Genomic DNA, 111428 nt, shown 5'->3' on the forward strand with positions numbered 1-111428 from the left:
TCCACCAGCAGCGGCAACGGCTCCGAGACCGTCACCAACTCCCGCAACGGATACCGCGCGAGGACCTTCTCGGCCTCGGGCGTGAGGGCGGCGGCTAGGCGCCAGGGGGCGGGCCGTTCTTCGTCGCGGAGGGCGGCGGACGCGGCGAGCAGGATTTCCCGTTTCTTTGCCTTCGGGACCCCGGCGGCGGCCCGTTCGTAGAGCCGGGCGCCCTCCTCCAGTACCAGTTCGGTGTCGATCCCCGCGGTTATCTTGATCTTCGCGTGGTGGCGCCAGGTGGCGACCGGATCTCCCCATGCCTCGACCTGGTAGGTCCAGCGGCCCGGTTTCCCGTCGACGGTGACGGTGGCGCCCCAGCGGTCGGTGCCGGGGACCAGCTCCCGCATCGGCGTCCACGGGCCCGGGCGGCCCGCGGGGTCGCACAGCACCACATTGGCGCCGACGGCGTCATGGCCCTCGCGGAAGACGGTGGCGGTGACCTCGAAGGTCTCGCCGGGGACCGCCTTCGCCGGCCGCCCGCCGCACTCCACGGCGGGCCGGACGTCACGCACCGGAACACGGCCGATGGTCTCGGTCGCCTTCATGGGTCTCACCTCCGCCGTGCGCGGAGCCGGGCCCGGGGCCCGGCTCCGCGGTCCGTAGTGTGCCGGAAGACCGGTGTCTTCCCGCGGGTCCGCCTGCGGGATCACTGCCTCGCGGAACGCCGTTCCACCGGCGGCCCCTGCCGGACCTTCCCGCTCAGCTGGGACCGCCCACCCTGTTCCCGCACATAGGTGACGAGGCTGGTGCGCAGGTAGCGCTCGGCCGCGTCCACCGCCTCCCGGGCGCAGCGCTTGCCCATCAGCACGCACAGCGTGTAGCCCGAGTCCTCGAAGGTGGACCGCACCTCGCGGTCCTGTGGCGAGGCGAGCATGACGCGCTCCCACGCCCGGTAGCGCCGCAGCTGCCGGGCCACCTCGGCCTTCGCGGGTAGCAGCATGGCCGTGTCGTTCCTTCCGACGCTCTCGAATGGGCACGTGTCCCCGGATCGGGGGAGCGTCCGGGCACGGAAGGGCACGGAGCCGTTACGGCGAATCGAGGCTTTCACTCATGGTGCACGCACGATGACCGAGCGTCTTGTTGGAGCTTCAACAACCTCATGAAGCTCTCAGGTTGCACGAATGGCGTAGCGCCCGCACAGTGAAGGTGACTCAGGAGCGACCAGCGCTCACGCTGCGCGTCCGGAACGGATTTCCGGAGGGGTGAGGGGGAGCGGGAGCTTCGCGGGTGAGGAGCTAGCGACAATGAAGACCGCAGTGCCCTGCTACTACCACCTCGACGTCGAGGTCAGCCCGGAACGGGTGGGACAGGTCAGCCGCATACTGGCCGCCCATCTGCGTTACTGGGATCTCGACAATCTCGTGGACCCCGTCTGCCGCGGTGCCGAACTGCTGCTGACCGCCATCGACCAGCACGCGACGGACAAACACACGTCCATCGAGATGTGGTGGAACGGGCAGCACCTCATCACCGCCATCGGCGACGACGACCGGGATCTCCGCCCCGACCAGGATCTGCGCGGGTGCCTGGCGCACCTCGCCGCGACCAGCGACGGCTGGGGCTGCTGCGCCCCGGAGACCGGCAGCAAGATCATCTGGTTCTCGCAGCGGGCCCGGTCCGGGGAACGCGTCCCGTTGGTCCCGACCGGTCCTGAGCCCCGGCTGCGCCGGGTCCTCAAGGTGCCGCGCGACCTGCCGGTGGCCCAGTTGGCCGCATCCGCCGACGGCGCCCTGGCGGGCGCCCGGTGACGGCGAGGAAATCCCGGAAAGGGGTGCCCGTGTGGAGCGGGCACCCCTACCCGTTGGGAGCCTCCTTCGACGGGCAGGGCACCAACTTCGCCCTGTTCAGCGAGGTCGCCGAGCGGGTCGAACTGGTCCTGGTGAACGACGCCGCCACCGAGACCACGGTGCCGATGACCGAGGTCGACGGCTTCGTCTGGCACGCCTACCTGCCCGGCGTCGGGCCGGGACAGCGCTACGGCTACCGGGTGACCGGCCCCTGGGCCCCCGAGTTCGGCCACCGGTGCAATCCGGCGAAGCTGCTCCTGGACCCGTACGCCCGGGCGATAGACGGCCAGATCGACAACCACGCCTCCCTCTACGAGCGCACCCCCGGCGGGCCCGCCCCGGCCGACAGCGCCGGGCACTCCATGCTCGGCGTGGTCACCGACCCCTACTTCGACTGGGGCGACGACCGTCCGCCCCGGCGGCCGTACTCCGACTCGGTGATCTACGAGGCCCACGTCCGCGGCCTGACCCTCACCCACCCGGAGGTACCCGAACGGCTCAGGGGCAGCTACGCCGGCCTCGCGCACCCCGCGGTCCTCGACCACCTGACCTCGCTCGGCGTCACGGCGGTCGAGCTGATGCCGGTCCACCAGTTCGTGCAGGACGGGGTCCTCCAGGACCGGGGCCTGTCCAACTACTGGGGCTACAACACCATCGGCTACTTCGCCCCGCACAACGCCTACGGTGCCTTCGGCACCCGCGGCCAGCAGGTCAACGAGTTCAAGGCCATGGTGAAGGCGATGCACGCGGCCGGCCTCGAAGTGATCCTCGACGTGGTCTACAACCACACCGCCGAGGGCAACGAGATGGGGCCCACGCTGTCCTTCCGGGGCATCGACAACGCCTCCTACTACCGGCTGGTCGACGGCGACTGGGCGCACTACTACGACACCACCGGCACCGGGAACAGCCTGCTGATGCGGCACCCCTACGTGCTCCAGCTGATCATGGACTCGCTGCGGTACTGGGTGACCGAGATGCACGTCGACGGCTTCCGCTTCGACCTCGCGGCCACCCTGGCCCGGCAGTTCCACGAGGTGGACCGGCTGTCGGCGTTCTTCGACCTGATCCAGCAGGACCCGGTGATCAGCAGGGTCAAGCTCATCGCCGAACCGTGGGACCTCGGCGAGGGCGGCTACCAGGTCGGCAACTTCCCGCAGCTGTGGTCGGAGTGGAACGGCCGCTACCGGGACGCCGTACGCGACTTCTGGCGGGCCGAGCCGGGCTCGCTCGGCGAGTTCGCCTCCCGGCTCACCGGCTCCTCCGACCTGTACCAGGCCAGCAGGCGGCGACCGAGGGCGAGCGTCAACTTCGTCACCGCGCACGACGGTTTCACGCTGCGCGACCTGGTGTCGTACAACGACAAGCACAACCAGGCCAACGGCGAGGGCAACCGGGACGGCGAGAGCCACAACCGGTCCTGGAACTGCGGGGCGGAGGGCGAGAGCACCGACCCGGCCGTGCTCGAACTCCGGGCCCGCCAGCAGCGCAACCTCCTCGCCACCCTGCTGCTGTCCCAGGGCATCCCGATGCTCAGCCACGGCGACGAACTCGGCCGGACCCAGCGCGGCAACAACAACGCCTACTGCCAGGACAACGAAGTCTCCTGGATCGACTGGGAACTGACCGACGAGCAGCAGAGCCTCGCCGACTTCACCAGGTACGTCATCGGGCTGCGCGCCGCCCACCCCGTGCTGCGCCGACGGTGCTTCTTCCTCGGGGACACCGCCACGCGTCCCGGGCAGCCGCTGCCCGACCTGGTGTGGCTGCTGCCCGACGCCCGCGAGATGACCGACCGGGACTGGCAGCGGCCCGACGCGCACTCGGTCGGCGTCTTCCTCAACGGCGACGCCATCGCCGAACGCGACCCCTACGGGCGGCGCCTGATCGACGACTCGTTCCTGCTGCTCCTCAACAGCCACTGGGAGCCGGTGGACTTCCGGCTGCCCGACGACTCCTACGGCGAGCGCTGGACGACCCTCATCGACACGGCCGACCCGGAGGGGGTGCCGGACGAACGCGAGCGCAAGGCGGGCACGAGGCTCCGCGTGGAGGCGCGGAGCCTGATCGTGCTGTCGCGGCCGTCGAGGTAGTACGTCGGGTGCGGGTGCGTCGTGGCTGGTCGCGCAGTTCCCCGCGCCCCTGAAGGGGCACTCACCGCAGCGCCCTGCTTTTAAGGGGCGCAGGGAACTGCGCGAGCAACCCCCACGCACCCGCACCCGACGACGGCGCCCCCGGAACGGGTCATCGCGCCCCCCGCGCCGTCGTCACCGTGAACTGCGCCCCGTCCGGATCCCGGAGGATCGCCTCGGTGCCCTCCTCGCTCAGCACACTGCCACCGTGTTTCTCGGCGATCCGCGCGCAGGCCGCCACGTCGGTCACCGCGAAATGGATCTGCCAGTGCGGCCGTACCGACGGATCGGGGGCCGCCTCCACCGCCCCCGAGTCGATCCGGGCCACGGCATCTCCGCGGCTGCGCAGCACGACCTCGCCGCCCTCGTACTCGACCTCGCAGCAGCCCGGTCTGTCGGAGGCCCAGCCGAGGACCTCGCCGTAGAAGATCGCCGAGTCGAAGGCGTTGCGGGTGTGCAGGCGGATGAAGGTCGGGGCGGCCCGCCGCCAGGTCTCCCAGTTGGCGACCAGGTCGCCCTCCCAGATGCCGAAGACGGCACCGTCCCGGTCGGCGATCAGCGCCGCCCGGCCGGGCGGGAAGGACAGCGGTCCCACCGCGGGGGTGCCACCGCGTTCACGGGCCCGGGCCACCGCCTCGTCCGCGTCGGGCACCGCGAAGTACGGCGTCCAGGCCACCGCCATCTGCCACATCGAGGCGACCGCGGCGATGCCCGCCACCGGCACCCCGTCCGCCAGCGCGATCCGGAAGTGGTCGCCGAGCCGGACGCTGCGCCATCGCCAGCCGAGCACGGAGCTGTAGAAGTCCTCGGTCGTCTGCAGATCGCGGCTGGTCAGGCTCACCCAGCACGGGGCACCGAAGACCGAGTGCGTGGAGACCACCGACCGCTTCTTCTGCGCGGGTCCGGGGGGAGGCGTGTCGTGGTTCATGGCACTCGCGTCCTGGTGTCGGGACCGGCGGGGGACCGGTCTGCCACCAGTCTCCAACCGGAAGCGGTGGGAATGCCTGCCGAGCACCCCGGTGGCGCGGGGCCGGACGGGTGACACGATGGATGGATGGGAGAGCGCGAGCCGGACCGGATCTTCCGCCTGCAGGAAGAGGTCGACCAGCTCAAGGAGGCCGTCGCCTCCCATGCCGTGGTGGACCAGGCCATCGGGATGATCGTCGCGCTCGGCCGGGTGACGCCCGACGCGGGCTGGGAGGTGCTCAAGGAGGTCTCCCAGCACACCAACATCAAGCTGCGCAGCGTCGCGGACCTGATCCTGCTCTGGGGGCGCACCGGCGACATGCCGGCCGAGATCCGCGTCGAGCTGGCGGAGGCCCTCGAACGGTACGGCCCCACGCAGATCCCCGGCGCACCGCCCACCGGGTGAGCCTCAGCCGGCCTCGGCCGGCAACTCCTGGCGCAGCCGGTCGAAGCAGGCGGTGAGCAGGCGGGACACGTGCATCTGGGAGATGCCCAGCTGCTCGGCTATCCGGCTCTGCGTCATACCGCGGAAGAACCGCAGGTAGAGGATGAGCCGGTCGCGCTCGGGCAGGCACTGCAGACAGGGTTGTGCGGCCGCGCGGTCGACGACCAGGTCGTAGCCGGGGTCCGGGCCGCCCAGGGTGTCGCCGAGCGCGTAGCCGTCGGCGCCGGGCATCTCGGCGTCCAGTGACAGTGCCGAGTAGCACTCCAGGGCCTCCGTCCCGGCCCGGACCTCGTCCTCGGTGAGTTCGGCCCGCGCGGCGATCTCGGCGACGGTGGGCGCGCGCCCCGGGGTCGTCTGTTCCAGCTCCTTGAGGGCGGTCCGTACCCGGTTGCGCAGCTCCTGGACCCGGCGCGGCACGTGCAGGGTCCACATGTGGTCCCGGAAGTGCCGCTTGATCTCGCCGGTGATGGTCGGCACGGCGTAGGCCTCGAAGGCCCGGCCACGCGCCGGGTCGTAGTGGTCGACGGCTTTCACCAGCCCCAGCGCGGCGACCTGGTACAGATCCTCCAGGGTCTCCCCCCGGCCGCGGAACCGCACGGCGATCCGCTCGGCCATGGGCAGCCACAGCTCGACCAGCTCGTCCCGGAGCGCCCGCCGCTCCGGGCCCGCGGGCAGCTCGGCCAGCCGTACGAAGGCCTGGGCCGTGTCGGGGGCGTCGTCGTGCGGATGGGACCTGGGTGTGCAGGTGGCACGCATGGCGCGCACCTCCCTCAGCGGTGCTGGTGGACGGACACCGTGGGAGAAACGCGCTCGGACCCTGGCGAGGACTCGGGGCGACCGACGGAAGCCGGCTCCCACGCACGTGCCTCCGGTCCGAAGCACTTAGCTACAAATGCCCTGAACGGCGTATAGCGAAACAATTCACTCGAAAAGGTGGATTGATTGGCTTTCGCCTGTCGCCCTTCGGGGCGGCCCGTCCTTTGACCGTTCCTTGGGGGGGATATACCTCTGAAGCAGAGGTAATCTTCGAGGCGTGGAATCGGAGACCTTCCCGGAAGAACTCGCCGACGCGTTGGTCGGCCTCCAGCGGCTGATCCGCCGCAGACTGCGCCGCGGGCTCACCCGTCCGCGGCTGCGCGGCGCCGAGGTGGAGCTGCTGCGGCTGGTGGAGTCCCGGCCCGGGATCGGCATCTCGGACGCCGCCAAGGAGCTGTACCTGGCGGGCAACTCGGTGTCGACACTGGTCAACCAGCTCGTCAAGGACGGCTTCATGCGCCGGGAGACCGACCCGGCGGACCGCCGGGCCGCCCGGCTGCTGCTCACCGAGGACGCCGAGAAACGACTCGCCGACTGGCACCGCCGCCGCGCGGAACTGGTCGCCGGTCATGTCGCCCGGCTGGACGAGGCGGACCGGGAGGCGCTCAGGGCGGCGCTTCCCGCGCTGCGGAGACTGGCCGACACCCTGCACGAGGAGGCCGGGGAATCATGACGCCGGACACCACGCCGGACACCACCGCAGTCGCCTGCACCGGGCTCTCCTACTCCTTCGGGGAGACCAAGGCCGTCGACGGACTCGACCTGAGCGTCGGCGAGGGCGAGGTCTTCGGCCTGCTGGGCCCCAACGGCGCAGGCAAGACCACCGCCATCCGCTGCATCACCACCCTGCTGCCCGTCCCCGCCGGGATGGTGCGCGTCTTCGGCCACGACACCGGCCGGGAGCGGATGGCCGTACGCCGGCTGCTCGGCTACGTCCCGCAGCAGCTGTCCGCCGACAGCGGGCTCACCGGACGCGAGAACGTCGAGCTGTTCGCCCGCGTCTTCGACGTCCCCCGGCGCGAGCGCGCCCCGCGGGTCGCCGAGGCGCTGGAGGCCGTCGACCTCACCGATGCCGCCGACCGGCTCGCCGGCACCTACTCAGGCGGCATGGTCCGCCGCCTCGAACTGGCCCAGGCGCTGGTCAGCGCGCCCCGGCTGCTGATCCTCGACGAGCCGACCATCGGCCTCGACCCGATCGCCCGCACCAGCGTGTGGGACCAGATCAACTCCGTACGCGCGGCGACCGGCATGACCGTGCTGGTCACCACCCACTACATGGACGAGGCCGACCAGCACTGCGACCGGATCGGCCTGATGCACCGCGGCCGTATCCGCGCCCTCGGCACCCCCACCGAACTCAGGCGGGGCCTCGCCGAACGTCAGGGCAGCGACGCCCTGCCCACCCTCGAAGACGTCTTCCGCGACGTGGCCGGCAGCGGCCTCGACGACCAGTCAGGAGGTTTCCGCGATGTCCGGAGCACCCGCCGCACCGCGAACCGTGTCGGCTGAGCGCACGGGCACGTCCCTGCTGCTGACCCCGCCCCAGCCGCGCTCCGGCTGGCGGCTGCTGCCCGCCCGGGTCGTCGCCATGTGCGCCGTGGAGCTGCAGAAGCTCCGCCACGACCGCACCGAGCTCTACACCCGCGCGATCCAGCCCGCCCTCTGGCTGCTGATCTTCGGCCAGACCTTCACCCGGATCCATGCGATACCCACCGGCGGCATCCCCTACATCGACTACCTCGCGCCCGGCATCATCGCCCAGTCCGCGATGTTCATCGCGATCTTCTACGGCATCCAGATCATCTGGGAGCGCGACGCCGGCATCCTCAACAAGCTCCTCGTCACCCCCACCCCCCGGTCGGCCCTCATCACCGGCAAGGCCTTTGCGGCCGGCGTGAAGTCCCTGATCCAGGCGGTCGTGGTGATCGTGATCGCCGCCATCCTCGGGGTGTCCCTCACCTGGAACCCGCTGAAGCTGCTCGGCGTCGGACTCGCCGTCGTCCTCGCCTCGGCCTTCTTCTCCTGCCTGTCGATGAGCATCGCCGGCATCGTCCTCAGCCGCGACCGGCTGATGGGCATCGGACAGGCGATCACCATGCCGCTGTTCTTCGGCTCCAACGCCCTCTACCCGCTGGCGATCATGCCGGGCTGGCTCCAGGCGGTCAGCAGGGTCAACCCGCTGAGCTACCAGGTCGACGCCCTGCGCGGCCTGCTGCTCGGCACACCCGCCCACCTCGGCCTCGACTTCGCCGTCCTGGCGGTCGCCGCCGCGCTCGGCATCACCGCGGCCTCCTCGCTGCTCGGCCGCCTCGCCCGCTGAGCCGGCGACAGGTGCCGGGTACACCGACGTGATGTGCGGCACGCGCCCGCGACCCGCCCCGGACCCCCGGGGCGGGATAACCGCTGCGCAACGCTTGATCAGCGATCAAAGCGGGCGAACCCCCTGGCCACAGCGCATTCCACTCATTTGACAGTGCGCTGAGCGCACAGATAAACAGCGTGGGTCGAGAGGGGCACTGTGTACGAGCCGAGCGTGGTCGGGGACTGGCACGAGTACGACGAGCATGCCGGTCTGCGCGTCCGCGTCCACCGCCTGGAGAAGTCCGAGCCGCCGCGCGGCCGGGACGACGCCGCGGCCGGGCTGACGTACTTCAGTGCCCGGGTGACCATCGAGAACCGCGGCTCCGGCCACTTCAGCGTGCAGCTGGAGGACGGCCAGATCGACGTCCGGGTCGGCCCCGACGGCGAGGGCGCGTTCATCGACTGGCGCAACTCCCAGTTCATCGAGGGCTTCGACGTCTACCCCCTGCGCCGCGCCACCGCCGTCCTCTACGCCGCGGGCCCGGAGAGCGCCCTCACCCAGGTCGACATCCAGGTCCAGCTCCGCGTCGACGAGGAGTGGACCGAGCGCCGCCTGTGGGCGGGCGGCATCGGCGTCCTGGACTCCACCACCGCCACAGCCTGCCAGACCGCCACCCCCGGCAGCCTGTCCCACCAGGTAACCGCCTTCCTCAAGGACCAGACGGAACCCGGCCCCACCACCCCGTGAGCCACAACGCGCCCCGAAAGGGGCGCGAGGAACTGCGCGACAAGCCACGACAATGCTGCGGACGGGCGACGGCGTGGCCCGGCACAACGCGCCCCCGAAAGGGGCGCGGGGAACGGCGCGACAAGCCACGACGGTCCCGCAGTCGGACAACGGCCTGGCCCGGCACTGCGGCTCCCGAAGAGGCGCGGGGAACGGCGCGACCAGCCCCCACGCCGCAGCAGACGCACGACGACCCGGCGCGGCACCTCCAGCGGAGCGCCTAGTGGGGGATGCCGTCGATGATCTCCCGGGCCCCCTGCCGCAGCAGCGCCACGGCGACCGACGTGCCGAGGGTCGCCGGGTCGAGGCGCCCCGCCCACTCGTGGGCGTTCAGCCGGGTCTTGCCGTCCGGCGTGAACACGCAGGCACGCAGCGACAGCTCACCACCGCCGTCGACCCGCGCATAGCCGGCGATGGGGCTGTTGCAGTGGCCCTGGAGCACATGGAGGAACATCCGCTCGGCGGTGGCCTCCCGGTAGGTGGCCGGGTCGCCGAGCCCGCTCACCACGTCGATCAGCTCGGAGTCGCCCTCCCGGCACTGCAGGGCGAGGATGCCCGCGCCGATGGGCGGCATCATCGTCTCCGGGTCCAGCACCTCGGTGATCACGTCCGTGCGGTCGATCCGCTCCAGCCCCGACATCGCCACCAGCAGCGCGTCGGCCTCGCCGGCGGCCAGCTTCTCCAGCCGCCGGTTGACGTTGCCGCGGAAGGGCACGCACTCCAGATGCGGATGGGTCGCCGACAGCTGGGCCACCCGGCGCACCGAGGAGGTGCCGATCCGGGTGCCCGGCGGCAGCTCGTCCAGGGTCAGCCCGCCCGGGTGGACGAGGGCGTCGCGGATGTCGTCCCGCTTCAGGAACGCCGCGAACACCGTCCCGGCGGGCAGCGGCCGGTCCGCGGGCACGTCCTTCACACAGTGCACGGCGAGATCGGCCGCCCCGGCCAGCAGCGCGGCGTCCACCTCCTTGGTGAACGCCCCCTTGCCCTCCACCAGGGACAGATCGCCCAGCCACTTGTCGCCGGTCGTCTTCACCGGCACGACCTCGGTGCGCACCTGCGGATACAGCGCAGCCAACTCGGCCCGGACCCGGGCCACCTGAGCGAGCGCCATCGGAGAGTCGCGAGAGACGATACGGATCAACTCGGGTGCGGACATGGGGACACGATAGACCTTCCTGTCGACCGCCGATTCCGACATCCTGTCGGCCGCGGGCCGTCAGCCCGCCTCCTCCGGCAGGTCCGCCGCGGACTCCTCCGGGGTGAGGTCCGGGCGCAGCCGCAGCCAGGACGGCTGGCGCAGCAGGCCGGCCCGGGTCCGGGTGCTGTAACCGACCTCGCCGACCAGCCGGGGCAGCACCCAGTGGGCGCCCTGGACCGGCGGGACCGGGTCGAAGGGGCAGGAGCCGGTCGCGACGGCCCGCAGCAGCGCGGCCAGTTCGGTCCGTTCCGCCGCGCTCCAGCCGGTGCCCACCCCGCCGACGTACCGCAGCCGCCCGTCGGCGGACCGCTGGCCGACCAGCACCGCGCCCGGCAGCCCGGTCAGCCGCCCCTTGCCCGGCAGCCAGCCGCCGACGACCACGTCCGCGGCGCGCACGTTGCGGATCTTGATCCAGGCGCGGGACCGCACCCCCGGCTCGTACACCGAGTCGAGCCGTTTGCAGACCAGGCCCTCCAGGCCGTGCTCCCGGGTCGCCCGCAGCGCCTCGGCGCCGTGCCCCACGACGGCCCTCGGCGTCGACCAGTGAGGCCCGTCCAGGGAGAGGGACTCCAGGCGCGCCCGGCGGTCCGCGTACGCCAGGGTGAGCAGCGGGTCCGACAGCAGCAGCGCGTCGAAGACCACCAGGTGGACGGGGATCCGGGCCGCCATCCGTGCCGCCCGGGCCGGCGCGTGGGCCAGGCCCATCCGGCTCTGCAGCAACTGGAAGTCGGCGCGCCCGTGTTCGTCGACGGCCAGTACCTCGCCGTCCAGGATCGCCGGCGTCCGGCCCAGGGCCTGCGCCAGCGGGCGCAGCTCCGGATAGGCGGCGGTGATCACCTCGCCGGAGCGGGCGCGCAGCAGCACGCTGCCGTCGCCGGGCAGGTAGACGACCACCCGCTGGCCGTCCTGCTTGGTCTCGTAGGCCCACCGGGTGTCCTGGGCGGCGGGCGGCAGCCGGCCGGCGGTGGCGAGCATGGGCGGGATCACGGGGAGGGCGGTCACCCAGGAGTTGTGAACCCGGCACGGCTGCCGCACGCGCCTTCCGGGACCGGTTCCCCCGAACAGGCCTCAGGGCGCCGGTGCCGGCGGCGGGGGCTGCACCAGCCCCGACTGGTAGGCCATCACCACCAGTTGGGCCCGGTCCCGGGCGTCCAGCTTGGTCATCGCCCGGTGCACGTGGGTGCGCACGGTCAGCGGGGAGACGAACAGCTTCCCGGCGATCTCCTCGTTGGAGAGGCCCTCGGCCACCAGTGCCATGACCTCGCGCTCGCGCGCGGTGAGCACGCGCAGCTGTTCGGGTGCGGCGAGCCGGGCGCCGGGCGCGGGCGTGGCCAGGAACCGGGTGACGAGGCTGCGGGTCGCGGTGGGGGAGAGCAGCGACTCGCCGGCGGCCACCGTCCGGATCCCGTCCAGCAGCGCCTCGGCGGTCACGTCCTTGCCGAGGAAGCCGCTGGCCCCGGAACGCAGCGCCTGGGCCACGTACTCGTCGACCTCGAACGTGGTGAGGATCAGCACCCGTACGCCGGACAGTTCCGGGTCCGCGCAGACGGCGGCCGTGGCGGCGAGCCCGTCGGTGCCGGGCATCCGGATGTCCATCAGGACGACGTCCGGCCGGTGCTCGCGGGTGAGCACGACCGCCTCGGCGCCGTCGGTGGCCTCCGCCACCACCTCCATGTCGGCGCAGGATTCGACGAGGATCCGGAAGGTGGCCCGCAACAGGGCCTGGTCGTCGGCGAGGAGTACGCGGATGGTCATGGCGGCCCTTGTCCTTCGGGTTCCGTGGCGCCGGGGTACAGCGGCAGCCGGGTGGTGACCTCGTAACCGCCGCCGTCCCGGTGCCCGGCGGCGAAGGCGCCGCCGACCGACCGGGCCCGCTCGCGCATCCCGATCAGCCCGAATCCGCGCCCTTGGGCGGGCACGGGCAGGGCGGTGGCGGTGCCGTTGTCGGTGACCGTGAGGGTCACGTTGTCCCGGGCCCACCCGATCCTGACGTACGCGGCCTCGGCGGCGGCGTGTTTGGTGACATTGGTGAGCGCCTCCTGAACGATCCGGTACGCCGTCAGGTCGACGCCCGCGGTCAGCGGCTGGGGGATGCCCTCGACGTGGACGTGCACGGTCAGCCCGGCGGACTCGCAGGCTTCGGTGAGCTCCGGCAGCTGGGCCAGGCCGGGGCTCGGCGCGAGCGGCAGGTCCTGGTCGTCGGTCTGCCGGAGCAGGCCCACGGTGGCCTTCAGCTCGCGCAGCGCGGCACCGGTCGTACCGGCGAGGTCCCGGAGGATCCGGTGCACCTGGTCGGGATGGGTGCGCGACAGGTGGGCCGCCGTACCGGCCTGGGCGTTGGCCAGGGCCAGATGGTGGGCGACCACGTCGTGCAGCTCCCGCGCGATGCGCATCCGCTCCTCCGCGACCCGGTGCCGGGCCTCCTCCTCCCGGCCGCGCTCCGCGTACTCGGCCCGCGCGTGAACCGCCTCCAGATACGCGCTCTGCAGCCGTACGGCGTTGCCGGCGACGACCGGCAGCAGCAGCCAGGCGGCCGGGCTGATCGTCTCCAGCGGCCAGGGGACGCCGGCCGGGGCGAGGGCCACGGCGGTGGTCACCACGAGGACGAGACTCCCGAAGTAGAACCTGCGCGCGGTGGGGCGGTCGGTGACGACCGCCAGCCGGTACAGCGCCAGCATCAGGCCGCCCAGCAGCAGCGGGGTCGGCAGCTGCCCGAGCCCCGCGGCCGCCGCGGTGGCCGCCGCGGCGACGGCGACCACCGTGCGCGGCCGGGTGCGCTGCCAGAGCAGGGCGCCGCAGCCGACGGCGGCGAGGGCGATGGTCGGCCCGGCCGCGCTCGGCCGGGACCCGGGGGGCATGGTGATCTCGCTGCCGAGCAGGAACGAGGCGAACAGCAGCACGGCCGCCATGGTGTCGACGGTACGGGCGTGCTCTTCGGCGTAGCGCTGCCAGGGAGTGCTCATCGTTCGCTCCGGGAGGTCTCCTGTGACCATGGTCCGTGGCCCCGGCGGCGGGGCGGGCGGCCCACCGGGGACCGCCCGCCCCGCCGCGGATCACCGTCCGCGTCCGCGGCTCAGTGCACGGACTCGGCCGTGGGCGCCGCCGGGGCCGGAGCGGCCTCCGGCTCCGCCGGACGGCGCCCGGGCAGGAACGAGGCGAGGACGAAGGCCAGCACGGCCGCGCCCGCGCCGATCGCCATGACCACCTTGAACCCGTTCTCGGCGGGCAGGGTGGCGCCGCCGAGGCTGATGGTCATCTGGGCCAGGATCACGCCGGCGACGGCGCTCGCCACCGAGGTGCCGATGGACCGCATCAGCGTGTTGAGGCTGTTCGCCGCCGCCGTCTCGGACGCCTCGACCGCGCCCATGATCAGCGCGGGCATCGCGCCGTACGCGAAGCCGACACCGGCGCCGATGATGCAGGAGACCAGGATCAGGTGCCAGACCTCGGACATCAGGACGATGTTGAGGCCGTAGCCCGCGGCGACGATCACCGCGCCGATCATGAGCGTGACCTTCGGCCCCCTGGCCTTGGTGATGGCGGCCGAGAGCGGGGCGAAGCCCATCATGACCAGACCCTGCGGGGCCATCACCAGCCCGACCGTCAGCATCGACCTGCCGAGGCCGTAGCCCGTCTGGGTCGGCAGCTGGAGCAGCTGCGGGAGCACCAGGGACATCGCGAACATCGAGAAGCCGAAGGCGATCGAGGCGAGGTCGGTGAACAGCACCTGGCGGCGGACCGTGGTGCGCAGGTCGACCAGCGGCTGGGTGGTGCGCAGTTCGAAGAAGCCCCAGGCGAGCAGCACGACGACCGCGAGTGCGAACAGGCCGAGCGTGGTGCCGCTCGCCCAGCCCCAGTCGGCGCCCTTGGAGACGGCGAGCAGCAGCGAGACCAGACCGACCGCGAGGCCCACCGCGCCGAGCGCGTCGAAGTGGCCGCCCGAGCGCACCTTGGACTCCGGCACCAGCATCTTGACCAGCGCGAACGCCACGACACCGAGGGCGGCGGAGGTCCAGAACAGCACATGCCAGTCGTAGTGGTCCGCGATGAACGCCGCGGCCGGCAGGCCGAGTGCGCCGCCGACGCCCAGCGAGGCACTCATCAGCGCCGTCGAGCCCGCGAGGCGCTCCGGCGGCAGCTCGTCGCGCATGATGCTGATGCCGAGCGGGACCACGGCGGCGGCGAGGCCCTGCAGGGTACGACCGATGATCATCGGGACGAGCGTGTCGCTCAGCGCGGCCACCACCGAGCCGCAGACCAGCAGCACCAGGCTGACCAGCAGCATCAGCCGCTTGCCGAACATGTCGCCGAGGCGGCCGGCCACCGGGGTGGCCACGGCGGCGGCGAGCAGGGTCGCCGTCACCGCCCAGGCCGCGTTGGACGCCGAGGCGTCCAGGTACTTCGGCAGCTCCGGGACGATCGGGATCACCAGGGTCTGCATCAGCGAGACGGTGATACCGGACAGCGCCAGCACCGCCACCACCGCGTTCGGGCTCGGCTGTGCCGGGCTTGTGGACCCGGCGGGCCGGACAGGGGCTTCGGACATGGGAGAGGGCCTCCGTAGGCAGAACAGGGAGCGACTTGGCCATTATTTAAGTCAGTCGCTTGACTTACTTTACTGGCAGGGGTGGCGGCACTGTGCGCCGCCGCCGCGTAGGCTTTTTCGGCTGGACCTCGCCGCCCCGGGCGAGGCCCCGGTACGGCTGGCGGGACCGGCCGGTCCGGGTGGTGCGTGGTCCCGGAGCGGTGGTGGGCATGACGGGCAGGACGGCGCGGGCGGAGCAGGCCGGCGCGACACGGGAGGTCATCCTGGCGACGGCGGAACGGCTCTTCGCCGAGCAGGGCGTCTACGCCGTCTCCAACCGCCAGGTCAGCGAGGCCGCCGGCCAGGGCAACAACGCCGCGGTCGGCTATCACTTCGGCACCAAGGCCGACCTGGTCCGCGCGATCGCCGCCCGGCACTTCGGGCAGATCGAGGAGATCCGGGCCCGCCTGCTGGCCGCCGTGGGCGGCTCCGACGACGTCCGCGACTGGGTGGACTGTCTGGTCCGCCCGATCACCGAACACCTCGCCGGTCTGGGCAGCCCCACCTGGTACGCCCGCTTCTGCGCTCAGGTGGCGACCGACCCTGCCCTCTACGAGATCATGGTCGAGGAGTCCCTGGCCTCGCCGTCGCTGCGGGAGGCCGTGGCCGAGCTGAACCGGCGGCTGCCGGAGCTGCCCGCCGAGGTCCGCACCGAACGCGGCCAGATGGCCCGGACGCTGATCCTGCACACCTGTGCCGAGCGCGAGCGCGCCCTCGCCGAGGGCACCGACACGCCCCGCGCCACCTGGGGCGACGCGGCCACCGGGCTCACCGACGCCCTGCTGGGGCTGTGGCTGGCGCCGGTCACCGCTACGCGTCGAAGGTGACGACGACCTTCTCGGCGGCGCCCGGTGTGAGGGTCAGCTGGAAGGCGCCCTCCACGTCGGTGAACGGGACGCGGTGGCTGATCAGCTTCGCGAACCGTTCGTGGTGCTCGACCAGTTCGGGGGTGACCTCGAAGATCTCGGTCGGGTAGCCCTGCGAGGCGATGAGCGTCAGCTCGCTGCGCAGCATGCCGCCCAGGTCGACCTCGCCCCTCTTCTGCACGGCGACCATGACCAGACTGGCGTGCCACTTCGCGTTGGCCACCACGGTGTCGAAGACGGCCGGGGCACCGGCCGCGTCGATGAAGATGTCGGTGTCCGGCCGGGGCTGGCCCAGCGCGTTGGCGCTCTGCCCGTGCAGTTCGGTCAGCCGCGCGGTGACGTCCTCCTCGGCCGAGTTGATGACGGCGTCCGCGCCCACGGCCAGCGCCTTCTCCAGCCGGGCCGGGATGACGTCGGCGACGACCACGTGCCGGACGCCGCGCAGCTTCAGCCAGATCGCCGCGCCCAGTCCGATCGGGCCCGCGCCGAAGACGACCACCTTGTCGTCAGGACCGGCCTCGGAACGGTTGACCGCGTGCCGGGAGACGGCCATCGGCTCGTTGAGGGCGGCGACCTCGAACGGCACGGTGTCCGGGAACACCGCGACGCCCCTGCCGACCTCGGCGTTCTCGATCAGCAGGTACTCGCTCAGCGCGCCGTACCGGCCGCCGCAGCCGATGATCCCGGTGGGCGCGTCCTGCGGGTTCACCACCACCCGGTCGCCCACCTTCAGCCCGGTGACCTCGGCGCCGGCCTCGACGACCTCGCCGGCCGGCTCGTGGCCCAGCGGCACCGGGACCAGGTCGCCGCCCAGGTGGGCGCGGGCGGGCATGCCGCCCAGGTGCAGGAAAGTGACGTCGGTGCCGCAGATACCGCCCGCGCGGATCTTCAGCAGTACGTCCTTCGGGCCGGGCACGGGACGCTCGACGTCCACGACCTCGATCCTGCCGACGCCACCGGTCTGTACGGACTTCATCGTGGCCATGGGGTGACTCTCGCTTTCTGGAGGTACCGGTCCGGGCGCGCCGCTGGGCTCGCCCGGGGGTGGTGCGGTTGCGGTGGATGCCCTCGGGCCGGGTGCCGGGCCGGGGGGAGTGGGCCGGTGGCCGGCCCGAGGGCTGCGCCGGTACCCGTCCCCACGGGTCCGGCGCCCGGGCCCGCCGTCGGGCGGGCCCTCGGGGTGACCTCCGCTCAGAGCGACCCCGATTACTTGAGTTAGGCAAGCATATGTGGCTTACTTGAGTCAAGCAAGCGAATTGCCCGGCGCTCACGAAGGAACGGCTCCCCATGTACGGCAGCTCCCCGGCACCCCAGGTGCTCGCCCGTGGCAGCGGACAACAGCTCCTGGTCGCCGCCGGTGACCCGGAGATCGCCGAACTCCTCGCCACCACACTGGAGTTGGCGGGATACCGGATGGCCTTGGCGGACAGCGGCGCCGAGGTGGTGCGGCGGTTCGCGGAGCGCCGGTTCGACCTCGTCGTCATCGACGCCGAGCTGCCCGGCCTCGACGACCTCGCCCGGGGCGGCCGTTTCAAGCCCGCCTACCGGCCGCCCGTCCTGCTGCTGGCCGACTGCGACTCCCTGGCCCGGCTGGTGCCCGAGCTCGGCGCCGGCGAGCGGGACTGCGTCACCAAGCCGTTCCGGATCGCCGAAGTCCTCGCCCGGGTGAAGGTCCTGCTCCGGGACCGGGGCGACGGCGGCCGGTGGGGGAGCGTGCTGGACCACGCCGACCTGGTCCTGGACGACGGCACCTGCCGGGCCCGCCGCGACGGCCGCACCCTCGACCTCACGCCCGCCGAGTACCGGCTGCTGCGCCACCTCCTCGTCAACGCCCACAAGGTGCTGTCGAAGGAGCAGATCAGCCGGTACGTCTGGGGCGAGTTCCGGGGCGACAACGCCATCGAGCAACTGGTGTCCCGGCTCAGGCGCAAGGTGGACCGGGACGGGTCGGCGCTGATCCACACCCGGCGGGGCTTCGGCTACTGGCTGGGAGAGCCGTCGGGCGATGTGTGAACAGTTCGCGATGGAATCCGGGAGCAAACGCGCCGACAGCTCTGCCGGTCGGCTGCCGGTGCGTGTCGGGGCAGGTGCGTGCAGGCCTCCGGGCGTGCCGGTGAGGTTCGTCACGACACATCAACATCCTCTGGACGTAAGGAGGTTCATGGCATCTGCCACTGATGCGCCGGTTACGGCGACGGCCCTGCGGTGTGATCTGGGCCACGTCAGCCGACTGTCAGGAAACTGACCGGAACCGGTCAGTCCTACCTGTTTGCATGTGTTCATCGAGGCCTCGTACCCATCATCCCGGCGCTCCGCCGTGAGCGGAGTCCCCCACCCCGAGGAGACAGAGATGGCCGACATCCTGACGGACCCCCGGCCCGGCCCGGCCGCGCAGGTCCCCGACTTCCCGATGCCCCGGGCCGCCCGCTGCCCCTTCGACCCGCCCCCGGCCCTGACCGCCGCCCAGGAGGAGGGCCCCCTCACCAAGGTCCGGCTCTGGGACGGCAAGGACTACTGGCTGCTCACCCGGTACGCCGACCAGCGGGCCGTGCTGCTCGACCCCCGGCTGAGCGCCGATCTCACCCGGCCCGGATATCCGCTGCAGATGCCGGTCACCGACGGCGGGAACACCGCCAGCTTCATCATGATGGACGACCCCGAGCACGCCCGGCTGCGCCGTATGGTCACCGCGCCGTTCGCGATCAAGCGCGTCGACGCCATGCGGCCTGCCGTGCAGAAGATCGTCGACGACCTGATCGACGAGATGCTGGCCGGGCCCAACCCCGTCGATCTGGTCGAGGCCTTCGCGCTCCCGGTGCCCTCGCTGGTCATCTGCGCACTGCTCGGCGTTCCCTACGACGACCACGACTTCTTCCAGGAGAACAGCAGGCTGCTCATCAGCCGCGACACCACCGTCGAGGACCGGACGGCCGCCCACGGCAGGCTCGCCGAGTACCTCGACCGGCTGATGGGCGAGAAGATGCAGCACCCCGCCGACGACCTGTTCTCCGGGCTCGTGGCCCGGGTGCAGGCCGGCGAGCTGACCCGGCTGGGCGCCGCGCAGATGGGCGTCCTGCTGCTGCTCGCCGGGCACGAGACCACCGCCAACATGATCGCGCTCGGCACCCTCGCCCTGCTCGAACACCCCGAGCAGTTCGCCCTGTTGCGCGACACCGACGATCCCAGGGCCGTCGCCGCCGCGGTCGAGGAACTGCTGCGCTACCTGAGCATCGTGCACAGCGGCAGGCGCCGTGCGGTCCTCGAGGACATCGAGGTGGGCGGGCAGGTGATCCGCGCCGGTGAGGGCGTGATCATGCCCAACGATATCGCCAACCGCGACCCCGAGGTCTTCGCCGACCCCGACCGCCTCGACCTGACCCGCGACGCCCGCCGCCATGTCGCCTTCGGCTTCGGCGTCCACCAGTGCCTGGGCCAGCCACTGGCCCGGATGGAACTCCAGGTGGTCTACGGCACCCTCTACCGCCGCATCCCCACCCTCCGCCTCGCCGCCGACATCGACGACCTCCCGTTCAAGCACAACGGCGGCGTGTACGGCGTCCACGAACTCCCCGTCACCTGGTGACCCCACCCCCCCCGAAGAAAACTGAGGAGAACACCATGCATGTCGAACTGGACGAACCGAAGTGCGTCGCGTCCGGGCAGTGCGTGCTCGTCGCCCCCGAGGTCTTCGACCAGCGGGACGAGGACGGCATCGCCTTCGTGATCGACGAGAACCCGGCCGAGGAGGCCCTCGACGACGTCCGCGAGGCCGTCGCGATCTGCCCGGCCGCCGCGATCCGGCTGGCGGAGAAGTGAACCGGATCGTGGTCGTCGGAGCCTCCGCCGCGGGGCTCGCGGCGGTCGAGACGCTCCGGCGCGAGGGCTACGACGGCACCCTCACCCTCGTCGGCGACGAACCCCACCTGCCCTACGACCGGCCGCCGCTGTCCAAGCAGGTGCTGTCGGCCGAGTGGGCGCCGGAGCGGGTGTCACTGCGGGCGCCCGTGGAACTCGACGCCCTGGGGCTGGAGTTGCGGCTCGGGGCGGCGGCGGTCGGACTGGACGTGGCGGACCGTACGGTGCGTCTGGCCGACGGCTCGGAGCTGGCGTACGACGGGCTGATCCTGGCCACGGGGGTGCGGCCGCGCCGGCTGCCGGGGGAGGGGGCGCACGTGCTGCGCACCCTCGACGACGCGCTGACCCTGCGGGAGCGGCTCGGGCCGGGGCAGCGGCTGGTGGTGGTCGGCGCCGGCTTCCTCGGCGCCGAGGCCGCCGCCGTCGCCTGGAAGGTGGGCGCCCGGGTGACGCTGCTGGAACCGGCGCAGGTGCCGCTCGCGCACGCGGTCGGCGAGGAGGTGGGACGGGTGCTGTCCCGGGCCCACCTGGAGCGGGGCGTGGACCTGCGCACCGGCACCGGTGTCACCGAGGTGACCGAGGACGGGGTGCGGCTCGCCGACGGGGAGGAGATCGAGGCCGACGAGGTGCTGGTCGCGATCGGCTCCCTGCCGAACACGGAGTGGCTGGCCGGAAGCGGGCTCGCGGTGGGCGACGGTGTCGTCTGCGACGAGTACTGCGAGGCGGCGCGGGACGTGTACGCGGCCGGGGACGTGGCCCGCTGGTACAACCCGTTGTTCGGGCTCTCGATGCGGATCGAGCACCGGACGAACGCGGCCGAGCAGGGCATGGCCGCGGCCCGCAACCTCCTCAACCCCGGGGCGCGCAAGGCGTTCGCGCCGGTGCCGTACTTCTGGTCGGACCAGTACGAGATGAAGGTCCAGGCGTACGGGTATCTGCGGGGGCACGAGGAAGTGCGGGTCGTGGACGGGGAGTTGGAGGATCGGCGGTTCGTGGCCGCGTACCGGACGGGGGAGCGGCTGAGCGGGGTGCTTGCGGTGGGGATGCCGCCGAAGGTGCTTCGGGGGTGGCGGCAGGCGGTCGCGGCGGGAGCGGCCTGGAAGGAGGCGGTCGGGTGAGCCGGGGGGGATTCGGTTGTGGGTGAGCTGCGGGCCGGTCGGGGCTGGTCGCGCAGTTCCCCGCGCCCCTGGAGGGCGCACCTCAGCCGGGCTTCCTTGAGAGGCTGACCGCGTTGGCCGCGACCACCGCCCCGATCCCCGCACACTCCGGCACCCCCAGCCCCTGCCCCAGCACCACCCACCCCACCACCGCCGCCAGGACCGGGTTGACGCTCATGAAGAGGCCGAAGGTCTGGGCCGGGACCTTGCGGAGGGTGAGGAGGTCGGCCAGGTAGGGGACGGCCGAGGAGAGGACGCCGGCGGCCACGGCGCAGAGGATCGCCCAGGCCGTCGGCGGGTGCCGTAGCGCCACGAAGGCTCCGATCGGCAGGAAGGTCAGCGCCGATACGGACGCGGCCGCCGCCGAGCCCTGGGCGCCCGGGATGCGGTGGCCGACGAGGCGGTTGAGGAGGATGTACGAGGCCCAGCAGCAGGCGGCTATGAGGCCCAGGGCCATGCCCGGGTAGTCGGTCGAGGGCCGGGGGCGCATGAGGACGACCACTCCGGCGGCGGCCAGGAGCGCGCACCCCGCGTCCAGCCGCCGGCGGGATGCCGCCAGTGCGATGCTCAGCGGGCCCAGGAACTCCAGGGTGACCGCCAGACCGAGGCCGATGCGGTCGATCGCGGTGTACAGGGTCAGGTTCATCGTGCCGAAGACCACCGCCAGCAGCAGCACCGGCCACCACTGCCGCCAGGTGAACTCACGCAGGCGGGGGCGGCCGACGGCGACCAGGACGAGGGCGGCGACGTACTGCCGTACCGCCACCACTCCCAGCGGGCCGAGGACCGGGAAGGCCAGGGAGCCGATGGCCGCGCCGGTCTGGTTGGACAGGCCGCTGCCGAACATGGTGGCCACGCCGGCCGGCCGCGCCGGGGAGACGGCCGGGCGTTCGAGGGTTCGTCGCATGACAGCAGAGTCCGCCCGGTCGGCTCATGCGCAAAATGCATGTGCTTCCGGATCTATACGCTGTACGTATGGATGAGGTCGAGCTGCGGCAGCTGCGCTGTCTCGTCGCCATCGTCGACGAGGGCACCTTCACCGACGCGGCGATCGCCCTGGGGGTGTCCCAGGCGGCCGTCTCCAGGACCCTGGCGGGGCTGGAACGGGCTCTCGGCGTGCGGCTGTTGCGGCGCACCTCGCGCGAGGTGACGCCGACGGCGACCGGGCTGCGGGTGGTGGAGCGGGCCCGGCGGGTGCTCGGGGACGTCGCCGACCTGGTCCAGGAGGCCGGTTCCGGGCACACCCGGCTGCGGATCGGCTACGCCTGGTCGGCGGTGGGCCGGCACACGGTGGCCTTCCAGCGGAGGTGGCACGCGGCGCACCCCGGGATCGACCTGCATCTGATCCGGGTGAACTCGGCGTTCGCCGGGCTCGGCGAGGGGGCCTGCGATCTCGCCGTCGTGCGGCGGCCGCTGGAGGACCGGCGGTTCGACTCGGCCATCGTGGGGCTGGAACGGCGGCTGTGCGCTCTGGCCGCCGATGATCCGCTGGCCCGGCGCCGCTCCGTGCGGCTCGCCGACATCGGCGGCCGGATCCTGCTCGTCGACCGGCGCACCGGCACCACCACTCCCGAGCTGTGGCCGCCCGACGCGCGCCCCGCCGTCGAGGAGATCCGCGACGTCGACGACTGGCTCACCGAGATCGCCGCCGGACGCGGCATCGGCGTGACCGCGGAGTCGACCGCCAACCAGTATCCGCGGCCCGGCATCGTCTACCGGCCGGTGCGGGACGCCGAACCGGTCGCCGTCCGGCTGGCCTGGTGGCGGGACGATCCGCACCCCGCCCAGCAGGCGGTTCTCGAACTGCTCAGCGAGCTGTACCGCACCGGCTGAGCGCGCGTCCGCCGGAACCCGTACGCGGATTGCGGCGGCAATACGGCAGACAAAATTGTTGACAATCTTGTTTGGCTAGATTTACGTTCGACAGGCACTCACTCAGGGAGGGCGCAATGCCGAAGGAAGCCCGTCCGAGCACCGGAGAGCAGGCCAAGCAGCATGCGTTCACGCTGTTGCGGCAGGCGATCCTGCACGGCGAGATGGCCCCGGCCCAGCGGCTGGTGGAGAACGAACTCGCCGAGGAGTTCGGTGTGACGCGGGCCAGTATCCGTGCGGCACTGATCGATCTGGAGGCACAGGGACTGGTCGAGCGGATCCGCAACCGCGGTTCGCGGGTCCGGGTGGTGACCGTGGAGGAAGCGGTCGCCATCACGGAGTGCCGCATGGTCCTGGAGGGACTCTGCGCCGCCAAGGCGGCCGTCGCGGCCAGCGACGAGCAGCTCGCCGACCTCGCGGACCTCGGTACGGCGATGACCAAGGCCGTCGCCGACGGCGAACCGGTCACCTACTCCGAGCTCAACCAGGAACTCCACGCCAGGATCCGGGTGATCTCCGGCCAGCAGACCGCAGTGGAACTGCTGGAGCGGCTCAACGCCCAACTGGTGCGGCACCGCTTCCAGCTGGCGCTTCGCCCGGGGCGTCCGCAGCACTCCCTGAGCGAGCACCTGGCGATGATCGAGACGATCAGGGCCAGGGACCCGCAGGCGGCCGAGGCGGCCGTCCGCGCCCACCTCACGAGCGTGATCGAAGCACTGCGCGACTGAGCACGCCCGGGGCCGGGTGGGCGCACACCTGTCCACCAAGGAGAGTTCTTCAATGACGCACGCCAACGCGCCGGCCACCACTCCACCGCGATCCACCCTGGTCGTCACCGCGCACGCCGGGGACTTCGTGTGGCGGGCGGGCGGAGCCATCGCCCTGGCCGCGTCCCGGGGCGAGAAGGTCACCATCGCCTGTCTGACCTTCGGCGAACGCGGGGAGTCCGCCAAGGCGTGGCGCGAGGGCAGGAACCTGGCGGAGATCAAGGCGATACGCCGGGAGGAGGCGGAGAAGGCCGCCGCCGCCCTCGGCGCCGAGGTCCGCTTCTTCGACGCGGGCGACTACCCGCTGGTCGCCTCCGCCGAGCTGACCGACCAACTGGTCGCCGTCTACCGCGAGACCCAGCCCGACGCCGTGCTCACCCACCCGGTCGAGGACCCCTACAACGGCGACCACCCGGCCGCCAACCGGATGGCCCTGGAGGCGCGCATCCTCGCCCAGGCTATCGGCTACCCGGGCGAGGGCGACATCATCGGCGCCCCGCCGGTCTTCTACTTCGAGCCGCACCAGCCCGAGATGAGCGGCTTCCGGCCCGAGGTCCTCCTCGACATCACCGAGGTCTGGGAGACCAAGCGCAAGGCGATGGAGTGCCTCGGCGCCCAGCAGCACCTGTGGGCCTACTACACCGACCTCGCCGTACGCCGGGGCGTCCAGCTCAAGCGGAACGCCGGCCCCAACCTGGGCCTGGCGCACAACACCATGGCCGAGGCGTTCATGCGGCCGTTCCCGCAGATCGCGAAGGAGCTGGCATGAGCGGCGTGATCGTCACCGACCCGCCGAAGGCGGAGCTGAAGGACGTCGACGCCCTGGCCGGCTTCGGTGTCGCCACCGTGAGCGAGGCGATGGGCCGGACCGGGCTGCTGGGCCCGGGGATCCGTCCCGTCCAGCAGGGCGTGCGGGTCGCGGGCACCGCCGTCACCGTGCTCAGCTGGCCCGGCGACAACCTCATGATCCACGCGGCCGTCGAGCAGTGCGGCGAGGGCGACATCCTGGTCGTCACCACCACCTCGCCGTGCACGGACGGGCTGTTCGGCGAGCTGTTCGCGATCGCGCTGAAGCAGCGCGGGGTGCGCGGGGTCGTCCTGGGCACCGGCATCCGCGACACCCAGGAGCTGCGGGACATGGGCTTCGCCGCCTGGTCCCGGGCGGTCTCCTCGCAGGGCACGGTCAAGGCCACCGGCGGCTCGGTCAACGTGCCGATCGCCATCGACGGCCAGGTGATCCACCCCGGTGACGCGATCCTCGCGGACGACGACGGTGTCGTGGTCGTACCGCGCGAGCGGGTCCGGGAGACCGTCGAGAAGTCCGCGGCCCGTGAGGCCAAGGAGGCCGCGACCCGCGCCGCCTTCATCGACGGCCAGCTCGGCCTCGACCGCTACGGACTGCGGGAGACCCTTCAGCGGCTCGGCGTCGAGTACCAGACGTACGAGGAGTACGCGGAGCACGGCAAATGACCGGGCCTGCGGAGGTGCGCTGCATGCTGATGCGCGGCGGCACCTCCAAGGGCGCGTACTTCCTGGCCGGGGACCTGCCCGCCGACCCCGCCGCCCGGGACGACCTGCTGCTGCGGGTGATGGGCAGCCCCGACCCGCGGCAGATCGACGGCCTGGGCGGGGCGCACCCGCTCACCAGCAAGGCGGCGGTCGTCTCGGTGTCGGACGACCCGGCGGCGGACGTCGACTACCTCTTCCTCCAGGTCGCCGTCGACCGGCCGGAGGTGACCGACCGCCAGAACTGCGGGAACATCCTCGCCGGGGTCGGGCCGTTCGCCGTGGAGCGGGGGCTCGTGGCCGCCGGTGACGGCGAGACCTCCGTACGGATCCGGATGCTCAACACCGGGGAGTCGGCCGTCGCGACCTTCCCGACCCCGGACGGGCGCGTCGACTACACCGGGGACGCGGTGATCTCCGGGGTGCCCGGCACGGCCGCCCCGGTGGTGATCGAGTTCCCGGCCGCCGGGAGCCCGCTGCTGCCCACGGGCAACGTCCGTGACACCGTCGCGGGCACGGCGGTGACCTGCGTGGACAACGGCATGCCGACCGTGCTCATCGCGGCGGGCGCCCTCGGTGTCACCGGCTACGAGACGCCCAAGGACCTGGAGGAGAACCTGGCCCTCGCCGACCGCCTGCACGAGATCCGGCTGGCGGCGGGGAAGCTGATGGGCCTCGGGGACGTCGAGACCGCCACCGTGCCCAAGCTCAGCCTGCTCGCCCCGCCCCGCAACGGCGGCGCGGTCGCCACCCGGACCTTCATCCCGGTCCGCTGCCACACCTCGATCGGCGTCCTCGGCGCCGCCAGCGTGGCCGCCGGCCTGCGGCTGCCCGGCGGGGTGGGGGAGGGGATCGCCCGGCTCCCGGACCACGGCGACCGGATCCGCGTCGAACACCCCACCGGATTCCTGGAGATCGACACCAGCGTCGCCCCGGGCTCCGACGGCTCCCCGCCGGCCGTCCGCCGCACCGCGGTCGTCCGCACCGCCCGCAAGATCTTCGACGGCACCGTCTTCCCGCGCGCCGCCGCCCTTTCCGTACGACCTCAAGGAGGCAACGATGGCTCCGCCCCTCGGTGACATCGCCCATGTCGGCCACGCCCAGCTGTTCACCCCGGACCTGGACGCCAGCGTCGCCTTCTTCACCGACTACCTCGGACTGACCGTCAACGGCCAGGACGGCGACACCGTCTGCCTGCGCACGTACGACGACTACGAGCACCACAGCCTGGTCCTCACCGCCCGCGACCGGCCCGGCCTCGGCCGGCTCGCGCTGCGTACCTCGAGCGAGGAGGCCCTGAACCGCCGGGTCAAGGCGGTCGAGGACGCGGGCGGCACCGGCCACTGGGTGGAGGACGAGCCCGGCCTCGGCAAGCTCTACGTCACCACCGACCCCGACGGCCACGAGCACGCCCTCTACTGGGAGAGCGAGCACTACCGGGCCCCCGACGAGCTGAGGCCCGCGCTGAAGAACCAGCCGCAGGCCAAGCCCAACCGCGGCGTCGGCGTGCGCCGCCTGGACCACGTCAACTTCCTCGCCGCCGACGTGCTCGCCAACGCCGAGTTCCAGGAACAGGTCCTCGGCGCCCGGTCCACCGAGCAGGTCCGCCTGGACAACGGGACGATCGCGGCCCGCTGGCTGACCTTCACCCACAAGTCGTACGACGTCGTCTACACGTCCGACTGGACCGGTTCGACCGGGCGGCTGCACCACATCGCCTTCGCCACCGACACCCGCGAGGACATCCTGCGCGCGGCCGACCTCGCCATCGACACCGGCGTGTTCATCGAGACCGGCCCGCACAAGCACGCCATCCAGCAGACGTTCTTCCTGTACGTCTACGAGCCGGGCGGCAACCGCATCGAGCTGTGCAACCCGCTCACCCGGCTGGTGCTCGCCCCCGACTGGCCGCTGGTCACCTGGACCGAGGCCGAACGCGCCAAGGGCCAGGCCTGGGGTCTGAAGACGATCGAGTCCTTCCACACCCACGGGACACCACCGGTCGGCTGAACCGGGCACGGCAGGCAGCAGGGGGGGGGGGGGGCGGGGGGGGGGGGGGGGGGGGCGGCGCCCCCCCCCCCCCCCCCCCCCCCCCCCCCTGCTGCCCCTGCCCACCTGCGCACATCCTGATTGTTGCTGTGATTGTTGACAAAAGTGTTGACGTTTTTGCCCGTCGATCCTTAGCGTCTACGCACCACGGGTCAGCCGCACGAGCCGCCTAGACCCCCTCTACCGCTTCCCCTCCAGGGAACGCATCCTGGACGAGAGGAAAACAAAGATGTCCTCCTCAACCGCCCTGTCCGCGCGCGGCAGCAGACTGGCCCTGCTGGTCGTCGGCCTGTGCTGGCTGGCCGTGCTCTTCGACGGCCTCGACATGTTCATCTACGGCTCGGTGCTGCCCCACCTGCTGGAGACGAAGACCTTCGGCATCACCCCGGACAAGGCCGGCGACCTCGGCTCCTACGCCACCTTCGGCATGCTGGTGGGTGCCCTGACCGCGGGCACGGTCGCCGACCGGATCGGCCGCAAGCAGCTGATGGTCGCCTGCGTCACGCTGTTCTCGCTCGCCTCCGGCATCTGCGCGGTCTCCGGGAGCCTCGCGGTCTTCGGCCTCGGCCGCACCCTGGCCGGCGTCGGCCTCGGCGGGCTGCTGCCGACCGCGATCAGCATGGTCTCCGACTACGCCAAGGGCGGCCGGATCGCGATCACCATCGGCGTGCTGATGACCGCCCACCACGCGGGCGGCATCCTCTCCGCCTACGTCGCCAAGTGGCTGGTCGACCCCTTCGGCTGGCGCTCCGCCTTCTGGGTCTGCGTGCTCCCGCTGCTCTTCGTCCCCGTCCTGCTGAAGCTCCTCCCCGAGTCGCTGAGCTTCCTGGTCGCCAAGGGCCGCACCGAGGAGGCCACCGCCCTGGCCGACCGCTACGAGGTCGAACTGCCCGCCGCGGCCGCCAGGAAGACCGCCGCCGACCGCTGGGACGCGCTGCTCACTCTGTTCCGCGGCGGCGAGTGGCTGCAGACCCTGCTGTACTGGCTGGCCTCCTTCGGCGGGCTGCTCCTGGTCTACGGCGTCGCGACCTGGCTGCCGACCCTGATGCGCACCGAGGGTTACGAACTCGCCAACGCCCTCACCTTCGTCGTCGTCTTCAACCTCGGCGGCATCGTGGGCATGCTGGTCGCGGGCCGCGCCGCCGACCGGTTCGGCGCCCCGCGCATCGCGGCGGTCTGGTTCGCCCTCACCGCCGTCGGCGTCTACCTGCTCAGCGTCCATATGCCGATGGGCGTGACCACCCTGGTCGTCTTCCTCACCGGCGTCTTCCTGAACAGCGCCCAGACGATGATCTACGCGACGGTCTCCATCCGCTCCACCCCGGACAACCGCGCCACGGCCGTCGGCTGGACCTCCGGCATGGGCCGCTTCGGCGCGGTCTTCGGCCCGTGGCTCGGCGGCCAGCTGCTCGCCGCCGGCAACGGCGACTGGGGCTTCACCGCCTTCGCTCTGGCCGGCGTCTCCTCGATGGTGTTCATCGGCATCGCCGCCCTGCGCTCGGCCCGGCAGCCGCAGGCCGACGCCGACCGGGAGAAGCTGGTCGCCGCCCACTGACCGGTCCCCCCCGGGGCCGGTCCGGCGCCGCGCTCCTTCCACGGGCGCGGCGCCTTCCTACGGTTCTCCGGTGGGCTCCGCCTCCAGTCCCGTGCAGGCCAGCTGTCCCGCCACCTCGGCGCACGCCTCCACACCCCGGGGGGCCGGCACCGCGAGCATCGGGCTGGTGTAGCCGACGGAGTCCTCGGCGGGATAGCTCGCCGAGAGCACGTCCTCCCCGGCCCGGACCGAGACCTCGCGCGCGAGCGGGGTGTGCAGCCGCACCTCGGACCAGGCGGTGCCGCAGGCGGGGGACCAGCGCAGCCGGACGTCGTAGGCGACACCGGTGACGCGGCTCTTGGTCCGCGCGTCCCGGTCGCACGCCGACGCGTCCGGCAACTCGCCCTGGCAGGACCGGCCGTGACAGCGCGGCGCCGCCGACACCGGCTGGACGCCCGGGGTGCCCCGCCGGTCCGAGACGGTCACGGCCGCCGCCGCCGTCACCCCGGCCGCGGCGAGCAGGGCGAGCGCGGTCAGCGGCAGCCGCCACCACCGCCTCGCCGGCCGCCCGGCCGGGGGCGCCTCGGCGACCGGCGGCCCCTCGGGGGCCTCGCACAGCGCCAGGACTGCGGCCGGATCGGCGCCCGCCAGCCGGGCCAGGGCCTCCACGGCCGCGCGCGGCGGGCGTTTGTCGCCGGAGAGATAGCGGTGCCAGGCGGACTTGCTGTACGGGGTGCGGGCGGCCAGCGCCGCGAGGCTCAGTCCCGTACGCTCCTTCAGCTCGCGCAGCCTCGCCGCCGGTGACTCGTCCGATGGGGTGGTTCGCGCTCCTTCGGGGTGCGGCATGTTGCGTGCCTCGACTTCATTACGCTATGGGCGTTTCGCCCCTGTTGTCGGAATGGCTTCCCATCCGGACCGGGCGCGCAATCGGCGAACAGGTGTGAAGACGGTGAATCGGGGGGTGCATGCCGAAGGCCTGTTCGGGAACTCGGGTTCCCGAACAGGCCTTCGCGGTCAGGGAATGCGGCGATGACGGCCTGTCAGCACCACGGGACGGCGTGGCCGACCCGGACGTAGTGCGCGGAGACGTAGCCCTTGTGGTGCGGGAGCCGGTACCAGGTGTGGTTGCCGCGCACCGAGCCGCCGTACGCCTTGCAGGTCAGCGGGACGAGCCGGTTGCTGTGCCGGTGGCTCACCACGCGGTAGCGGGTGCTCGGGCCCGAGCGGACGTTGAGGCGGACGCGGTGCGTGGTCACCCGGCCCACGGTCCGGTAGGTGTAGTGCCGGGCGTGGAGACGGTGGCCGGCCGGCGCGGGCAGGGTGGTGTAGTTGTAGTACTGCACGATTCCCTGGGGCGCGGGGACCGGGATGGCGGCGCTCGCGGTGGCGGCCCCGGCCGTGGGCAGGAACGCGAACACCGCGACCGTGGCCAGCAGGCCGTTCTTCAGGATCCGACGGGACATGGAAACCTCCGTGCTGTCGTGCCGGTGACCACGAAGGGTGATCACGACTCGGAGCGTTTCCGTGCCGAACCGTCACCATGTCGTCCCCGCGTGCCCTGGGACGCCTGGGACGTCCCAGGCCGCCGCCGGTTCAGCCCATCCGGTCCGCGGCCGACAGGTGCTCGACCGTCTTCCCCGTGGCCGTGAAGGTCCGCGTGACGTAGCCCGACGAGTAGACCCACAGGATCCGCAGCGGGATGTCGCCGACGTTGCGGAACAGGTGCGGGACGGGGGACGGGACGTAGGTGGTGTCGAACCGGGCCAGCCGGGTCGCCTCGCCGTCCACCCACACCTCCGCCTCACCCTCCAGGACGGTCACGTGCTCGTCGCAGTTGTGCGAGTGCAACGGCGCCCCGGAGCCCACCGGGTAGACGCTGATCCCGCTCGTGAGGAGGTTCTCACCGCCCGCGGACGGCGTGGTGATCAGCGGTGTCGTCGCGACCGCGCCGCCCCGGTCGAGCAGGGGCACGGACGCGGCCTTGATGATCGTGGTCATCCGGGGGTTCCTCTCCACTGTGGCGTACCCGGTACGCCGACCGACGCTAGGCCGCGCGGGCGCCGACGAGTGCCCCCTGGCGTGCAGTTTTACCTTGCGCTCCGCGAGGTGTGACCGGCCGTGGGGCGGCGGTAGCGTCCTCACCCGGCCATCCACGGCCGCCGGAGAGAGAAGGCAGGTACCGGCCCCATGAGGCTCCCCGTGCTCAGCGAAGACGACATGGACCCCCGCCAGCAGGAGCTGGCCGCCCGGATCGCGGGCCGCCGCGGCGCCGTCCGCGGCCCGTTCCGGGTCTGGCTGCACAGCCCGGAGATGTGCGAACGCGCGGAGTCCCTCGGCGCCTTCGCCCGCTTCGACTGCAGCCTCCCCGAGCACCTGCGCGAACTGACCCTCCTGATGGCCGCCCGCAACTGGGACGCCCAGTACTCCTGGAACGCCCACGTCCGCCAGGCGATCGAGGCCGGCATCCCGGAAGCGGCCGTCCAGGCCATCGCCGAGAAGCGCGCGGCGGTCTTCGACGACGAGACCGACCAGGCCTTCTACCAGTTCTGCCGGGAGGTCCTGGACGAGCACTTCGTCACCGACGCGACCTTCGCCCGCGCCCTGGCGCACTTCGGCCCCAGGGGGCTGGTCGACACGATCGGCGCGCTCGGCAACTTCACCATGCTCGGAATGTGCCTCAACACCTTCCAGGTGGACCTCCAGGCCGACCGGGAGCCCCCGTTCCCGGACGTCCGCGGCTACCGCCGGATCACCCCGTCAGAGGCCCCGTCCACCGCCTGACCATGAGAAACGCAGCCGATCTTTTAAGCGCACAAGCGTTGACAGAATTGCCGACATTCGATTTGTGTGGGTGACCGGCGCGAGCGAGCCGCACGCGCGTTCGGAGGAAAAAAATGGACCGCTTGCTCCTCATGCACAGCTTCGTGACCGTCGCCCAGGTCGGCAGCTTCAGCGGGGCCGCGAAGAAACTCGGCTCGTCCGGCTCCCTGGTGTCCCGGCACGTGGCGGAACTGGAGCGGCAGATCGGCGTACGCCTGGTCAACCGCACCGCCCGCTCCGTCAGCCTCACCGAACCGGGCCGGCGCTACGCCGAGTTCGCCGCCCGCATTCTCGACGAGATCGAGGCCGAGGACGCCGGCATCGCCCAGCTCCACGACCGGCCCGAGGGCACCCTCAGCGTCATCTGCCCCAAGTGGATCGGCAGCCTGGATCTCGGGGACGCCATCGCCGCGTTCTCGGCGACGCACCCGAAGATCCAGGTCAGGTTCGAGCTCGGCGGGATGTCGGACCGTACCTACGACTTCCTGGACAGCGGATTCGACGTCGCCTTCCACACCCGGGACCTCAGGGACTCCAGCGTCCGGCTGAAGAAGATCGCCTCGCTGCCGTTCGTGCTGTGCGCCTCCGCCGAGTACATCGAGCGGTGCGGCACGCTCGCCCACCCCAACGACCTGGCAGGACACGACTGCCTGGTCCACCTCAACGACCCGGTCTGGCGGATCGGCCACGGGCACGCCAGCACCCTGCACAAGATCCGCAACATCGCGTTCTCGTCCAACTCCTACATCGCCCTGCAGAAGGCGGCGGTGCACGGCCGCGGCATCGCCCTGCTGCCCCAGCGCCCGGCCTACGACGACCTGGTCTCCGGCGCCCTCCAGGTGCTGCTGCCCGACCTCGCCGTACCCGACCGCCCGCTGTACGCGATCTACGGACCCGGACAGGACACCCCGCGCAAGATCAGCGTCTTCCTGGACTTCCTCGCCGGCTGGTTCGCGCAGAACCCGATTCCCACGATCCGGTCGTAGCGCAAGCCGCAAGAAACGCTTGCGCATTCCGTACCACTCACGCCATTGAGGCCCTCGGCGGCCGAAATCTACGCTCGCGAGGCGACCCGGAAACGAGGAATCCATGGGAATCCAGAGAATCGAATCGGTCACCTACGGCGTCGACCACCTCGCCGAATGCGTCCGGTTCTTCGACGACTTCGGGCTGTCGATGCTGGAACGGACCGACGAGCACGCGGTGTTCGAGACCCGTACCGGCCAGACCCTGCACCTCGACTCCCTGCCGTCGCCGCTGCTGCCGGCCCCCGTCGAGGACGGGCCGACACTGCGCGAGGTCGTCTGGGGCATCGACACACCGGAGGAACTGGCGCGGCTGGTGGCAGTGGCGGGCCGGGACCGCGCCGTCCGCGAGAGCGCCGACGGCGTCCACCACACCGTCGACGAGACCGGCTTCGGCGTCGGCCTCACCCTGGCCCGCCCGACGCCCGCCCCGGTCACGCCCCGCCCCGCCAACACCCTCGGCAGCGTCACCCGCTGGAACACCGCCCTGGAACCGATCACCCGGGTCCGCCCGCTGCGCATGTGCCATGTCGCCCTGAACATCCCGCAGGAGGGCCGGGAGGCGGCCGTCGGCTTCTACGTCGACCGGCTCGGGTTCCGCCCCACCGACGTGGTCGAACCGATGGGCGTCTTCATGCAGGCACCCGGCGACGACGACCAGCACACCATGCTGCTGTGCCACCGCCCCGACCGGGCGGGTGTCAACCACATCGCCTACGAGGTGCCCGGCTTCGACGACGTGATCGAGGGCGGCAACCACATGATCGAGCGCGGCTGGCGGGAGGCCCGCAGGCTCGGCCGGCACACCATCGGCTCCAACGTCTTCCGCTTCCTGCACGCCCCGTGCGGCGGCCGGGTCGAGTACGCGGCCGACATGGACCGCGCCGACGACACGTACGGCACCCGGGTCCACGAGACGACCCCGCCGCACCACATCTGGGCCCTGCGCACCAACCGCGACCAGGAAGCCCCCACCGCGTCCTGAACCCGGTCCCGAACCTGAGAGGGCACCCCTTCATGACCACCGACCACGGCTATCCCGCCGTCCGCATGTACATAGCGGGCGAGTGGTGCCAGGGCGGCTCCGGACGGACCGCCCCCGTCGTCAACCCCGCCACCGGGGAGACGATCGGCGAGGTCCCCCTCGCCACCCCCGCCGACCTCGACCGCGCACTCGAAGCCGCCGAGCACGGGTTCAAGGTGTGGCGCGCGACGTCGATCGCCCGGCGCTCCGCCGTCCTCGGCCGGGCCGCCGACCTCATCGCCGAACGCGCCGCCGGCATCGGCCGCGTGATGACCCTGGAGCAGGGCAAGACCCTGGCCGAGTCGACGGGCGAGGCCAGGCGCACGGCCGACACCCTGCGCTGGCACACCGAGGACGCCCGGCGCGCGTACGGCCGTATCGTGCCCTCCGCGCCCGGCACGATCCTCACCGTCCGGCGCGAACCCGTCGGCCCCGTCGCCGCCTTCGTGCCCTGGAACTTCCCCGTCGGCGGACCCAACCGCAAGATCTCCTCGGCCCTGGCGTCGGGCTGCTCGCTGATCATCAAGGCCGCCGAGGAGACCCCGGCCACGGCCGCCGCCCTGGTCGAGTGCTACGCGGACGCCGGACTGCCCGCCGGAGTGCTCAACCTCGTCTTCGGCGAGCCCGCCGAGGTCTCCGCCCACCTCATCGCCTCCCCGGTCACCCGCATGATCGCCTTCACCGGCTCGGTGCCCGTCGGCAAGCTCCTCGCCGCCGAGGCGGGCAAGGTCATGAAGCCCACCCTGATGGAGCTCGGCGGCCACGCCCCGGTGATCGTCTGCGCCGACGCCGACCCCGGACAGGCCGCCCGCCGCGCCGCCCAGGCCAAGTTCTTCAACGCGGGCCAGGTGTGCACCTCGCCCAGCCGCTTCCTGGTCCACGAGTCCCTGGCCGAGGACTTCACCGCCGAGTTCGTGAAGGCCGCCGAGGCGGTGGTCGTCGGCGACGGGCTGACGCAGGGCACCACGATGGGCCCCCTCGCGAACGAACGGCGGCTGCGGTCGGTGGAGCGGCTGGCGGCGGACGCGGTGCGCAGGGGCGCCACGATCCGCACCGGCGGCGAACGGCTCGACCGCCCCGGCTACTTCTTCGCCCCGACCGTCCTCACCGACGTGCCGGCCGACGCGGACGTGCTCGGCGAGGAGCCGTTCGGGCCGCTCGCTCCGATCGTGCCCTTCGGTGACCTCGACGACGCCCTGGCCACCGCCAACTCCCTGCCGTACGGCCTGGCCGCCTACGGGTTCACCAGGTCGGCCGCCACCGCCGAGAGACTCTCGGACGGGCTGGAGGCCGGCATCCTCTCGATCAACCACTGCGGCGGCTCGGTCCACGAGGCGCCCTCGGGCGGGGTCAAGGAGAGCGGGTACGGCCGGGAGGGCGGACCGGAGGCACTGGACGCCTACCTGGTCACCAAGCGCGTCTCCCACCTGCTGACGCCATGAGGTACGCGCGAGTCTCGGTGGAGGGACGGGCGGTCTGGGGCCAGGTGGGGGAGTCCCGTATCGAACTCCTCTCCGGGTCGCCGCTGGAGGGCGAGCCCGACGTCCTCGGCACGATCCCGGTCGCCGACGCCACCTGGCTGCCGCCCGTGGTCCCGGGCGTGTTCTACGCCGTCGGCTACAACTACCCCCGGCACATCGCACACGCCGGGGCCGCGACACCCGAGCGCCCCGAGGTCGGCTACCGCGCCAACAACGCGCTCACCGGCCACCGTTCGCCGATCGTCAGGCCGGCCGAGGTGACCGGACGCTTCGAGGCCGAACCCGAACTCGTCGCCGTCGTCGGCCGTACGGTCCGGCACGCGACGTACGACGACGCCCGGAAGTCGGTCTTCGGCTGGACCATCGGCAACGACGTCAGCGCCCGCACCTGGCAGCACCAGGACCGCACGCTGTGGCGCAGCAAGAACAGCGACACCTTCAAGCCGATGGGGCCGTGGATCGAGACCGAGGTCGACGCGCTGGCCCAGACGACCACCTTGAGCGTCAACGGCGAGGTGCGCGCCGCGTTCCCGACCGGGGACATGGTCTTCGACCCCTTCGACTTCATCGTCGAGATCACCCGGCACATCACCCTGCACCCCGGTGACGTGCTGTGGATGGGCGCCGAGTCGACGTGCCGGATCGACCCCGGCGACACCGTCGAGGTCGCGATCAGCGGCATCGGCGCGCTGTCCAACCCCGTACACCTGGAAGGCAACCACTCATGACCGCGGAACCCCGCTACATCCATCACGTCAACTTCCCCACCACCGACCCCGACCGCACCGCGGCCTGGTACACCAAGGTCTTCGGGATGAAGCGCATCATGCCGAAGTCCAACACCCGCGTGGTGCTGATGACCCGGGGCAACTTCGACCTGCACTTCACTCCCGTCGAGGAGATGGAGCGCATGGCGCCCTACCACTTCGCCGTCGAGGTCGACGACTGGGACGACTTCCTCGCCCACCTCGAGGAGCTGGGCATCCGGCACACCCGGACCATCGAACGCCCCGAGAACCAGTCGAAGTTCTGCTACATCCACGACCCCGACCACACCATGATCGAGCTCGTCCACCACAGCCGTCGCCCCAACTAAGCGCATCCGTACGGGAGTTCACCCCATGCCCATCGCCGACTCCGACGGCACCTCCATCTACTACGAGCGCCACGGCAGCGGCCCGGCGATCCTGTTCGTACACGGCAGCGGCGGCCACCACGCCGCCTGGTGGCAGCAAGTGGCCGCACTGCGCGAGGAGTTCACGGTCCTCACCGTCGACCTGCGCGGCTTCGGCGGGTCCGACTCGTCCATGGCGGAATTCGACGGCCAGGACTTCCCCGGTGACGTCGTCGCCGTCCTCGACCGGGAGGACCTCGCCGACGCCATGCTGGTCGGCCAGTCCATCGGCTCCGTCGCCGCCCTGCGCGCCGGCCTGCTCCGACCCGAACGGGTCTCCTCGGTCGTCCTCGGCCACTCCCTCGGCGGCATCAGCCACCCCGAGCTCAGGGAACTGGCCGCCGCCGACCGCGCGGAGGCCGTGAAGCTCCCGGTCATCGACCGGCTGTTGACCAAGTCATTCCAGCAGGAGCGGGCCGACCTGACCTTCCTCTTCCAGCAGATGGGCACGTTCAACGTGGCCAGGATGCAGGACCTGCGCAACCTCGACACCGACGGCCCCACCCTGGACGAGATCCGGGCCTCCGGCGTGCGGGTCGCCTTCCTCGCCGGGGAGAAGGACGCCGTCCTCGGCGTGAAGACCGTCACCCGCGCCCACGAACTGCTGCCCGGCTCCCACCTGGAGATCGTCCCGGACGCCCCGCACTCCATGTACTGGGAGGCGCCCGAGCGGTACAACGCCGCCGTCGCCCGGCTCCGCCGCACCCTCACCGCACCGAAGGAAGCAGCATGACCAGCCTCACCCTGGCCGCCGCCGAGGAGATCATCGGCGCCGCCCACCAGCGCGCCCAGGAGATCGGCAAGGCGGTGAGCGTCGCCGTCGTGGACGCCGGCGGCTTCCCGATCGCCATCCGCCGCCCCGACGGCGCCCGCCCGCTCACCCCCGACATCGCCCGCGCCAAGGCCTACACCGCGGCCGTCATGCAGCGCCCGGGCCCGATGCTGAAGAAGTGGCAGGAGAGCCAGCCCGTCTTCTTCGCCCAGCTCTCCCAGCTCCCCGGCGCCGCCCTCCCCATCATGGCCGCCGAGGGCAGCGTCACCATCAAGAAGGACGGCGAGATCATCGGCGGGCTCGGCATCGCCGGCGGTACCGCGGACGAGGACCAGCGGATCGCCGAGGAGGTCCTGAAGGCGCTCGGCTACGAGCTGGAGTTCGCCGCGTGGGGCGTCACCGGCTCCGGCGGAAGGGACTGACACCATGGCGGACACGTTCAACTACCGCATCGACCACCACGGCAGCCTGGTCCGCCCGGCGGGCCTGTCCACCGCCGACCCCGAGGCCGTCGACGCGGCGGTCCGGGAGGCGGTCGCCTACCAGCGCAAGCTGCGCTCCACCGTCGTCACCGACGGCGACTACCCCCGCGAGGACTTCCGGAGCGCCGTCCTCGACGGCGTGTCCGGCTTCCGCCGTACCGACGAGACGGGCCCCGACGGCCTGGTCCGCTGGGTCGCCGAATCCCTGCCCAAGGCCGACGGCCCGCTGCTCGCCCACCGGGCCGCCCAGCTCGCCGGCCTGACGGTGATCGCCCCGAAGGCCACCCTGCCCTCCCCGGCGTACCTGGCGGCCACCACCTTCCGGCCGGGCCTCGGCGTCTCCTCGGCCCGGGAGCTGGGCGAGGCCCTCGCGGAGATCGTGCGCGCCGAGATCGAGCTGCTGGTGTCGGCGGGCGTGCGCCTGATCCAGCTCGACAACCCGCTCCTGCTGGCCCAGTCGAGCCCCGACCCGGCCGATCCCGGCGCCCTGCCGTTCGCGGACGCGCTGGCCGTGGACGCCCTTTCGGTACGACTGGACGAGCGACCGGAGGGCGTCCGCATCGGCTTCGCCCCCGGCTGGTCGGCACCGGCCGAGGTGGACCTTGCGCGCGCCGAGCGGCTGTACGCCGGCATCGGCGCCGACCGCTGGATCCTCCCGTTCGACCAGGGCACCCGGGCCGAACTCGACCTCGTCAGGGCGCTTCCGGAGGACCGGGACTTCTGCCTGGGGGTGGTCGACGCGACGGTGCCGGAGCTGGAGGACATCGACGCCGTCATGTCCCGTATCGACGCGGTCGGTGAGTTCAAGGACCTGGAGGACGGCGCCGTTTCCCCTTCGCGGGGCTTCGCCGACGTGGCGAGCCGACCGCTCCTGGGAGCCGACGGTCAGCTCAAGAAGCTCGTGTTGGTCGAGACCATCGCCCGGTACTGCTGGGGCAACGAGTTCTGAGCGTTCTCGCCCGCGGGTCCGTCGTGGCCGGTCGCGCAGTTCCCCGCGCCCCTAAAAGAAAGGGGCGCGGGGAACTGCGCGAGCAACCACACTCCACCCGCGCCCTTTCCACCGGCACCAGCCCGGCAGTCGCTAGATCACCTCGGCGAAGGTCACCGTGCGCTCGGTGAGCAACGGCCACACCACCCCCACGACGACCTCCTTGAAGTGCTCGGCCGCCTTGTGCGCCTCGAACCCCTCCCGGTCCACGTACCGCTCGTACAGCAGAAACCCACCCGGCTCACCCTCCACCACGTGCACGTCGTACATCAGGTTCGCCGGCTCCGTCCGCGTGGCCTCCCGCGCCTTCAGCAGCGCGGCGCGCACCGCGGCGGCGTCGGCGGGCGCGCAGCGGTAGCGGGCGACGACTGTGTATGCCATCCGTCTTCTCCTCAGAACGTTTCTCGGAACGTGTCCGGTCCGCCCGATTCCAGCATGGATCATGCGCCCCACGGCTCGCGCGCAGCGCAATCTATGCCTGCCCCCGCGGGGCTGGTGGACCCCCTCCCACATGGTGTGTTGTCGCAGACGGCCCGCACGGGCGGCAGCGCGGACGACAAAGGAAGTGATCTCCATGCGCACTCTGGAAACCCTCCTCGGCGGGGAGTGGGTGAGCACCGGCGAATGGATCGACGTCCACGACCCCGCCGACGTCCGCACCCCCTTCGCCCGTGTCCCGGCCCTCTCCGCCAAGGACGTCACCCGGGCCTACGACCACGCCGAGCGCGGCTTCGCCGCCTGGAGGCGCACCAGCCCCTTCGAACGCGCCCGGGTCCTCACCGAGGCGGCCCGGCTGATCCGGGAGCGGGCCGGGGAGATCGCCGCCGACGTCACCGCCGAGAACGGCAAGACCCGGGCCGAGGCGGCCGGCGAGACGCTGAAGGCCGCCGACTTCCTGGAGTACTACGCCGGCCTCGCCCGCCAGGGCTACGGCACCCTCCTGCACGACGCACGCCCGCACCACCGTACGCACACCCAGCGCGAGCCGATCGGCGTGCTCCTGGTGATCAGCCCCTGGAACGATCCGCTGATCACCCCGGCCCGCAAGCTCGCCCCGCTGCTCGCCACCGGCAACGCTGCCGTGTTCAAGCCGGCCGGCGAGACACCCCTGGCAGGGCTCCACTTCGCCCGGGCCCTGCACGACGCGGGCCTGCCCGCCGGGGTCCTGAACGTCGTCACCGGCCGGACCGCCGAGATCGAGGAGGCCCTCCTCGACGACCCCCGGATCGCCGGCATCACCTTCACCGGCTCCAACGCCGTGGGCAACCGCATCCGGCGCCGTCTCGCCGACCGCAACGTCCGCTTCCAGGGCGAACTCGGTGGCAAGAACGCCTCGGTGGTGCTGCGCGACGCGGATCTGCCGGCCGCCGCGAAGGCGGTCGTGGCCGCCGCCTTCGGCCAGGCCGGACAGCGTTGCACGGCCACCAGCCGGGTGATCGTCGAGCAGCCGGTGCACGACGAGTTCGTCGCGCTGCTCGTCGCGCAGGTACAGGAGCTGACCGTCGGCCCGGGCACCGACCCGGCGACCACCCTGTGCCCGCTGTCCAGCCCGAAGCAGCGCGACAGCGTCCTCGCCGACCTGAACAGGGCGGTGGAAGAGGGCGCGACCGTGCTCACCGGAGGCAGGGCGGACAGCGAACGGCCCCACGGCTGCTACCTGGAACCCACCGTCCTCGCGGGCATCACCCCGGACCTGGCCGTCTGGCGGGAGGAGGTGTTCGGGCCCGTCCTCGCCGTCCGCGCGGTCGGTGACTTCGGCGCTGCCGTCGAGGCGGTCAACGACTCCGGGTTCGGGCTCGCCGCCGCCGTGTTCACCCGTGACCTCGGCTCCGCGTACCGCTTCGCCGACGAGGCCGAGTGCGGGCAGGTCGCCGTCAACACCACGACCACCGGCTGGGACGTCCATCTGCCGTTCGGCGGCTTCCACGACTCCGGCACGGGCTACAAGGAGCAGGGCGAGGAGGTCCTGAGGTTCTCCACGCGCGTCAAGACGGTGGCCTTCCACGTCGGTGCCCCGGAGCGGGCCCATGGCTGACGAGACGGTCGGCGTGGTCGGCGCCGGCATCGTGGGCCTGGCCACGGCCCGCGAGATCGCGCTGCGCCGCCCCGGTACTCGGGTCGTGGTCCTGGAGAAGGAACAGGAGGTCTCCCGGCACCAGACCGGCCACAACTCCGGCGTGGTGCACGCGGGCATCTACTACCCGCCGGGCAGCCTCAAGGCCGACCTGTGCGTGCGGGGCGTGTCCCTGCTGCGCGAGTACTGCCAGGACCGCCGGCTGCCGTACGACGAGATCGGCAAACTGGTCGTCGCGGTCCGCGAGGACGAGCTCGGCCGGATGGCGGACCTGTACGAGCGGGCGAAGCACAACCACGTGCCGGAGCTGCGGCGGATCTCGAAGGCGGAGATCCGGGAACTCGAACCGCACGCCGGCGGCATCGCGGCCCTGCACTCGCCGCGCACCGCGATCACCGACTACCCGGCGGTCGCCCGCGCGTTCGCCGGGGACGTCGTGGACTCGGGCGGCGAGGTGCGCCTCGGCTTCCCGGTCACCGCCATCGCCACCGTGCCGGGCGGCATCGAGGCCGCCTCCGGACCGGACCGGGTCCGCGTCGACCGGCTGATCCTCTGTGCCGGACTCCAGTCCGACTCCGTCGCCAGGCTGGCGCGGGACCGGCAGGAGCCCCGGATCGTCCCCTTCCGCGGCGAGTACATGCTGCTCAGGCCGGACCGGACCCATCTCGTCCGCGGGCTCGTCTACCCGGTGCCCGACCCGCGCTACCCCTTCCTCGGCGTGCACTTCACCCCGCGCGTCGACGGCTCGGTGGAGGTCGGCCCCAACGCCGTCCTCGCCCTCGCCAAGGAGGGCTACCGGCGCGGCAAGGTCTCGCCCCGGGACCTGCTGGCCCTCGCAGCCTACCCGGGCGCCTGGCGGATGGCCGCCCGGCACTGGCGTACCGGCATCAAGGAGTACCGCGGCTCCTTCTCCACCGCCGCCTTCATGAAGGACGCCCGGCTGTACGTCCCGGGCGTCGGCGTCCGTGACGTGGTGCGCGGCGGGGCGGGCGTACGGGCGCAGGCGCTGGACCGCGACGGCACGCTCGTCGACGACTTCCGCATCCACCGGGCCGGCCGGATCACGGCCGTCCGCAACGCCCCCTCGCCGGCCGCCACCGCCTCCATGGCGATTGCCGAACACATCACCGCGGCCGTCTTCGGCGACGCCTGAGACGGCGGCCGTATGCCCCGCGAACAGCGCACTTCCCTGCAACAACAGCTTGCGCTCCGGGATCTCCGCAAGAGCCCGCGGTTTGCCTAGCGTTCCCTGCGCACCACCCCGAACCCCCGTCCGAGAGAAAGAGTCCGCGCCATGTTCGTCGTCGACACGCAGATCCACATCTGGAAGGAAGAGACCCCGGACCGACCCTGGGTGCCCGGCGCCCGGGAGCGGATCCGGCTCAACGGCCACCGCGAGGACCCCTTCTCCTACGAGGAGGCCCTGGAGCTGATGGACGAGGCCGGCGTGAACCGGGCGCTGATCCTGCCGCCGTCCTGGGAGGGCGACCGCATCGACTACGCCCTGGAGGCCTGCGAGGCCCACCCGGACCGGTTCGGCATCATGGCCCGCATCCCGCAGAACAAGCCCGAAGAGGGCAGGGCGATGCTCCGGGACTTCGCGCAGAACCCCCACGTGAAGGGCACCCGGCTCACCTTCCACCGGCCGCAGGACCGGAACTGGATGATCGACGGCACCAACGACTGGTACTGGCCGGTCGCCGAGGAACTGCGCATCCCGACCATGGTCCACGCCCCGATCTGGAAGCGCGAGCTGGGCGAGATCGCCGCCAGGCACCCCGAACTGAAGATCATCATCGACCACATGGGCATCATGGCCCGCTGCGTCGACGACGCGATCGGCTACTGGGTCTCGGAGACCGCCGACCTGCACGTCCACCCGAACATCTACGTCAAGGTGTCGGCGCTGCCGGGCTACTCCACGCAGCCCTTCCCCAACGACAACATCCAGAAGTACGTGCGCGAGATGGTCGACAGGATGGGCCCGCAGCGCTGCTTCTACGGCACCGACATCACCCGGCTGCTCGGCCACGGCATCACCTACACCGACACGATCGAGCAGTTCACCAAGCACTGGGACTTCACGCCCGAGGAGCTTGAATGGATCATGGGCCGCGGTATCTCCGAGGTCCTGAACTGGCCGGTCGAGGGCTGAGGGAACACCGGCGATGACCAACAACCCACGGACCGACGGCGGGGACGCCGTCGTCTCCGCCTTCAACGCCGCGGGCGCCGACCACGTCTTCTGCTCCTCGGGCTCCGAATGGGCCCCGGTCTGGGAGGCACTGGCCCGCCGCCACCGCGACGGCGAACCCGCCCCCCGGTACCTCGACCTGACCCACGAGACGGTCGCCGTCGGCATGGCCACCGGGTACGGGCTGATCGCGCGCCGCCCGCAGGGCGTGCTGCTGCACGCGGCCCCGGGCCTGCTCCAGGGCTCGATGGCCGTGCACGGCGCGCTGCTGGCCGGCGTGCCGATGGTGGTCGCCTCCTCGGAGTCGACCACGTACGGCGACGCCCCCGGCCACGACCCGGGCGGCCAGTGGTACCGCAACCTGTCGGTCGTGGGCGGCCCGCACGGCATCGCCCAGCCGTTCACCAAGTGGTCCACCGAGGCCGCCAGCGTGCACACGCTGCCCACCATGATCACCCGGGCGGCGGAACTGGCCTGGCGGGCCCCGGCCGGACCGGCCTACCTGAACATCCCGCTGGAGATCCTCCTGGAGGAGTGGGACGGCCGCGAGGCCAAACCCATCGTGCCGCCGGGGTCCACGCACAGCTCGCCGGAGGAGGTCGACCCGGTCGCGCGGCTCATCCGGGAGGCGGCCAACCCCGTGATCGTCACCGAGACGGCGGGGCGCGAGGCGGGCGGCTTCGAGGCCCTGGTCGCCTTCGCCGAGGCCTGGCACATCCCGGTCGTCGAGCCGGACTCGGCGGTCTGCGGCAACTTCCCGCGCACCCACCCGCTGCACGCCGGCAGCGACATCGGGCCCTGGATGGACACGGCCGACCTGATCCTCCTCGTCAACTGCCGCGCCCCCTTCTACCCGCCCTCGCGCCGCCCTGCCAAGGCGAAGATCGTCGTCATCGACGAGGTCCCGCAGCGCCCACACGTGGTCTACCAAGTGCTCTTCGCCGACACGTACTTGGAGGGCGACGTCACCAACACGCTGCGCCAGCTCACCAAGCGGGCCAAGGACCTCGACGACCGGACGGCCGAGGTGCGCCGGATGGTGCAGCAGGAACGGCACACCGCCGAACGGTCCGCGATCGAGGCGGCGGAGACGGCGGCGGCCGAGGCCGAGGGGATCGACCCGGTGCTGGTCGCCGCCACCCTGCGCCGGCTGCTGCACGGACAGGACGCGATCGTCGTCGACGAGACCATCACCCACAGCCGCGTCGTCAGGCGCCATCTGCGGACCGCCGCCCCGGACTCCTACTTCTACGTCCAGGGCGGACTCGGCCAGGGCATCGCGGTCGCCCTGGGCGTCAAACTCGCCGCGAAGGAGCGGCCGGTGGTCCTCACCATCGGCGACGGAGCCTTCGCCTACAACCCGGTGATCCCCTCGTACGACGCCTCGAACGCGTACGAACTGCCCTTGCTGGTCGTCGTGTTCAACAACCGTGTCTACAAGTCGATGAACCTCAACCACCGCCGCTTCTACCCCGACGGCGCGGCCGCCCAGACCGGCGAATGGCTCGGCACCGATCTGCACCGGCTGCCCCGGCTCGCCGCGTTCGCCGAGCCGTTCGGCATGCACACCGAGACCGTCGACACGCCGGAGGCGCTCGGGCCGGCGCTGGAGCGCGCCCTCAAGGCCGTGACCGAGGGCACGACCGCCGTCGTGGACGTCCTAGTCACCCGCTAGCCAGGAGACACACCGCAACCATGTCCAGCACCCCCGCCAAGATCCTGGTGCCCGCCGACGACCTGCGCGCCTTCGCCGCCGCCCTGCTCGAAAAGGGCGGCCTGAGCGCCGAGCACGCCCGCACCACCGCCGACGTGTTCGTCTGGGCCGCGCAGCGCGGCGTCGACTCGCACGGCACCGCCCGCGTCCCCGCCTACCTCGACCTGCTCGCCAAGGGCGTCGCCAACGCGCACCCGAAGATGACGATCGAGTCGACGACCCCGGCCGCCGCCGTCCTCGACGCCGACCGCGCCCCCGGCCCCGTCGCCCTGACCGCCGCCGCCGACGAAGCGGTACGACGGGCCCACGAGACCGGCATCGCCTCCGTCGGCGTCCGCCGCACCGTCCACACCGGCGCCATCGGCTACTACGTGTCCCGGATCGCCGAACAGGGCCTGGTCGGACTCGGGTTCGTGGCCGGCATGCCCAACATGGGCTACACCGGCGCCCAGGGCGCGGCCGTCGCCACCAGCCCCCTCGCCATCGCCGTACCGGCCCGTGAACACGCCCCGCTGCTCCTGGACATGGCCACCGCCACCGTCGCCCTCGGCAGGATCCGCCAGGCCAGGGCGAACGGCACGCCGTTGCCGCAGGGGGCCGCGGCGACGGAGGACGGCACCCCTACGACCGACCCGGAACGGGCGGTCATGCCCCTGCCGCTGGGCGGCGCGAAGGGCTCAGGCATGTCCCTCGCCTTCGAACTCCTGACCAGCGTCCTGGTCGGGGCCCCGATCTTCGCTCCCTTCCACGCCGGCGACCGCGAACACCGGCAGAACGCCCTGCTCGTCGCCGTGGACCCGGCGGCTTTCGGCGACCCGGAGGCCTTCGTCGCGAACGTCGACGACACCTTGACCACACTGAAGGGGCTGCCGGTCGCGGAGGGCGCGGAGGGGGTGTTCTATCCGGGGGAGCGCAGCGCGGCCCTGGCCGGGGAACGGAGGGCGAAGGGCATTCCGGTGGCGCCCAAGGTGTGGAGTCAACTCGGCGAGCACGCAACCAGGTTGGGCGTAGCCCTGCCCGTCTGACGCAGGTGCGTTCCGCGCCCCCCTCGGGGGCGCGGGGAACTGCGCGGCAAGCCACCGACGACGGCCGGTCGCGCACCCGCGGCACACCCCGAGCTCTCAGGCGCCCCGCCCGTGGACCTCACGCACATGACGCGCGATGAGCGCATACACCTCCCGCGCCTTCACGTCGTCCGTGCCGTCGTACCCGTGGTCCGCCCCCGCCACCTCGTGATGCTCCACCAGCGCCCCCACCGCCCCCAACCGCGAGGCATACCGCTCGCCCTCCGCCCGCAGCAGGTCGTACGCCGCGGTGATCACCAGCGCCGGGGCGATCCCCGTCAGGTCGGCCGTGTCGGACGGATGCGCGGGGGAGACCAGCGGGTCGGCGCGCCGCTTCGGCTCCGGCACGTACGCCGTGTCGAAGACCTCCGCCATCCAGGGCCGCAGCATCGGTCTGGCTATCGCGGCCCGCTTGTCCGCCGCGTTCGTCACCAGGTCCAGCGGCGGATAGTGCAGCACCTGGAGCGCGATCGGGGGGCCGCCTTCCGCCAGCGCCTGTCGGGCCACCGCCGTGGCGAGTCCGCCACCGGCGCTCTGCCCGCCCACGGTCACCCGGGAGCCGTCCCAGCCCTGCTCGGCCGCGTGCTCGACGACCCAGCGGACCATTTCGTAGGCCTGGCGCGGCGGAGCCGGGAAGGGATGCTGCGGGGCGACGACGTAGTCGACGTTGACCACGGCCACCCCGGCCTCGGCGGCCAGGAACCGGCAGAGCGGGTCGTCGAGTTCGGTGAGCGCCATGACGTAACCGCCGCCGTGGAAGTTGACGTGCACCGGGGGAGCGGGCGTCGTGGCCGGCGGCAGGTAGACCGTGGCGCGGGCCGGGGCGACGGACGTCGGGACGGTCAACGTCCGCACGGTGCGCGGGTACTCGGGGAACCGGGCGTGCGAGGCGGCGTCGGAGCCCGGTCCCTTCGGGCGCCTGCTCGCCAACCCGGTCAGGCGCTGCATGGTCTTCGCGACGAGCGCGGCGGCCGAAGGTCGTGCCAGAAGGGACATACGGCTCCGATCGGGAGGGGCCCGGACCGTGGGGCGGCACCGGCGGGCGACCGATCGACCATCAGGAATCCTGCCGATCGTCGGGTGACGATAACCCTCGTGACGATCGTGCTGTCAAGCCCCGCCGCGCTCAGCGCAGGTGTCGGTCCGGCTCGTCGTGGTCGTGGGGCGGGTGGCAGCAGGGCCCGTGCCCGGGCGGCTGCGCCGGTGTCCCGGTGTCCTTGAGCGCGGTGACGCACGCGGCGAACTGGGCGCCCTCGATCATGCGTTCACTGTCGGACGTGGCCTCCGCCAGGCTCGCGCAGGACACCGCGAGCAGCGCGGCGCCCGCGATCAGCGGCAGTGCGCGGCGCGGCGGTGGTGGGGCGAGCAGTGCCCGGACCCGTTGCGGCACGGCGCCGCCGGTCGCCGCGAGCGAGGCGCCCGCCGGGGTCTTCGCCGAGGCGAGGGCCGCGCGGCCCACCGCGCGTGCGACGACCGTCCGGTCCCCGACGTGGTCCGCGGCCTCCTCGTCGGCCCAGCGCTCCAGCACGTAACCGCCGCTCTCGGCGAGCGGCCGCAACAGGGGACAGGCCGCGGCGGTGAGCCGCCACGCGCTCTGGAACATGTGGTGGCGGCCGCGCAGATGGGCCCGCTCGTGGGCGAGCAGGGCCTCCCGCTCGGTGTCGCCGAGGCAGCGCAGCATCCCGTGCGAGACCACGATCCGGCCCGGCGCCCCGGGGAGCGCGAAGGCGTGCGGCGACGCGTCGTCGAGCACGGCCAGCTCCAGGTCCCCGGGCAGCCGCGCGCACTCCCGGCGGGCCCAGAGCAGATGCCGGGCCTGCCGTACGGCGGCGACGGCGAGGCCGGTGAGGGAGGCGAGCAGGGCGACCGTCGCGACCGCGGACACCGTGAGGTACACGGGGTCGTCCGCGCGCAGCGCCGCCACCGACCAGCGGCCCTCCTCCGCGACCTCGGGTATCTGGGCGAGCCCGGTGAACGCCAGCAGCGCCAGCGAGCCCAGCCAGCCGAGCGCCGTCACCAGTGCGCCGCCGGCCAGTGCCCAGGCCGCCGGGCGTGGCGCGAACCGCCGGGCGAGCCGGGGTGCGGCCACCGCGAGGACCACGGTGACCAGGAAGGGGACGTAGACGCTGACGGTCATCGGCTCACGGCCCTTCGCCGGCCGGACCCGCGTCGTGTTCGCCGAGCAGCCGGTGCAGCAACTGCTCGTCCTCCTCGGAGAGTTCGGAGACGAACCGGCTGAGCACGGCCTCCCGGTCGGAGCCGCGCTCCAGCAGGGTGTGCATCCGCTGGGCGGTGTCGGACGCCTCGTCGCGCACCGGCGCGTACGCGTAGCCCCGGCCCGCCCGGTGCCGTACCAGGGTGCCCTTGTCGTGCAGCCGGGACAGGATCGTCAGCACCGTCGTGTAGGCGAGGTCCCCGGGCAGCCGTTCCTGGACCTGCCGGGCCGTCAGCGGTTCGGAGGCGGCCCAGAGGGCGGCCAGCACCCCGCTCTCCAACTCGCCGGGGGCCCGTCGGCCGGATGCCTCGCCGGTCTCGTCGATCTTCCGGTCGCGCACCGTTCACCGTCCTTCAACCAACGTTCGAGCCCACAGCCTACCCGGACTGGTACTACGGCATGTAGAACCGGGGTCCGCGGTCGCTGAGCTGGGCGAAAGCCGTCTACTACAAGTTGTACGAGTTTACCTACTACATGTTGTAGAGTTTCGCCGCTCCACTCCACCTGCGGAGTCTCTGCGGAGGAACCCACCCATGCCCCACCTCGGAAGTACGGTGCACCTGCGCGCCCTGGCGGTCGCCGCCCTGCGTACCCGGCCCGCCCGCGCCCCCCGGAGTACGACGCCCGCCGAGCGCGTCGTGATCGTCTCCGCGAGCATCGGCGCGGGCCACGACGGCGCCGCGCGCGAACTGGAACGCCGGCTGACGGCGGCCGGTGTCACGGTCGACCGGTACGACCTGCTCGATCTGCTGCCCGCCCGGCTCGGCCGGGCCGTCCGCGACGGCTACCACCGGATGCTCGTCCGGGCGCCCTGGATCTACCAGCGCGTCTACACCAGCACCGAACGCGCCGGAGGCGGCGGCCCGTTGGCCCGCGCCCTGCTGCGCACCGCCGAGCACCGCCTGCGTGCCGCCCTCCCCGCGGACACCGGCGCCGTCGTCTCCACCTATCCCGGCGCCAGCCGCGTCCTGGGCAGACTGCGGCTGACCGGCCGCCTCGGCGTACCGGTCTTCACCTATCTCACCGACTTCTCGGTGCACCCGCTGTGGGTGGCCGAGGGCGTCGACGTCCATCTCGCCGCCCACGCCGTGCCCGCCGCACAGGCCCGCGCCCTGGGTGCCCGGGACGTCCGGGTGGGCGGCCCGGTGGCGGACCCGCGCTTCCGTCCCGCCGACCCCGGGCAACGCCGGGCGGCCCGGGACCGGTTCGGGCTCCCCGCGGACGCTCCGCTGGCGCTGCTGGTCGCGGGTTCGTGGGGCGTCGGCCCGGTCCGCCAGGTGGCCGTGGAGCTGCGCGACTGCGGTGCGGCCGTACCGGTCGTCGTCTGCGGACGCAACGAGGCCCTTGCGCGGCAACTGCGCGCCGACGGCATCGAGCACGCCTACGGCTGGGTCGACGACATGCCGGGCCTGATGCACGCGGCCGACGTACTGGTGCAGAACGCGGGCGGTCTCACCTCGCTGGAGGCCTTCGCCGCAGGCCTGCCCGTCGCCAGCTACCGCTGCATACCGGGCCACGGCCTCACCAACGCCGCCGCGCTCGACGAGGCCGGGGTCGCCGCGTGGATCCGTGACCCGGCCGAACTCAAGGACGTACTGGGCGACTTGATCGACGGCCCGCGCGGCCTGCTGCAACGCGAGGCGGGCCACGCCCTGTTCGCCGCCACCGGAGCGGGCCCCGCGGACGAGATCGCCCGAGCCTGCCGCACCCGTGGCCCGCTGCCGCCACCGCTCGGCCGCCACCGGCCGACGCCGCGTCCGTCGGACACGGTCGCGTCGGGTCCCGGGGTCGTGTCCGCTCGCGGTGGCGTGCCTGCTTCCGGTGTCGTGTCCGGTCCGGTTGCCGTGCCCGGTCCAGGTGTCGCGCCTGCTTCCGCTGCCGTGCCCGTTCCCGGCGCCACGCGCGCTCTCGGCACCGCCCCCGCCCCGCGCGAGCCCCGCTCGGCGATCCGGCGTCTCGCCGCAACCGCGGCCGTGGCCTGTGTCCTCTGGGCAGGCGCCGTCGGCACCGCCGTCGCCACGACCGGCAGTGGGCCGGGGGTCATCCATGCCATCGGCCACACCCTGGACCTCGACGACGACGCCCACCTCGGCGGCCCGCACCAGGAGGAGCACCACTCGTGACCGTCCCCGCACGCCTGCTCCGTACGGCCGCCTTCGCCGCCCTCCCGGCGCTCGCCCTGCACGCGGCCCCCGTGATCTCCACCTTCGGGCCGCTGCGCAACCGCGTGATGCCCCGCCTCGCCGGCCGGGGGCGGGCGGACCACGTCGCCCTCACCTTCGACGACGGGCCGGACCCGCTGTCGACCCCGTTCTTCCTGCGCGCCCTGGACGAGCGGAAGATCCGGGCCACCTTCTTCCTGCTCGGCCGCCAGGCCCGCCGCTCGCCCGGCCTGGTCCGGGAGATCGCCGCGGCCGGGCACGAGATAGGGATCCACGGCTGGCTGCACCGGCCGCTCCTGCTGCGCGGCCCCGGGGCCACCCACGACGACCTGGCCCGGGCCCGGGACACCGTCGGCGATCTCACCGGGCAGCCGCCGCGGCTGTTCCGGCCGCCGTACGGGGTGATGTCGACCGCGGCCCATCTCGCCGCCCGCCGCCTCGCCCTCACCCCGGTGCTGTGGACCTGCTGGGGCGAGGACTGGACCGCCCGCGCCACGCCGGACTCCGTCCACCGCACGGTCGCCCGGGACCTGGACGGCGGCGGCACGATCCTGCTGCACGACTCCGACTGCACCTCGGCGCCGGGCGCCTGGCGCTCGGCCCTGGGGGCGCTGCCACGCCTCCTGGACAGCTGTGACCAGCGGGGACTCGCCGTCGGGCCGTTGCGCGAGCACGGCGTCTGACGGCCGGTGCGTACGCTCGGCGCAGTACGGCGGGTAAACCCACGCAGTAACTTACTTGAGTTACGCAACGATATGGTAAACTGGCCGGTATGCCCACAGAACCGCTGCCAGACGTCCCCGCCGCCACCCCGGAGGTGGTGGAGATCGAGCGTGCCCTGACGCGCATCACCTACCTGAGCACCCGGGCCCGCCAGCACGAGCGGCTGATGGCGCTGGCCGGCGTGCCGCTGGACCGCGCCGCGGTGGCCCTGCTGCGCCAGGTCGCCGACTCCGAGCCGCTGCGCCCGGGGGAGCTGGCCCAGCGGCTCGGGGTCGAGGCGTCCCACGTGACCCGCACGGTGCAGCAGCTCCAGCGGTCGGGCTACGTCACCCGCGTCCCCGACCCGGACGACCGCCGCGCCCAGCGCATCGAGCTCACCGACGCCGGCCGCGCGGCCGTGGACCGGGTCAGGGACGCCGGGGCGCGCGGCATGCAGCTGGCCCTCGGCGGCTGGGAGCCCGAGGAGCTGGGACAGCTGGCCGTCCTCTTCCACCGCATGGTGGACGACTTCCTGGCCTACGCGGTCGAGGACGAGCCCGGCCAGGAGGCCGCCGCCACGGTGCCCCCGGCGTCCCGGCCCGTGTGAGGCGGCGGCCGAACGCGCGCGGACGAGCCGGTCGTTCGCGCGCGGACGGGTCGACGGCCGACCCGGCGCGGTGCGGGCCGGTACCCCCCGGTAATATCCGGCGGCAGGTCGTCAGAGGAGGCTTCGTGGCCCGGTCCGAACGTTCACCCCTGCTGCTCGCGGGACTGCTCGCCACCGCCGGTGTCGCCCACTTCGCGGTGCCGAAGCAGTTCGACGCGACGATCCCGAAGGCGCTGCCCGGCTCCCCGCGGGCCTGGACGTACGGCAGCGGTGCCGTCGAGCTGGCGCTGGCGGCGGGGATCGCCCTGCCCCGTACCCGGAAGGCGGCGGCCCGCGCTGCCGCCGCCTTCTTCGTGGGCGTGTTCCCGGCCAACGTGCAGATGGCCGTCGACTGGCAGAAGCGGCCCGAGCCGCTCAGAACCGCGGCCCTCGCCCGCCTGCCGCTCCAGATCCCTCTGGTGCTGTGGGCGCGCGGGGTCGCACGCAACGAGGAGGGCCGATAGATGGCGGCACCTGTCGAGGTGGGAAGCACGATCGAGGACTTCGCGCTGCCGGACGATACCGGTACGACGCGGAACCTCACGGAGCTGCTGGCCGACGGTCCGGTGGTGCTGTTCTTCTACCCGGCCGCCCTGTCGGCCGGCTGCACCGCGGAGGCCTGCCACTTCCGGGACCTCGCCGCCGAGTTCGCGGCCGTCGGCGCCCGGCCCGTCGGGATCAGCGGGGACAGTGTGGAACGCCAGCAGGAGTTCTCCGGCAAGCACACGCTGGGCATGCCGCTGCTCTCCGACGCGGACGGCGCCGTCCGGGAGCTGTTCGGCGTGAAGCGGGGCTTCTCACTCGCCCCGACCAAGCGGGCCACCTTCGTGATCGCCCAGGACCGCACCGTCCTGGAGGTCGTCCGCAGCGAGCTGCGCATGAACACCCACGCCGACCGGGCGCTGGCCGCCCTGCGCGCCCACCAGGGCTGAGCCGAGGGCCCCGGTCCGCCCCGGTCCGCGCTTGATGCGCCGGGGCACAGGTCCCATCCTGGGGCGTATGGAGCGTGTCGCCGCCGCGGCGATCATCGATGCCCTGGGCCGGGTGACAGGGTGGAGCGAGGGTGCGCGGATGCTCACCGGGCACCGGGCGGAGGAGGTCGTGGGCAGGCCCGCCACCGACCTCCTCGCCGAGCGGGTGCCCGCCGAGGCGCTGGCCGCCCGCCGCGGGACCGTCGCCCTGCGGTGCGCCGACGGACGCCGCACGGAGATCGCCCTGACGGCCTGCCCCGTCCTCGGCCCCGACGGCGCCACCACCGGCTACGTGCTCACCGCCGACCCGCCCTTTCAGGCCGACCCCACCCTCGCAGGCCAGGCCTTCCAGCAGGCCTCCATGTCCATGTCGGTCTTCGACGTCGACCAGCGCTACCTCCGCTCCAACGCCGCCGCCTGCCACGTCATGGGCGTCCCCGAGGAGGCCCTGCTCGGCCGCTTCTTCCCGGACACCGTCGAGGAGGCCCCGCACAGCGAGGGCTTCCTGCGTCATCTGCGCCAGGTCGTCGAGACCGGCCGGCCCGTCCGCTACGAGAGCTTCACCGGCGCCCCCGCCCTGAACCGGGAGCACGCCTGGAGTATCGAGATGTGGCCGCTGCGCGACCCCGCGGGCGAGCTCACCGCCGTCGCCCTCGCCGCCTTCGACAGCACCGAGCAGTACCTGGCCCGGCTCCGGCTCGCCCTCCTCAACGAGGCGGCCACCGCCATCGGCACCACCCTGGACGTGGTGCGCACCGCCGAGGAACTCGTCGAACTCCTCGTCCCCCGGTACGCCGACTTCGCCAGCGTCGACCTCCTCGACTGGGTCCTCGGCGCCGAGGAACCGCTCACCGTGCCGGAGGGCGACATCGCCCTGCGCCGGGTCGCCCACGGCTCCGTGACCGAGGGCACCCCCGAGGCCGCCGTACGGCTGGGCGAGTCCGAGGCACACCCGGCGGCGTCACCGCCGGCGCGGGCGCTGCGGGAGCGGCGGGCCGTGGTCGGCCAGGCCGGCGAGCCCGAGTTCCGCCGCTGGGTCGAGGAGCGCAACGCCCGCGCGCCCGAGGGCCGGCCCCACCGCGAGGGCGTCCACTCCATGATCGCCGTACCCCTGCAGGCCCGCGGCGTCCTGCTCGGTGTGGTGGTGGGCGTGCGCATGCGCCATCCCGACGACTACGTCATCGACGACACCGTCTTCGCCGAGGAACTCGCCAGCCGCGCCGCCGTCTGCATCGACAACGCCCGCCGCTTCGCCCGCGAGCGCTCCACCGCCCTCGCCCTCCAGCACAGCCTGCTGCCCCGCGGCCTGCCCCAGGCCGCCGTCGAGGTCGCCCACCGCTATCTGCCCTGCGGATCGCAGGCCGGCATCGGCGGCGACTGGTTCGACGTGATCCCGCTCTCCGGCAGCCGGGTCGGCCTGGTCGTCGGCGACGTCGTCGGCCACGGCATCCCCTCCTCCGCCACCATGGGCCGCCTGCGCACCGCCGTCCGCACCCTCGCGGACGTCGACCTGCCCCCCGACGAACTCCTCACCCACCTCGACGACCTGGTCACCCACCTCGCCGCCGACGGCTCCGGCGAGGAGGTCGCCGAACTGGGCGCCACCTGCCTGTACGCCGTCTACGACCCCGTCTCGCGGCGGCTCAGCCTCGCCGCCGCCGGGCATCCGGCACCCGCGGTCGTCCTGCCGGGCGGCACGGCCGAGCTGATCCCGATGACCGCGGGGCCGCCGCTCGGCGTCGGCGGTCTGCCCTTCGAGGCGGCGGAGCTCGAACTGCCCGAAGGCGCCGTCGTCGCCCTCTACACGGACGGCCTGGTCGAGGACCGCGACCGGGACGTGGACCGCGCCACCGAGGAGATGTGCCGCGCCCTGAGCGCACCCTCCGACTCCCTCGAAGACCTCACCGACAACGTCCTCAAGGCCGTCCTGCCGGAGCAGCCGGCCGACGACGTCGCCCTGCTGCTGGCCCGCACCCGCGCGCTCGGCGCCGACCGGGTCGCCACCTGGGACGTGCCGCCCGACCCCGCCGAGGTGGCGCACTTCCGGCAGGCGGCCGTCGAACGGCTCACCGACTGGGGCCTGGACGAGGCCGCGTTCGTCACCGAACTCGTCGTCAGCGAACTCGTCACCAACGCCATCCGCTACGGCGAACCGCCCATCCAGCTGCGCCTGATCCGCGACCGCGCGCTCATCTGCGAGGTCTCCGACGGCAGTTCCACCTCACCGCACCTGCGCCGGGCGCACGCCTACGACGAGGGCGGCCGGGGTCTGCTCCTGGTCGCCCAGCTCACCCAGCGCTGGGGCAGCCGGCAGACGGGCAGCGGCAAGACCATCTGGGCCGAACAGCCGCTGCCCGAAGGCCCGTTGCCGGTCACCGACGACTGACGTGACGGCTCGCTCGGCCCTACTCGAAGTCGCAGCCCGGGTTCGGCACGGACTCCGAGTACGGCGAACCGTGCGGCAGGATGTACAGCACGTCCAGAACCAGGTCGGTGTTCCCGAGGTTGGCGCCCAGGTGCACGTCGCCCGGCCCGCCCGACTCGTACACCGTGCCGCCCCGCCGGTAGACGCCGTCCTCCTCGCAGTCGGAGTGGAAGTGGCTGAGGGTGCCCTTCCGGACGAATCCGTAGACCGGGCCGTCGTGGTAGTGCCAGCCGGTCGTCTGGCCGGGCGGGACGGTGATCTCCCGCAGGACGTAGTCCGTCTCCCCGACGGTGGTCTGGCTGATCACCCTGCCGGTCACACCCGGGCCGGCGGGGGTGGCGTGGGCGGTGCCGCAGGTCAGCAGAGTGCCGGCGGCCACCGCCCCGGCCATGGCGGTACGGAGCGCGGTACGCATGTGTGGGGGCCTCCTGAACCGAAGATCGAGTACCTTCGCGAACTTAGGCCCCCGCACGGCCCGCCGGGGCGGGAACGGCCCAATCCGGGTACGCGCGGGAGACGTTGCCGTGGACCGCGTCGTACCCCCGGCCGCGCGCACCCGGCGGGCGATGATCAACCCGCCCCGGGTGTTCCCTTCCACCTCGCACGCCGGGCTGTCACGATCTTCCCTGGACGGGTACCGACGACCACGCGGAGTACGTATGACGACCGACCGGGGTACGGCAGGACGGGCACAGGGCGTCGCCGGAGCCGAGGTGAGACCCGTCGCCGGGCACATCGGGGCCGAGATCACCGGGGTCGACCTCACCGCGGAACTCGACGACGCCGTGGTCGCCCTCATCCGGGAGGCCGTGCTGCGCTGGAAGGTCGTCTTCTTCCGGGACCAGCGGCTCGACCACGCCGGGCACGTCGCCTTCGCCCGCCGCTTCGGCGAACCGGTCGTGCTCGGCCGCCGCGGCAGCGCCTCACCGGCCGGCTTCCCCGAGGTGGAGACCACCGCCGACCGGCTGGAACTCGGCGGCCGGTTCGGGATGGAGCACGACGAGTGGCTCCAGCGGCGCCGGCACACCCTGCTGCGCGGCTGGCACTGTGACCACGGCGCCCGCATCGACCCGCCCGCCGCGACCGTCCTGCGCGCCGAGACCGTCCCGCCCTACGGCGGCGACACCACCTGGGCCAACCTGGCCGCCGCCTACGTCGGACTGTCCGCGCCCGTGCGCGCCTTCGTCGACGGCCTGCGCGCCGAGCACCGCCTCGGCGTCGGCTACCAGCCCCGCCCCGGCGACGACTCCTACCTGCGCCACCTCCTCGACCACCAGGTGGCCTCGGTGCATCCACTGGTGCGGGTCCACCCCGAGAGCGGGGAGCGGGTGCTGTACGTCAACGGTTACTACGTCGAGCAGATCGCCGGCGTCTCCCGCCCGGAGAGCGCCGCGCTCCTGGAGATGCTGCTCGAACAGGCCGTACGGCCCGAGTACACGGTCCGCTTCCGCTGGGAGCCCGGCAGCGTCGCCTTCTGGGACAACCGGGCCACCATCCACCTCGCGCCGAGCGACAACGCCCATCTCGGCCTTCCGCGCGTCATGCACCGGGTGATGCTGCACGGCGAGGTGCCGGTCGGGGTGGACGGCAAACCGTCGGAACCGGTGACCGGCACGCAGGTGCGCCGCTGGTGACGCGCCGCCGGTGACTCAGGCGGCGGCCCCCGGGCGCCGGCCGAGCGCCGGGCCCAGGTGGGTCGCCATGTCGGTGAGGATCTGGACGTAGTCCTCGTGCTCGAACGTGAACGGCAGGGCGAAGGCCACCTCGTCGACCTCGCGGAAGGCGGCGTGCGCGTGCAACCGCTCGACGATCTCCGCCGAGGTCCCGACGATGTCCGGCGCGAAGAGCAGCCGGCCGGGACCCTGCGGGGCCGTGGTGCGGGGCAGCCGCTTGGCCGCGTACGCCTCGTACCTGGCGCGCTGCTCCGGCGTGGCGGAGTCGGTGGGGATGACCACCAGCCCCTGGGAGACCCGCGCCGCCTCGCCGTCCGGGTGATGGGCGCGGAACTCCCGGATGTGCGAGAGCTGGATCTCCGCGAAGTCGTACCCGTCCGCCTCGTCCCCGGCCCGTACGACACTGCTGGTCAGGAAGTTCATGCCGTGCTCGCCCGCCCAGCGCGCCGAGCCGAGGCTGCCGCCGCCGTACCAGAGCCGCCGCCCGAGCCCGGCGGAGTGCGGCTGGACGACGTCGGAGAACACCTCGAAGCCCTCCACCCCGCTGAAGTCGGTGGCCGGCTTGCCCCGGACGAAGTCCAGGAGCCGCCGCACCCGCTCGTAGCTGAAGTCCTCGACGTCGGCCGTGTCCGGGTAGAGGGCCTCCCTGACCTGCTCGTAGTGCATGGGCGGGCCCACGCTCACACCCGGGTTGAGACGGCCGCCGGACAGCAGGTCGACGGTCGCCAGATCCTCGGCGAGCCGCAGCGGGTTCTCCCAGCCCAGCGGGATCACGGCGGTGCCGAGCTCGATCCGGCTGGTGCGCTGGGAGGCCGCCGCGAGCACCGCGACCGGCGACGAGATGCCGTACTGGAGGTGCCGGTGGCGCACCCACGCGCTGTCGAAGCCCAGCCGCTCGCCCAGCTCGATGATCTCCAGCGTGGACTCGTGCCCCCGGCCCGGATCCGCGCCGTCGAACAGGCCGATGGTCAGGAAGCCCAGTCTGCGCAGCGGGCGGGGGGTGGACGGCACGGGTCCTCCAGCGGTCGTACGTCAGTTCTGCCCCGATTGTGGCACCCGAACATTGCGGGAGTGTGATCGGTTCCGGGTCAGGTGAGAGGGCCGGCGGGGGGTCAGGTCAGGGGGATGACGATCTCGTCCTCGACCGGCGGGTCCAGTTCCTGCGGCCGGTTCCCGGTGGCGGCGAAGCAGCGCAGCCTGACCGCCTCCGGGCTGACGTCGAGCCGCAGGAAGCATTTGAAGAAGGGCGGGCTGTAGGTGGCCGAGCCGGGGGAGAACAGCTGGGTGTAGATCTTCTTCACGGGCAGCCGGAACCGCGGGCCGCGGTCCGGGCGGCTGCCCGCGCCCAGCAGGGTCGCGACCAGCCGCGCGCGGCGGCCGACCCGGGTGTCCGGGGCGGGCAGCCGCCCGGTCCTGATACCGAGCCGCTCGGCGATCACGGCCGTCGCCTCCGCCTCGGTGAGGGTGAAGAAGCGCCGGAGCCGCAGCCGCCGGCCGTACAGCCGGCTGTAGAACGCGAGGGAGTCGCCGCGCAGCGGGTAGCAGCGGAAGTCGTCCTCGGTGACGTTCCCGACCGACACCGGGGGGATGGTGTGGGTGGCGTGCATGAAGGCACCGCCGCCGCCCGCGACCACGTACTGGATGGTGCGGCCGTCCACGTCGACGGGGTAGCGCTGGTAGTTGTGGATGTCGCCGCCGATCGCCGCCACGTAGTGGTGGGCCGGGTCGCGGACGATGTCGTCGACCGTGCCGCCGCCCTCGATCGCGCACGGGTGGTGCTCGCCGTCCACGTACAGCGGGGAGCCGGTGACGAGGATCTTCGGGCGCGGCCCCCGGGACACCTCCCGCAGCCAGGCGCCCTGTTCGGCGTCGATCGTGCCGAGCAGGCCGGTATCGATGCCGACGATCCGGACCGGCCCGGCGTCGATGGCCCAGTACGGCCCGGGCTGTACGGCCGTCTGCTCCGGACTCGGCCGCAACTTCCGGGCCTGCGCGAGGAGTTGCTCGTCCGCAGGACGGGGCCGGTGCCACAGCAGGGCACGCCACCAGGCGCGGGTGAGCGGACGCGGCCTCGGCTCGGCCGGGAGCGCCGGGGCGTCGTCGCAGAAGACGCGCATGAACGCGCCGAGGTCCTCGTACCAGTCATGGTTGCCGGGTATCGCGTATATCGGCGCCGGATAGTCCCGGTACGGACGGAAGAACTTGGTGCCGTAGTCGTCGGTGGTGCCGACCGGATAGATCACGTCGCTCGCGATCACCGCGAAGTCGGTGTCCTGACCGGCCTTCAGGAACCCCGGCACCACGGCGTACTGCGAGTCGTCGCCCTCGCCGGTGTCACCGATCACCATGAACGAGAACCGGTCCGCCTCATGACGCCGGATCACCTTGTCGGCGGGCGCCCCGGCAGCCGCCTGCCGCGCCACCCAACGGCTGCGGGTACGGCCCGTCGGATCGCCGAACCAGGAGGCCAGCACCCCGTTGCGGGCGGCCCACATGGTCTTCGGGTTGAACCAGAACAGCTTCTCGACATGGTCCGGCATCAGTTGGCGGTAGGCGCCGCGCTCGGCCTCGCCCCAGCCGGCGCCTTCTGCGGTCTTGCGTGAGGAGTCAGACACGCGGGAACGGTACAACGATCAATGCGGCGAACCGCATTCGGCGGTCGGAGCAACGGTGTATGGGCACCCGGGGACAGCGAACAGAGAGCGGACTCGTCTGCCCGAGATCCGGGGGCGTCAGCGGGTGCCGGGTTCGTGCGGGATGTCGCCGACCGGCTCCGCGGGCGAGCGGCGGAACGTGGCGCGGTAGTCCCGCGGCCGCCGGCCCGTGTGCCGGGCGAAGACGGCGCCGAACGTGCTCGCGTCGGCGTACCCGAGGCCGGCCGCGATGTGCGCGACCGTCCTGCGGCAGGGCGGTGACATCGATTGAGCGTTCAGGGCGGGGCCGGTCACCATTCGTACGGGTTCGAGGGGGCCCCGTACGGATCCTGCGGACCGGACGCCGGGTGGTCGGGGGCACCGAAGCGGCCGGTGCCGCCAGGTGCGGGGCGGCCCGGGGTGCCGTACCGGTCCGTGCCGGACGGCGTGGCGTGTGTCGCCGTGGTGTGCGGGCCCGGTCCTGCCGGTTCCGGGCGCGGCGAGCGACCGCCGCGGTTGCGGGGGGTGTGCGGGCCGCGTCGGCCCGGTGGGCGTGAGCGCGCCGTTGCGGCCGACGCCGCCGGCGGGCCGTTCCGTTCGGCCGCCTGCCGGTTCCAGTCCGCTTCGCCCAGGACCAGCAGCGGGTCGAACATCACCACCACCCCGGCCAGCAGCAGGAACACGGCCGGGCCGAGCAGCATGGGCAGCAGCAGCGAGGTCGGTGACGCGCTCGACCAGGAGGTGGCGGACGCCGGGTGCACATCGACGCTCACGGCCGCCATGGCGGTGAAGTGCATGCCCGACACCGCCAGGCCCATCACCAGACTCGCGCCCAGACTCGCCGTGAAGCCCCGCACCGACACGGCCGCCCACAGCGCCGCCGTCGCCGCCGCGATGGCGATCAGGACGGAGAGGGCGACCGTCACCCGGTCGTAGTGAATCGTTCCGTCAAAGCGGAGCGCCGCCATGCCCAGGTAGTGCATGGCGGCCACGCCGAGACCGGTGACCACGCCCGCCGTCCAGAGCGTCCCCGCGGTCGCGCCCCGGTAGCCAACCGCGAAGACGCCGATGCCGACCACCAGGATCGCCACCGCCAGACTGAGCAGGGTCAGCCCCACGTCGTAGCGGATCGTGGTCTCCTGCACATGGAAGCCGATCATCGCGATGAAGTGCATCGTCCAGATGCCGCAGCCGATCGAGGCCGCCCCCAGGGCGAGCCAGCCGGGCCGCCACGACTCCCCGTGGTGGTACAGCGACCTGACGATGCAGCGCAGCCCCAGCGCCCCGCCCAGACAGGCCATCAGATAGGCCGCGACCGGAGTCACCGCGCCGTAGTGGAAACCGTCCGTCGTGCCGTGCATGTGTGCAACTCCCCCCAGAGTCACCGCTGTTGTGGGGGAAGGTACTACGTGCCGGTGGTGTGCGCCGGGGCGTTCACCGGGACTTCAGCTGCCGCGCGGGGAACACGGACCGGCACAGCTGCCGCAGGGGCGGCCTTCAGCCAGGCCACAGGGCGGGCTCAGGGTGCGACGATCTTGATCGCGCTCATCCAGCCGTGGCCTTCGGGCCGTGTCTGCAGGGCCATGTGCAGCAGCTGGATGCCCTCCAGCTCCCGGGCGTGCCGCAGTCCGCCGACGACCACCGGGTTCAGCCCGCCGGAGACGACCAGTTCCGCCACCTGGTCGCGGGCCGCCGTGTCGTCGCCGGCGATGAACACGTCCAGCGGCAGCCCACCCACCTCGCCCGCGACCAGCGCGCCCGCGAACGTCGTGTTGAAGGCCTTAACCAGGTGCGTGCCCGGCGCGGCGGCCTCGGCCAGCTGCTGGGCGCCGGAGCTGTCCGCGGGCACCGTGAGCGAGTCGAAGGTCGAGAAGTCCACCGGGTTGGAGATGTCCACGACGGTCTTCCCGGCGAGCTGGTCCCCGTACTCCGTCACGACCTGCCGGGCCGCGTCGAACGGCACGGCCAGCACCACCACGTCCGCGGATCCGACCGCGTCCGGCACGGCGGGCGCCACGTCCGCCCCCGGTGTCCGCTCGCCCAGGGCGTCGGCGAGCGCGGTGGCCTTGGCCGGATCCGTGCCGACGAGCCGCACCGTGTGCCCGCCCGCCAGGGCCCGGGTGGCGATACCGCCCGCCATGTTGCCTGTGCCGACGATGAAGACCCGCATGCGTGAGCCCCTTCCGTGGCGTGGGAGCTGCCGACGGCCGGTCGGGGTCGGTCCAGGGTCGGTCCTGGGCCGTGCGGCCGCCACAGTCCGGTTGAACCAGGATAAAACGGTCGGCTTGGCGCGGCTCGGGCTGGTGCTCGATGCCCGTCGGGGCCGGGCGTGGGCGTCGACGCTCCGCCGGTCGCACCGGATTCCCCGCCCCGCCCCCCTCGGTGGCGGGCCGCGGCGGACAGCGTGCCGATCATGGCGGATCGGACGTTGCGGTCGGCGTCGGACGCGGATGTCGAGGCGATGGCCGAACTGCGGGCCGTCGTGCTGCGGGACGACCTGGAGCGGCTCGGCCGGTACGACGCGCGGCGCGTCCGGCAGCGGCTGCGGGACGGGTTCGGCGGGGCCCACGCCTGGGTGATCGAGGTGGGCGGTGCCTTCGCCGGCTGTGTGGCGCTGCGGCCGACCGGGGACGCCCACTGGCTGGAACACTTCTATCCGGCCCCGCACGCGCAGGGCGGCGGCATCGGCACGGCCGTGCTGCGCGAGTTGCTGGAGCGGTGCGACCGCGACGGTGTCCCCGTCAGGCTGAACGTCCTGCGGGGCAGCGCGGCCCGGCGGCTGTACGAGCGCCATGGGTTCCTGGCCGAGACCGAGAGCCAGGTGGACGTGTTCATGGTGCGCCCGCCGTCCCCGTGAGCGCCGCTCCGTCCCGACCGCGCCGCCCTGCATAGGGAAAACCCTCGAACGCTCCCGACCTGGCTGACATGTGCGGGTCAAATCTGGAATCCTCGCTCAGCACACGCTTTCTCCCTGGCGTGTCCACGGATCGCGGACCACGCAACCCGGTCCACGGATCCCGGTTCCCGCACAGCTCAGCTCTTCCCGGACAGCACATCCCCGTCTGCCCGGTCTGTCACCGGCCGCGACCCGGCGGCCGCAGCAGGAGGAGTACGAGTGAGACGTCTTCCCCACAGACGGGCCACGGTAGGAGCCGCCCTGGTCTCCACCGCGGCCTTCCTCGCCGTCGGCATCCAGTCGGTCCCGGCGAACGCCAAGCCCGCCACCCCCCACCCGAGTCCCGTGCGCACCGGCGGCCTCGAGGCGAAGCTCACCCCCGCCCAGCACACCGCGCTCATCAAGAGCGCCCAGCAGAAGACCGCCGCCACCGCCCGCACCATCGGGCTCGGCGCCAAGGAGAAGCTGGTCGTCAAGGACGTCGTCAAGGACAACGACGGCACCCTGCACACCCGTTACGAGCGCACCTACGGCGGCCTCCCCGTGCTCGGCGGCGACCTGATCGTGCACACCCCGCCCGCCTCGCTGGCGGCCGGCACGGTGAGCACCACCTTCAACAGCAAGCGCACCATCACGGTGCCCACGGTCAGCGCGGCCTACAGCAAGTCCGCCGCCCAGACCAAGGCGCTCAAGGCGGCCAGGGCCCTCGACGCGCAGAAGCCCGTCGCCGACAGCGCCCGCAAGGTGATCTGGGCCGGGAACGGCACCCCGAAGCTCGCCTGGGAGACCGTGGTCGGCGGCTTCCAGGACGACGGCACGCCCAGCAAGCTGCACGTCGTCACGGACGCCACCACCGGCAAGGAGCTCTACCGCTACCAGGCCGTCCAGACCGGCACCGGCAACACCCAGTACAGCGGCACGGTGACCCTGAACACCACGCTGTCGGGTTCGACGTACCAGCTGTACGACACCACGCGCGGCGGCCACAAGACGTACAGCCTCAACAACGGCACGTCGGGCACCGGCACCCTGATGACCGACTCCGACGACGTCTGGGGCACCGGATCCGGCTCCAACACCCAGACCGCCGGCGCCGACGCCGCCTACGGCGCCCAGATGACCTGGGACTTCTACAAGAACACGTTCGGCCGCAGCGGCATCAAGAACGACGGCGTCGCCGCCTACTCGCGCGTCCACTACAGCACGGCGTACGTCAACGCCTTCTGGGACGACGACTGCTTCTGCATGACCTACGGCGACGGCACCAGCAGCACCCACGCGCTGACCTCGCTGGACGTGGCCGGCCACGAGATGAGCCACGGCGTCACCTCGAACACGGCCGGTCTCAACTACACCGGTGAGTCCGGCGGGTTGAACGAGGCGACCTCCGATATCTTCGGCACCGGTGTGGAGTTCTACGCCAACAACTCCTCCGACGTCGGCGACTACCTCATCGGCGAGAAGATCGACATCAACGGCGACGGCACGCCGCTGCGTTACATGGACGAGCCGGACAAGGACGGTTCGTCCGCCGACAGTTGGTACTCCGGAGTCGGCAACCTCGACGTGCACTACTCCTCGGGGCCCGCGAACCACATGTTCTACCTGCTGTCCGAGGGCAGCGGCAGCAAGACCATCAACGGCGTCACGTACAACAGCCCGACCTCCGACGGCGTCGCCGTCGCCGGCATCGGCCGGGCCGCGGCCCTGCAGATCTGGTACAAGGCGCTGACGACGTACATGACGTCCAGCACCAACTACGCGGGCGCCCGCACCGCCGCCCTGAACGCGGCCGCGGCGCTGTACGGCACCAGTTCCGCCCAGTACGCGGGTGTCGGCAACGCGTTCGCCGGCATCAACGTCGGCAGCCACATCACCGTGCCGACCTCGGGCGTCACGGTCACCAACCCGGGCAGCCAGTCCTCGACCGTCGGCACCGCGGTGAGCCTGCAGATATCGGCGAGCAGCACCAACAGCGGCTCGCTGACCTACGCGGCGACCGGTCTGCCGACCGGCCTGTCGATCAGCAGCTCGACCGGCGCCATCACCGGCACACCCACGACGGCGGGCACCTACAGCACCACCGTCACGGTGACCGACTCGACGGGTGCCACCGGCACGGCCGCCTTCACCTGGACCGTGAGTTCCAGCGGCGGCGGGGGCACCTGCACCTCGTCCCAGCTGCTGGGCAACCCGGGCTTCGAGTCGGGCAACACCACCTGGACGGCGACCAGCGGTGTCATCACCACGGACAGCGGTGAGGCGGCCCGTACCGGTTCGTACAAGGCGTGGCTCGACGGCTACGGCTCCACCCACACCGACACGCTGTCCCAGTCGGTGACGATCCCGTCCGGCTGCACCGCGACCACGTTCACCTTCTACCTGCACATCGACACGGCCGAGACCACCACCAGCACCCAGTACGACAAGCTGACGGTCACCGCCGGTTCGACCACGCTGGCCACGTACTCCAACCTCAACGCGGCCTCCGGGTACGTGCAGAAGTCCTTCAGCCTCGGGTCCTACGCGGGCTCGACCGTCACCCTGAAGTTCAGCGGTGTCGAGGACTCCTCGCTCCAGACCAGCTTCGTCGTCGACGACACCGCCGTCACGACCGGCTGACGCACCGCAGCCGAGTGTCCCGCACCCGCGAGCCGGGTGCGGGACACTCGCGCGGATCAGCTCAGCGGGTCGAGCGTGAGGTACGCCTGCTGCGGACTGCCGTCGTTGACCAGGGACTCCTGGTTGCCGACGTCGTCGAAGGCGAAGGCATACGCCTTGCCGTCGGCCGTCTGGGCGTGCACGGCGCGCGCGTACTGGTTGGTCACCGAATCCTTGTAGAAGTCGGCCGGGTTGGTGTCCGGCTGGTTCGAACTCGTCAGCAGCGTCGACCGGTTGAAGCCCGCGCAGAGCGTGCGCGAGATCGGCCCGCGGACCAGGTCGTTGGGCGCGTCGAGCAGGTTGTGGCAGCCGAAGATGCTGTTCGCGTCGGGCTTCTGGAAGCTCGTCACCACCGCCCCGGCGGAGTTGGTGAAGTTCATGACGTTCCCCGAGACCCGGCCGTAGTACTTGGTGTTCGGCTGGTCCGTGAACGGCGTGACGGTCAGGGTCGACGTCGCGTACTTCGACCAGACCCGGTTGACGTAGTCGTCCATGACCGTCGTGGCGAGCGCCCCCGTCTCCACCCCGTAGAGCGGGGAGAGCGCGCGGAGCACGGTCCCGTCGGACCGGGTCTGGACCAGGTTGGCCCAGCCGCCCGACTGACCGCGCAGGGCGCTGAAGAACCCGTTGTACCCGCCCGACTTGAGGTGCCCGGTACTGACCGTGCTGCCGTCGGAGCGCTGCACCCCGACCGCGTACGGCACCGAGAACATGTCCACCTGGGTGCTGTTGATCCACAGACCCGAGTCGTTCAGCGTGTATTCGGACCAGTTGAAGAGGATGTTGCGGTTGGGGTCGGTCGGATTCTGCACCGCGGGCTGCACCAGACCGCCGGTGGTCAGCCTGAAGTCGAGCTTCTGGCCGTAGGAGAAGTAGATCCGGCCGGAGAACTTCGGGATCCGGATCGTCTTCGACTGGCCCGCCGCCGGGCCCGTGATCGAGGCGTCCGGCGCCGGGGTCGGCGGGTTGCCGCCGGCCGGCCAGGCGTGGAAGGTGCCGTTCGCGTCGGCCCAGCCCTGCTGTCCCGAGGAGAGCTGGGTGCCGAGGTCGTAGACGTACACCTGGTCGCCGCGGCCGGAGTTGTTGGTGATCTTCAGCGGGATCGTGTCCGGCACGGCCGCGCCGGCCGGTGCCGGCGTGCCCAGGGCGAGCGCCCCGCCGATCAGCGCCGCCGCGGCCGTGAGCGGCAGCGTCCGGCGTACGAGTCCTGTGCGCACTCTCCACCTCCGTGTGGGGTCGGGGTTGGTCCGGAAATTGGTCCGGACCAGTTCTGAGAGCGCTCTCAGGTTGGCGGCGGGTCGGGTTCATGTCAACAATGCGGACGGAATCGGGGGCCCGTCGCCCGACGGGCCCCCGGAATCGGTACGGCGGGTGGATCGGTGCCGCGGGTGGCTCAGAAGGTGCGCTTCAGCAGGTCGAGCAGCGCGGACCAGTGCCGCTCGTCGGCCTCGGCGGAGTAGGCCGGGGTGTCGGCCTGCGTGTAACCGTGGTCGGCGCCCCGGTAGATCTCGCAGGCGTTGCGGACCCCGGCGGCGGTGAGCGCCGCCTCGAAGGTGCCGATCTGCTCCTCGGTCATCGACTGGTCCTGGTCCGCGAAACCGAAGTACAGCTCCGCGGTGATCCGGTCGGCCAGCAGGTGCGGGCTGTCCGCGTCGTCGGTGACCATCCGGCCGCCGTGGAAGCCGCCCGCGGCCGCGACCCGGTCCGGGAACGCGGCGGCGGTGCGCACCGCCAGCCGGGCGCCCATGCAGTAACCGGTGATCGCCACCGGCCCGTCGGCCACCAGCGGGCTCTGTGCCAGCCAGCCCAGGTAGGCGGCCGAGTCCCGGTCGCTGAGCTCGGGCGTCAGCGACATCATGACCGGCATGATCCGCTGCCAGATCGTCGGGTCCGCCGAGGGGTCGATGAACTCGGGGAGGTCGATGACCGGCGTGCGGCCGGTGCGGTAGAACACGTTGGGGAGCAGGACCGTGTAGCCCGCGCCGGCGAGCCGGTCCGCCATCGACTTCAGGTGCGGACGGATCCCGAAGGCGTCCTGGTACAGCAGCACGCCCGGGTGGGGGAGTCCGTCGGCGGGGTGGGCCAGGTAGGCGTCGGCGACGCCGTCCTCGGTGGTGATGTCCACGTCGGTTCCCTGTACGGCGGTCATGGCGCAAGTGCCTCTCTGTGGAGTCGGCGTCGGGGACACCCGGCGCGGCATGTCCTGATCATCGTGGCACGCGGGGGTGGGAGCGACGTGGACGGGGGATCCTCGAGTTCACTCGAAGCGGGAGGTGTCGCCCGCGCCCCGGCGGACGATCTCGGCCTCCCCGCCGGAGAAGTCGATGACCGTGGTCGGCTCGGTCCCGCACTCCCCGGAGTCGACCACCGCGTCCACCTGGTGGTCCAGCCGGTCCTTGATCTCCCAGCCCTGGGTCGGCGGCTCCTCCTCGTCCGGCAGCAGCAGGGTGCTGGACAGCAGGGGCTCGCCCAGCTCCGCCAGCAGCGCCTGGGTGACCACGTGGTCGGGGATCCGGACGCCGACGGTCTTCTTCTTCGGGTGCAGCAGCTTGCGCGGCACCTCCCGGGTCGCCGGGAGGATGAAGGTGTAGCTGCCGGGCGTCGACGCCTTCACGGCCCGGAACACGTCGTTGTCCACGCGCACGAACTGGCCGAGCTGCGCGAAGTCCCGGCACATCAGCGTGAAGTGGTGCCGGTCGTCCAGATGCCGGATGGTACGGATCCGGTCGATGCCGTCCCGGCTGCCGAGCTGGCAGCCCAGCGCGTAGCAGGAGTCGGTCGGGTATGCGATGAGCGACCCCGAGCGGACCGCGTCGGCGATCTGCGAGATGCTGCGCGGCTGCGGGTTGTCGGGGTGCACGTCGAAGTACTTCGCCATTCGCCGAGCTTATGCCGTGCGGCGGCTTCCGGCCGACCGAGCGGGCTCCTGGCGGACGGCCGTAGGCGCTGCGCCGGCAGTGCCGGGATGTGTCGTGGTCCGGCTGCGGCGCGGTCGTGGCTGGTCGCGCGGTTCCCCGCGCCCCTTTCGGGGCGCTGTCGAACCGTCGGCCGGCTGCGGCGCGGTCGTGGCTGGTCGCGCGGTTCCCCGTGCCCCTTCAGGGCGCTGTCGAACCGTCGGGCTGGAAATCGGTGGGCATACCCCGTGGATTTCCGGGCAGCCGGAGTACCAGCCACCCCGGGACCCTCCCCCCGGTCCCGGGTGAGGCTTCTCCGTCGGCGGCCCTTCCCCCGAGGGCCGCCGGCGGAGGCGTGGCCGCCGGTCGGTGCCGGGCTTCGTTCATCGGGTAACGTCCGTGGACCGAGGGCGACGCGTGGGACGAGGGGCAGGGCGAGAATGGCAGGCCGAGCAGGCGAGGGCCCGCGGCACCCGGCACTCCAGGGCGACGGCTGGGCCGAGCGGCTCCTCGACCATCTGCGTCCCGGCGCCCGTGACCCGCGCCGGGTCGTCGCCTGGCTGGCCGGAGCCGTGCAGGGGACCGGCTGTCTCCAGGACGCCGACGGCAGCCTGCTCGCGGGGACCCCGATGCCCCTCGACCCCGGACTCGTGGCCGACGTGGTCGCCGGGCGGATCTCCGCCGCCGCCGTCCAGGACGGCGACCGCCACCTGCGGCTGGTCGCGGTCCGCGCCCAGGACCCCCGTCCGGGGGCCGCCGGACTGCTCGCCGTGGCCCGCGCGACCCCCTTCGACCGGCGCGCCGCCGACATCGTCACCCACACCGCCGGGGTCGTCGAACTCCTGCTGCGCGAGCGGGAACTGACGACCGCCGGACACCGGCTCCGACGCGCCGCCGCCGACCTGCGCCTCGCCATCCTGCAACTCCTGATGGTGGAGGACACCGTCTCCGCGCGCCGCGTCGCGGCCGGCCTGTGGCCCGGACTGCTCGACACCGACAGCGCCTGCGTGTACATCGTCGAGGGGCACCCGGCGGAACGCGACGGCCTCGCCGAGGACTGCCTCGACATGACCCACGGCCAGGCCCTCGTCGTGCGCTGCCCCGCCATGGACGGGCACGTCATCGTCCTCAGCCCGGCGCCCGCGACCGCCCAGCGGCTGCGCTCCCTGGTCGACGGCCGCCCCGGCACCTTCCTCGGCGGCAGCGTCCGGCAGAGCCTGGCCCAGACGTCCACCGCCTACGGCCAGGCCGTCAGCGCCCTCGCCGTCGCCCGCTTCCGCCCCGACCAGGCCGCCGTCTACGCCGAACGCACCCACCCGGAACGGCTGATGGACCCGGGCGTGCTGCACGCCTGGTCCGCCGCCGTGCTCCGGCCGCTCGACACCCTGCCCCACCACACCCGCGCGGAACTCCTCGCCACCACCCGCCTCGGCCTGGAGTTCACCGCCGTCAGCGCGGCCAAGGTCCTCGGCGTCAGCCGCAACACGGTGCGCGCCCGCATGGACCGGGTCGAGACGCTGCTGGGCGCGGACTTCTCCGACCTCACCGTGCGTGCCGCTGCCCATCTGGCCCTCAACACCCAGGCGGCCCTGACGGAGGAGCTCGCCGCGACGGTGCCGACGGCGACGCGGCCGTCCGGCGTCCGGCTGGGCGACCTGCTGGCCGGTCCGGCGCTGCGCGCCTGGGCGCACGACCTCCTGGACCGCCTGGACCGGGACGGCCGCGACCTGCGCGGCACCCTGCGCGCCTGGATCGCCGCCGGCGGCAACGCCGAACGCGCCGCCCACGGTCTGGGCGTGCACGCCCAGACCGTCCGCGAACACGTACGGGGCGCCGAACCCGTCCTGGAACGCCAGCTGCTGGCCGCCGGCACCGATCTCTACGAGGTGGTGCTGGCCCATCTCGCCCTCGGGGACCTCGCCGTACCCGCCCTGCTGCGGGCGAATCCGGGCCAACCGGACTCATCTGTGCACGGGTGAGTCCTCGGCGGGTACGAACGGGCACCGGCGCGATACCCAACGGCCGTATCCGGACGTATGTTCACGTTGTGGCGGGGGCACGACCGGAACGGGGGACCGGTCGGAGCCCCCGCGACCTCTGCCTCACGCCTCCAGCCGTACCGGGATCTCCTGCCAGCCGAACGCGATGAACGACGGCACCTGGCGCAACTCGTCGTCGCCGACCGCGAGCCGCAGCTCCGGGAACCGCTCGAAGAGCGCGGGCAGCGCGGCGAGCGCCTCCGCCCGGGCCAGCGGCGCGCCGATGCAGCGGTGCACCCCGATCCCGAACGCCAGATGGTCGTCACCGCCCCGGGCCGCGTCGAACACGGCCGCGTCCGGCCCGTAGTGCGCCGGGTCCACGCCCGCCGCCGCGTACGTCGTGATGATCGCGTCCCCGGCCGGAATCGTCACGTCCCCGACCTTCAGGTCGCTCACCGCGAACCGCAGCGGCAGGGAGGCGATCGACGGGTGCACCCGCAGCGTCTCGTCGATCACCGCGTCCCAGCCGACCGCCCCGGACCGCACCGCCGCCAGCTGCGCCGGATCCGTCAGCAGCGCCACGACCGCGTTGCCGATCAGGTTGACCGTCGTCTCGAAGCCGGCGCCGATCACCAGCAGCAGCGTGTACAGCAGTTCCTCGTCGCTGAGCTGGTCGCCGTCCTCGTCGCGGACCCGGATCAGCTCCGTGGTCATGTCGTCGCCCGGGTGCTCCACCTTGTACGCGATCAGCCCGCCGAGGACCGTGCCGATCCGCTCCTGCACGAACGCCGCGTGCTCGGGGGTCGGGTCGGAGGTGTCCATGATGGCCGCGATCAGCGCGCCGGTGTCGTCCCGCATCTCCTCGGGCACGCCGAACAGTTCGCAGATCATCCGCATGGGCAGCGGCTGCGCCAGACCGGCCCGCAGGTCCACCACCGAGCCGTCGGCCCCCTCGGCCGCCAGCGCGTCGAGCAGCTCGGCGGCGATCGCCGCGACCCTCGGCCGCATCGCCTCGGTACGGCGGTGCGTGAAGCTCGGCGCCACCAGCTTGCGCAGCCGGGTGTGGTCGGGGCCGTACGCGGAGAGCATGTTCACCACGCCGATCCAGCCCAGCACCCAGCCCCAGGAGGGGTGTTCGCCGATCTCCGGCCAGAGCCGCCAGTGCCTGCGCGGGTCCTTGCTGACCTCGGGATCGAGGATGAGTTCCTTGAGGACGTCGTACCCGGTGGGGGCCCAGGCGGGTATGCCGCCGGGCAGTTCGACGGGCACCACGGGGCCGAGGGCGCGTAACCGTGCGCTCTCCGCCGGGATGTCGGAGCCGAACGGGTCGAGAGCGATGCGGTCGGTGACGGTCACGACGACTCTCCAGGCTGGTCGGGGGAGCGGGGGCTGAACCGGACGGGCAGCGAGGTCAGCGAGCGGTGGAACGGGCCGGGCCGCCAGTTGAGCTTCTCGCGGGGCAGGACCGGGTCGAGGTCGGGCAGCCACAGGGTGAGCCGCTCGATCGCCTCGGTCGCGATGAGCAGCGCGTGGTGCCTGACCGGGCAGGCGTGCGGACCGGCACCCCAGGACAGGTGCGAGGCGTCTCCGGCGCGCCGGCCGCTGGTGACCTCCCGTTCGGCGAACAGCCCGACCGCGCCGAAGGAGACCACCACCGGGATCGCCGGCCTGACCCACGCCCCGTGGAAGGAGACCGGCCGACGGGCGTAGTAGATGCCGTAGTTGGCCAGCGGGGTCTCGTGGTGCAGCACTTCCACCACCGCGTCCATGACCGGGCGGGCGCCGCTGGTCAGCGTGGAGTAGTAGAGCGGGTTGCCGAGGATCCGGGAGAGCGCGTTGGAGACGAGGTTCGTGCTCGGCTCGTAGCCGGCGCCGAGGGTGAGGAACACCTGCCAGGTGACCTCCTCCGGGGTCAGCCGGGCGGGATGGTCCAGGAGCATGCTCGGCAGGTCCTCGCCGCGCTCCTCCACCTTGGCGGCGATCAGCCGCAGCACGTACTCGACGAAGTCCGCCTCGCCCGCCGCCGCCTGCGCGCCGCCCTCCATCATCTTCAGCAGGCCCTCGTTGAGCCGGTCGCCCTGGCTGTCCGGCAGACCGAAGAGGTTGTTGAAGACCAGGGCCATCAGGGGCCGGGTGAAGTCGGTGACGAGGTCGGCCTCGCCCCTGGGCCCGAACCGGTCGACCAGCAGCCGGACCGCCCGGTGCACCAGCTGGCGCAGGTCGTGCGGCTCGATCAGGTCGAACACGTCGATGAGGGTGGCGCGGTAGCGGATGTGGGCGTCGGAGTCGGAGAACAGGGCGTTGGGCCGCCAGCGCATCATGCCGAGCAGCGGGGAGTCCTCGGGGACGGTCGCCTCCCAGTCCCGCGGGTCGTGCGAGAAGGTCTCCACGTCCCGCAGCACGTCGAGGGCGGCACGCCGTTCGGTGACCACGTACGCCGGCGTGCCCGGCGCGAGCTCCGCCCAGCCCACCGGACCCTGGGCGCGCAGGGCCGCGTAGTAGCCGTGCGGGTTGCGGGCGAACCCGTCCTCCCACAGCCGTACCGGACCCGAGACGGTGAAGGACTGCTGCGCGGTCATCGGGCCTCCGCCGGCCGGTCGTCGATCAGATGCTGGACGAGGGCGAGCAGCGCGTCGACCGAGGAGTGCGCGTCCCGGGCGTCGCAGTTCACCATCGGGGTGCCCGGCGCCAGGTCCAGCGCGGCGCGCAGCTGGTCGCCCGTGTAGTGGCTCGGCGCGTCGGGGAACGCGTTGAAGGCGACCGCGTACGGCAGCCCCGCCTCCTCCACCAGACCGAGCACGTCGAAGGAGGCGTCGACGCGCCGGCTGTCGACCAGGACCAGGGCGCCGAGCGCGCCGTAGGAGATGTCCTCCCACAGGGTCCGGAACCGGTCCTGCCCCGGCGTCCCGAACAGGTACAGCACGATCCCGCCGGACAGGCTGATCCGCCCGAAGTCGATGGCGACGGTCGTCGTCTCCTTCTCCCGTACCCCGTCGAGATCGTCGACGGGGACGGAGGCCTCGGTCAGATGCTCCTCCGTGTGCAGCGGGCGGATCTCCGACACCGAGTCGATCAGGGTCGTCTTGCCCACCCCGAACGGCCCGGTGACCAGGATCTTCACCAGGTCGCGGGCGCCGTCGGGGAGATGGGTGCCGCCCGCGCGGGGCAGCTCACTGGTGCTTGAGGGCGCGGAGGCCATCGGCCACTCTCTTCAGCAGGTCGGGGTCGAACCGTTCGGCGGGCGGGATCGGCGCGCGGGCCTGGACCAGGCCCCGGTCGGCGAGATCGGCGGCCAGCACCCGCACGGCGGAGAACGGCAGCCGCAGCAGCGCCGCCGCCTCCACCACGGTCAGCGCGCCGCCGGACAACAGCTCCAGCAGGGCCAGTTCGGCCGCCGGCAGACCGGCGGGCAGGGGAGTCCCGTCACGGGTGAGCACCGTCAGCCGTTCCAGGTGCGGACGGCTGGGCCGGGCCACCCCGCCGGTCGACAGGTACGCGGGGACCAGAGGACGGCCGCCACGGCGGCCGGTCATGCCGGCGCGCCGCCGTCGGAACCTCTGGGCGAAGCCGCCATCGCCTTCTCGCCCAGCCGGGCCACCTGCGAGTGCACCCGGTGCGCCAGCAGGTCGAGGCGCACCTCCGGGTCGCCGTAGGCGGCGACACAGGTGCCGTGGTCGGTCGGCACGATCAGCACGTACCCGTGGTCCGACTCGATGACCACCTGCCGTACGTCGGCCCGGTCCCGGTCCGCGAACGCGGCGGCCGCGGCCCGGCAGGCGCCCTGCACGGTACTGGTGATCGCGGCGACCCGTTCGGCACTCGCCCGGGACAGGCCGTCGGTGTAGCCGGTCGCGAGTCCGTCCCGGGTGAGCAGAACGGCGGCCAGTACATGCGGCACCTGCAGGACGGGGTCCAGCACCCATGCCGTCTCGCCCGCATCGCGGCTGATCATCCGGCCGCTCCTCCTTCGTCGTCGGTCCGCTGGGGTTCGGGCGCGCTCGCCCGCTTGGGGGCCCGCGCCGCCGCGGTGCCGTACTGCAGGGCCGCGAGCGCCGCCGCCGCCTCCTCGGGTCGGCGCGCGGCCGGCTGCGCCTGCGGCACGCCGGCCGCGGCGGCCGGGGTACGGCGGCGCCGCTGCGGCAGACCGCCCAGGTCACCCGGCTCCACGCCGCCGGGAGCGGGGGCACGTTCGTGTTCGGGCCCCGGCCCGGAAGGCGCCACGGCCTCGGCCGCCGTGCCCTCCGGCACCGACGTCCCGGGCACTGGCGTCCCGGGCACTGGCGTCCCGGGCACGGGCTCCGCGGCTACGGGCTGCGCGGGTACGACCGCCTCGTGCGCGGACGTCTCGCGCGCCGCCGTCGCACGCGCCGCTTCCGTACGCCCCGCTTCCGTGCGCGCCGAGCGCTCCCGGGTCGACCGTGGCGCGCTGGCGGAGGGGGGCCGTTCGTCCGGGTCGATCCGGCCGAGCAGGTGGGTGTCCACCCGCAGCACCGCGCGCACCCCGCCGTACGGCGAGGGCGAGGAGACGTCCACGCTCAGGTCGAACTGGCGGGTGAGCTGGCCGATCGCGGCCAGTCCCATGCGCGGCGGGTCGCCCAGGTCGGTCAGCAGGATCGGGTCACTGCCCGCCACCAGGCGCTGGGCGCGGGCCCGTTCGTCCTGCGTCATGCCGAGGCCCGCGTCGTCGACGGTCACGCAGACCCCGTGATGGACGTGCTCCAGGTTGACCACGACATCGGTGTCCGGCGCCGAGTGGCGCAGCGCGTTGTCCAGGAGCTCGGCGACGATGATGGCGACCGGCTCGACCGCGTGCGACACCAGGGCGGTGCCCGGCTCCAGGTGGTTGTTGACCAGAATCCGGTGGTAGCCGGAGAGCCGGGCCTGGCCGCCGGTGACGGCGTCCACCACGTGGGACTCCTCGCGGGCCAGCCCCACCCAGGCCCCGCAGACCACGGCGGCGACCTGCGCCCGCCGCAGCGACTGCTCGTTCTCGTGGTCCAGCGCGAACAGCGTCTGCGCTAGCTCCGGATCGTCGTAGCGCTGCTGGAGCCCCCGCAGGGCGTCCTGGAGGCGGTACAGGGCAGCCTGGATCTCCCGGGTGGCGCCGCGCATGCCGGCCTGCGCGGCCGCGTCGATCCGGGTGCGCTGCGCGGTCAGTTCCTCGCGCAGCGCGGTGAGTACGTACTCCAGCGCGATCCCGGTGGGGGTCCCGGGTATGTGCTGCCCGGCCGGGCCCGGCACCCTCAGGTGCGGGTGCGTGAGCTGGGCTGCCGCCGCGGGCATCCGGCGGGCGGCGAGATGCTCGACCTCGGTGAGGAACGCGCCCTCGGTGCCCTCCAGCCGGGCGCGCAACTCCGTCACCTCGGCCCGAAGCACGGCCTTCTGGCGCCGCGACCTGAGCAGGCTGCCGCCGAGGGCGAGCGCGGAGAGCGTTCCGGCGGCGAGACCACCGGCCACCAGTTCCGGCAATTCGATCATGGAATCGGTTTCCAGGGGAGTAGGGCAGCAGTGGGCAGGGGGGAGCCCGGGGCCCTCCCATGTGGCGCTCGCTGCACAGTACACACCGTCATTGACCGGCCTCGCACGGTGAATCGTTACATCACTGCGAATCCGTTTGGTGACTGTTCGCTTCTGTGTCAAGTGTCGGAAATGCCCTACAGGTCGGGTGAGTTGAGGCCCGGCGACCGCGTGCCGTCACCGCGTGCCGTCACCGCGTGCCGTCACTGCGTGGCGGAGGCCGGCACCGGGAGGTCGAAGACGTGGGCCGGGGAGATGATCCGGGTGACCGCCTCGCCGAACAGGGTGCTGGGTTCGATGTCGCCCTTGTAGCTGATGTCGGTGTTGAGCAGCACGACCACGGTCGTCCGCGTCGACGGCAGGTGGACGGTCAGGGACTCGTAGCCCGGCAGTGAGCCGTTGTGCCCGATCCACCCCTGGACGTCGAAGATGCCGAGCCCGTACCCGGCGCCCCGGATGCCGGTCGGCGGGGTGGTGAGCCGCTGTTTCTGGACGGCAGGGCCGACCATGGCCGTACCGTCGGGGAAGACCCCGGTGGCCACCGTGCGCGCCCAGGTGCGCAGATCGTCCAGGTCCGAGATCATCGCGCCGGCGGCCCAGCCCCAGGACGGGTTCCAGTCGGCGGTCTCCTCGACCTTCCCGGTTGCCGTCTGGTTCGTGTACCCCTGCGCGTGCGGGGCGGGGAAGTCGTTCCCGGTCGGGAACAGGGTGTGGCGCATGCCCGCGGGCTCCAGCACGTGCTGGTTGAGGTAGTCGCCGAGCCGCTGCCCGCTCACCTTCTCGACGAGCAGGCCGAGCAGGATCAGATTGGTGTTGGAGTAGGAGAACTTCTCCCCGGGCCGGAACAGCGCCGGGTGCCCGAAGGCGTACCCGAGCAGCTGCCGCGGGGTGAAGGAGCGCTGCGGGTCCGAGGTCAGCGCCTTGAAGAAGCCCGCGTCCTCCGAGTAGTTGAAGAGTCCGCTGCGCATCCCGGCCAGGTCCCGCAGGGTGATCCGGTCGCCGCCCGGCACGCCGTCGACGTACTTGCCGATGGGGTCGTCCAGGCCGACCCTGCCCTGGTCGACCAGCTGCAGCACGGCGGTCACGGTGAACGTCTTGGTCTCGCTGCCGATCCGCAGGTACAGGTCGGGAGACATCTTCTGCCCGGTCGCCCTGTTCGCGACCCCGAAGGAGCGAACGTAGTCGGGCTGCCCGGGTGTCCAGACGCCGACCGTCACGCCGGGCACGTCCGCCTCGCGCATGACGTGCTGTACGACCGCGTCGAGCTGACGGGCGACCGCCGGGGTCATCGCCCGGACGTCCCCGCTGCCGGACGGCGAGGGGGCGGGCGAGGAGGCGGGCGACGGCGCGGCGGAGACGGCCGACGCGGGTGCGGGCGCCGCCACGAGCTGCGGCACGGCGAGTGCCCCCAGCGCGACGGCGACGACGGCCCCGCGGCGCAGCACGGCGGACGTGTACGGCATGGGCTGACTCCAAGCACGTGAGAGGGAACGTGCGGAGGGCCGGACGTCAGAACCCTGACTTCACAGGATACGAGCGTGACCGCGAAGCCGCCCGCGGGCCGCCGGAATGCTTGTCGGACGGGCGGACACGCCCGATCGGGGGGTGCGCTCACCCGCCCCGGTGAGCGCCCGGGACGGCGCGTACCACCGGCGCGTCCCGGGCGTTGCCCCGGCATGGACGGAACCTCTGGCACTCCCTGGCGTACGGTCCTGGAGCCGCGCGCCCTCGTCTCCCGCGAACCGATCTACGCCCAACTCGTCCGGGAGTGGCGGGAGCAGGGCCGTACGGTGCCCGCCGAACCGGAGAGCCGCTGGGCCGCCGTCCTCATCCTGCTGCCCCGCCGCTGACCTCACTGGTCGTCGGAGACCGGCCGCAGCACCGCCAGTGTGCCGTTGGCCTCGCGCAGCGCCGACTCCAGCGTGGCCGGCCGGTGCAGCGCGCCACTGCCGTCGGGCGGCACCAGCCACTCCAGGAACCGGGTGGGCCGGTACGGCGGCGGCACGGCGACCCAGGCCCCCTTGCTCGCGTACCGCAGCCCGCCCCCGATCCAGCCGCCGGACGGGTCGGGCGGCAGGAAGAACCCGACCCGGCGCGACGCGCTGTCCACCAGCGTCGGTCCGGGTACCGGCAGGGGCGGCCGCCACAGCAGGTCCAGCGTAAGCAGGCCGAGCCGGTCCGGCACGCTCAGCACGTCCCAGAAGCGGCCGGCCTCCAGCAGCGAGACGCCCTCACCGTGGTCCCACTCCCACTTGCACGCCCGGGGGTCCGCCGAGGCCGCCGCGAGCCATTCCACGCCCTGCATCCACATCCTGTTCGTCATGCACCGCTCCGGGATATCCCGCTCACCTGTGCCGTGCGCAGGGGAACGACCGACGCCGGGCACTCGGCGCATCCGCACGCCAACCCGGCATATGCATGCTGGTAGATATTTCTAACTGGCGGAAGGGGTGGCGAACCCTGGCGTTTGAGGGCGAATGTTCGAACACGGCACGGTGGTACGAGTGTTGCCCAGAACGTCGGATTGCCCCCGGCACGCAAGCGCACTCGATTCGGTCGTCGAGGCAATCGATTCGAGCGTCGTGTCTTGATCCTGTGGCGATATCGGTCGTACGCTCCCGTCATTCCGTCGTCGCCGCTCGATCAGGGGTACTCCATGGACCGCACCCGACTGCACGCCCTCCTGGCCCGCGAGAGCGCCGAGGCCGAGCGGCGGAACCCGCGCTCCCGAGCCGCATATGCGGACGCCGGCCATCTCTTCGGGCGGGTCCCGATGACGTGGATGAACAAGACCGCCGGCGCCTTCCCCCGGTACCTGGCGACCGCGCGCGGTGCCCGGGTCACCGACGTCGACGGGCACACGTACATCGACTTCTGCCTCGGCGACACCGGCGCGATGGCCGGTCACTCGCCGGTCGCCGTGACCGAGGCGGTGCACCGCAGGTTCGCCGAGCTGGGCGGGGCCACCGCGATGCTGCCGACCGAGGACGCGGAGTGGGTCGGCGCCGAGCTGACCCGCCGCTTCGGGCTCGCCCGCTGGAGCTTCTCGCTCACCGCGACCGACGCCAACCGGTGGGCGATCCGGCTCGCCCGCGCCGTCACCGGGCGCCCGAAGATCCTGGTGAACAGCTACAGCTACCACGGCAGCGTCGACGAGTCCCTCATCGTCGTCGGGCCCGACGGCAAGGGCGTGCCCCGCCCCGGGAACGTCGGCGCGCCCTGTGACGTCACCCTGACCAGCCGGGTCGCCGAGTTCAACGACCTGGACCAGCTGGAGCGCGAACTCGCCCACGGCGACGTGGCCGCCGTCCTCATGGAACCCGCCCTCACCAACATCGGCATCGTGCTGCCCGAACCGGGCTACCTGGACGGCGTGCGCGCCCTCACCCGGCAGTACGGCACGCTGCTGATCAACGACGAGACGCACACCTTCTCGGCGGGACCCGGCGGCTGCACCGCCGCCTGGGACCTGGAGCCCGACCTGCTGACCGTCGGCAAGGCCATCGGCGGCGGTATCCCGGCCGGCGCCTACGGCCTCTCCGCCGACCTCGCCGAACGGCTCCTCGCCCGCGACGACCTCGACCTGGTGGACATGGGCGGGGTCGGCGGCACCCTGGCAGGCAACGCGCTCTCGGTGGCGGCGACCCGGGCCACCCTGGAGCACGTGCTCACCGACCAGGCGTTCGAGCACATGACGCGGCTCTCCGCCCGCTTCGAGTCCGGCGTCCGGTCCGCCGTCGAGGCGCAGGGCCTGCCCTGGTCGGTCAGCCGCCTCGGCGCCCGTACCGAGTACCGCTTCGCCGACCCGGCCCCGCGCACCGGCACCGCGTCCGAGGCCGCCGCCGACCCCGAGCTGGAGGACTTCCTGCACCTCTACCTCGCCAACCGGGGCATCCTCCTCACCCCGTTCCACAACATGGCCCTGATGTGCCCCGACACCACCGAGCAGGACGTCGACACCCACACCGCGGTGTTCGGCGCGGCCCTGCTCGAACTGGCCGGCTGACGTCCGACGAGAACCAGGAAGGGGACGGGCATGGTGCACATGGACGACATCGACCGGGCCATCCTGCGCGAACTGCAGGCCGACGGCCGTATCGCCTACGCCGACCTGGGCCCGAAGGTCGGCCTCTCCGCCTCCGCCGCCCGGCAACGGCTGCAGCGCCTGCTGGACTCCCGGGCCGTGCAGGTCGTCGGCGTCACCGACCCGATGGCCATGGGCGGCCAGGCGATGGCCCTGCTCGGCATCGGTGTCGACGGCGATCCGCGGGCCGTGGCCGACGCGCTCGCCGGACATCCCGCGGTGGTGTACTCCGTCTTCACCTCGGGCGGCTTCGACCTGTTCGCCGAGGTGGTCACCCCCGGGCCGAAGGACCTGCTCGACTTCGTCAACGACGTGGTCCGGCCGATCGAGGGCGTACGCGAGGTCCGGTCCTTCCCGTACTTCGGCATCCACACCCACCGGTTCCTGTGGGAGGTGGGCTGAGCGGCCGGCCCGCCACGGCAGCCCCGGACCTCAGCCGATGGCCGGTGTCAGGACCAGCATGGTGGCGTCGTCACGCACCTCGTAGTGGCCGACCAGGTCCGTCCACACCAGTTCGGTGAGCGCGGCCGCGTCCACGCCGGCGAACCCGGCGAGCCGCTCCGGGAGCGGATAGAAGCCCCCGGTCCCGTCGCGGGCCTCCCAGACGCCGTCCGAGGCGAGGAAGAGCCGGTCGCAGGCCCCCAGCTCCACCGTGACCTCCTTCGCCGGGTCCACGCCCACCAGCCCCAGGCCCAGCGGGGCCCCCGGCACGACGGTCACTTCCTGGGCCTGCCCGTCCCGCAGCAGCACGGGCGCCGGATGACCGCAGGCCACGATCCGCACCGACCGCAGATCGGCGGAGAACTCCAGCAGCAGGGCCGTGGCGAACAGCTCCGCGTGCGGGACGTCGGCCGAGTCCACCGTCAGTCTGCGGTCCATCCGCGTCGCCACCGACTCCAGGTCCGGCAGGTCGAGCACCGCCTCCCGGAACGCGCCGAGCAGCGACACCACCGTGGCGACGGCGGTCAGCCCGTGCCCCCGTACGTCCCCCATCACCGCCCGGACCCCGTACGGGCCGTCACGCACGTCGAAGAAGTCCCCGCCGACCAGCGTGCCGTGCTGCGCGGCCCGGTACAGCCCCACGCAGCCCACCGCGCCGACCTGCTCCGGCAGCGGGGGCAGGACGGCCCGCTGCACCGCCTCGCCCACCGCCCGCTCGGTGAGCAGCTGGGCGTCCCGGTGACTGCGCACATAGGAGACGAACACGCTCAGCAGCGCCACGAAGGTGACCGTGAGGAGGTCGGTGTCGCCGGGATGGTTCAGGTGGGTGGCGGGCACGTTGAGCAGCAGCACCACCAGGCAGCTGAGGACGGCGGTCGCCAGCGGGCCGTAGGAGAGGACGGCCAGCGGCGGGATGGCGCCGAGCAGGAAGCCGAAGTCGTGTCCGTCGGGGCTGATCAGCGTCGCCGCCGTCACGACCCCGAGCAGGGCGACGGGCAGCACCCGGACCCAGCGTGGCGGCGGCGCACCCTGCAACCAGCCACGACCGTCCCGGTAGCCACGCGACGACCAGCCGCGCACCGAAGTCACATCCCTAAGCTACGCCCGTGCCCGGTCACCGCACCTGTCCCGATCTTGAAAAGCCGCGCGGGAAAAACCCGTGGACGTGTCGGTGCCCGGCCCCTAACGTACGACTGCATGCCCGAGACCGGACGGAAGGAGGCGAGTGCGATGTGCATCACACCCATCCCGCGCTCCCTCCCCGTTTCCCGGGCGTGACAGGTCAGAGCTGACCCGGGAGCGCTCCCCGTAGTACGCATCCCGGAGGAATCCGTGACCGATCCGGTCATCGTCCGTACGCTCGACGACAGCACCGCCCATGTCTTCGACACCCTGCCCGACCCGCTGCGCATGCGGGAGAAGCACCGGCGCACGCTGTTCCGCGCCGACTGGAAGCGCGTCGCCCTGCGCGACGGACGGGTGGTCGCCCGCGCCGCCTGGTGGGGCAGGCCCGAGGACGCCGAGCCGCTCCTGATCAACTGGTTCGACGTGGCCGAGGGCGAGGAGGAGGCCGGCGCCGAGCTGCTGCGCGGCGCGCCCTGGCAGGTGGGGGAACTGGAGCTCGACCTGCCCACCGGCTGGCACGACGACCCCGTCCGGCGCACCGCCGCCGAAACCGGCTTCGCCGCCGCCCGCAAGGCCGGCTTCGAGCTCCTGGTGGAGCGTTACAACTACCGCTGGACCCCCGGGTGCGGCCTGCCCGAACGGCCCGGCCGCCTCGTCTTCACCCCCGAACCCGACGACCGGGTGTTCTTCGACGCCCTGTGCGGCATCAACTCCGTCACCCTGGACGCCCACGCCCGCCGCGCCCTGGAGCAGGGCGGAGTGGAACAGGCGGCCCAGGAGGAGATGGACGTCTTCCACTGGATGCCCTCGCCCCGCGAGTGGTGGCAGGTCGCCCGCACCCCCGACGGCACACCGGTCGGCATCCACATCCCCGCGCGCAACCCGGCGGGGCCCTGCGTCGGGTTCATCGGCGTCCTGCCCGAGCAGCGCGGGCACGGCTACGCCTACGACCTACTCGTGGAGTGCACGCACTTCCTCGTCGAACACGGCGCCGATTTCATCGCCGCCGCCACCGACCAGGGCAACACCCCCATGGCCGCCCACTTCGCCAAGGCCGGATACCCCGTGGTCCGGGAGCGGGTGAACTTCTGTTCGACACGCTGACGGCCGCAGGTCACGTGCGGCAGCGTGGGGGCGGGCCGCGCAGTTCCCCGTGCCCCTTTCAGGGGCGCCGGTGTCGGCGCCCCTTCAGGGGCGCGGGGAACTGCGCGAGCAACCACGACGGCGCCGCGGCCGAATCTCGGCCTCTCCAGCGGAGCGTCTAGTCGACGTCCTTGCCCAGCAGCGTCTCCGCCTCCGCGAGGATCTCGGTGACCCGCAGCCCGAAGGCCGCGTCGCACGGGTGTGCCCGCCCCGTGCGCGCGGCCGTGAGCAGGGCGTCGGCGGCCCGGGTCAGCGCGGGAACCGCCCCCTCCGCACTCCTCGGAAGGAGCGTGACCCCCGCCTCCCCCCGCAGCTCCACATCGGCCCCGGCCGCCGCCGGCGGCGCGGTGAGGCTCAGCGTGACCGTGCTCGTCGCCCCGCCCGCGTGTTCGAGGACGAGGTGCACGGTGTCCGCGGGGCCGTGCACGGCGGCCGCCACCCGCCCGACGTCGCCCAGGACCGGCAGCAGCACGGACAGGGCGTGCGGACCCACGTCCCACAGCGCGCCCTTCTCCCGCCGCCACGGCGAGTCGGCGAACGGGCTCTCACCGGTGAACAGCGACCCCAGCCAGTGTGCCCGGGCCGTGAACCACCCCGCCGTGTCGGCCTGTTCACCGATCCACGCCTCCGGCTCCTGCTGGAAGCGGGTGGTGAAGAACACCACGGAGGCGACCCGGGCCCGCTCGGCCGCCTCCACCACCGCCCGCCCCTCGGCGACGCCGATCGCGAGCGGCTTGTCCAGCAGCAGATGCCGGCCGGCCTGCGCCGCCCGCACCGCCAGGTCCGCCTGGATCACCGGCGGCAGCGCCACGGCCACCGCGTCCACGTCGGCGATCAGCGCGTCCACGTCGTCGTACGCCCGGACGCCGTACTCCCCGGCCAGTTCCGCGGCGGCCTCGGGGCGGCGGCCCCAGACGCCGGTGAAGTCCAGCGAACCGTGCCCCGCCAGCGCGGGCGCGTATGCCGCCCGCGCCCAGGGGCCGGTGCCCAGCAGTCCGATGCGCATCTCGCGTTCCTTTCTCCGTACCCGGTTCCACATCGTCGCCCAGCCGGTCAAGGCGTCGTGCTCCGCCCCCGGTCGGCGTACGACCGGCACTGGTCGGTGCCGTGCGCCAGCCACCCGGCGATGGCCTCGGCGATCGGCTGTCCGGTGTCCATCTCGACGAACCCGAACTGACCCGACTGGTTGCACTCCAGGAACCACCAGATCCCGTCGGCGTCCTCCGCGAAGTCGAAGGCACCATAGGCCAGCTCGGCGTCCTTCATATACGTGTGGACGGCCTCGGCGACTCGGGGCGGGACCTCCGCCTCCCGCCAGAGAGAGTCGGACGGCGCGAACCGGACGTCCACGTCGTCGGGGTGGGCGTCCGGGCTCACCGGCTTGCGGGCGGCAAGCAGCCGCTCGCCGACCACCGTCAGCCGGATGTCGGCGCGCTTGGCGACCCGCCGCTGGAGCAGCGTCGGCCCGAACGCCACCGCCGCGAAGTCGGCGTCCGGCGCCACCCGGCTGGTCGGCACGGCCCGCGGCGGCTGCTGCGGATGCGCGCCCGACACCGGCTTCACCACCAGGTCCGGGAACCGCGCCGCGAACTCCCGGGCCGCCTGCGGAAACGTGGTGATCAGCGTCGCGGGCACGGCGAGCCCGCTGCGCTGCGCCAGCCGCAGCTGCCACGGCTTGTGCCGGGCCCGGCGGGCCGCGTCCGGATGGTTCATCCAGCGCGCGTCGGTCCCGCGCAGCATGCCGTACAGCGCCTGCGCGGACTCCTCGGTCAGCCAGTCCGACGGCTGCGCGGCCCGGGCCGCCGCCGTACCCGGCCTGCGCACCCAGATCGAGCGCAGGCCGTTCATGCTCACCAGGCGCCCGTTCACGGACAGATGCCCGCGGCTGACGCCCTGCACATACTCGCCCGACAGGGCCACACCGCTGGTCAGATCGGCAGGATCGAGACGGACGACGGGCACTCCGGCCTCGTGCAGCCGGAGGACCACCATGTCCGCCGTCACGTCCTCGTCACTGGTCAGGATGAGCACGGTCATCGTCGGGATCCGCGATCAGTCGTCGAAGTGCGTCTTGGAGCCCGCGGTGGAGGTCGTGGTCCCCAGGGCTCTCAGCGTTGCGTGATCGGTGGCTGCGATCCGGCCATCATGGAGAACGTTCAACTGCAGTCCGGAGTCATACGCGTACGGAGTGGTGACGTCCAACTGCACTGCGGGGCGTGCGTAGTTGAGCGCGAACGGTTGCATGGTCTCTCCCTGTTTCGTTCTTCCATGCACTTATACGATTCGAACGCGTGGTTGGTTTCCTTACTCTGCGTAATCTCAGCCCGAATTAAGAGCTTGTTAAGGGAGGAACGGCCAATCGCTCCTGTGCGTGGCCGATTTAACATTCCCGTACGGCACATGACGGTGTCACATGTCCGCGAAATTCCGGGATGTCGCCAAAGCCTGTTCGGCGTAGCTCCGTCCGAACAGCGCGACATGCACCAGCAGCGGGAACAACTGGTGCAGGCCGATCCGCCCGGCCCAGCCGTCGGCCAGCGGGGCCGCCTCCTGATAACCCGCCAGGATCCGGTCCAGAAACGGGCAGCCGAAGAGCCGGAGCATCGCGAGGTCGGTCTCGCGGTGCCCGCCGTGCGCGGCCGGGTCGATCAGCCGGACCGTGCCGTCGGCGCCCCACAGGACGTTGCCGCTCCACAGGTCGCCGTGCAGCCGGGCCGGCGGCTCGGGCGGCCCCGCGAGCCCCGGCAGCCGCTCGCAGACCCGCTCGATCAGGGCGGCCTCGCCCGGCCGCAGGATCCCCCGGTCGACGGCCTCCCGCAGGTACGGCAGCACCCGGTGCTCGGCGTACCAGCGCGGCCAGTCGGTGCCGGGCTCGTCGCGCATCGGGGCGAGGCCGATCCAGGCGTCGCGCGGACCGCCCGGTGGAGCCGCCCCGAACGCCGGGGCACCCGCCGCGTGCAGGGCGGCCAGCGCCCGGCCGAACCGGACTGCCGCGCCCGCGTCCGGCGGACCGGTGCGGATCAGTTCGGTCACCAGCCAGCGCTCGTCGTGCCCGAGCACCTCCGGCACCGCCACCGCCCGGGCGGCGGCCAGCCAGCGCAGCCCGGCCACCTCGGCCCGTACCGCCCCGGGACCGTCACCCCGCTTGACCACGACCGCGGGTCCGCCCGCGAGGGAAACCTCCGGCAGGCCGCCCGGTCCGGCCCGCTCGCCCGAGACCGGCCGCCCGGTGAGCCGGGCGGCCACCGCGCCCGGACCCTCGCCGCCGTCGACCACGGCCACCAGGGTATGCGTCTGCCCCTTCGCCCCGAGGTCGCCCTTCTTCTTCCTGAGGCGGGCGAAATTCCAGAGGGCGCCCGATTGTGCCCCGACGGGTTCCGGCCAACATCCGGCAGCCACTGCCTCCGTCGCCCCGGCGCGGGCCGGCTTGAGCCCCGCCGCATCGCCACAACCAAGGCACAAGGCCCGGTCGGGACACGCGCGCGGTGGAGGGTACCCCCCTTGGCCACGGCATCCGTGCTGATGGCCGACGCCTTCGAGATCCAGCCCTGCACCCCCCACCGCCGGGTCATACGCGACGAGGGCGCGCACGCGGTGATCGGCGTGTCGGTGGGCAACGGCTGCTTCTCCGCCGGGCGCCTGCACGACCTCGCCCGGTGGGGTCTCGAGCACTTCGGCAGGGTCGACCTCGTCTGCGCCGACCTGTACGTGGCCGAGATGTACGAGGCCTTCGGATATCCCCCCGGCGAGGCCCGCCGCAAGGCGGCCAAGAGCCTGCGCGGGGTGCGCGCCAAGGTCCGCAACGCCGTCACGGCGGCCGAACCGGACGGGGCCCGGCTGCGCCGGCAGCCGATGTCCCGCTTCCGTGCCGACGCCGCGTACCAGGAGATCCACCGGCGGCTGTGGCGGCAGCTGGACGAGGACGACGACTTCCGTGCCCTCTGCGACGACCTGGTCGGGCGCTTCCTCTCCGCGCGCGGGGAGGCGGCCGAGGCGCGGCAGCGTGCGGTGTGCCTGGAGTACGTGTGCGCGGAACTCCCGCTCTTCCTCGACGCCCCCGCCATCCTCCGGCTCCCGTCCTCCCTCGTCTGCTACCACCAGCGGCTGCCGATGGCGGAGTTGCCGTACGGCAGGGGCGCGGGCCTGCGCGCCTCCCGCAACCAGGGGCGCGCGATCGTCACCCCCGCGGCACCGTCGCACACAGCGAATTCCAAGTAACTCCCTTGTTACGCAAGGATTGACGTGCCCCACGCGCCCCTCTAGTTTCTGATCGGTTTCCCGAACCACGTCCGAAATCCCGGACATTCCCCCCTCGTCTGGAGCGCACATGAACGGCACCCCTCTGTCGCGCCGCCACTTCCTCGGCGCGGCCGCGACCGTCCCCCTCGCCGCCACCGGCGCCCTCGCCCTCGGCGCCGGTTCCGCCCAGGCCGCGACCGACTCGGCCTATGTGATGTGCTACTTCACCGAGTCCCCGGACATGCTGGCCGCCAACTACGGCCTGCACCTGGCCGTCAGCACCGACGGCCTCCAGTGGACCCCGCTCAACCAGAACGACCCCGTCGCCACCCCCACCGCGGGCTCCCTCGGCCTGCGCGACCCGTTCATCCTGCGCAAGCAGGACGGCACCTTCGTGGTGCTCGCCACCGACCTCTACGGCACCGACTGGTCCTACGTCAGCCAGTACATCCACGTCTGGGACTCCACCGACCTGCGCACCTTCACCGGCTACCGGCGGATGAAGCTGCACGACATGGACACCCACGCCTGGGCCCCCGAGGCCTTCTGGGACGCGGGACGCGGCACGTACGGCGTCATCTACTCCGCCGTCAACGACAGCGGCCACAACGTCATCATGATCAACTACACCGCCGACTTCGTGACCGCCGGCGACCCGCAGGTCTTCTTCGACCCCGGCTACGACGTCATCGACGGCGACCTCGCCGTCGGCGTCAGCGGCGTGAACTACCTGTACTTCAAGAAGAACTCGACGCTCGTCGGCGCCCGCTCCACCACGCTGGACCCGGGCAGCTTCACCGAGTTCTCCACGGCCGTCTCGCACAACGGCACCGAGGCCCCGACCCTGGTCAAGTCCCTCACCTCCAGCTCGACCTGGTACCTCTGGGGCGACACCTGGTCGCCGAACGGTGTCTTCTACGCCTGGCAGACCAGCGCCCTGTCCGCGGGCACCTGGACCGCCCTCGACCAGAAGACCTACACCCAGCCGCTCAACTCCAAGCACTGCGGGATCCAGCCCATCACCGCGACGGAGTACGGCAACCTCGTCGCCAAGTGGGGCACCCCCACCTGGAACCGGCTGAAGTCCTACAACTACCCGGCCAGATACGTCCGGCACAGCAACTTCGTCGGCCGGATCGACGAGTACGCCTTCGACCCGTACACCGACGGCATGTGGAAGCTGGTCCCCGGTCTCGCCGACAGCACCGGCGTGTCCTTCCAGTCGGTGAACTACCCGACCCGCTACCTGCGCCACTACGACTACCAGCTGCGGCTCGACGAGAACGACAGCACCACGACGTTCGCCCAGGACGCCACGTTCTACCGGACCGCCGGCCTCGCCGACTCCTCCTGGTCCTCCTTCCGCTCGTACAACTATCCGACGCGCTACATCCGCCACTCCGACTACGTGCTGCGCATCGACCCGATCTCCACGAGCACGGACCAGGCCGACGCCACCTTCTCCGTGGGTTACTGACACCACGCCGGGCCCGTCATGCGGCGACACGCCGACGACGGGCCCGGAACCGCCCGAACGGCGGTGCGCCCGGCCGGGGGATTGACCCAGCCGGGCGGTGTTGGGCGTGTCGTGACCACGGATGGGCGGCCTGGATGGTGCGGGCCGCGGGGCTGGCTGACGGTGGTTCATGTCGGGGCCGGGTCGTTACAGCTGATGGAGTATCGGCGCCCGGCCACGGCGGAAGGACATCGAGATGCGTTCTGCCCGCATGATCCTCGCGACGACGGCCGCCACCGCGGCCCTCGCGCTCTCCGCCCCAGCAGCCCAGGCCTCGGGCTCGGGGGACCGGGACGACGGAAGCCGCGACGACTCTTCCTACAGCAGCAACGACAGCAGGTTCGACCCCGATTCCTACAAGGGCCAGGACGACGAGGAGAAGGGGGACCAGGGAGGCAAGCAGGACCAAGGAGGCAAGCAGGACCAGGGTGGCAAGCAGGACCAGGGCGGCAAGGGGAAGGACCAGGGCGGCTCGTCGTGGGGCGACGACGAGGAGAGCGACCGGCCGCACGGCGGTATGCACACCGGCGGCGGCGCCCTCGCCTCGCCCGGTGTCACCGCGGGCGGGATGGCCGTGCTCGGTGTAGCGGCCACCGGTGCCTACGCGCTGCGGCGCAGGAGAGCGCCCGGGTCCGCGTCCTGATGGGCCCACGCATGCGGGGCCGCGGTGCCGTCGGCGCTCCACACTCCGACGGCACCGTGCCCCCTGTGTCCCGCCCTCCCGCTGCCGTGCCCCAGAAAGGTGACCTCCGATGGCAGCTGGCCCCGCCACCCAGACCCCGGAAGCCCCCGCCGGCCCCGACGCTCCCGACGACCGGGACGGCTCCGGCGGCTCCCCGTCCGGCGGACGACTGCCCGTGTGGTGCATCGCCGCCCTGCTCGTCGCCGTGGCGCTGATCGGCGGACACACCGGCGGCACCGACACCACCGGCACCACCAGGGCCGAGAGCACGGACGCCGTCCCCTCGGCCGATCCGCTCGGGACCGGCGAGGCGCTGTCCCGGTCCACGCCGATCCGCCTGCTCATCCCGAAGATCGCCGTCGACGCCCCCTTCACCGCCCTCACCATCGGCTCCACGGGCCAGCTCCAGCCCCCGCCGTCCGCCAACACCAACCTCGTCGGCTGGTACTCCAAGGGCGCGGCACCCGGCGAGGCGGGCACCTCGATCATCGCGGGCCACGTCGACACCGTGACCTCGGCGGCCGTCTTCGCCAGACTGGACGAACTGGAGCGCGGCGACCGCTTCACGGTGGACCGGGCCGACGGCACGCAAGCGGAATTCGTGGTCGACGACGCCGAGACCTTCGCCAAGGACGACTTCCCCAGCGACCGCGTCTACGCCGACACCCGCCGCCCCGAGGTACGCCTGATCACCTGTGCAGGCGACTACGACCACGACGTCAGGGACTACACGGAGAACCTGGTGGTCTTCGCCCACCTGGTCTGACACCTTCTCTGACACGTGCTCTGTCACCTGCTCCGGCGCCGCGCCGGTGCCGCCGGGTCAGCCGCCCGTGGACTCCCGCACCACCAGCCGGAACGGACCGGCGAACTCCTCCCGCTCCGGCCCCGGCCCGCCCCGGTCGATGCGGGCCGCCAGCAGGGCGACCGCGCGTTCGGCCATCAGGTCGTGGTCCGGGTCGACGGTGGACAGGGAGGGGACGAGGTAGGCGCTCTCGTCGACGTTGTCGAAGCCGATCACCTTGACCTGCTCCGGCACCCGTATCCCGGCGTCGGCGAGAGCGCGCAGCACGCCCATGGCCACCGTGTCCGTCACACAGAACACGCCGTCGAAGGCGAGGCCCGCCGCCATCCGCTCCCGGACCCCGCGGGCGGCCGCCTGCATGGTGAGCTCCTCGGCGGTCACCACCAGCTCCGGGTCCGACGGCAGCCCCGCGGCCGTCAGCGCCCGCAGGTACCCGGCGTGCCGCAGGGTCGACACGCCGGCCTCGCCGCCCAGCCGCCCGCACACGACGGCGATCCGCCGGCAGCCCCGCTCGACGAGATGGCGGGTCGCGGCCTCGGCGGCGGCCTCGTTCGGCATGGCGACGTGGTCGACGGGCCCGCCGAAGATCCGCTCGCCGAGGATCACCACCGGGTGGTCGACGTCGAGCGCCCCGACATCGGCCGGGCCCATGCCGACCGTGCTGAGGATGAGCCCGTCGTAGAGCCGGTTGCGGGACAGGGAGAGGGCGGCCAGCTCGCTCTCGCGGCGGGCGCCGGTCTGCTCGATGCTCACCCGCAGGCCGTGCCGGCCGGCCGCCGCGATGATCGCGGCGGCCAGCCGGCCGTAGTACGGGCGGTTGATCTCGGGGACGGCGAGGCCGATGGTCCCGGTGCGGCCCTTGCGGAGGTTGCGGGCGGCCACGTTGACCCGGTAGCCGAGCCGGTCCATCGCCTCCAGGACCCGCTCCCGGGTGGCCGGGCGGACGTTCGGGTGCCCGTTCATCACGTTGGAGACGGTCATCGCCGACACCCCGGCCGCCTTCGCCACGTCCTGGATCGTCGCCACACTCACTCCCGCCGGCTGTCCTCGGCAAGACGATAGAGGGCCGCGCCGTGGGCGGGCAGCACGGCGACCAGCCGCCGGCCGTCGTGGTCGGTGTCGGCGCCGGTCCACACCTCCCGGACACGGTCGCCTGAGGTGGCGCCGATCGATCCCAGCGGCACCTCGACGCGCCGTTCCTCGTCGGCGAGCGAGAACACCGCCGCGTACCGGGTGTGCCCGTCGGTGTCGCGGGCGGTCCACAGCACCAGGTCCCGCTCCCGCAGCACCTCCCGGTTGCCGGTGCTGTGCCACAGCACGTCGAGCGCCTCGTCGTTGGTGAGCAGTTCGACGGTCTCGGGAGAGGACGTGGGCAGATCGCCGCCCATCATCAGCGGGGAGCGGGAGATCAGCCAGAGGGTGAGCAGGCTGACCTGCTCGGGAGAGGTGAGGCGGGACTGGCGGTCCGCGCCGCGCTCGGCGCGGATCCCGATGTGGCCCAGCGGCAGCATGTCGGCGTCCGCCCAGCCCGGCCGGCCCTGCCAGGGGGCCCAGCGGGCCATCCGCGCGAACTGCGCCTCGACGTCCTCCCAGCGGTCCCACAGGTCGTCGCAGACCCGCCACATGGTGGCGTGCTCCCGCAGGTGGTCCAGGCGGGCGACGGACATGTCGGTACCGGGGGAGAGGCTCAGCTCGATCGGCCGTCCGCTGCGCTCGATCGCCCGCGCGTAGGCGGCGATCTCCCGCTCGTGGTACGGGAAGAGCATGTCGTCGGCCTTGACGAAGTCCACGCCCCAGGCGGCGAACTGGGCGACCTGCGAGTCGTAGTAGGCCTGGGCGCCGGGGTGGTCGTGGTCCAGGCCGTAGTTGTCGGAGTTCCACGGACACACGGAGTCGGTGTCGGCCACGTCCGCGGCCGTGAACTCCGTGCCGAGCACCGGCAGTCCGGCCGCCACCGCGCGCCGTGGGATGCCCCGCATGATGTGCAGCCCGAACCGCAGGCCCATGGCGTGCACCCGCTCGGCCAGCGGCCCGAAGCCCGCCCCGCCCGCCGCGGAGGGGAACCTGTTGGGGGCGGGGAGCTGGCGGCCGTGGCCGTCGAGGACGAGCGGGGCGTCCGGGTTGTAGCCGTGGGCGCGGGCGGTGGGCTCGTACCACTGGATGTCGACGACGACGGTGTCCCAGCCGTGCGGGAGCAGGTGCTCGCGCATGAACCCGGCGTTGGCGAGGACCTCTTCCTCGGTGACGGTGGTGCCGTAGCAGTCCCAGCTGTTCCAGCCCATGGGCGGGCGCAGGTGGCGGGCGGGCAGCGGGCGTGCGGATCGGGTCATGTGCGCGCTCCTGCGGGTCACTGCCGGTCCAGGGGAGCCTGGACGGTGACGAACGAGTGGGGCGGGAGGGTGAGCCGGAGTCCGCCGGCGGTCACGGACACGCCGTCGAACGACCGGGGGGACACGGCCGTCGACGCCTCCGGGGTGTTGTGGGCCTGGAGCTTGTCGGCCGTGAGGATCCGGGCGGACGGTTCGCCGAGGGCGCCGCCGCGCAGGTCGAGGGCGACCTCGGCCGGTTCCTCCGCGTCCAGGTTGCTCAGCGAGATCAGCACGGTGCCGTCCTTGACGCTGGCCGAGGCGGACACCGTCTCCAGCTCCTCGTCCCCGACCGTGCGCCGGGTGCCCTCGCCGCGCAGGTGCACGGGGAGCGAGGTGGCGTCCTGATGGCCCTTGTTCATCTCGAAGACGTGGTAGGTCGGGGTCAGGACCAGGGCGTCGCCGTCGGTGAGGAGCATGGCCTGGAGGACGTTGACGGTCTGGGCGATGTTGGCCATGTGCAGGCGGGCGGCGTGCTTGTGGAAGATGTCGAAGTGGGTGCTCGCGACCAGCGCGTCGCGCAGGGTGTTCTGCTGGAACAGGAAGCCCGGGTTGGTGCCGGGTTCCACGTCCCACCAGGTACCCCACTCGTCCAGGACCAGGCCGACCGTTCGCCCCCGGTCGTAGAGATCCATGACCGTGGAGTGGCCGGTGAGGATGGTGTCGATCTTCCGGGCCTGGACCATCGTGCGGTAGTGGTCGTCGGTGTCGAACCCGGTCGCGCTGCCCTTGGCCTCCCAGGGGCCGGAGAGCGTGTAGTGGTGGACGGAGATGCCCTGGAAGAAGTTCTTCGGGGTGGCCTCGCAGCCGAAGCAGCTGATCTGCTGCATCAGGGTCTCGGTCCACTTGTAGTCGTCGTCCGAGGCGCCGGAGGCGATGCGGTAGAGCTGGTTGTCGCCGTGGTCGCGGCAGTAGGTGGCGTACTGGCGGGCCAGGTCGGCGGAGTACTCGGCGCGCATGTTGCCGCCGCAGCCCCAGGTCTCGTTGCCGATGCCCCAGTACCTGACCCGCCAGGGCTCCTCGCGCCCGTTGTCCTTGCGCAGCCGCACCATCGGGCTGTCGCCGTCCCGGGTGAGGTACTCCACCCACTCGCTCATCTCGCGGACGGTGCCGGAGCCGACGTTGCCGTTGATGTAGGGCTCGGCGCCCAGCAGTTCGCACAGGGCCATGAACTCGTGGGTGCCGAAGTGGTTGTTCTCCTCGACGTTGCCCCAATGGGTGTTGACCATGCGGGGGCGCCGCTCGCGCGGGCCGACGCCGTCCCGCCAGTGGTACTCGTCGGCGAAACAGCCGCCCGGCCAGCGCAGGTTGGGGATGTCCAGGGCGCGCAGCGCCGCCACGACGTCGAGGCGGATGCCGCCCTCGTTCGGGATGGGGGAGTCCTCGCCGACCCAGAAGCCGCCGTAGACGCAGCGGCCGAGGTGCTCGGCGAAGTGGCCGTAGAGGTGGCGGCTGATCGTCGGACCCTCGATGTCGAGGTTGATGATCGCGGTGGCGGTGGGCACGCGGGCACTCCTGTCCGGAGAGGCAGATTGTTCGATATGTGGAACGTGGTTCGGGACCTCGTTTGTATCGATAAAAAGTTGCCATCGGGCCGTGATCGCGTCAAGAGCGCGGACGGCCCGGTTCCCTGTGCGCACAGGGAACCGGGCCGGCGGAGGGGAAGGGCGTCAGACCGCCGGGGACGGGAACGTCGGGTACTCGACGCCCGAGACGTGCTGGACGACCCGGACCACCTGGCAGGAGTAGCCGAACTCGTTGTCGTACCAGAGGTAGAGGATCGCGTTGTCGCCCTCCACCTTCAGCGCGCCGGCGTCGACGATCGACGCGTGGCGCGAGCCGATGAAGTCGCTGGAGACCGCGTCGGGGGCGGTGATGAAGTCGATCTGGCGCTTGAGCGGCGAGGTCAGCGACACCTCGCGGAGGTAGTCGAGCACCTCCTCGCGGGAGGCCTCGCGGGCCAGCTGGAGGTTGAGGATCGCGATCGACACGTCCGGCACCGGGACCCGGATCGAACTGCCGGTGATCCGCGCCTTCAGGTCGGGCAGCGCCTTGGCGACGGCGGAGGCGGCACCCGTCTCGGTGATCACCATGTTGAGCGGCGCGGACCGGCCGCGGCGCTCCGACTTGTGGTAGTTGTCCAGCAGGTTCTGGTCGTTGGTGAACGAGTGGACCGTCTCCACGTGTCCGCGCAGCACCCCGTACTCGTCGGCCATCGCCTTCAGCGGCGGCACGATCGCGTTGGTGGTGCAGGAGGCGCAGGACAGGATCTGCTCGTCCGGCTTGACGGTGTCGTGGTTGACGCCGTGCACGATGTTCGGGACGTCGCCCTTGCCGGGCGCGGTCAGGACGACCTTGTCGATGCCCGGGCGCAGGTGGTTCGACAGGCCCTCGCGGTCGCGCCACTTGCCCGTGTTGTCGATGAGGATGGCGTCCCGGATGCCGTACTCCGTGTAGTCCACGGCGGACGGGTCGTCGGCGTAGATCACCTTGATCTCGTTGCCGTTGGCGAGGATCGTGCTGTTCTCCTCGTCCACGGTGATGGTGCCCTGGAACTGGCCGTGGATGGAGTCGCGGCGCAGCAGCGAGGCGCGCTTGACGATGTCCTCGCCGCCCGCGCCGCGCACCACGATGGCGCGCAGCCTGAGGCCGTTGCCGGAGCCGGACTTCTCGATGAGCAGCCGGGCGACCAGGCGGCCGATGCGGCCGAAGCCGTACAGGACGACGTCCCGCGGCTCGCGCTGCTCGATCTTGTTGGCGCCGGTGGCCCCGGCGACCGCCTCCGCGGTGAACGCCTCGACGCTCAGGCCGCGCTCGTCGGCCTTGTGGGTCGCGGCGAGCATGCCGATGTCGATCTGGGCGGGACCGAGGTCGAGCGCGGTGAGCGCCCGCAGGAACGGCATCGTCTCGGTGACCGACAGCTCGGCGCCGTCGATCTGGCGGGCGAAGCGGTGGGTCTTGAGGATGCTGACCACCGACTTGTTCACCAGGGAGCGGCTGTGGAGGAGGACCGTCACGTCCCGCTCCCGGTGCAGCTTCCCGATGAGCGGGATCATCGACTCCGCGATCTCCTCGCGGTTCTTCCAGTTGGTGAACGAGTCGTCGTTGACAGTCACAGACCTGAATCTCTCGATCGAGCTGGGTGGCGCTCATATGGTAAACCGGCCGGTGAATGATCGATCAAGGGGGTCCGGGTGTGATGCGGGTCGCGAAGTTCTGAACCCGGGCGGAAGACCGTAAGAAACCTCCGTGCCGTGTTGCGGGGCCGCGGGCCGCTGCCGAAGGTCGGAGCGTGAGCACGTCCTCCGTCCCGCCGGCCTTCCCGCTCCTGATCCCGCTGGCCCGTGCCCTGGTCAGGAGCCGGCGCGTCGGGCCGGCCCGGGTCGTCCTCGTCGTCGGCGCGCTCGCGGCGGTGTCGCTGCTGTTCGGCGCGTATGTCGTGGCGGTCGCCAGGTCACCCCTGTGACGTCCAGGCGCCCCGCAGGTCGGCGGCCACGTCGAGGAGCAGGTCCCGGAAGACGTCTGCCAGCGGGGTGAGGGCGGTGTCGGAGCGGGTCACGGTATGCACGTCCCGGTGGAGCGCGGGGTCGGCGAGGGCCCGGTGCGTGGTGCCCGGCACGGGGGTGAGGGCCATCCGGGAGACCAGGGCCACGCCGATGCCGGTGCCCACAAGCGCCTGGGCGAGGTCGTAGGACGCCGTCTGGAATCGGACCCTGGGCGTGAACCCGGCGTCGCCCGCCGCGCGGTGGAGCTGTTCGTGGGCGGCATGCCCGGCCAGGATGGTGACCCACGACTCGTCCCGGAGCTGCTCGAGACGCAAGGGAGTGCCATGGGGGGACCGGGCGACCAGCGGGTGGTCGTCGGGCAGGACGACCACCATGGGGTCCCGCAGCAGCGTGTGCACGGTGATGTGCGGGGGCGCTTGCGGGGGAGTGCCCCAGGAGGCGATCACCCCGACGTCGAACTCTCCCGCCTCGACCTGTTCGACCCCACGGCTCGACAGCAGGTCCTCCACCGACACGTCGGCCTCCGGATACCGGTGGCGCAGCGCTGTCAGGGCGGGTGGGAGCAGGTGCAGCCCCGCGGCCAGGAAGGTGCCCACCCGCAGGCGCAGCGACAGGCGGCCGAGGAGCGCGGCGAGCCGGTCCGCGGCCAGTTCCGTCTGCTCGTCGACGACCCGCCCGTGCTCGGCGAGCAGCGCCCCGGCCGCCGTGAGCGTCGCGCCGCGCGGTCCCCGCACCACCAGCGGCGCGTTCCAGTCCCGTTCCGCCCGGGCCACCTGCTGGGTCACCGCGGCCGGGGTCACGCCGAGGGCATGGGCGGCGCCGGTGAGCGAGCCATGGCGGCCGATCATGGCGAGCAGGCGCAGCTGACCAGGATCCGAGGGCATCAGCATTCAAATATCTTAATGCTGACCAGCAGGGCTCTGACTTCTCTTCACACACGTCCCGCGCCAGCCTGGTGACGGATCATCCGCCCCGCACCAGGAAGAAGGCCGGCGACACCGTGCCCACCCATCTGCCCCTGTTCGTGATCACCACCTGGCTGCTGGCCATGCTCCCGGGCGCCGGCCAGGCCCTCATGGTCCGCCAGGTCCTGGAACTCGGCCCGCGCCCGGCCCGGGCCACCATCGCGGGCAACGCCACCGGACTGCTCGTCTGGTCGACCGCCGCCGCGGTGGGCCTCTCGGCGGTGCTCCTCGCCAACCCGCACGCCTATCTGCTGGTCCGGCTCGCGGGCGGAGCGGTGCTGCTCCTGCTGGGGTTCAACACCCTCAGGGCGGCGGTGAAGCAGACCGCCGACGAGGCCCTGTGCGCCGCGACGGCGGGCCCCACCGGACTCCGGGGCGCGTACGGCGCCGGACTGGGCACGGCGCTGGGCAACCCGAAGGCCGGCGTCTTCGCCGTCTCGGTGCTGCCCCAGTTCGTCACGACGGACGGTCCCGTCCTCCCGAGCAGCATCGCCCTGGGCGTCCTCTGGGCCCTCGTCAACGTCTCCTGGTACGTGCTCTTCACCTGGGCCGTCGGCCGGGGCCGGGCCCTGGTGTCCCGGCCGGCGGTGCGGCGCGGGCTGAACATCGTCACCGGCGTGGTGCTGTGCGGGCTGGGCGTCGCGGTGGCCGGGGGAGTCTGACCGGCCCGGGACGGACCGGTGGCGCCGGTCACCGCGTCGGGACCGGTGCCACCGAGGAACTGGACCGCCGACCGCCTAGCGGGGGTTGAACATCACGCTGGCGAAACGGACGCTGCCGGGCGCCGAGTGCCCGGGGGCGACCCGGCGCGCGGTGCCCTTGCACTTCGCCTTGCTGTAGACGACGAGCGCCTTCTTCGTGGCGTTCTGCGGCCCGCGCGCCTCCTGCGCCATTTCGAGGCACTTGCGGTCCGGCGGGTTCTGGACGGCGTACGCCTTGCCCTTCGGCCCCACCCAGACGAACGTCCCGTCGGCGGCGGCCGCCGGTCCCATGGTGATGACGGTGAGGGCGAGCCCGCCGAGAGTGACGGCGAGCGGACGGAGGAGGCGCATCGTGAAGTCCTTCGTGAACGGTGAAAAGCGGTGACCGACGGGACCCCGGGCACACCGGGATCCGGCGCCAGCACACACCGCCACCGCACCCGGGTGCCCGAGCGACACGGAAACGTCCCACGTCCGGGGGACGTCCGTCGGCGTGTCGTGACGTGACGTGACGCCCGGTCCGGCCGGACGGAGGCTCACGCGAACGCCACGACCAGGGCGACCGCGACCGTGAGTGCCGACAGCCCGACCATCGCCGTCCGCCAGGCGAAGGACGGCGGCGGGACCGGGGGATCCGGGTCGGGGACGTCCTCGCCCAGGTGGGGACTGTCCAGCCAGTAGGCGTCGGACAGTTGGGCGAAGGAAGGGGTGTCTCTGAGGCCCATGCCCGTACCAACGTCCGCGACGCGCACGGGAGTCGGCGGGACCGGCGTCGTCACACCATCGGGGCAATCCGGTTCCCCGCGATTCCCTGCCGGAATTACGGGATGAAAGAGTACATTCCTGACCATTGCTTGAGGGAGATCTCACCGGCGGACGGGGCAAGGGATGAGCACGGACGACCGCGGCACGGTGACGACCGGGATCGCACGACTGCACGCGGCGCCCGCACTCGCCGGACCCGGCCGCTTCGGGCTGGTCACCAACCACACCGGTGTCCTGCCGGACCTGCGCCCGGCCGCCCCCGCGCTGCTCGCGGCCGGCGCGCCCCTGGTCGCCCTGTTCGGTCCCGAACACGGACTGCACGGGACCGGCCAGGCCGGCGAGAGCGAGACGGCCCGGACCGACCCCGGCACCGGCCTGCCGGTCCACGACACCTACCGCCGCGACGGCGAACGGCTCGACAAGCTGCTGATCGACAGCGGCGTCGACGCCCTGGTCCACGACCTCCAGGACATCGGGACCCGCTGCTACACCTACGTGTGGACCATGTTCGACCTGATGGTCTCGGCGGCCCGCACCGGCATCCGGTTCGTGGTCGCCGACCGGCCCAATCCGCTCGGCGGACTCGTCAGCGAGGGCCCGCTGCTGGAACCGGCGTGGGCCGGCTTCGTCGGCCGCGCCCCGATCCCCGTCCGGCACGGCCTCACCTGCGGTGAACTCGCCCGGCATCTCAACGCCTCGGCCGTGCCCAGGGCGGCGGGCCGCCCGGCCGACCTGACGGTGATCGAGGCCCTCGGCTGGCGGCGCGCCCTGGACGCCACCGCCACCGGCCTGCCCTGGATCGCCCCCTCGCCGAACATCCCGACGCCCGCCACCGCCGCCGTGTACCCCGGCACCAGCCTCTTCGAGGGCACGAACCTCTCGGAGGGCCGGGGCACCACCCAGCCCTTCGAGATCGTCGGCGCCCCCTACCTCGACGCCCGGTTCGCGCCCGCGCTCGCCGAACTCGCCCTGCCCGGCGTGCACTTCCGCGACCTGCGGTTCGTGCCTGCCTTCCACAAGCACGCCGGACGGCAGCTGCGCGGGGTCCAGCTCCACATCACCGACCGCGCGGCGTTCACCCCCGTCCGCACCGCCGTCGCGATGCTCGCCGTGCTCCGCCGGCTGTACCCGGACGACTTCGCCTGGCACACCACGGACGAAGGCGCCGAGGGGACCGGACACCGGCACTTCGTCGACCTGCTGTGGGGATCCGACCGGCTGCGGCGCGCCGTCGACGCGGGCGAGGACCCGCTGCCGCTGTGCGACCCGCCGGCCCCGCCCGCCCGATGGGCCGGCGACGACGTCCTGCTCTACCCCTGAGACCGGCTGTTCCCTCCGCGACAGCCTGCCGCCCCGCTCGGAAGGACACCCGTCGATGACGGATCTCACGACTCTCCCGACGCCGACCCAGGCCGGGATCCGCGGCTTCCGCGCCGGGGACGGACCGCAGGTGGTGGCGGCGTGGCGCCGGAGCGCGCCGGCCGACCCGATCACCGCCGACCGGTTCCGCTCCCTGGTGCTGCTCGACCCCAACTTCGACCCGGAGGGGCTGCGGGTCGCCGTCGACGGCGAACGGGTCGTCGGCGCCGCCTACGCGGTGCGCCGGCTGACCCCGATGGCCGGCACCGACCTGGAGCCGGAGCAGGGCTGGATCCCGTTCTTCTTCGTCGACCCGGACGCCCGCGGGCGCGGTCTCGGCCGCCGGCTGCTCACCGAGGCCCTCGACTGGCTGGGCGCCCACGGCCGGACGCGGGTGGACTTCTCCTCGTACACCCCGAACTACGTCTTCCCCGGCCTGGACGCCGAGGCCTACCCGCAGGCGGCGGGGCTGCTGGACTCCCTGGGTTTCCGCACCCTGTACGAGGCGGCGGCGATGGACCGCGTCCTGGTCGGCTACCGCCTCCCGGACGAGATCGCGCTGCGGGTCGCCGAACTGACCGCGCGCGGCTACCGGTTCGCCACCCCGGCCGACGACGACCTGGTGGACCTGCTGGCCCTCGCCGGTGACCACTTCGGGCCGGACTGGGCCTGCACGATCCGGGCCTGCCTGACCGCGGGCACCCCCCTCGACCGGATCGTCGTGGCCCGCGACCCCGGCGGCCGGACGGTCGGCTGGGCCATGCACGGGGCGTTCGACTCGGTCGACGAACGGTTCGGGCCGATCGGCGTGCTGGAGGAGATGCGCGGCACCGGACTCGGCGAAGTCCTGCTCCACCTCGTCCTGGAGCGGATGCGGGCGCTGCGCGCGCACTCCGCCTGGTTCCTGTGGACCGGCGCCCAGTCCCCGGCCGGCCACCTCTACCGCAAGAGCGGCTTCACCACGACCCGGGTCTTCAGGGTGATGCGCAGGGAGGCCGCCCGGTGACACCGTCACTGAGCCGTCGTCACTTCGCGCTCGGCCTGCCCGCCGCGCTCCTCGCCTCCGGCTGCGCGGCCCCGCACCAGGGGACCGGGCGGCCCGGCGACCCGGTCGTCCTCACCCTGCTCTCCCACTACGCGAGCGGGGAGCTCAAGAAGGCGCTCCAGGGACCGGTGGACGAGTGGAACGCCCTGCACGACCGGGTCCAGGTACGGACGAAGGCCGTCGAGTTCACCGACCTGCTGACCACCGTCATGGTCCGGCAGGCCGCGGGCCAGGGCACGGACATCCTGCACCCGTACTGCCTGTGGAACGGCCAGCTCGTCCGCGCCGGGGTGCTGCGGCCCGCGCCGCCCGAGCACGCCGCGGAGATCGGCCGCGGTTACGGCTCCGCCGCGGTCGGCTCCGCCTCGGTCGGGGGCAGGGTCTACGGCTACCCCACCGAGATGCAGACGTACGCCCTCTACTACAACCGGCGGCTGCTGCGCGAGGCCGGTGTCGACGGTCCGCCGCGCACCTGGGCGGACCTGGAGGAGGCCGCCTACCGGACCGCCCGGCAGGACCGGTACGGCAACACGCTGGTCCAGGGGTTCGGCCTGTCGGCCTTCGACGACTCCACGACCGTCGGCCAGACCCTCGCCCTGCTCAACGCCGCCGGCGGGCGGTTCGTCTCGGCCGACGGCAGACGGACCGCCATCGACTCGCCGACCGGCCGCGCCGTGTTCGACCTGGAGCGCCGCCTCGTCGACAAGGGCGCCAGCGCCCCCGGCGTCAACGTCTACCAGGCGTTCGCCTCCGGACAGGTCGCCATGGTGATCAGCGCCGGCTGGTGGACCGCGAACCTGAAGGCGCTGATGGGCCCCGCCTACCGCGACGTCGGCGTCGCCCCCGTGCCTCTCCCCGAGGCCGGCGGCAGACGCGCCACGCTCTCCACCGGCTTCATGCTCGGCGTCAACACCGCCAGCGAACACCCCCGTGAAGCCTGGGAGTTCCTGCGCTGGCTCAACGCCGAGAAAGTACACGGCACGACCCGGATGAGCGCCCTGCAGGCGTCGGTCGGCTCCCTCACCGGCCGCGCCGACGACATGCGCAGACTGCTCGGCACCGGCGGCGACCCGAACCTGCACGCGTTCCTGGACGCGCTGGCCTACGCCGTACCCGAACCGAACGTGGCGGGCGCCCAGCAGGCCAAGTCGCTGCTGCGCAAGAACATCGAGGCCCTGTGGACCGGTCAGCAGACCGTCGACGAGGCCCTGCGCGCCACCCGCCGCCAGGTCGACCAGGAGGTGGCGCGGTCATGGTGAACGCCACCCTGGCACCGGAGCCGACCGAACGGGCGGCGCACGACGGGTCCACCGCCCTCGGAGTCCGTGTCCGCGCCCGGCACCGGCGCCGCCAGGCCGCCGTCGCCTACCTCTTCCTGGCGCCGACCCTGCTGTTCTACGCCGTCTTCCTCGCCCTGCCCCTCGGCTTCGCGGTGCTCCTGTCGACGTCCCGCTGGGCCGGGTTCGACCTCGGCGACATCGACCCCGTCGGCCTGGACAACTTCGCCGGCCTGTTCGCCGACGGCTCCACGTTCCTGGCGCCGGTCCTCACCAACACACTGCTCTTCGCCCTGGGCACCGTGGCCCTCGCGCTCGCCGGCTCGGTGCTCGTCGCCACCTGCATCGACAAACTGCGGTTCCAGGGGCTGTGGCGCACCCTGTACTTCCTGCCGATCGTCACCACCGTCGTCGCCGTCGGCAACGTCTGGAAGTACATGTACCAGCCGGGCGGCCTCGTCAACGGCGTCCTCAACGCCGTCGGCCTCGGCTCGGTGGCCTTCCTCCAGGACCCGGACACCGCCCTGCCCGCCGTGGTGGTCGTCCAGGCCTGGGCCTCCGTCGGCTCGGCGATCCTGGTCCTGACCGCCGGGCTGAAGTCCATCCCCGAGTCGTACTACGAGGCCGCCGCGCTCGACGGCGCCGGGCCCGCGACCGTCTTCTGGCGGATCACGCTGCCGCTGCTGCGGCCGTCGCTGCTGTTCGTGTGCGTCACCCAGTTCCTCACCGGCCTCCAGTCCTTCGCCCTGATCATCGTGATGACCAAGGGCGGACCCGGGGACGCCACCGACGTGGCCGCCCTGGAGATGTACCGGCAGGCCTTCTCCTACGGCGACTGGGGCACCGCGAGCGCCGCCGCCTTCGTACTGTTCGCGGTGGTCCTCGCGGTCACCCTCGTGCAGTTGTGGCTCTTCCGGCGCAAGGGGGAGGACGCGTGATCCGCCGCCGTTTCCCGTGGCTGTCGTATCTGCTGGTGGTCACCGGCGCGGTGCTCACGGTGGTGCCGTTCGCCGACATGCTGATGACGTCCTTCAAGGGGCCCGACGAGGCGGGCACGCTGCCGTACCGGTTCCTGCCGAAGGCGTTCGACCTGTCCAACTACCGGGCGGCGATCCACCAGCTTGACCTGCCGGTGCTCTTCCGCAACAGCGTCGTCGCCACGGCCACGATCACCGGCTCGGTGCTGCTCACGTCGTCGCTCGCGGGCTACGCGCTCGCCAAACTCCGCTTCCCCGGCCGGGACTTCGTCTTCCGGCTCGTGCTGTCGACGATGATGTTCCCGCCGTTCCTCTTCTTCATCCCGCACTTCCTGATCCTGGTTCACTGGCCGCTGGCCGGCGGCAACGACCTGCTCGGGCGCGGCGGCGCGGGACTGACCGTCAGCATCGTGGCGCTCGCCATGCCGTTCCTCGTCAGCAGCTTCGGGATCTTCCTGACCCGCCAGTTCATGGTCTCCATCCCGGACGAGGTCCTGGAGGCGGCGCGCATCGACGGCGCCGGCGAGTTCGCCGTGTGGTGGCGGATCGTCGTCCCGCAGACCAAGCCGGTCCTGGTCACCCTCGGCCTGCTCACCTTCGTCGACGCCTGGAACGAGTACATCTGGGCCCTGCTCGTCTCCACCGCCGACCCGGACGTGATGACCCTGCCCGTCGGCATCCAGCTCCTCCAGGACTACGTCGACCCGACCCGCACCCTGCCCATCGTCATGGCCGGACTGGTCCTGAGCGTCCTCCCGGTGCTCGTCCTCTTCCTGCTGCTCCAGAAGTACTACATCAGGGGTGTCATGCTCAGCGGCCTCAAGTGAGGCATGCCGCGTGCGACCGGTCGGCCGCGGGCGACGCACCACGGCGGGACAACCGTGCGCCGTCGGGTTCGCGCGGACTCTATGCTCGTCCGGTGCCGCGTGCCCGCGAAAGCGGACACGTCGGCCTCGCATGTCGTCACATTCGGTACAGGGGACCCGGTGCAAACACGATTCGCCGTGCTCGGACCCGTCCGGGCCTGGCGCGGCGACACGGAACTGGTGCTGGGACCGCCCAAGGAACGCGCGCTGCTCGCGTTGCTGCTGACCGAGGCGGGGCATCCGGTCGCCGTCCACGAGATCGTCGACGCGTTGTGGGGCGAGGACCCGCCGGACAGCGCCGTGAACGTCGTCCAGCGGCACGTCGGAGCACTGCGCCGGCTCCTCGAACCCGACCTCCCGGCCCGGGGCGAATCCCGCTGGCTGGTGCGGGGCTCGGGCGGATACCGCCTGCAGGTCGACGCCGACTCCCTCGACCTGCTCCGCTTCCGGGCGCTGCGCCGGCAGGCGGACCAGGCGGCGCAGAACGGCCTGCCGGCCGCCGCCACCGAGCTGCTGATGGAGGCACTGGCCCTGTGGCGCGGTCCCGCGGCCTCCGGCATCGCGCCCGAGGTGCGGTCCCACCCCGCCTTCACCGCACTCGACGACGAGCACCTCGCCGCCGTCAAGGAGGCCGCCGAACTGGCCCTGGAGGCCGGCGGCGGCCTCGGCGCCCGGGTCCTGGTCACGCTCCGGCAGGCCGCCGCCCAGCACCCCCTCGACGAAGGACTGCAGGCCAGACTGATCCTGGTGCTCGCCGCCACCGGGCACCAGGCGGAGGCCCTGGACGTCCACCGGACCGTACGCACCCGGCTCGCCGACGAACTCGGCGTCCAGCCGGGCCCCGAACTCCAGGCCGCCCAGCGGCGCGTCCTCGGCCGTACCCACCACCCCTCCGCGGGCACCGAACCGGCGGCTTCCGGCGCGGAGCCGGACCCGACGGCCGATGCCGAGGCGGCCCGGCCGGAAGCCGTCCCCACCGTGCGGCCCGCCCAACTCCCCGTCGATCTGGCCGCCTTCACCGGCCGAAGCGACGAACTCGCCCGCATCAAGGCACTGCTGCCCGCCGCCGACGAACCGGCGTCGGCCGTGGTGATCAGCGTCATCGGCGGCATGGCCGGCGTCGGCAAGACCACCCTCGCCGTGCACTGGGCGCACAGCGTCGCCGCCCGCTTCCCCGACGGACAGCTCTACGTCAACCTGCGCGGCTTCCACCCGACCGGCTCGGTGATGAGCACGGCGGAGGCGATACGGTCCTTCCTCGACGCGTTCGGCATCCCCGCCCAGCGCATCCCCGCGGGCCTGGACGCCCAGGCCGCGCTCTACCGCAGCCTGCTCGCCGGCCGGCGGGTCCTCGTCGTCCTCGACAACGCGCGGGACACCGAGCACGTCCGGCCCCTGCTGCCCGGCACACCCGGCTCCATGGCCGTCGTCACCAGCCGCAACCAGCTCTACGGCCTGGTGGCCGGCGAGGGAGCCCACCCACTGAGCCTGGACGTCCTCAGCGACGCGGACGCGCACGCGTTCCTGACCTGCCGGCTCGGCGCCGAACGGGTCGCCCGTGAACCCGCCGCCGTCGCCGAGATCATCGCCCTGTGCGGACGGCTCCCGCTGGCGCTGGCCGTCGTCAGCGCCCGCGCGGTGGTGAACCCGACGTTCCCGCTCGCGTCCGTCGCCGCCGAACTCCACGACAGCGAGGAGAGCCTCGACGCCTTCTCCGGCGAGGCCCCGGCCGCGGACGCACGCAGCGCGTTCTCCTGGTCGTACCAGCTCCTCACCCCCGCCGCCGCCCGCGTGTTCCGCCTGCTGGCCCTGCATCCGGGGCTCGACTGCGCGCTCGCCGCCGTCGCCAGCCTGGCCGGGCAGCGGACCGGCCAGGTCCGGCCGCTGCTCGCGGAGCTGGCCCGCGCCCACCTGATCACGGAGCCCGTGCCGGGCCGTTACGGCTGCCATGAACTGCTGCGCGCCTACGCCGGCGAACTGGCCCCGGCGCAGGAGACGGCGCAGGAGCTGATCGCCGCCCGGCGCCGCCTGCTCGACCACTACCTGCACGGTGCGTACGCGGCCGACAGCGTCCTCGCACCGAGCCGGGAACGCGTCCGGCTACGGCCGCACGCGACCGGGGTGACCGTCCCGCGGCTGCCCGACCAGGCAGCCGCGGACCGGTGGCTGGAGACCAACCGGTCCGTCCTGCTCGCGGTGATCGAGCAGGACGCCCGGCACGGCAGCGGCGAACACAGCTGGCAACTGGCCGCCACCCTCGAGCTGTACCTCGACCGCATCGGGCGCTGGGAGGAGCAACTCCGCGCACAGACCACGGCCGTCGGGGCCGCCCAGCGCCTCGGCGACATACGCGGCCAGGCGTACGGGCACCGGGCGCTCGGCTTCGTCAGCGGCCGTCTCGGGCGGTGGGACGACGCCGACGCGCACCTGTTGCTCGCCCTGGAGCTGTTCGGCGAGATCGGCGACCGGGCCGGCCAGGGCAGGACCCACCGCTACGCCGCCTTCCTCGCCAACCGGCGGGAACGCCACGCGGCGGCCCTCGACCACTACGACCGGGCCGGCGCCCTCTACCGGGAGGCCGGACAGCGAAGCGTCCAGGCGGTGATCGCCAACGAGGTCGGCTGGACGTACATCCTCATGGGCAGGTACGAGGACGCCCTGGAGCAGTGCGGCCGGGCACTGCGGGTCCACCGGGAGACGGGCGACCGCAACGGCGAGGCCGCCGCCTGGGACAGCCTCGGCTACGCCCACCACCACCTGGGGCGGTACGACCGCGCGCTGGACTGCTACCGGCACGCGCTTGAGCTCTACCGGGAGATCCGCGACCGCTACCTGGAGGCCGACACGCTGGTGCACATCGGCGACACGCACCGCGCGGCCCTCGACGACGCGCAGGCCGCGCTCGCCTGGCGCGAGGCGCTCGGCATCCTCCAGGAGATCGACCACCCGGATGCCACCGACGTCCGCGAGCGGCTGACGGACCTCGCCGCACCCGCTCCGGTGCCGCGTCAGTTAACCGTCAGAGTTCCGGAAGCGGGCCCTGCCTACGCTCCCCGCTCCGCTCCGTCCGGGGCGGAGGCGCGTACCGCATTCCCCGTCAGGACTCGAAGATGACCACGACCACGCACGCGGCCACCGCCTCGGCCGCGCGTCGCGACCAGCTGCTGCACACCATGATGTCCGACCACGCCAAGGCACTGCTCGCCTATGCCGAGAAGCTGCTGAACGACCGTCACACGGCCGAGGACATCGTCCAGGAGGCCCTCATCCGCGCCTGGCCGCACGCGGAACGCCTCTACAGCACCGAGGGATCGGTACGGGGCTGGCTGCTCAAGGTGACCCGCAACCTGGTCGTCGACCGGATGCGCAGCGCCACCGCCCGGCACGAGACCATCGGCGCGGACGACCGCGACGTGCCGCTGCCCGACCACTCCGGCGCCGTGCTGGCCGCGGTCGAGGCCACCGACCTGCTGCGGCAGCTGTCCCCCGAGCACCGGGAGGTCCTGCTGCACACCTACCTGTGCGGCCGGACGGCGCAGGAGACGGCCGGCTTCCTCGGCATACCCGCCGGAACCGTCAAGTCCCGGCGGCACTACGCCCTCAGCACCCTGCGCGCCAAGGCCGGTCGGGAGCTCACGCCGGAACGGTGAGCCGCACGTCCAGCACCGGGATGTCGACATGGCCGTCGGCGTCGGTCCGCCAGCGCCAGTGCGCGCCGGCGGCCTCCCCGCACACCAGGCCGGTCCAGCCCGCGCCGCCGGGGCCGCACAGCGCGGCCAGCTCGGCCGCCGCCGCCTCGCCCGGCGTCCCGGCCACCACGACCAGGCCCCGCACCGGCCTGCGCGCCGCCCCGGCACGCACCGTCCCCTGCTCCGCGGCGGGCAGGACCGGAGCGGGCGCGTCGACCCGGGGAAGCTGCCGGAGGCCCGACGGCACGGTGAGCGGCAGGGCACCGTCCGCCCCGCGCAGCACGGTCACCGGGGTCTCCGGGCGGGTCCGCGCGATCTCCGCCAGCACGTTCTGCACGACGTCCCGGGCCACGCCCTGGTCACCGCTCACGCTGAGGACGCCGTCCAGGCGGCTGAGGTCCACGAACACCGGCTCGCCGTCGGCGTCGGTGCCTGCCCGCACCAGGCAGGCGGCGCCGACCGCGGCCTGTGCCGTCACGGCGGTGTCCTCGCCGCCGGTCAGCCAGCCGGCGGCGGCCGCCGGGCGGCGCCAGCGGGTGCCGTCGACGCTCGTCCACGGGGCGTCGGCCGTGTCGGCGGCCGTCAGCCACACCGTCACGCCCGTGCCGTCGACGCGCAGCGCGTGCACCGGCCGCTCCGGCCGCTGCCGGGTGGGCGCGAACTCGCCGAGGGTGCCGTAGGCGCGTCGTACCGCCTCCGCGTCGGTGGCGAACCGGCGGGCCGTCGCCTGGCGCTGCGTCAGCCGGCGCCTGCGCCGCATCGGTTCGCCGAGCCGGCGGACGGCGCGCCGTACGGCGTCGTACGCGATCCGCACCTTGCGCCTGCCGACGATACCGGCGGTGACCAGGGCGAGCAGGATCGTGCCGAGCACCGCGACGGCCGCGGCCAGCGGAAAGGTGAACGTCGTGGACGTCTGCCCGCCCGCGGCCGGGGGAGCGGAGGCGGTGCTCGTGCTCTGGTTCCCGGTGTCCCGGGCCAGTCGGACGTCGGGTCCCGAGGCGTCCTGCGGAAGCCGCAGGATCCAGCCCGGGTGCAGCTGGTCGTCCGGGCCGTTCAGGGCCCCGCCGTCCTTCTGCGCCTGACCGCGGTTGAGGTCCAGGATCTCGCCGGACCGGGAGGCGTCGCCCAGCGTGGCGGCGGCGATCGACGGCAGCGTGGCGAGCTGCCCGCCACTCTGCGCCGGGTCGGGCACCACGAACACCTTGACCAGGCCGTCGTCGGACCCCGCCGCGTGCGCGGCGCCGGTCCCGCCCAGCGCCACGAGGCATGCCGCCAGCAGCGCCACCAGGGCACGCAGAAGTGTCCGTACCGCCCGGGGCGCCGGCCCGTGCCCCGATCCCCGGTCCGCGCTGCTGCTCATCGTGTCCACCCATGCCCTCCCTGGTTCCGTTGCACCGACTACACGGAGCCGCCCGGTGAAAACGTTCGACGCGAACGGGGTGTGAACCCTTCGCGACGCCGATCCCGTGTACCTGGCGACCATCACCAACTGGCACGGACCGGGGGACCCCAATGGCACGTCGGCACGCGAGTCCCGAGGACTTCCAGCTGGTCGGCATGGACTCGGACCCGACGCCCGGCGACCCCGACCTGATCCAGGGCGTGATGCGGCGGTACCGGGACATCGGGGACGCCGCGGAGAAGGCGCTCAACGTCCTGAAGAAGGACGGCACGATCTCGCAGGGCCGCGGTTCGGCGATGGACCAGCTGAAGGAGAAGATCGGCGACGATCTCCCGGACAAGCTGACCAAGACCATGACCTCCTACCACGACGCGGCCCAGGCCTACAGCGACTACATGCCGCGACTGCGCGAGGCCCAGGACACCTTCGACCGGGCGGTGGACCAGGCGCGGGCCGCCGCACCGCAGGCGAACCAGACGCTCAAGGAACTCGGCCCGAACCCGACGGACGCGGAGAAGTCGGCGGCGCGCAGCACCCAGGACGCCATCGACGCCGGCCGCTCGGAGCTGAACGCGGCCAAGAGCCTGGCGGAACAGGCCAGGTCGATGCGGGAGCGCGCGCAGCGCCAGTGCGCCGACGTGCTGGACCGGGCGGCACAGGAGGCGATTCCGGAGCGGAACGTCTTCCAGAAGATCGCCGACTTCTTCAAGGACTTCCCGTTCGTCCAGATCCTGCTGGCCGCCCTCATCGCCGTGGTCGCGGTGTTCTTCCCCGTGGTCGGGGCGCTGCTCGGCGGGGCGTTGTTCGTCTTCAACCAAGTCATCGCGAGTCAGACCGGCGGTATCAAGGCCGGTGACTTCGTCGTCGGCCTGCTCGGGCTCGTCCCCGGCGGCGCCCTGCTGAAGCTCGGCGGCAAGGCCGTCCAGGCGATCGCTCCCGCCGCCGTGGCCGCCGTGAAGAACTCCGGCTTCATCGCCAGGAGCACCGCGTCGATCACCAGGATCGGTGAGTCCCTCACCAACAGCAAGATCGTGAGCGGCGTCCTCGCCAACCCCGTCGGCAAGGTCGCCACCGAGGTCACCGGTGGTTTCCTCGCCAACTCGGCGCTGGAGGCGGGTGCCAAGGCGGCCAACGGCGACAAGATCACGGCCGCCGGTGTGTTCGCGGGGGCCGCGGCCGGGGCGGTGGCCGGAGCCGCCTTCAAGGGCGGCATCGGAAAGATCGGCAAGAGCCGCGGGAACCCTCCGGTCGAGGAGGGCAAGGGCGGCCGGTTCGGCGACACCACGGAGCCCGCGGCCGGGGACACCGTGGGCAAGCGGGCCGCCGACCAGGTCGGGGGCTTCGTCGAGGAGGGCGCCACCCTCGGGACGAAGATCGGCGTGGGCATCGCCCAGGGCGGCGACCCCAACGAGGTCGCGGCCGGCGAGATCGCCAACTCCGCACCGAAACTCGGCGCCGGGCCGGTCGGCAAGGCGGGCCTGGGGCGCGCGATCGACGGCCTCACGGACAAGATCCCCGTCAAGACCGGCCCCAGGCCCTCGACCGGCTCGCCGCACACACCCCCCGCCGCCCCACCGGCCGCCCCGGCCCCTGCGGACGCCCCCGCCGGCACCCGGCCGACGACCCCGGCGCCGGTGGACACACCGGAGTCGGCGGCGGCCCACCCGGCGACGCCGGCGCCGGCGGACCCGGCGAACGTACCGGTCCCGCCGTCACCCACCGGCCCGCGCCCTGCCACTCCGGTCCCGGTGGATCCGGCGAACGCGCCCGTCCCGCCGTCGCCGACGGGTTCGCGCCCGGCGACGCCGGCTCCGGTGGACGCACCGGCGGGGGCGCACCCGGCGACGCCGACCCCGGTGGACCCGGCGAACGTACCGGTTCCGCCGTCCCCGACCACCCCGCACGCACCCGATGTGCCGCCCGCCGCTCCCGCCACCCCGGACGGCGGCAGCTCCCCGGGCCGGCCGGCCGTCCCCCCGATCAGCACCTCCGACTTGCAGCCGAACTCCGGCAGCGAGCCGTCGTCCCCGTCGAGCGACGGGTTCGTCACCGCGCCGACGAGCCCCGCCGAGGGACAGGACGGCGGCAACGGCCGCTAGCCGCCCTGCGGTTCGCGCACCCCGCACCCCCGCACCCCGCACCCAGTCCTCCGTCCCCGAAGGGACGGATCGCACCGACAACCAGCAAGGAGCACTCCCATGCCCAACTACAGCGTCAACTCGGACACCACCGCCTCCACTTCGCAGGCCCTGCTCAACGATTTCTCCCAGCTCCAGGACAAGCTCAACGAGGTCAAGGGCAAGATCTCCAACCTGCTCGCCGACGGTTACAGCACGCCGGCCGCCCAGCAGAAGTTCTCGCCGTTCTTCGACGAGTTCGCCAAGGGCTTCGACCAGGTCAACCAGGGCCTCCAGGGGATCGGCCAGTACGTGAAGTCCGTCGGCGAGGCCTTCGACCAGACCGACAGCCAGCTCGGCTCCAACCTCTCCTGACCCACCGGCCCGGCTCGCCGCCCCGGCGACCGGTGCCGGACCCACCTCTCCACGAGCCTCCACACGAGAAGGACGATGAGCAGTGCGACTGACCGTCAGCGTGCGTGACCCGCAGGTCGAGGGGGTGTCCGCCACCGTCGCCGTGGAAACCGAACCGTCCGCCCAGACGGGCCGGTTCGCGGCCGAGCTGGCCCGGGCCGTCGGGTATGCCGGGGCGACCGCGGGGGAGCCGTCCCTCTACCTCGGCTCGACCCCCGTCGACCCTGACACCACCCTCCAGGGCGCCGGTGTCCGGGACGGCATGGACCTCGGGCTCGGCGCCCCCCTTCCCCGGGAGCCCGAGCCCGAGGGCCGAACCGAGGTCCGCGTGGTGTCCGGCCCCGGCGCCGGAACCGTCTTCCGGCTGGTCCCCGGCGACTACGACATCGGCGGCGGCCCCCTGTGCCGGATCCGCCTCGCCGAGGGTGCCCCGCCGCTCGCGGCCCGGATCCGGGTCCGGCTCGACGGGGGCGCCGAACTCCTCATGACCGACGGGGCGTTGCTCGACGGCAAGCCCGCCCAGGATCCCGGCCCGTGGCGGGAGGGCAGCCAGCTCGCCGTCGGCGACACCCTGCTGGAGCTGACCGCGCGCCCGACGGCCCGCGCCCCGCTCACCCCGGCCCAGGACGGACTCGGCCTGGAGTTCAACCGGCCGCCGAGGTTCCTGCCGCCCGCCGCGGGAGCCAGGTTCCGGCTGCCCACCCCGCCGGTCAAGCCCGACAAGCGGCCCGTCCCGCTGCTGCCGATCCTGCTGCTGCCCGCGGGCAGCGCCGCGATCGCCATCTTCGTCACCCACCGCTGGTCCTTCGTCTTCATCGCCCTGCTCTCCCCGATCGCCGCCCTGGTCACCCAGTTCGGCGGGCGCAAGCAGGCGATGCTCAAGTACCTGGAGAAGAAGGAGGAGTACGACCGGACGCTGGCCCGGGTACGGGCCGACATCGACGCCGCCGTGCTGGAGGAACAGCACAACCTGCGGCTGTCGCTGCCCGATCCGGCGACCCTGCTCCAGATGGCGGTACAGCCCTCGGAACGGCTGTGGGAACGCCGCTGGCAGGACCCCGACTTCCTCACCGTCCGGGTCGGCACCACCGACCTG

General features: G+C 72.5%; 111 protein-coding genes (1 of these 111 running past the window's edge). 63 read left to right on the forward strand and 48 right to left on the reverse strand.

What is annotated here, in order from left to right; translation table 11 throughout:
• Together ACGF5O_RS36370 and ACGF5O_RS36375 are read right to left on the reverse strand one after the other, a co-directional pair.
• Positions 1-584 (reverse strand): maltotransferase domain-containing protein (locus ACGF5O_RS36370; RefSeq protein WP_393814184.1); only part of this gene is annotated, 584 nt, incomplete at its 3' end.
• Positions 585-685: 101 nt separating this feature from the next.
• The gene (locus ACGF5O_RS36375; protein WP_362603387.1) at positions 686-979 is read right to left on the reverse strand and encodes a DUF5133 domain-containing protein; all 294 of its coding nucleotides are present in this window, start codon (positions 977-979) and stop codon (positions 686-688) included.
• Between the two features lie 304 nt (positions 980-1283).
• Between ACGF5O_RS36375 and ACGF5O_RS36380 the strand changes: the two genes are divergently transcribed.
• Together ACGF5O_RS36380 and glgX are read left to right on the forward strand one after the other, a co-directional pair.
• Positions 1284-1787: a pep a2 gene (locus ACGF5O_RS36380; RefSeq protein ID WP_393814185.1), complete on the forward strand. Its 504-nt coding sequence runs from the start codon at positions 1284-1286 to the stop codon at positions 1785-1787.
• A gap of 23 nt (positions 1788-1810) precedes the next feature.
• On the forward strand, positions 1811-3919 hold the full coding sequence (gene glgX, locus ACGF5O_RS36385; RefSeq protein WP_393814186.1) for a glycogen debranching protein GlgX: 2109 nt from the start codon (positions 1811-1813) through the stop codon (positions 3917-3919).
• A gap of 151 nt (positions 3920-4070) precedes the next feature.
• Here glgX and ACGF5O_RS36390 read toward each other — a convergent pair whose 3' ends face one another.
• On the reverse strand, positions 4071-4886 hold the full coding sequence (locus ACGF5O_RS36390) for a VOC family protein (protein WP_393814187.1): 816 nt from the start codon (positions 4884-4886) through the stop codon (positions 4071-4073).
• 126 nt (positions 4887-5012) lie between these two features.
• Between ACGF5O_RS36390 and ACGF5O_RS36395 the strand changes: the two genes are divergently transcribed.
• Positions 5013-5330: an ANTAR domain-containing protein gene (locus ACGF5O_RS36395; protein WP_393814188.1), complete on the forward strand. Its 318-nt coding sequence runs from the start codon at positions 5013-5015 to the stop codon at positions 5328-5330.
• A 3-nt stretch (positions 5331-5333) separates the two neighbouring features.
• On the opposite strand, the gene ACGF5O_RS36400 is transcribed toward ACGF5O_RS36395, so the two are convergent.
• Positions 5334-6125, reverse strand: a complete 792-nt coding sequence (locus ACGF5O_RS36400) for an RNA polymerase sigma factor SigF (RefSeq protein WP_393814189.1) — start codon at positions 6123-6125, stop codon at positions 5334-5336.
• Positions 6126-6402: 277 nt separating this feature from the next.
• On the opposite strand from ACGF5O_RS36400, the gene ACGF5O_RS36405 reads away from it, so the two are divergent.
• The 4 genes from ACGF5O_RS36405 to ACGF5O_RS36420 all read left to right on the forward strand — a co-directional run bounded on the left by ACGF5O_RS36405 (position 6403) and on the right by ACGF5O_RS36420 (position 9234).
• The gene (locus ACGF5O_RS36405; RefSeq protein ID WP_393814190.1) at positions 6403-6858 is read left to right on the forward strand and encodes a MarR family winged helix-turn-helix transcriptional regulator; all 456 of its coding nucleotides are present in this window, start codon (positions 6403-6405) and stop codon (positions 6856-6858) included.
• A complete protein-coding gene (locus tag ACGF5O_RS36410; RefSeq protein WP_393814191.1) occupies positions 6855-7694 on the forward strand; it encodes an ABC transporter ATP-binding protein in 840 nt (279 codons plus the stop codon). Before ACGF5O_RS36405 ends, ACGF5O_RS36410 begins: the two co-directional genes overlap by 4 nt.
• Positions 7654-8505, forward strand: coding sequence for an ABC transporter permease (locus ACGF5O_RS36415; protein WP_393814192.1), 852 nt, complete (start codon positions 7654-7656; stop codon positions 8503-8505). The genes ACGF5O_RS36410 and ACGF5O_RS36415 overlap by 41 nt, the downstream gene beginning before the upstream one ends.
• A 198-nt stretch (positions 8506-8703) precedes the next feature.
• Positions 8704-9234 (forward strand): hypothetical protein, encoded by a 531-nt coding sequence (locus tag ACGF5O_RS36420; RefSeq protein WP_393814193.1) that lies wholly within the window; start codon positions 8704-8706, stop codon positions 9232-9234.
• 259 nt (positions 9235-9493) lie between these two features.
• Here the strand turns inward: ACGF5O_RS36420 and hemC are convergent, their stop codons facing one another.
• From hemC to ACGF5O_RS36445, 5 genes are all read right to left on the reverse strand, one after another.
• Entirely contained in the window at positions 9494-10429 is a 936-nt protein-coding gene (hemC, locus tag ACGF5O_RS36425) for a hydroxymethylbilane synthase (protein WP_393814194.1), read from the reverse strand.
• A gap of 60 nt (positions 10430-10489) precedes the next feature.
• Positions 10490-11446 carry an ATP-dependent DNA ligase gene (locus tag ACGF5O_RS36430; protein WP_393814458.1) on the reverse strand — a complete coding sequence of 319 codons (957 nt, stop codon included), beginning with the start codon at positions 11444-11446 and terminating at the stop codon, positions 10490-10492.
• 93 nt (positions 11447-11539) lie between these two features.
• A complete protein-coding gene (locus tag ACGF5O_RS36435; protein ID WP_393814195.1) occupies positions 11540-12226 on the reverse strand; it encodes a response regulator in 687 nt (228 codons plus the stop codon).
• Positions 12223-13434 carry a sensor histidine kinase gene (locus tag ACGF5O_RS36440; RefSeq protein ID WP_393814196.1) on the reverse strand — a complete coding sequence of 404 codons (1212 nt, stop codon included), beginning with the start codon at positions 13432-13434 and terminating at the stop codon, positions 12223-12225. The genes ACGF5O_RS36435 and ACGF5O_RS36440 overlap by 4 nt, the downstream gene beginning before the upstream one ends.
• A gap of 110 nt (positions 13435-13544) precedes the next feature.
• Positions 13545-15017 carry an MFS transporter gene (locus ACGF5O_RS36445; protein WP_393814197.1) on the reverse strand — a complete coding sequence of 491 codons (1473 nt, stop codon included), beginning with the start codon at positions 15015-15017 and terminating at the stop codon, positions 13545-13547.
• A 209-nt stretch (positions 15018-15226) separates the two neighbouring features.
• On the opposite strand from ACGF5O_RS36445, the gene ACGF5O_RS36450 reads away from it, so the two are divergent.
• Positions 15227-15883, forward strand: a complete 657-nt coding sequence (locus ACGF5O_RS36450) for a TetR/AcrR family transcriptional regulator (protein WP_393814198.1) — start codon at positions 15227-15229, stop codon at positions 15881-15883.
• Here the strand turns inward: ACGF5O_RS36450 and ACGF5O_RS36455 are convergent.
• Positions 15867-16907, reverse strand: coding sequence for a zinc-binding dehydrogenase (locus ACGF5O_RS36455; RefSeq protein WP_393814199.1), 1041 nt, complete (start codon positions 16905-16907; stop codon positions 15867-15869). The genes ACGF5O_RS36450 and ACGF5O_RS36455 overlap by 17 nt on opposite strands.
• Before the next feature lie 302 nt (positions 16908-17209).
• On the opposite strand from ACGF5O_RS36455, the gene ACGF5O_RS36460 reads away from it, so the two are divergent.
• From ACGF5O_RS36460 to ACGF5O_RS36475, 4 genes are all read left to right on the forward strand, one after another.
• A complete protein-coding gene (locus tag ACGF5O_RS36460; RefSeq protein ID WP_393814200.1) occupies positions 17210-17935 on the forward strand; it encodes a response regulator transcription factor in 726 nt (241 codons plus the stop codon).
• A 337-nt stretch (positions 17936-18272) separates the two neighbouring features.
• Positions 18273-19505 carry a cytochrome P450 gene (locus ACGF5O_RS36465; RefSeq protein WP_393814201.1) on the forward strand — a complete coding sequence of 411 codons (1233 nt, stop codon included), beginning with the start codon at positions 18273-18275 and terminating at the stop codon, positions 19503-19505.
• A 35-nt stretch (positions 19506-19540) separates the two neighbouring features.
• Positions 19541-19738 (forward strand): ferredoxin, encoded by a 198-nt coding sequence (locus ACGF5O_RS36470; protein ID WP_359223486.1) that lies wholly within the window; start codon positions 19541-19543, stop codon positions 19736-19738.
• A complete protein-coding gene (locus tag ACGF5O_RS36475; RefSeq protein ID WP_393814202.1) occupies positions 19735-20895 on the forward strand; it encodes an NAD(P)/FAD-dependent oxidoreductase in 1161 nt (386 codons plus the stop codon). The genes ACGF5O_RS36470 and ACGF5O_RS36475 overlap by 4 nt, the downstream gene beginning before the upstream one ends.
• An 82-nt stretch (positions 20896-20977) precedes the next feature.
• On the opposite strand, the gene ACGF5O_RS36480 is transcribed toward ACGF5O_RS36475, so the two are convergent.
• A complete protein-coding gene (locus tag ACGF5O_RS36480) occupies positions 20978-21841 on the reverse strand; it encodes a DMT family transporter (protein ID WP_393814203.1) in 864 nt (287 codons plus the stop codon).
• A gap of 68 nt (positions 21842-21909) precedes the next feature.
• Here ACGF5O_RS36480 and ACGF5O_RS36485 point away from each other — a divergent pair, with 68 nt between their 5' ends.
• The 7 genes from ACGF5O_RS36485 to ACGF5O_RS36515 all read left to right on the forward strand — a co-directional run bounded on the left by ACGF5O_RS36485 (position 21910) and on the right by ACGF5O_RS36515 (position 28683).
• Positions 21910-22767 (forward strand): LysR family transcriptional regulator, encoded by an 858-nt coding sequence (locus tag ACGF5O_RS36485; RefSeq protein WP_393814204.1) that lies wholly within the window; start codon positions 21910-21912, stop codon positions 22765-22767.
• A 116-nt stretch (positions 22768-22883) separates the two neighbouring features.
• Complete coding sequence (locus tag ACGF5O_RS36490) at positions 22884-23534, forward strand: GntR family transcriptional regulator (protein WP_393814205.1); 651 nt, start codon at positions 22884-22886, stop codon at positions 23532-23534.
• 52 nt (positions 23535-23586) lie between these two features.
• Positions 23587-24342: a PIG-L deacetylase family protein gene (locus ACGF5O_RS36495; RefSeq protein WP_393814206.1), complete on the forward strand. Its 756-nt coding sequence runs from the start codon at positions 23587-23589 to the stop codon at positions 24340-24342.
• Positions 24339-25043: a 4-carboxy-4-hydroxy-2-oxoadipate aldolase/oxaloacetate decarboxylase gene (locus ACGF5O_RS36500; RefSeq protein WP_393814207.1), complete on the forward strand. Its 705-nt coding sequence runs from the start codon at positions 24339-24341 to the stop codon at positions 25041-25043. Before ACGF5O_RS36495 ends, ACGF5O_RS36500 begins: the two co-directional genes overlap by 4 nt.
• Entirely contained in the window at positions 25040-26158 is a 1119-nt protein-coding gene (locus ACGF5O_RS36505; protein WP_393814208.1) for a 4-oxalomesaconate tautomerase, read from the forward strand. Before ACGF5O_RS36500 ends, ACGF5O_RS36505 begins: the two co-directional genes overlap by 4 nt.
• On the forward strand, positions 26139-27089 hold the full coding sequence (locus ACGF5O_RS36510; RefSeq protein ID WP_393814209.1) for a VOC family protein: 951 nt from the start codon (positions 26139-26141) through the stop codon (positions 27087-27089). Before ACGF5O_RS36505 ends, ACGF5O_RS36510 begins: the two co-directional genes overlap by 20 nt.
• A gap of 268 nt (positions 27090-27357) precedes the next feature.
• The gene (locus ACGF5O_RS36515; protein ID WP_393814210.1) at positions 27358-28683 is read left to right on the forward strand and encodes an MFS transporter; all 1326 of its coding nucleotides are present in this window, start codon (positions 27358-27360) and stop codon (positions 28681-28683) included.
• A gap of 57 nt (positions 28684-28740) precedes the next feature.
• On the opposite strand, the gene ACGF5O_RS36520 is transcribed toward ACGF5O_RS36515, so the two are convergent.
• The 3 genes from ACGF5O_RS36520 to ACGF5O_RS36530 all read right to left on the reverse strand — a co-directional run bounded on the left by ACGF5O_RS36520 (position 28741) and on the right by ACGF5O_RS36530 (position 30660).
• Positions 28741-29508, reverse strand: coding sequence for a DUF2690 domain-containing protein (locus ACGF5O_RS36520; RefSeq protein WP_393814211.1), 768 nt, complete (start codon positions 29506-29508; stop codon positions 28741-28743).
• 194 nt (positions 29509-29702) lie between these two features.
• A complete protein-coding gene (locus ACGF5O_RS36525) occupies positions 29703-30125 on the reverse strand; it encodes an SH3 domain-containing protein (protein WP_393814212.1) in 423 nt (140 codons plus the stop codon).
• Between the two features lie 130 nt (positions 30126-30255).
• Positions 30256-30660 carry a cupin domain-containing protein gene (locus tag ACGF5O_RS36530; protein ID WP_393814213.1) on the reverse strand — a complete coding sequence of 135 codons (405 nt, stop codon included), beginning with the start codon at positions 30658-30660 and terminating at the stop codon, positions 30256-30258.
• 219 nt (positions 30661-30879) lie between these two features.
• Here ACGF5O_RS36530 and ACGF5O_RS36535 point away from each other — a divergent pair, with 219 nt between their 5' ends.
• The 9 genes from ACGF5O_RS36535 (at position 30880) to ACGF5O_RS36575 (ending at position 38389) form a co-directional block, all read left to right on the forward strand.
• Positions 30880-31443 (forward strand): carboxymuconolactone decarboxylase family protein, encoded by a 564-nt coding sequence (locus ACGF5O_RS36535; protein ID WP_393814459.1) that lies wholly within the window; start codon positions 30880-30882, stop codon positions 31441-31443.
• 113 nt (positions 31444-31556) lie between these two features.
• Entirely contained in the window at positions 31557-32468 is a 912-nt protein-coding gene (locus tag ACGF5O_RS36540; RefSeq protein ID WP_393814214.1) for a LysR family transcriptional regulator, read from the forward strand.
• Between the two features lie 103 nt (positions 32469-32571).
• The gene (locus tag ACGF5O_RS36545; protein ID WP_393814215.1) at positions 32572-33492 is read left to right on the forward strand and encodes a VOC family protein; all 921 of its coding nucleotides are present in this window, start codon (positions 32572-32574) and stop codon (positions 33490-33492) included.
• Positions 33493-33524: 32 nt separating this feature from the next.
• Positions 33525-34973, forward strand: a complete 1449-nt coding sequence (locus ACGF5O_RS36550) for an NAD-dependent succinate-semialdehyde dehydrogenase (protein ID WP_393814216.1) — start codon at positions 33525-33527, stop codon at positions 34971-34973.
• Positions 34970-35740 (forward strand): fumarylacetoacetate hydrolase family protein, encoded by a 771-nt coding sequence (locus ACGF5O_RS36555; RefSeq protein ID WP_393814217.1) that lies wholly within the window; start codon positions 34970-34972, stop codon positions 35738-35740. Before ACGF5O_RS36550 ends, ACGF5O_RS36555 begins: the two co-directional genes overlap by 4 nt.
• Complete coding sequence (locus tag ACGF5O_RS36560) at positions 35737-36108, forward strand: VOC family protein (RefSeq protein ID WP_393814218.1); 372 nt, start codon at positions 35737-35739, stop codon at positions 36106-36108. The genes ACGF5O_RS36555 and ACGF5O_RS36560 overlap by 4 nt, the downstream gene beginning before the upstream one ends.
• 25 nt (positions 36109-36133) lie before the next feature.
• Positions 36134-36919, forward strand: coding sequence for an alpha/beta fold hydrolase (locus ACGF5O_RS36565; protein WP_393814219.1), 786 nt, complete (start codon positions 36134-36136; stop codon positions 36917-36919).
• Complete coding sequence (locus tag ACGF5O_RS36570) at positions 36916-37380, forward strand: heme-binding protein (RefSeq protein WP_393814220.1); 465 nt, start codon at positions 36916-36918, stop codon at positions 37378-37380. The genes ACGF5O_RS36565 and ACGF5O_RS36570 overlap by 4 nt, the downstream gene beginning before the upstream one ends.
• Positions 37381-37384: 4 nt before the next feature.
• Positions 37385-38389 (forward strand): methionine synthase II (cobalamin-independent)-like protein, encoded by a 1005-nt coding sequence (locus ACGF5O_RS36575; RefSeq protein ID WP_393814221.1) that lies wholly within the window; start codon positions 37385-37387, stop codon positions 38387-38389.
• Positions 38390-38521: 132 nt separating this feature from the next.
• On the opposite strand, the gene ACGF5O_RS36580 is transcribed toward ACGF5O_RS36575, so the two are convergent.
• Positions 38522-38809: a putative quinol monooxygenase gene (locus tag ACGF5O_RS36580; RefSeq protein WP_393814222.1), complete on the reverse strand. Its 288-nt coding sequence runs from the start codon at positions 38807-38809 to the stop codon at positions 38522-38524.
• 193 nt (positions 38810-39002) lie between these two features.
• Between ACGF5O_RS36580 and ACGF5O_RS36585 the strand changes: the two genes are divergently transcribed.
• The 5 genes from ACGF5O_RS36585 (at position 39003) to ACGF5O_RS36605 (ending at position 45435) form a co-directional block, all read left to right on the forward strand.
• A complete protein-coding gene (locus tag ACGF5O_RS36585) occupies positions 39003-40463 on the forward strand; it encodes an aldehyde dehydrogenase family protein (RefSeq protein ID WP_393814223.1) in 1461 nt (486 codons plus the stop codon).
• The gene (gene lhgO / locus ACGF5O_RS36590; RefSeq protein ID WP_393814224.1) at positions 40456-41655 is read left to right on the forward strand and encodes an L-2-hydroxyglutarate oxidase; all 1200 of its coding nucleotides are present in this window, start codon (positions 40456-40458) and stop codon (positions 41653-41655) included. The genes ACGF5O_RS36585 and lhgO overlap by 8 nt, the downstream gene beginning before the upstream one ends.
• Before the next feature lie 141 nt (positions 41656-41796).
• A complete protein-coding gene (locus ACGF5O_RS36595) occupies positions 41797-42657 on the forward strand; it encodes an amidohydrolase family protein (protein WP_393814225.1) in 861 nt (286 codons plus the stop codon).
• Positions 42658-42670: 13 nt separating this feature from the next.
• Positions 42671-44371, forward strand: coding sequence for a thiamine pyrophosphate-dependent enzyme (locus ACGF5O_RS36600; RefSeq protein ID WP_393814226.1), 1701 nt, complete (start codon positions 42671-42673; stop codon positions 44369-44371).
• A gap of 20 nt (positions 44372-44391) precedes the next feature.
• The gene (locus tag ACGF5O_RS36605) at positions 44392-45435 is read left to right on the forward strand and encodes an Ldh family oxidoreductase (protein WP_393814227.1); all 1044 of its coding nucleotides are present in this window, start codon (positions 44392-44394) and stop codon (positions 45433-45435) included.
• 96 nt (positions 45436-45531) lie between these two features.
• Here the strand turns inward: ACGF5O_RS36605 and ACGF5O_RS36610 are convergent, their stop codons facing one another.
• The 3 genes from ACGF5O_RS36610 to ACGF5O_RS36620 all read right to left on the reverse strand — a co-directional run bounded on the left by ACGF5O_RS36610 (position 45532) and on the right by ACGF5O_RS36620 (position 48029).
• A complete protein-coding gene (locus tag ACGF5O_RS36610; RefSeq protein ID WP_393814228.1) occupies positions 45532-46470 on the reverse strand; it encodes an alpha/beta hydrolase in 939 nt (312 codons plus the stop codon).
• A 130-nt stretch (positions 46471-46600) separates the two neighbouring features.
• Positions 46601-47611, reverse strand: coding sequence for a M56 family metallopeptidase (locus tag ACGF5O_RS36615; protein ID WP_393814229.1), 1011 nt, complete (start codon positions 47609-47611; stop codon positions 46601-46603).
• A gap of 4 nt (positions 47612-47615) precedes the next feature.
• The gene (locus tag ACGF5O_RS36620) at positions 47616-48029 is read right to left on the reverse strand and encodes a BlaI/MecI/CopY family transcriptional regulator (protein WP_393814230.1); all 414 of its coding nucleotides are present in this window, start codon (positions 48027-48029) and stop codon (positions 47616-47618) included.
• 193 nt (positions 48030-48222) lie between these two features.
• Between ACGF5O_RS36620 and ACGF5O_RS36625 the strand changes: the two genes are divergently transcribed.
• The 6 genes from ACGF5O_RS36625 to ACGF5O_RS36650 all read left to right on the forward strand — a co-directional run bounded on the left by ACGF5O_RS36625 (position 48223) and on the right by ACGF5O_RS36650 (position 54556).
• On the forward strand, positions 48223-49812 hold the full coding sequence (locus tag ACGF5O_RS36625) for a glycosyltransferase (RefSeq protein WP_393814231.1): 1590 nt from the start codon (positions 48223-48225) through the stop codon (positions 49810-49812).
• Positions 49809-50534, forward strand: a complete 726-nt coding sequence (locus tag ACGF5O_RS36630) for a polysaccharide deacetylase family protein (RefSeq protein WP_393814232.1) — start codon at positions 49809-49811, stop codon at positions 50532-50534. The genes ACGF5O_RS36625 and ACGF5O_RS36630 overlap by 4 nt, the downstream gene beginning before the upstream one ends.
• A gap of 89 nt (positions 50535-50623) precedes the next feature.
• A complete protein-coding gene (locus ACGF5O_RS36635) occupies positions 50624-51160 on the forward strand; it encodes a MarR family winged helix-turn-helix transcriptional regulator (protein WP_393814233.1) in 537 nt (178 codons plus the stop codon).
• 125 nt (positions 51161-51285) lie between these two features.
• Entirely contained in the window at positions 51286-51663 is a 378-nt protein-coding gene (locus tag ACGF5O_RS36640; RefSeq protein ID WP_362658653.1) for a DoxX family protein, read from the forward strand.
• Positions 51664-52131 (forward strand): peroxiredoxin, encoded by a 468-nt coding sequence (locus tag ACGF5O_RS36645; RefSeq protein WP_393814234.1) that lies wholly within the window; start codon positions 51664-51666, stop codon positions 52129-52131.
• A gap of 67 nt (positions 52132-52198) precedes the next feature.
• Positions 52199-54556: a SpoIIE family protein phosphatase gene (locus ACGF5O_RS36650; RefSeq protein WP_393814235.1), complete on the forward strand. Its 2358-nt coding sequence runs from the start codon at positions 52199-52201 to the stop codon at positions 54554-54556.
• Positions 54557-54575: 19 nt separating this feature from the next.
• On the opposite strand, the gene ACGF5O_RS36655 is transcribed toward ACGF5O_RS36650, so the two are convergent.
• Positions 54576-55010 carry a cupin domain-containing protein gene (locus ACGF5O_RS36655; protein ID WP_393814236.1) on the reverse strand — a complete coding sequence of 145 codons (435 nt, stop codon included), beginning with the start codon at positions 55008-55010 and terminating at the stop codon, positions 54576-54578.
• Positions 55011-55254: 244 nt separating this feature from the next.
• Here ACGF5O_RS36655 and ACGF5O_RS36660 point away from each other — a divergent pair, with 244 nt between their 5' ends.
• Positions 55255-56229: a TauD/TfdA dioxygenase family protein gene (locus ACGF5O_RS36660; protein WP_393814237.1), complete on the forward strand. Its 975-nt coding sequence runs from the start codon at positions 55255-55257 to the stop codon at positions 56227-56229.
• 15 nt (positions 56230-56244) lie between these two features.
• On the opposite strand, the gene ACGF5O_RS36665 is transcribed toward ACGF5O_RS36660, so the two are convergent.
• The 5 genes from ACGF5O_RS36665 to ACGF5O_RS36685 all read right to left on the reverse strand — a co-directional run bounded on the left by ACGF5O_RS36665 (position 56245) and on the right by ACGF5O_RS36685 (position 61071).
• Positions 56245-57279: an LLM class flavin-dependent oxidoreductase gene (locus ACGF5O_RS36665; RefSeq protein ID WP_393814238.1), complete on the reverse strand. Its 1035-nt coding sequence runs from the start codon at positions 57277-57279 to the stop codon at positions 56245-56247.
• Between the two features lie 101 nt (positions 57280-57380).
• Entirely contained in the window at positions 57381-58883 is a 1503-nt protein-coding gene (locus ACGF5O_RS36670) for a metallophosphoesterase family protein (RefSeq protein ID WP_393814239.1), read from the reverse strand.
• 117 nt (positions 58884-59000) lie between these two features.
• Entirely contained in the window at positions 59001-59186 is a 186-nt protein-coding gene (locus tag ACGF5O_RS36675; protein WP_393814240.1) for a helix-turn-helix domain-containing protein, read from the reverse strand.
• A 26-nt stretch (positions 59187-59212) separates the two neighbouring features.
• Complete coding sequence (locus ACGF5O_RS36680) at positions 59213-60262, reverse strand: MHYT domain-containing protein (RefSeq protein ID WP_393814241.1); 1050 nt, start codon at positions 60260-60262, stop codon at positions 59213-59215.
• A gap of 158 nt (positions 60263-60420) precedes the next feature.
• A complete protein-coding gene (locus ACGF5O_RS36685) occupies positions 60421-61071 on the reverse strand; it encodes an NADPH-dependent F420 reductase (protein ID WP_393814242.1) in 651 nt (216 codons plus the stop codon).
• 243 nt (positions 61072-61314) lie between these two features.
• On the opposite strand from ACGF5O_RS36685, the gene ACGF5O_RS36690 reads away from it, so the two are divergent.
• Entirely contained in the window at positions 61315-61758 is a 444-nt protein-coding gene (locus ACGF5O_RS36690; RefSeq protein ID WP_393814243.1) for a GNAT family N-acetyltransferase, read from the forward strand.
• 258 nt (positions 61759-62016) lie between these two features.
• A complete protein-coding gene (locus ACGF5O_RS36695; RefSeq protein WP_393814244.1) occupies positions 62017-64419 on the forward strand; it encodes a M4 family metallopeptidase in 2403 nt (800 codons plus the stop codon).
• Positions 64420-64475: 56 nt separating this feature from the next.
• On the opposite strand, the gene ACGF5O_RS36700 is transcribed toward ACGF5O_RS36695, so the two are convergent.
• The 3 genes from ACGF5O_RS36700 to ACGF5O_RS36710 form a co-directional block, all read right to left on the reverse strand.
• Complete coding sequence (locus tag ACGF5O_RS36700) at positions 64476-65648, reverse strand: glycoside hydrolase family 64 protein (protein WP_393814460.1); 1173 nt, start codon at positions 65646-65648, stop codon at positions 64476-64478.
• Positions 65649-65851: 203 nt separating this feature from the next.
• Positions 65852-66607 carry a dienelactone hydrolase family protein gene (locus ACGF5O_RS36705; RefSeq protein ID WP_393814245.1) on the reverse strand — a complete coding sequence of 252 codons (756 nt, stop codon included), beginning with the start codon at positions 66605-66607 and terminating at the stop codon, positions 65852-65854.
• Between the two features lie 108 nt (positions 66608-66715).
• Positions 66716-67336, reverse strand: coding sequence for an L-threonylcarbamoyladenylate synthase (locus ACGF5O_RS36710; RefSeq protein ID WP_351716437.1), 621 nt, complete (start codon positions 67334-67336; stop codon positions 66716-66718).
• Between the two features lie 456 nt (positions 67337-67792).
• On the opposite strand from ACGF5O_RS36710, the gene ACGF5O_RS36715 reads away from it, so the two are divergent.
• The gene (locus ACGF5O_RS36715; protein WP_393814246.1) at positions 67793-69331 is read left to right on the forward strand and encodes a helix-turn-helix domain-containing protein; all 1539 of its coding nucleotides are present in this window, start codon (positions 67793-67795) and stop codon (positions 69329-69331) included.
• Positions 69332-69454: 123 nt separating this feature from the next.
• Here the strand turns inward: ACGF5O_RS36715 and ACGF5O_RS36720 are convergent, their stop codons facing one another.
• The 7 genes from ACGF5O_RS36720 to ACGF5O_RS36750 all read right to left on the reverse strand — a co-directional run bounded on the left by ACGF5O_RS36720 (position 69455) and on the right by ACGF5O_RS36750 (position 76311).
• On the reverse strand, positions 69455-70687 hold the full coding sequence (locus tag ACGF5O_RS36720; RefSeq protein WP_393814247.1) for a cytochrome P450: 1233 nt from the start codon (positions 70685-70687) through the stop codon (positions 69455-69457).
• Positions 70684-71910, reverse strand: a complete 1227-nt coding sequence (locus ACGF5O_RS36725; RefSeq protein WP_393814248.1) for a cytochrome P450 — start codon at positions 71908-71910, stop codon at positions 70684-70686. The genes ACGF5O_RS36720 and ACGF5O_RS36725 overlap by 4 nt, the downstream gene beginning before the upstream one ends.
• The gene (locus ACGF5O_RS36730; protein WP_362603085.1) at positions 71907-72530 is read right to left on the reverse strand and encodes an ATP/GTP-binding protein; all 624 of its coding nucleotides are present in this window, start codon (positions 72528-72530) and stop codon (positions 71907-71909) included. Before ACGF5O_RS36730 ends, ACGF5O_RS36725 begins: the two co-directional genes overlap by 4 nt.
• A complete protein-coding gene (locus ACGF5O_RS36735) occupies positions 72502-72864 on the reverse strand; it encodes a DUF742 domain-containing protein (RefSeq protein ID WP_362603082.1) in 363 nt (120 codons plus the stop codon). Before ACGF5O_RS36735 ends, ACGF5O_RS36730 begins: the two co-directional genes overlap by 29 nt.
• A complete protein-coding gene (locus ACGF5O_RS36740; protein WP_393814249.1) occupies positions 72861-73283 on the reverse strand; it encodes a roadblock/LC7 domain-containing protein in 423 nt (140 codons plus the stop codon). The genes ACGF5O_RS36735 and ACGF5O_RS36740 overlap by 4 nt, the downstream gene beginning before the upstream one ends.
• Positions 73280-74809: an ATP-binding protein gene (locus ACGF5O_RS36745; protein ID WP_393814250.1), complete on the reverse strand. Its 1530-nt coding sequence runs from the start codon at positions 74807-74809 to the stop codon at positions 73280-73282. The genes ACGF5O_RS36740 and ACGF5O_RS36745 overlap by 4 nt, the downstream gene beginning before the upstream one ends.
• A 242-nt stretch (positions 74810-75051) precedes the next feature.
• On the reverse strand, positions 75052-76311 hold the full coding sequence (locus ACGF5O_RS36750; RefSeq protein WP_393814251.1) for a serine hydrolase domain-containing protein: 1260 nt from the start codon (positions 76309-76311) through the stop codon (positions 75052-75054).
• A gap of 213 nt (positions 76312-76524) precedes the next feature.
• Between ACGF5O_RS36750 and ACGF5O_RS36755 the strand changes: the two genes are divergently transcribed.
• The gene (locus ACGF5O_RS36755; RefSeq protein ID WP_393814252.1) at positions 76525-76698 is read left to right on the forward strand and encodes a hypothetical protein; all 174 of its coding nucleotides are present in this window, start codon (positions 76525-76527) and stop codon (positions 76696-76698) included.
• A gap of 2 nt (positions 76699-76700) precedes the next feature.
• On the opposite strand, the gene ACGF5O_RS36760 is transcribed toward ACGF5O_RS36755, so the two are convergent.
• Positions 76701-77171, reverse strand: coding sequence for a hypothetical protein (locus ACGF5O_RS36760; RefSeq protein ID WP_393814253.1), 471 nt, complete (start codon positions 77169-77171; stop codon positions 76701-76703).
• A 333-nt stretch (positions 77172-77504) separates the two neighbouring features.
• Here ACGF5O_RS36760 and ACGF5O_RS36765 point away from each other — a divergent pair, with 333 nt between their 5' ends.
• Complete coding sequence (locus ACGF5O_RS36765) at positions 77505-78854, forward strand: transaminase (protein ID WP_393814254.1); 1350 nt, start codon at positions 77505-77507, stop codon at positions 78852-78854.
• Between the two features lie 39 nt (positions 78855-78893).
• The gene (locus ACGF5O_RS36770) at positions 78894-79334 is read left to right on the forward strand and encodes an Lrp/AsnC family transcriptional regulator (protein ID WP_393814461.1); all 441 of its coding nucleotides are present in this window, start codon (positions 78894-78896) and stop codon (positions 79332-79334) included.
• Between the two features lie 30 nt (positions 79335-79364).
• Here the strand turns inward: ACGF5O_RS36770 and ACGF5O_RS36775 are convergent, their stop codons facing one another.
• On the reverse strand, positions 79365-80462 hold the full coding sequence (locus ACGF5O_RS36775; protein WP_393814255.1) for a PP2C family protein-serine/threonine phosphatase: 1098 nt from the start codon (positions 80460-80462) through the stop codon (positions 79365-79367).
• A 243-nt stretch (positions 80463-80705) separates the two neighbouring features.
• Here ACGF5O_RS36775 and ACGF5O_RS36780 point away from each other — a divergent pair, with 243 nt between their 5' ends.
• Positions 80706-81602: a GNAT family N-acetyltransferase gene (locus ACGF5O_RS36780; protein ID WP_393814256.1), complete on the forward strand. Its 897-nt coding sequence runs from the start codon at positions 80706-80708 to the stop codon at positions 81600-81602.
• A gap of 157 nt (positions 81603-81759) precedes the next feature.
• Here the strand turns inward: ACGF5O_RS36780 and ACGF5O_RS36785 are convergent, their stop codons facing one another.
• From ACGF5O_RS36785 to ACGF5O_RS36800, 4 genes are all read right to left on the reverse strand, one after another.
• Positions 81760-82647 (reverse strand): Gfo/Idh/MocA family protein, encoded by an 888-nt coding sequence (locus tag ACGF5O_RS36785; protein WP_393814257.1) that lies wholly within the window; start codon positions 82645-82647, stop codon positions 81760-81762.
• 47 nt (positions 82648-82694) lie between these two features.
• Positions 82695-83678: an ATP-grasp ribosomal peptide maturase gene (tgmB, locus tag ACGF5O_RS36790; RefSeq protein ID WP_393814258.1), complete on the reverse strand. Its 984-nt coding sequence runs from the start codon at positions 83676-83678 to the stop codon at positions 82695-82697.
• 15 nt (positions 83679-83693) lie between these two features.
• Complete coding sequence (gene tgmA / locus ACGF5O_RS36795; RefSeq protein WP_089102565.1) at positions 83694-83885, reverse strand: putative ATP-grasp-modified RiPP; 192 nt, start codon at positions 83883-83885, stop codon at positions 83694-83696.
• 165 nt (positions 83886-84050) lie between these two features.
• Positions 84051-84917 (reverse strand): fructosamine kinase family protein, encoded by an 867-nt coding sequence (locus tag ACGF5O_RS36800; protein WP_393814259.1) that lies wholly within the window; start codon positions 84915-84917, stop codon positions 84051-84053.
• A 225-nt stretch (positions 84918-85142) separates the two neighbouring features.
• On the opposite strand from ACGF5O_RS36800, the gene ACGF5O_RS36805 reads away from it, so the two are divergent.
• The 4 genes from ACGF5O_RS36805 to ACGF5O_RS36820 all read left to right on the forward strand — a co-directional run bounded on the left by ACGF5O_RS36805 (position 85143) and on the right by ACGF5O_RS36820 (position 88844).
• On the forward strand, positions 85143-85859 hold the full coding sequence (locus ACGF5O_RS36805; protein WP_393814260.1) for a tRNA-dependent cyclodipeptide synthase: 717 nt from the start codon (positions 85143-85145) through the stop codon (positions 85857-85859).
• Between the two features lie 109 nt (positions 85860-85968).
• Positions 85969-87357 carry a glycoside hydrolase family 43 protein gene (locus ACGF5O_RS36810; RefSeq protein WP_393814261.1) on the forward strand — a complete coding sequence of 463 codons (1389 nt, stop codon included), beginning with the start codon at positions 85969-85971 and terminating at the stop codon, positions 87355-87357.
• 235 nt (positions 87358-87592) lie between these two features.
• Entirely contained in the window at positions 87593-88039 is a 447-nt protein-coding gene (locus tag ACGF5O_RS36815) for a hypothetical protein (RefSeq protein ID WP_393814262.1), read from the forward strand.
• A gap of 109 nt (positions 88040-88148) precedes the next feature.
• Positions 88149-88844, forward strand: coding sequence for a class F sortase (locus tag ACGF5O_RS36820; RefSeq protein WP_393814263.1), 696 nt, complete (start codon positions 88149-88151; stop codon positions 88842-88844).
• Positions 88845-88901: 57 nt separating this feature from the next.
• Here ACGF5O_RS36820 and ACGF5O_RS36825 read toward each other — a convergent pair whose 3' ends face one another.
• From ACGF5O_RS36825 to ACGF5O_RS36840, 4 genes are all read right to left on the reverse strand, one after another.
• A complete protein-coding gene (locus ACGF5O_RS36825; RefSeq protein WP_393814264.1) occupies positions 88902-89909 on the reverse strand; it encodes a LacI family DNA-binding transcriptional regulator in 1008 nt (335 codons plus the stop codon).
• Between the two features lie 2 nt (positions 89910-89911).
• Positions 89912-91213: a glycoside hydrolase family 27 protein gene (locus ACGF5O_RS36830; RefSeq protein WP_393814265.1), complete on the reverse strand. Its 1302-nt coding sequence runs from the start codon at positions 91211-91213 to the stop codon at positions 89912-89914.
• Between the two features lie 17 nt (positions 91214-91230).
• Positions 91231-92754, reverse strand: a complete 1524-nt coding sequence (locus ACGF5O_RS36835; protein WP_393814266.1) for an alpha-N-arabinofuranosidase — start codon at positions 92752-92754, stop codon at positions 91231-91233.
• 165 nt (positions 92755-92919) lie between these two features.
• Positions 92920-94365 carry a glyceraldehyde-3-phosphate dehydrogenase gene (locus tag ACGF5O_RS36840; protein ID WP_393814267.1) on the reverse strand — a complete coding sequence of 482 codons (1446 nt, stop codon included), beginning with the start codon at positions 94363-94365 and terminating at the stop codon, positions 92920-92922.
• 176 nt (positions 94366-94541) lie between these two features.
• Between ACGF5O_RS36840 and ACGF5O_RS36845 the strand changes: the two genes are divergently transcribed.
• Positions 94542-94715, forward strand: coding sequence for a hypothetical protein (locus tag ACGF5O_RS36845; RefSeq protein WP_393814268.1), 174 nt, complete (start codon positions 94542-94544; stop codon positions 94713-94715).
• On the opposite strand, the gene ACGF5O_RS36850 is transcribed toward ACGF5O_RS36845, so the two are convergent.
• Positions 94704-95645 (reverse strand): LysR family transcriptional regulator, encoded by a 942-nt coding sequence (locus ACGF5O_RS36850; RefSeq protein WP_393814269.1) that lies wholly within the window; start codon positions 95643-95645, stop codon positions 94704-94706. The two genes, ACGF5O_RS36845 and ACGF5O_RS36850, sit on opposite strands and share 12 nt — an antisense overlap.
• A 65-nt stretch (positions 95646-95710) precedes the next feature.
• Here ACGF5O_RS36850 and ACGF5O_RS36855 point away from each other — a divergent pair, with 65 nt between their 5' ends.
• Positions 95711-96382 (forward strand): LysE family translocator, encoded by a 672-nt coding sequence (locus ACGF5O_RS36855; RefSeq protein WP_393814270.1) that lies wholly within the window; start codon positions 95711-95713, stop codon positions 96380-96382.
• A gap of 75 nt (positions 96383-96457) precedes the next feature.
• On the opposite strand, the gene ACGF5O_RS36860 is transcribed toward ACGF5O_RS36855, so the two are convergent.
• The gene (locus ACGF5O_RS36860; protein WP_393814271.1) at positions 96458-96772 is read right to left on the reverse strand and encodes a hypothetical protein; all 315 of its coding nucleotides are present in this window, start codon (positions 96770-96772) and stop codon (positions 96458-96460) included.
• A gap of 185 nt (positions 96773-96957) precedes the next feature.
• Positions 96958-97146 (reverse strand): hypothetical protein, encoded by a 189-nt coding sequence (locus tag ACGF5O_RS36865; RefSeq protein ID WP_393814272.1) that lies wholly within the window; start codon positions 97144-97146, stop codon positions 96958-96960.
• Between the two features lie 163 nt (positions 97147-97309).
• On the opposite strand from ACGF5O_RS36865, the gene ACGF5O_RS36870 reads away from it, so the two are divergent.
• From ACGF5O_RS36870 to ACGF5O_RS36900, 7 genes are all read left to right on the forward strand, one after another.
• On the forward strand, positions 97310-98506 hold the full coding sequence (locus ACGF5O_RS36870; protein WP_393814273.1) for an exo-beta-N-acetylmuramidase NamZ domain-containing protein: 1197 nt from the start codon (positions 97310-97312) through the stop codon (positions 98504-98506).
• 55 nt (positions 98507-98561) lie between these two features.
• Positions 98562-99551 (forward strand): GNAT family N-acetyltransferase, encoded by a 990-nt coding sequence (locus ACGF5O_RS36875; RefSeq protein ID WP_393814274.1) that lies wholly within the window; start codon positions 98562-98564, stop codon positions 99549-99551.
• Positions 99548-100849 (forward strand): ABC transporter substrate-binding protein, encoded by a 1302-nt coding sequence (locus tag ACGF5O_RS36880; protein WP_393814275.1) that lies wholly within the window; start codon positions 99548-99550, stop codon positions 100847-100849. The genes ACGF5O_RS36875 and ACGF5O_RS36880 overlap by 4 nt, the downstream gene beginning before the upstream one ends.
• Positions 100843-101805, forward strand: a complete 963-nt coding sequence (locus ACGF5O_RS36885) for a carbohydrate ABC transporter permease (protein ID WP_393814276.1) — start codon at positions 100843-100845, stop codon at positions 101803-101805. Before ACGF5O_RS36880 ends, ACGF5O_RS36885 begins: the two co-directional genes overlap by 7 nt.
• Positions 101802-102671: a carbohydrate ABC transporter permease gene (locus tag ACGF5O_RS36890; protein WP_393814277.1), complete on the forward strand. Its 870-nt coding sequence runs from the start codon at positions 101802-101804 to the stop codon at positions 102669-102671. The genes ACGF5O_RS36885 and ACGF5O_RS36890 overlap by 4 nt, the downstream gene beginning before the upstream one ends.
• A 159-nt stretch (positions 102672-102830) precedes the next feature.
• The gene (locus ACGF5O_RS36895; RefSeq protein ID WP_393814278.1) at positions 102831-105824 is read left to right on the forward strand and encodes a BTAD domain-containing putative transcriptional regulator; all 2994 of its coding nucleotides are present in this window, start codon (positions 102831-102833) and stop codon (positions 105822-105824) included.
• A complete protein-coding gene (locus ACGF5O_RS36900; protein WP_393814279.1) occupies positions 105821-106360 on the forward strand; it encodes a sigma-70 family RNA polymerase sigma factor in 540 nt (179 codons plus the stop codon). The genes ACGF5O_RS36895 and ACGF5O_RS36900 overlap by 4 nt, the downstream gene beginning before the upstream one ends.
• Here the strand turns inward: ACGF5O_RS36900 and ACGF5O_RS36905 are convergent.
• Complete coding sequence (locus tag ACGF5O_RS36905) at positions 106344-107768, reverse strand: hypothetical protein (protein WP_393814280.1); 1425 nt, start codon at positions 107766-107768, stop codon at positions 106344-106346. The two genes, ACGF5O_RS36900 and ACGF5O_RS36905, sit on opposite strands and share 17 nt — an antisense overlap.
• 143 nt (positions 107769-107911) lie before the next feature.
• Between ACGF5O_RS36905 and ACGF5O_RS36910 the strand changes: the two genes are divergently transcribed.
• The 3 genes from ACGF5O_RS36910 to ACGF5O_RS36920 form a co-directional block, all read left to right on the forward strand.
• Entirely contained in the window at positions 107912-109900 is a 1989-nt protein-coding gene (locus ACGF5O_RS36910; RefSeq protein ID WP_393814281.1) for a putative T7SS-secreted protein, read from the forward strand.
• A 99-nt stretch (positions 109901-109999) separates the two neighbouring features.
• Complete coding sequence (locus ACGF5O_RS36915; protein ID WP_351716361.1) at positions 110000-110293, forward strand: WXG100 family type VII secretion target; 294 nt, start codon at positions 110000-110002, stop codon at positions 110291-110293.
• A gap of 88 nt (positions 110294-110381) precedes the next feature.
• Positions 110382-111428: the beginning of an FtsK/SpoIIIE domain-containing protein gene (locus ACGF5O_RS36920; protein WP_393814462.1), read on the forward strand. Its footprint extends 3348 nt past the window's final position; the window shows 1047 of its 4395 coding nt (coding positions 1-1047); it begins with the start codon at positions 110382-110384; the stop codon falls past the right edge of the window.

Source organism: Streptomyces sp. NPDC048291 (genome assembly GCF_043201715.1).
Taxonomy (GTDB): Bacteria; Actinomycetota; Actinomycetes; order Streptomycetales; family Streptomycetaceae; genus Streptomyces.

What these genes read in the sequence shown, in the direction of transcription:
- ACGF5O_RS36375 (WP_362603387.1), bottom strand. Translation starts at nt 979, where the DNA reads ATGCTGCTACCCGCGAAGGCCGAGGTGGCCCGGCAGCTGCGGCGCTAC.
- ACGF5O_RS36380 (WP_393814185.1), top strand. Translation starts at nt 1,284, where the DNA reads ATGAAGACCGCAGTGCCCTGCTACTACCACCTCGACGTCGAGGTCAGC.
- ACGF5O_RS36390 (WP_393814187.1), bottom strand. Translation starts at nt 4,886, where the DNA reads ATGAACCACGACACGCCTCCCCCCGGACCCGCGCAGAAGAAGCGGTCG.
- ACGF5O_RS36395 (WP_393814188.1), top strand. Translation starts at nt 5,013, where the DNA reads ATGGGAGAGCGCGAGCCGGACCGGATCTTCCGCCTGCAGGAAGAGGTC.
- ACGF5O_RS36400 (WP_393814189.1), bottom strand. Translation starts at nt 6,125, where the DNA reads ATGCGTGCCACCTGCACACCCAGGTCCCATCCGCACGACGACGCCCCC.
- ACGF5O_RS36410 (WP_393814191.1), top strand. Translation starts at nt 6,855, where the DNA reads ATGACGCCGGACACCACGCCGGACACCACCGCAGTCGCCTGCACCGGG.
- ACGF5O_RS36415 (WP_393814192.1), top strand. Translation starts at nt 7,654, where the DNA reads ATGTCCGGAGCACCCGCCGCACCGCGAACCGTGTCGGCTGAGCGCACG.
- hemC (WP_393814194.1), bottom strand. Translation starts at nt 10,429, where the DNA reads ATGTCCGCACCCGAGTTGATCCGTATCGTCTCTCGCGACTCTCCGATG.
- ACGF5O_RS36430 (WP_393814458.1), bottom strand. Translation starts at nt 11,446, where the DNA reads ATGCTCGCCACCGCCGGCCGGCTGCCGCCCGCCGCCCAGGACACCCGG.
- ACGF5O_RS36435 (WP_393814195.1), bottom strand. Translation starts at nt 12,226, where the DNA reads ATGACCATCCGCGTACTCCTCGCCGACGACCAGGCCCTGTTGCGGGCC.
- ACGF5O_RS36440 (WP_393814196.1), bottom strand. Translation starts at nt 13,434, where the DNA reads ATGAGCACTCCCTGGCAGCGCTACGCCGAAGAGCACGCCCGTACCGTC.
- ACGF5O_RS36445 (WP_393814197.1), bottom strand. Translation starts at nt 15,017, where the DNA reads ATGTCCGAAGCCCCTGTCCGGCCCGCCGGGTCCACAAGCCCGGCACAG.
- ACGF5O_RS36450 (WP_393814198.1), top strand. Translation starts at nt 15,227, where the DNA reads ATGACGGGCAGGACGGCGCGGGCGGAGCAGGCCGGCGCGACACGGGAG.
- ACGF5O_RS36455 (WP_393814199.1), bottom strand. Translation starts at nt 16,907, where the DNA reads ATGGCCACGATGAAGTCCGTACAGACCGGTGGCGTCGGCAGGATCGAG.
- ACGF5O_RS36460 (WP_393814200.1), top strand. Translation starts at nt 17,210, where the DNA reads ATGTACGGCAGCTCCCCGGCACCCCAGGTGCTCGCCCGTGGCAGCGGA.
- ACGF5O_RS36465 (WP_393814201.1), top strand. Translation starts at nt 18,273, where the DNA reads ATGGCCGACATCCTGACGGACCCCCGGCCCGGCCCGGCCGCGCAGGTC.
- ACGF5O_RS36470 (WP_359223486.1), top strand. Translation starts at nt 19,541, where the DNA reads ATGCATGTCGAACTGGACGAACCGAAGTGCGTCGCGTCCGGGCAGTGC.
- ACGF5O_RS36480 (WP_393814203.1), bottom strand. Translation starts at nt 21,841, where the DNA reads ATGCGACGAACCCTCGAACGCCCGGCCGTCTCCCCGGCGCGGCCGGCC.
- ACGF5O_RS36485 (WP_393814204.1), top strand. Translation starts at nt 21,910, where the DNA reads ATGGATGAGGTCGAGCTGCGGCAGCTGCGCTGTCTCGTCGCCATCGTC.
- ACGF5O_RS36490 (WP_393814205.1), top strand. Translation starts at nt 22,884, where the DNA reads ATGCCGAAGGAAGCCCGTCCGAGCACCGGAGAGCAGGCCAAGCAGCAT.
- ACGF5O_RS36495 (WP_393814206.1), top strand. Translation starts at nt 23,587, where the DNA reads ATGACGCACGCCAACGCGCCGGCCACCACTCCACCGCGATCCACCCTG.
- ACGF5O_RS36500 (WP_393814207.1), top strand. Translation starts at nt 24,339, where the DNA reads ATGAGCGGCGTGATCGTCACCGACCCGCCGAAGGCGGAGCTGAAGGAC.
- ACGF5O_RS36505 (WP_393814208.1), top strand. Translation starts at nt 25,040, where the DNA reads ATGACCGGGCCTGCGGAGGTGCGCTGCATGCTGATGCGCGGCGGCACC.
- ACGF5O_RS36510 (WP_393814209.1), top strand. Translation starts at nt 26,139, where the DNA reads ATGGCTCCGCCCCTCGGTGACATCGCCCATGTCGGCCACGCCCAGCTG.
- ACGF5O_RS36515 (WP_393814210.1), top strand. Translation starts at nt 27,358, where the DNA reads ATGTCCTCCTCAACCGCCCTGTCCGCGCGCGGCAGCAGACTGGCCCTG.
- ACGF5O_RS36520 (WP_393814211.1), bottom strand. Translation starts at nt 29,508, where the DNA reads ATGCCGCACCCCGAAGGAGCGCGAACCACCCCATCGGACGAGTCACCG.
- ACGF5O_RS36525 (WP_393814212.1), bottom strand. Translation starts at nt 30,125, where the DNA reads ATGTCCCGTCGGATCCTGAAGAACGGCCTGCTGGCCACGGTCGCGGTG.
- ACGF5O_RS36530 (WP_393814213.1), bottom strand. Translation starts at nt 30,660, where the DNA reads ATGACCACGATCATCAAGGCCGCGTCCGTGCCCCTGCTCGACCGGGGC.
- ACGF5O_RS36535 (WP_393814459.1), top strand. Translation starts at nt 30,880, where the DNA reads ATGGACCCCCGCCAGCAGGAGCTGGCCGCCCGGATCGCGGGCCGCCGC.
- ACGF5O_RS36540 (WP_393814214.1), top strand. Translation starts at nt 31,557, where the DNA reads ATGGACCGCTTGCTCCTCATGCACAGCTTCGTGACCGTCGCCCAGGTC.
- ACGF5O_RS36545 (WP_393814215.1), top strand. Translation starts at nt 32,572, where the DNA reads ATGGGAATCCAGAGAATCGAATCGGTCACCTACGGCGTCGACCACCTC.
- ACGF5O_RS36550 (WP_393814216.1), top strand. Translation starts at nt 33,525, where the DNA reads ATGACCACCGACCACGGCTATCCCGCCGTCCGCATGTACATAGCGGGC.
- ACGF5O_RS36555 (WP_393814217.1), top strand. Translation starts at nt 34,970, where the DNA reads ATGAGGTACGCGCGAGTCTCGGTGGAGGGACGGGCGGTCTGGGGCCAG.
- ACGF5O_RS36560 (WP_393814218.1), top strand. Translation starts at nt 35,737, where the DNA reads ATGACCGCGGAACCCCGCTACATCCATCACGTCAACTTCCCCACCACC.
- ACGF5O_RS36565 (WP_393814219.1), top strand. Translation starts at nt 36,134, where the DNA reads ATGCCCATCGCCGACTCCGACGGCACCTCCATCTACTACGAGCGCCAC.
- ACGF5O_RS36570 (WP_393814220.1), top strand. Translation starts at nt 36,916, where the DNA reads ATGACCAGCCTCACCCTGGCCGCCGCCGAGGAGATCATCGGCGCCGCC.
- ACGF5O_RS36575 (WP_393814221.1), top strand. Translation starts at nt 37,385, where the DNA reads ATGGCGGACACGTTCAACTACCGCATCGACCACCACGGCAGCCTGGTC.
- ACGF5O_RS36580 (WP_393814222.1), bottom strand. Translation starts at nt 38,809, where the DNA reads ATGGCATACACAGTCGTCGCCCGCTACCGCTGCGCGCCCGCCGACGCC.
- ACGF5O_RS36585 (WP_393814223.1), top strand. Translation starts at nt 39,003, where the DNA reads ATGCGCACTCTGGAAACCCTCCTCGGCGGGGAGTGGGTGAGCACCGGC.
- lhgO (WP_393814224.1), top strand. Translation starts at nt 40,456, where the DNA reads ATGGCTGACGAGACGGTCGGCGTGGTCGGCGCCGGCATCGTGGGCCTG.
- ACGF5O_RS36595 (WP_393814225.1), top strand. Translation starts at nt 41,797, where the DNA reads ATGTTCGTCGTCGACACGCAGATCCACATCTGGAAGGAAGAGACCCCG.
- ACGF5O_RS36600 (WP_393814226.1), top strand. Translation starts at nt 42,671, where the DNA reads ATGACCAACAACCCACGGACCGACGGCGGGGACGCCGTCGTCTCCGCC.
- ACGF5O_RS36605 (WP_393814227.1), top strand. Translation starts at nt 44,392, where the DNA reads ATGTCCAGCACCCCCGCCAAGATCCTGGTGCCCGCCGACGACCTGCGC.
- ACGF5O_RS36610 (WP_393814228.1), bottom strand. Translation starts at nt 46,470, where the DNA reads ATGTCCCTTCTGGCACGACCTTCGGCCGCCGCGCTCGTCGCGAAGACC.
- ACGF5O_RS36615 (WP_393814229.1), bottom strand. Translation starts at nt 47,611, where the DNA reads ATGACCGTCAGCGTCTACGTCCCCTTCCTGGTCACCGTGGTCCTCGCG.
- ACGF5O_RS36625 (WP_393814231.1), top strand. Translation starts at nt 48,223, where the DNA reads ATGCCCCACCTCGGAAGTACGGTGCACCTGCGCGCCCTGGCGGTCGCC.
- ACGF5O_RS36635 (WP_393814233.1), top strand. Translation starts at nt 50,624, where the DNA reads ATGCCCACAGAACCGCTGCCAGACGTCCCCGCCGCCACCCCGGAGGTG.
- ACGF5O_RS36645 (WP_393814234.1), top strand. Translation starts at nt 51,664, where the DNA reads ATGGCGGCACCTGTCGAGGTGGGAAGCACGATCGAGGACTTCGCGCTG.
- ACGF5O_RS36650 (WP_393814235.1), top strand. Translation starts at nt 52,199, where the DNA reads ATGGAGCGTGTCGCCGCCGCGGCGATCATCGATGCCCTGGGCCGGGTG.
- ACGF5O_RS36655 (WP_393814236.1), bottom strand. Translation starts at nt 55,010, where the DNA reads ATGCGTACCGCGCTCCGTACCGCCATGGCCGGGGCGGTGGCCGCCGGC.
- ACGF5O_RS36660 (WP_393814237.1), top strand. Translation starts at nt 55,255, where the DNA reads ATGACGACCGACCGGGGTACGGCAGGACGGGCACAGGGCGTCGCCGGA.
- ACGF5O_RS36675 (WP_393814240.1), bottom strand. Translation starts at nt 59,186, where the DNA reads ATGTCACCGCCCTGCCGCAGGACGGTCGCGCACATCGCGGCCGGCCTC.
- ACGF5O_RS36680 (WP_393814241.1), bottom strand. Translation starts at nt 60,262, where the DNA reads ATGCACGGCACGACGGACGGTTTCCACTACGGCGCGGTGACTCCGGTC.
- ACGF5O_RS36685 (WP_393814242.1), bottom strand. Translation starts at nt 61,071, where the DNA reads ATGCGGGTCTTCATCGTCGGCACAGGCAACATGGCGGGCGGTATCGCC.
- ACGF5O_RS36690 (WP_393814243.1), top strand. Translation starts at nt 61,315, where the DNA reads ATGGCGGATCGGACGTTGCGGTCGGCGTCGGACGCGGATGTCGAGGCG.
- ACGF5O_RS36705 (WP_393814245.1), bottom strand. Translation starts at nt 66,607, where the DNA reads ATGACCGCCGTACAGGGAACCGACGTGGACATCACCACCGAGGACGGC.
- ACGF5O_RS36710 (WP_351716437.1), bottom strand. Translation starts at nt 67,336, where the DNA reads ATGGCGAAGTACTTCGACGTGCACCCCGACAACCCGCAGCCGCGCAGC.
- ACGF5O_RS36715 (WP_393814246.1), top strand. Translation starts at nt 67,793, where the DNA reads ATGGCAGGCCGAGCAGGCGAGGGCCCGCGGCACCCGGCACTCCAGGGC.
- ACGF5O_RS36725 (WP_393814248.1), bottom strand. Translation starts at nt 71,910, where the DNA reads ATGACCGCGCAGCAGTCCTTCACCGTCTCGGGTCCGGTACGGCTGTGG.
- ACGF5O_RS36730 (WP_362603085.1), bottom strand. Translation starts at nt 72,530, where the DNA reads ATGGCCTCCGCGCCCTCAAGCACCAGTGAGCTGCCCCGCGCGGGCGGC.
- ACGF5O_RS36735 (WP_362603082.1), bottom strand. Translation starts at nt 72,864, where the DNA reads ATGACCGGCCGCCGTGGCGGCCGTCCTCTGGTCCCCGCGTACCTGTCG.
- ACGF5O_RS36740 (WP_393814249.1), bottom strand. Translation starts at nt 73,283, where the DNA reads ATGATCAGCCGCGATGCGGGCGAGACGGCATGGGTGCTGGACCCCGTC.
- ACGF5O_RS36745 (WP_393814250.1), bottom strand. Translation starts at nt 74,809, where the DNA reads ATGATCGAATTGCCGGAACTGGTGGCCGGTGGTCTCGCCGCCGGAACG.
- ACGF5O_RS36750 (WP_393814251.1), bottom strand. Translation starts at nt 76,311, where the DNA reads ATGCCGTACACGTCCGCCGTGCTGCGCCGCGGGGCCGTCGTCGCCGTC.
- ACGF5O_RS36755 (WP_393814252.1), top strand. Translation starts at nt 76,525, where the DNA reads ATGGACGGAACCTCTGGCACTCCCTGGCGTACGGTCCTGGAGCCGCGC.
- ACGF5O_RS36760 (WP_393814253.1), bottom strand. Translation starts at nt 77,171, where the DNA reads ATGACGAACAGGATGTGGATGCAGGGCGTGGAATGGCTCGCGGCGGCC.
- ACGF5O_RS36765 (WP_393814254.1), top strand. Translation starts at nt 77,505, where the DNA reads ATGGACCGCACCCGACTGCACGCCCTCCTGGCCCGCGAGAGCGCCGAG.
- ACGF5O_RS36770 (WP_393814461.1), top strand. Translation starts at nt 78,894, where the DNA reads ATGGACGACATCGACCGGGCCATCCTGCGCGAACTGCAGGCCGACGGC.
- ACGF5O_RS36785 (WP_393814257.1), bottom strand. Translation starts at nt 82,647, where the DNA reads ATGCGCATCGGACTGCTGGGCACCGGCCCCTGGGCGCGGGCGGCATAC.
- tgmB (WP_393814258.1), bottom strand. Translation starts at nt 83,678, where the DNA reads ATGACCGTGCTCATCCTGACCAGTGACGAGGACGTGACGGCGGACATG.
- tgmA (WP_089102565.1), bottom strand. Translation starts at nt 83,885, where the DNA reads ATGCAACCGTTCGCGCTCAACTACGCACGCCCCGCAGTGCAGTTGGAC.
- ACGF5O_RS36810 (WP_393814261.1), top strand. Translation starts at nt 85,969, where the DNA reads ATGAACGGCACCCCTCTGTCGCGCCGCCACTTCCTCGGCGCGGCCGCG.
- ACGF5O_RS36815 (WP_393814262.1), top strand. Translation starts at nt 87,593, where the DNA reads ATGCGTTCTGCCCGCATGATCCTCGCGACGACGGCCGCCACCGCGGCC.
- ACGF5O_RS36820 (WP_393814263.1), top strand. Translation starts at nt 88,149, where the DNA reads ATGGCAGCTGGCCCCGCCACCCAGACCCCGGAAGCCCCCGCCGGCCCC.
- ACGF5O_RS36830 (WP_393814265.1), bottom strand. Translation starts at nt 91,213, where the DNA reads ATGACCCGATCCGCACGCCCGCTGCCCGCCCGCCACCTGCGCCCGCCC.
- ACGF5O_RS36850 (WP_393814269.1), bottom strand. Translation starts at nt 95,645, where the DNA reads ATGCTGATGCCCTCGGATCCTGGTCAGCTGCGCCTGCTCGCCATGATC.
- ACGF5O_RS36860 (WP_393814271.1), bottom strand. Translation starts at nt 96,772, where the DNA reads ATGCGCCTCCTCCGTCCGCTCGCCGTCACTCTCGGCGGGCTCGCCCTC.
- ACGF5O_RS36865 (WP_393814272.1), bottom strand. Translation starts at nt 97,146, where the DNA reads ATGGGCCTCAGAGACACCCCTTCCTTCGCCCAACTGTCCGACGCCTAC.
- ACGF5O_RS36870 (WP_393814273.1), top strand. Translation starts at nt 97,310, where the DNA reads ATGAGCACGGACGACCGCGGCACGGTGACGACCGGGATCGCACGACTG.
- ACGF5O_RS36875 (WP_393814274.1), top strand. Translation starts at nt 98,562, where the DNA reads ATGACGGATCTCACGACTCTCCCGACGCCGACCCAGGCCGGGATCCGC.
- ACGF5O_RS36885 (WP_393814276.1), top strand. Translation starts at nt 100,843, where the DNA reads ATGGTGAACGCCACCCTGGCACCGGAGCCGACCGAACGGGCGGCGCAC.
- ACGF5O_RS36900 (WP_393814279.1), top strand. Translation starts at nt 105,821, where the DNA reads ATGACCACGACCACGCACGCGGCCACCGCCTCGGCCGCGCGTCGCGAC.
- ACGF5O_RS36910 (WP_393814281.1), top strand. Translation starts at nt 107,912, where the DNA reads ATGGCACGTCGGCACGCGAGTCCCGAGGACTTCCAGCTGGTCGGCATG.
- ACGF5O_RS36915 (WP_351716361.1), top strand. Translation starts at nt 110,000, where the DNA reads ATGCCCAACTACAGCGTCAACTCGGACACCACCGCCTCCACTTCGCAG.